This is a genomic window from Cupriavidus sp. NPDC089707, from assembly GCF_044748965.1.
Taxonomy (GTDB): domain Bacteria; phylum Pseudomonadota; class Gammaproteobacteria; order Burkholderiales; family Burkholderiaceae; genus Cupriavidus.
The window spans coordinates 1-81,247 of sequence record NZ_JBIVHB010000027.1; the positions used below are offsets into that span (position 1 = coordinate 1).

Genomic DNA, 81,247 nt, shown 5'->3' on the forward strand with positions numbered 1-81,247 from the left:
AATCTATACCATAGACCATCCTGGCTGTTGCGCCAGAAGCGGGATTTCAAGGCTTCAAAGCGCAACAGTCGTAAACCTACCGTTCCTTCGCATAATCTATCTTATGTTAAATAATATTACGGAGCAACTGCTGACCGAACACGTTCTTCGTTAGCTTGATTCCCCTGGCCTTGCCCCGCCCGTCAACGCCTCGCCTTCGGCGTCATCGACACAGCAAATGCTTCGGTGTAGACCGCCTGCACCTGGTCGCCGCGCCGGATGGCCTTGAGTTGCTGGGGATCGCTGACATGCACGTCGACCGTATTCCCCTTTGGCCCCTTGAGCGTCACCATGCCAGTCTTGCGGTTAACGTTCACGACATCCGCAGTTACAGTCACCTCCCGGCCTATCGTGCCGCCGGGCTTGGCTCCCGGGGGCGCGCGTTCGATCGTCTCCCGCTCGATGGCCGAGCGCATGCCGGTCTGCCGGTTCATGGTCACCGACAGCGCTTGCTTGTACTCGACGGTCACGACGTCGCCAATGCGGACCTGGTCGAAGTTCCGCACGTCATCGCCGACCTGCAAGTCGGTAACCTTGCCTTGCTTGTTCCTTAACGAGACGGTGCGCGTGGCACTGTCGATGGCAACCACGGTCGCGGTCGTCTTGACGGTTTCCGTTGCCATGACCGCCCCGACGCCGGACGCGACATGCACGCTGGATTCTGGCTGGGCTAGCGCTGCGCCGCTGGCCGCGACCAGCGCGCAGGCTACGAGTAGCTTGTCGAAATGCATGCTCGGCTCCATTGCGCGGAGAAACTTTCAGATACGTGAGGTTTAGTTCATCCACGCCAAAGTACAAGCCGCGCTGCACAGTCTCGGGCATTCAGCTACGCGCATGCACAACTGTTGCGCCCGGATTCGCGGAGTTTCGATGACTGACTGGTCACGCCATCGGTCAGGCAGTTTTCCAGACGTGAACTTGTGGGCGCGAAACCACAAACCTTACCAGCCTGCTTTGTTCACCTAGACTATTGGACAGCGGCAAACATAGCGCGCGGTAAGGGAGGAGACATGGAAGCAACCTTCTTTCTCGTCATCCTGGTGGCGGCGGCAGTGGCTTGTTTCGTGTGGCAATTGCGAAACCGCTTTCTGCTGTACTGCAAATCCTATCTCCTGCTCAACGGACTAGTGATAGCGCCAGTCAATGGTCGAGAAGTGTCTCTGGTCGGCCACTGTGACGGCCGGGATATCAGTGGTGTGGTCCCGGCGGAAACCATTCTCTACAAGATCGAGTCGCCACTGAAAAAGAAGCTTGTGCCCGCCGAACTCGCACAAGGCGATGCGCCGATCGTGCACGCATGGGATCTCCCAAAGTATTCGGTACAGGTGTTCCGCGGCGGCGAGACGATATGGTCCGGGGCGGTTTCGCGACGCGAAGCACTACGGATACGCGAGGCAATCGAAGCATTCCGCAAGCGCGCCAGGGCGCCTCGGAGCGGAGACAAGGCAGTTCATGACCTGAGGCTTCTTTGGGTGGATTGAAGATCCCGGAGAATCTCGGTGAACAGGGTACTCGCAATCGCTTCTCCCGCTATCGGCCAAAAGGACTAACCGTATTTATCCCTTCTCCTCGTTGCCAAAGCTTGGTTTGCGCTGAAGAATGAGCCATGGACGAAGGGAGGCTGACGATGGAAATGCGTTGGGAGAAGCTCTACTCTGGCGGCTTGGCCGAATTTCACAAGTCCGAATCTGTGGCCTGCCGCGCGGCGCGGCGCGCAAGCGCGTTGGACGCAGTGTGGCTGGGAGCACTGTTGACGGTATTGATAATCGCTAGCGCCCTCCTCTTTAGATGAAACAGACACCCGATGCCTGGCCCATGCAGCTTCCAGGCGGGGTGTCCTGCAAGGAAAGCCAAGTCATGCGCCTCGCGGCTGCTTGCATCATGCCCGGCCTCGTAGGTATAGTCACCCGCGATGACTCCATCGCGGAGACTTGCCAATGAACGCCTTCATTGCACGCAGCCGGGCCAGCGCAGTGGCGTACATCAACGCCTGCGCGAAAGGTACTGTCGAGCTGGACTATGAGACAGCGTGGGAGGATGCGATCGAGCTCGGGCGACTTGGTCAGAAGCGTGGTGTCGATGTTCAGTATCGGACAGTCGAGCATATTTGTGTTGAGTCTGCCGACGCCTTGGCACGTGGACTGCGTGAAAAGAAGCTGACCTTCCGGCAACGTTACCTCTATTGCAGGTTCGACATGATTGCGCTGCCCGAGGCGATGCTGTGCGAACTCGAGTCTCTTGCCATCGAACATGGCGATTACATCTTGCCCGGCCATCTGCTCGGGGAAACTACTCTCGTTTGGCGCTAGCGATTTTCACGAGACACTGCGACCTGCGGTCTGGCGTCGCGACCGGATAGGCAAATCCACCTAAGGATCAATCCCTACAGGCAGCATGCCCCCTCGAAAGTAGGATAAGAGGAAGAACTACGCGAGGGTTTTCGCTATGCGTCCTCACTATGCTACCGAGGCGGACTGGCCAGACATTAAAGCGCTCCTGCACGCATCATCATTATCCGTGGCGGGAGTTCAGGACCGAATCGGCCAATTCATGGTAATCCGGGATAACGCCGGCCTGCTTGGTTGTGCTGGCCTTGAGCGCTATGACAACACGGGCGTTCTCAGAGGCCTCGCTGTTGCACCGCGCGCCCGGTCATCCGGCCTGGGCGAACTTCTCATTTCCGCCATCGTCGCAGATGTCCGTCGCGAGGGCGTCGAGTCGATCGTGCTGCAAACCAGGAATGCATCCGGCTACTTCGCGCGAATGGGCTTTACGCCCGTGAGCTACGCGGAACTCGCTCCGGCGGTCCTAGCCTCCCCGGCAATGCGCCGCGATCAGGTCGAAGTCGGAACACTGATGCAGATCGCGCTGTGACAATCGCCACCTCTGCCATGACCGCGCCCTCCCTCGCTGAGGTATGCTTTCGCCTTCAAAACGGTCTTCGCAGGGGAAGAAATGCGGCGCGTCGTATTTAATCAGAAAGGCGGAGTTGGCAAGTCAACAATCGTATGCAATCTCGCAGCGATCAGCGCCAGCGAAGGCTTGCGCACTTTGGTTGTTGATCTCGATGCCCAAGGCAATTCGACCCAGTATCTGATGGGCGCGCGCGCCGGCGACGCAAACCCGAGCGCGGCAAACTTCTTTGAAGCGTCGCTGACCTACAGCTTCAAGCCGGTGGACCTGGCGTCCTTTATCCATCCGACGCCCTTTGAGAACCTTGACGTGATGCCAGCGCACGCCGATCTTGACGCCCTGCATGGCAAGCTTGAATCCCGCTACAAGATCTACAAGCTGCGCGATGCCCTGATCGAGCTAGAGGCAACCTACGACGCCATTTACATCGATACTCCTCCAGCCCTGAATTTCTATACCCGTTCGGCGCTGATTGCTGTAGAGCGCTGCCTGATCCCGTTCGACTGCGACGACTTTTCGCGGCGAGCCCTTTACACGCTGCTCGATAACGTGAAGGAAATCCAGCAAGACCACAACGACGCGCTCGAGGTCGAGGGCATCGTCATCAACCAGTTCCAGCCGCGTGCCAGCTTGCCGACAAAGCTGGTCGAAGAACTGGTCACCGAGGGGCTGCCGGTACTTGAGTCGCGGCTGTCGTCTTCGGTAAAGATCAGGGAATCGCACCAGCACGCCATGCCGATGATCCACCTTGACCCGCGGCACAAGCTGTCGCAGGAATACCTGGCGTTGCACCGGGAATTGGCAGGCTGAAGGCCGTCATTCCAGCGCTGTATCCGGACGTTTGACGTGGTGGGCTGAGCGCCGAAGCGGCGCGGCGACACAGGCGCGATCCCACCATCGCAGCTACAAGGCGAGTGTAAATGGCAGCAACAGCACATTCACCAATAGCAAGCCAAAGAAGAGGATTGCGATGGCTGCGCGGCCACCGCGAGCCCTTCCCTGCCCTGCACCAGCCGTTCGCCGCGCCCACAGAAAACCCGCACCCATGCCGAGCACTGCCAGCCCGGAAAACACGCTCTCCGCGGTCAGCGCCGCTGGGTAGGTCCGGGCGGGGGTGGTATTGAAGTTTTCGATAAACGGAAGTGATTCCATTCCAGGGTCTGGCGGTGTTGGCGCAGCGGCGGCAACCGGCTGTGTCAGCACCTCGGGTTCTTGAACCGCTTGCGGCGCTGACAATGCTGTCGCCGGTGATGTGTCCGGAGCAGGCTGCGCAGGCGTCTCGTCCGGGGCGGTGGTCAGTGCAGGCGGCGGCACTGGCGCGGCTTGCGGCTCCAGGATGGTCGGGATTGCCGGAGTTACCGGAGTTACCGGAGTTACCGGGGTTACCGGAGTTATCGGGACTCTGGCCGCGGGCTGCGCTGAGGCAGTTCGCCCAGAAGTGCTTTTCATCGAGTCCCGTTCCCTCCAGAACCTGGCGAACAGGCTTTCCAGGCAGCGTGCGGAGTCACACGCATCGCGCCGCGCACGCCACGCCGTGATGTCGCCATCGTCGATCCTGCCCTTGCGCAACATCCGTTGCTGCTCGGCGTAGACGCGCTCGTAACGCTCGGACAACCTGGACGAACCGCATATCAGCGCATGGCGCTGGCGAGGCCTGGGCTCGTCAGTCGCCAGCGAGCAGCGCACGCCGGAACCATCCGGATTGTTGCAGCGAACCGTGGATTCGCCCGCAGGCGATTTGCATGCGATGTCGGAGGCCCATGCACCGCCGACGGCGAAAAGGCACGCAACAACCACCCCGGCAACCAGCGAGACCAGCCCCCCCAGGATCCCTTTCATCATGATGCCCCATCGTGAATCGGCCCAAGGCTTTCAAACTAGTCGCTAGTTGGCGCGTCATACAAGTGTCGGATTTTGCAGGCCTGCGTCAGCGCACATGGCGCACCGCCGGCCGGCAGGTAAGCGCCCTGTCGTTCTCTCGCGGCAATCCTTTGCGCGGAGAAACGTTTCAGATACCTGGGCCTTTACGGTGGGACGAAGGCAGCCGGACTGCCGGTGGCTCCAGTGGCTGCCTTCAAGGCTTGCGCAATTACCAGCGAATCCGCATGCCAAGGTTGCCGGTCCAGGCGCGGCGGTAGTCGCCCGACACGTCGGTCAGGTAATCCACCTCGGCATACACGCTGACACGCTCCTGCACCCGTGCTGCCACGCCCAGTCCGAACTGCAGCGAGGTAGAGCCAAAGCGTGTCGGGACGGAGGTGGTGCCGTTGTAGACCGTTTCGTCGGTGCCGGAGAACTCCCGCCACAGGTTGGCGCGCAGGTAGGGTTCCACCAGCATGCTGCCGGACTCGAAGGTGCCCTTCAGCCGCAGCCCGAGGCGCCCCAGGTACGCATCAGATTCCTTGAAGGAGACTTGCGCGACGCCGTCGTTGAAGCTGTCCATCGACATGAACTGCGCGATGAACTGCGCCTGTGGCTCCAGCGTCAGCCGGTTGCCCAGGGGGATCGGGTAGCCGCCTTCCAGCGACAGCGTGGTGGCCGTGCCCTTGGTGTTGCGGTCCGGACCGTCGCTCGACCGCATGTCCGCCGACAGCCAGGTGACCGTCGCGACGGCGTCGGTGTACCAGTTGGTGGGACCGACGTGGGTCCAGTAGGCGCCGAGGCTGTAGCCGTCGATATCCAGCGAGCCGCTGAGCCGGCCGGACTGCGCCAGGGTGAAGCCGCGCACGTCGCCCTTGGCACGCGCATAGCCGGCCAGCACCCCGATGCGGTCCTGGTGCCGGCTGTCGCGCAACCACGTGTAGACATCCTGCCCCAGCTGGAAGCCGGCGATATGGCCGTCGAACTGCGGCGCGGCGCCGCCGCTGTAGCGGTTGTCGACACTCTCGCCAAAAATTCGGCCCCAGGTGCCGGTCCAGGCGCCCTTGCCTGTCAGCAAGGACTGTTCCCCCTGCCGCTGGTGGAAAGTGTCGAGCGTGGTGATTGCCAGTTGCCGCGATGTTGCCACGACAGCGCCCTGCACTGCCACCTCCGGGCGATAGATGACGATTTCCTCCGGCGCAGCTTGTTGTGGCGCCAAAACGATCGCGGGCGGCAGCAACACCGGCGAGCCGGCGGCCTGCTGCGGCACTTGCGGCGCGGGCACCTCGGCCGTTGCCGTCACGACCGGGATGGTCGAGCGCAGGTACCAGTCGTCCTGCGAACCTGCGCTAACGCCGCCCTTGTACAGGAAGTACTGGTACGGCCCCGCCTTGACCGTTTGCGGCATGCTGAAGGCGCCGGCATCGCTGCTGGCGCCGTTGACGGCCTGTACCACCATGATGCCATCGGCCTGGGTAGCGGCGCCTGCCCCACCCAGATTGTTGACCGACAGCAGCGACTGCCCGCCAATGCGGCCCTGCGAAACGATCAGACGGTCGGCGGCGGCACCATCTCCCGCCAGCACTGCGTCCACCTTCAGCGTGCCGCCGTTGCCGGTGTAGTTGCCGGCAATGGTGAGCCGGTTGGCCGCATTGCCGCCGGTCAGGTCGATGGTGCCGGCGTTGGTGACGCTGGCCAGTTGGCCCGCATCCACCGCGCGGATGGTGGCGGCGGTGCCCGCCAGCGCCTTCAGCGAACTGGTGGCGTCCAGCGAGAGCGCCCCCGTGCGCGTACCGCTGTCGCCAAGCACCAGGTCGCCGTCCATCGACAAGCTGGAGCCGCGCTGCAGCGCCACCGATTCCCAGTTGGAAAAGCGGGCCACGCCGCCGGCCTGGGCATTGTCGAGCGTCAGCGTATCCGTCCCCAGGCCGCCGTCGAAGGCGGCGGTCGGCGCAAGCTGTTCCGCGCCCAGGTTGCGCAGCGTGGCGGTGTCACTGTCCGGGCCCATATCGATGCGGCCCAGCACGGTACCGCCGCCGTCCCAGGCGAGCGTGTCATTGCCGAAGCTCAGCAGCGCCGAGCCTTCCAGCCGCCCGCCGGTGATCGTGAGGCTGTCGGTGCCGCCGCTGACGCTGATATTGCCGCCGATCACGCCGCCCGACAGCCGGATGGTGTCATTGCCGAAGCCCGCCACCAGGTTGCCGCGGATGGTGCCGCCGGACATGTCAAAGATATTGTTGTCCAGCTTCATATCGACGCGTCCGATCGTGCCGCCGGTCATGGTTGCGACGTCGCCGTCCTCGAACGCACCCACGATGGTGCCGCCGGACATGAAGAAGGTGTCGCGTGTGTCGCCCTGCGCCAGCGATCCGATCTGGCCGCCGGTCATGCGGAAGTCGTCGGGATTGGCGCCCTGCGCCACAGCGCCGGTGATCGTGCCGTCGGTAATGACGGCGCGGTTGTTGCCATCGCCTTGGCTGACGGCGCCCTGGATCGTGCCGCCCTCCATGGTGAAGGTGTCGGCGCCGCTGCCGAACTGCACCGCTGTGCCAGCACTGCCGGAGATATTGCCGCTGTTGACCAGGCTGCTGTCGCCGCCGGTCAGCGAAACGCCAGGCCCGGCCGTGCCCGTGATCTGGCCGCGGTTGACCACCGCATTGCCGCTGCCCGTACCGGTGACGCCGGTGCCGCCGGTGATTGTGCCGGTATTAGTCAGCGTATTGCCGTTGCCGGCCAGCGACACGCCGGCAAAGCCTGCCGCCGCGGTGACCTGCCCGGCATTGGACAGCGTGCTGGTATTGCGCAGGCGGATCGCGTTGGCCCCTGCCACGTTGAGTGCGGCATCCTGGGTGACCGTGACATTGACGTTGGTGCTGCCTGCAGCGGCATCGATCCGTTGCGGATCGGGATTGGGCGCGGTGCCGGTGCAGGTTACGGTTTCGCCGGAGACGGGGTTGTACGGATCGCCGCCGCTGGCGGACGTACAGGCGGCATGCACCTCGCCAGAGGCGGCGGAAGCGGCAATCAGTGATACATAGATCAGGCGTCTGGCCACAAATATTCTCCCGGGGCGTTGTTATGTTGCTTATCTGGGGACAGAAGTGCGCTTCTTCTGCAAGACGCAAATATGCATTAGCAGGAACGTGGGAGTGTTTATATTTTTTTATGATTGATTTAGATGAATCTAATGTCTACTAGAGGTATTTAGACTAAATATTCCATATATGGCCCAAATGGGTGATGTTAACTTCGACACTACGCGCCCAATCCGAGGGTATTTCCCAGATCGGAAATGCCCACGACTCCAAGGATTACGTGGGATCGGCGCCGTCTCGTATCGACAATTCTTATCAAATGAAAAGCTTTGTCGCTTTTAGGAGTTGTCCGATGGGAATCCGTTTGCTATGGGGGTAGCCTCCTAGCCTACCCGAATCTGTCGTTGGCTGTCGCGACGAGTCGCGCGCGCGTCGCAAATACCCCAGCGAAACAAACTCTGCCAATCATGAGTCCCCCGGAACTCACTCCCATCGAAAAAGTACGGATTGCCCGCACGAATGTCACCCACGAGCCCAAACTCCCAGGCTGCGTGGACTGCGAGGAAAAAGCGCCTATCCGTGCCGTGATTCTCAGCCCAAATCTAGGCACACCCCTGGTCCTGCCGCCTGGCCAGACGCAGTGCAGCATCTTCATTGCAGCCGAAGCGATGGCGGCGCAATATTTCGGGGTGGGTGGTCCTGCGATGCCTGTCGAGTACTATGGCCGCAAGATCATTGAGGCGAAGTACGGCCCGGTATTCGTGGACCGCCACCTGCGCGTGTACCCGATCCAAGGCAAAGAGACCGCTGCCGAGCCCAAGGACACGATGCTGTTTCAGGATGGCAAGGCTGCATCAAGGGCCATGGCAGTGGTCAAGGTATGGCAGGTCGGCAGATTTCTTGGCGGGCTGATGGTCAATCACAGCGGCGATCCGGTGGTCATCATCCGCCCCGAGACGGTCAGGTTGTACAAGGACATGGCACATGTCTACGAGATCCAGATTGATCTTGCGACATTGCCGGACAAGCCGGATCCCAAGGCCATGCATACCTTTGCCTGGATGGTCCCCGTGCCGGCCAGGTATGCCCAGCGTCCGGAAGTCAAAGGTGTGGAAGCCTGGGAGTACCAGGACCAGGTCATCCTCGATTTCCTCGAGGCCCAGGCAAAATCCGAAGCGGAGAGTGGCCAGAACCACTATCCACGCTTTTATGAATACGATGTATCCAAGGCCACGGCGTTCGGTCTGCCTCCGCTGAAAGCCGATACCACGCATCGCCTGATGGCCTGGCACCCGGTCATCCAGAAGCAGAGCAACACCCTGAAGCTTGGGCACCTGTCGGATGTACACGTCAATGTCCGCCACCTTGCCCTGCAGAAATCCCTGGCGTGCCTGATCGAGACGGCCAGTGGTGCGCCCGAGCCGGGCGCACCACCGACTCCACGCGCATCCGCTGTCTGCAATAGCTTCCTGGCGCTGCGCGACCTGATCGGAAAGTTCGGCAAGAAGGGCTGCGCCGATGCGTTGGTAATCACCGGCGATCTGATCGACTTCAACCGCAACATCGTGTCCGGCGAGACCGGCGACAAGCCCCGCTGGGTGGCAGAGCACATGCCCAGCCGCGCCGATAAGCAGGGGCTTGGCATCCTTTCCAGGGCAACGCAATCCATCTCCGACGAGCAGAAGATCCTGCTGCAGGCCGGAAAGAGTCGCAAGCGCAGGTCTGGTGGCAGCCTGACCGTCTTCTCGCACTTCACCATTGTGAACTACGACGGCAAGGTCGCGCTCTCGGCGCCAGACCGCCAGATCGAACCCCAGCAGAGCCCCAATACCCTGAAGATGATGCGTTACGAGGGCAACGCCGGGGGCTGGAACCTGAATAACCTGGCCACTTGCGGGCGCAATGTGGACTGGTACTTCCGGGAATGCGTGGCCGGCCACGATCAGACTAATAACGACAAGGTGGACTACCACCTGAGCGGACACTCGCATCGTGCCGGTGTGTACACGGTGGGACTGCGCGATGGCGGAAAACTGGTTCAGGTGCGCAGTGCATTTGACCCAGGACTGTCGGCCACACAGGACACCAACAAGCACGGCGGCCCCACCAAGCTGATCGTGAGTTCGTCGGGCGGCCCGCTAGGCACGCAGAACCTCAATGGCGAACTGGGGCAGTGGCTCCTGACGGCGCCGTCTGGCACGCTGCTGAATGAAGCCGATTCGACGCCCATCCAGCAAGTCAGGGCCGAGGCCGGCCACGGCAAGCCGCGCCTGGCGGTGGCGCTTGACTATTTGTTCATCGACAAGGTGGAGACACCGCTGGTGTGGCTGCCGCCCGCCAACGGGCCCCTACCGCCCACCTCCTGGACAATGCTGGTCGGTCCACTGACCGATGCACTGCAGTGTATCGACAAGGTGAGATTCTGGGTCTTTATGGCTGCCACGAAAAAGTCCCTTGGTAGCTGGAGCCAGATTGATGCCCTGATCAAGCCCGCGACGGACTGGCGGGGACGACCTCGGCCCGGCGGCTATGTCATGGCCGCGGCCCTGCCGCCGTTGCTGGCACGTTTCAATCCGGCAAGCTGCCGCATGTTCTGTGAGGTCTTCCTGAAGGAGCCGACCTGGCCCAAGGCATGCGGTTATACACAATTGTCCCCGTCGTCGGCGACTCGTAATCCTCGCAATGTCTTCGCAGCGACATGAACTTCCTTGAGGCCAAGCCAAATCGTCTTCACGCCGCGTTCGCCATCGCTCTTGCGGCCGAGGAAGCCGCCAAGGCGTGCAATCAGGCGAAGCACCTCGTTCAGCGTTGGCTTGGCCGGCTGCTTGACACTGGTCAACAGGTAGGCGCCGCGTATTTCATCCGGATCGAAGAACAAGTCAGCGTCCAGATGGGGGCAAGTGCGTCCGAGTCGCATCAGATGCGCTATACGCCAGGCGACGATCATGAACATCGCCAAGGCGCGCTCAAGGCGTTCAATTGCCGACAACTGGAGCGCTTCGACGCGGCAGGCATTCTTCAAGATGTTGAACAGCAGCTCGATTTCCCAACGCGCCCGGTACCAGTCGATGAGTTCGATGGCCTCGTCCAGACTGTCCGCGACACGATTGGTCAGCAGGCGCCACTCAATTGGCTTGACGCCGGCCGGCACATCAAACTCACGCGCGATGATGCTTGTCGCCGCAACTGTCTTGCCTTTGCCTGCCGGCAACTCGACCCGCTGCATCCAGAGTTGCTGACGCACGGTGCGCGCCTTGACGCCGTGCCTCGATCCCATCGTGAAAGCAATCTCGCCAACGGGCTTGCCACTACCAGTACGCTGCCACAGCTTCTCGCCGTCCGGCAGGCAGCGATTGTGCGCAGCACGTATCAGCCAGTCTGCAGGCGTGTCGAGTTCTTGCGCACGCAGCAGCAACGCCATCAGGTCGGCTTCGCGGTCGGCGACATAGACCAGGCGCGTGCCGGGCAACTCCGCGACCATTTCGGCGATGCGCTCGTAACCTTCGATCCAACGCAGGCTTTCCTTGGGCCCGCCGCGCTTGCCGAATTTGTCCCGCTTCTCGCGCGCCCACATCCATGCGTCCAGCACGCCAAGCGGCTCGCGTTGCGGCGTGACGGCGTAGGTCGGGTGCAAATACATGCCACGCTGCGCTTCATAGCTCAGCGGCCCCAAACCGATAGCGCCTTGCCCGTTGAAATCCAGTTCCGTCGTGTCCTGAAGACACAGCACGACCGACTCAGCCTGCATTCTGCGCTGGGTCTGCTGCCAATGCGGCGCCAGGATATCGCGCCAGTCAACGCTGTCGTTGCCAAAGAAGCGGTAGGCTCCCATGGTTTCGCCCCAGCCTCGGCATGCCTTCGGCACGCTCGCCATCGGATCGGCCGCAAATCGCTCCATCAGTGTCCTCGCTCGCTTATCGAGGCGCGCATCACCGAGATCCAGTTGGGCGAATTCAGTCGCTGCCCAGTGTGTCGATTCAGTCGTCAACGCGTCACCCAAAATGCGAGAGTAGACGCGAGACTCCGGAAGTTTACAAGTGCCGCTTCAAGTCATTGAAAGTAAACACGTTTCCCGGGCGCCTCGGTCGCTTTGGGCTGGCAGAGATGTGTATAACCGCATGCTGCTAGCCCAGTCCGGCTCGACCAACGCCACGCGGCCGTCGGGAAGCGCATCATCATGAATCTTACAAATTAATAATATTGCAACTCTCAAATTACGTTCATCTACTTGCGCCCCCGATTTGCACGTCTACATTGGAGTTCTGGTTGTACGGAGGCTAGGCAGGAACGTGCCCAACGCCTGCGCCAGTTGTCCATTGGCTGCAAGGCGAGTCTTGTCACTGCGTGGCCAGAACCAGGGCAGTCAAGCCTTCGAGCGGAGTTCACGATGGATGCAACTCTGGCTGTGTCTCAAGTGTCTCCCCGAGAAAAAACCGGCAGCAGCCGGCTCGGCATGCTCCTGTTTGTGCTGTTGTTGGCGCTGCCGATGAGGGCTCACGCTCAGTTTTTCTGCAGCTGGTTCCCGTTCCTTTGTCCGAAAGCTTGCAGTCAGCCATTGGCCGAAGTGACCGAGTTTGGTTCCAATCCCGGCAATCTGAAGATGTGCACGTATTTGCCACCAAATCTCGGTGCGTCTCGCCCGCTGGTAGTCGCTCTCCACGGGTGCTCGCAACAGGCGTCAGATTACGATGACGAGACGGGCTGGATCAAGTTCGCTGACAAGCACCGTTTCGCGCTGCTGCTGCCACAACAACAGCAAGCCAACAATTCGAGACAATGCTTCAACTGGTTCGAGGCCGGCGATAACGAGCGCGGCAAAGGCGAAGCGCTATCGATACGGAACATGATTGGCAAAATCGTGGCCAGTGCCGTCATCGACCCGGAGAAGGTCTATGTCACTGGTCTCTCTGCAGGCGGCGGCATGACCGCAGTCATGTTGGCGACCTATCCGGAAGTGTTCGCCGGAGGCGCGATCATCGCCGGTATTCCATACAAATGCGCGAATAATGTGTCTGAGGCGCTGGATCAATGCGGGGTCAGTCTAACGGGCCAAGTTGCGCCAATGAAGGACTTGACGCCCGCCGCCTGGGGCAATCTGGTGCGCAGTGCATCGAACCACAACGGACGGCTTCCAAGCATTTCGATCTGGCAGGGCACGAGCGACACCACCGTCAACCCGGTAGACCAGAGAGAGCTAGTGGATCAGTGGACCAACGTATTGGGCATCGATCAGACACCGGATGGCCAAGATACGATCCATGGCCATGAGCACAAGCTATACAAGAACAGCACTGGCAAGGTCCTCGTTGAATCGGTGCTGGTCAACGGCATGGGGCACGGCACGCCGATCGCTCCAGGCAATGCGGAAAACCAGTGCGGCAAGGTTGCGTCCTTCATACGAGACGCCGGGATATGCTCCAGCTTCTATATCACGAAGTTCTGGGGAATTGACTCGCCATGAGGACCGAACTGGGGCTCCGCCAAGCGCGCAGGAGTGACACTACGGCATTGATAGGATGGAGGAAGCATCATGGCTGAAGAAAATCCCCGCGAAGAACTGGGTCGTTATCTCTGGCGGGCAGGCGAGAGAATTGCAGTCGCTCAGTTGCCCGACCGTTTCACTGTGCGGATGAAGCGTGGCATTGCCCAGGAGAAGGTCGCGAGGGATTACCATACCACTCATCGTCGCCGTCTGCGTCGGCAGAATCTCGATGAGTTTTCCGTGGACGCAGAGGAGCGCGATGCGGTCATGGAGCGGGTGCGCCGCGGCAGCGATGTGGAGTTCGCCTCCCATGTCTACGCTCCCACCGATGACCCTCAGGCCAAGCTGTATCTCACCGACCAGATCACGGTGCAGTTCAAGTCTGAAGTTTCCGACGACGAAATCCAGACAATCACCACCGGCCTTGGGCTGACGCTGGTGAAGGAACTCCGCGGCGTGCCCCGCGCCTATGTCTTCCGGGTCGGACCTCAGGCCACCGAAAACCCGATCAAGATCGCCAACCGGCTAGCGGAGAACGACAAGGTGCTGGTCAGCGAGCCGAATGTCGCGATTGCGTCCCGAAGCCACTATGCGCCAGCTGATACGCTATTTCCCGACCAATGGCATCTCTTCAACACCGGAGGCCCATTGCTGTCGACCGCCGCGCATATCGACGCGGTGCATGCGTGGGATCTGACCCGCGGCGAGCGCCCCGTCATCGTGGCCGTGGCCGATGACTCCTGTGACCTCAATCACGCGGATTTCCAAGGGCCGGGCAAGATCGTCGCGCCGCGGGATTTCGCCGGGCAGGACTTCGAACCCCTGCCGGAGCTGGAGGATGACAACCATGGCACGGCCTGCTGCGGTGTCGCGGTGGCCGAAGAAACCGGTACGGGTGTGGTAGGCGTTGCACCGGGGTGCGCGCTCATGCCGATCCGCACCAGCGGGTTCATCGACGACACCTCCATCGAAGACCTGTGCGATTGGGTCATCGACCATGGTGCCAGCGTCATGTCGTGTAGTTGGGGGGTGGCCGCCCGATATTTCAACCTGAGCATGCGCATGCACAACGCTCTACACCGGGCCGCCACCGTCGGGCGCGGCGGAAAAGGCTGTGTGGTGGTCTTCGCCGCAGGGAACGAGAACCGTCCGGTCAGGGGCACGGTGACCGAGACCGGCTGGCCGAACAACCAACCGAGCGGTCCAACGCAATGGCTGGCCGGCTTCGCCGCCCACGAGGATGTCGTTGCCGTGGCCGCATCCAGTAGCCTGGCAACCAAATCGGCTTACAGCAACTGGGGTCGGGAAATCGCCGTAAGCGCGCCGAGCAACAACAGAGCCCCGCGGACCTATCCTCAGGTCACCGTTCCGGTCACCGGAAGAGGAATCGTCACGAGCGACCGAGTCGGACCGAGCGGGTACTCCAGCACCGATTACACGCACGATTTCGGTGGTACCTCGAGCGCCTGCCCAACGGTGGCCGGCGTGGCTGCCTTGATCCTCTCTGCCAATCCCCTCCTGACTGCGCAGGAAGTGCGGGACATATTGCAGGCCACAGCCGACAAGATCCCTGACCACAACCCGGATCCGCAACTTGGCAACCGCTTCGGCGCCTACAACGGCGATGGGCATTCCCAGTGGTTCGGCTTCGGCCGGGTGAATGCGTTCCAGGCAGTGACCGAGGCGTTGCGTCGGCTGGAGGGTGCAACGGGGAAAACTGTGCGCGAGTCCTCCGCGCCGGCCATCTCCATCCCAGACAACGACATCGACGGCACGCGCGATACCATCCAAATTGGCGATACCGGCAGCCTTGCATCCATCAAAGTCAGTGTGGACATTGGCCACACCTTCATCGGCGACCTGCGCCTCATTTTGATTTCTCCCTCGGGTCGGCAGGTGGTGCTACATGACCGCAATGGCGGCTCTGCCGACAACATCCGGCGTAATTACGACGCTGCCTCGACCCCGGCCCTCTCGGCTCTCTCCGGAGAGCCCATTGACGGCGACTGGGTATTGTGGGTGCAGGATTTGGCCACCTCCGATCGTGGCACCCTGCACCGCTGGGAACTCGAAATCACCACTCGAGCCGGCACTGTGGTCGAAGCCCAGGAGGCACCGGGCGCAGCGATTCCCGACAACAATCCAGCCGGCATCGAACGCACGCTCAGCACGACCGAAAGCGGCCAGATTCAGGATTTGCAAGTGTCGGTGGATATCACCCACACCTACATCGGCGATCTCAAAGTCACGCTGGTCTCCCCCTCCGGCACACAGGTGGTGCTGCACAACCGCAGCGGCGGCTCCCAGGACAATCTCGTCCGCGGCTTCCGGGTTGCCGACACACCGACCTTGCAAGCCCTGCGTGGCCAACCACTGGAAGGCGCTTGGAAACTGCGGGTGGCCGACCTGGAAGCCGTGGACGTCGGCAAGCTCAACCGCTGGGGCTTGAAGATCAGTCGTTAGCGAGGCTGCGCCATGACCGCGGGCGATGCGAACCCACGAAGCGCGGCGCTTGCCCTGCTCTCGACTTAGAAGGCTCTAGATGTGAGACAGACAAGCCGATGCTTACTGTAAGCAGGCCGCAGGTGATGATGAGGCATTCCTTTCGAGATTCGGTCCAATTCGCCAGCACTTCGCCCTGAGACGGCACCTGCTGCGCTCCATCGCAAACATCTCGCCGCTTGATTCACGGCCTGCCGCGAATTCACTGAAGTCGCCCAAGCTCCGTCAAATGGCTCTCTGACCAGTGGTCGCGCAGGCCCCTGCATCGTCTCGGCACCGCCAAGTTGACAGCGCCGCCTGGAAGCATGGCGGACTCGTTCGGCGTTGGGCCGACAAGCTATTTCCTTCTTGGATCCTCCGCGGGATTCAGGTAGCTGATGCCCCAGGGACCGGTGCCATGAATCTGAATGACGGTTTCTTTGCTGGTGGTATAGGCGAACATGGGCATTCCCGCGGGCATCATCGTGACGCCGCCAGCCGGATAAGCCCTGGCCTTGGCCCGATCGAAGGTCTCGCCGATGCCCAAGTGGAGCGTCCCGGACAACACGGTGACTCGCTCAAACACGGGATGAGTGTGGGCTGGGATCTTGAAGTTGGGAGGAAGCTTGATCCGCATGGTGAACGGCGCGGCTTGCTTCAGATCACCTTCCAATACCGCCAGCTTGGCGCCAGGTCCGATAGATGGGGCTTCGGTCCACTTGACTTCGGACGGGACGATCGAAATGTGGCCTTCCATAGCGGGCTCCACTGCCAGAGCAGGGGCCATAATGAGCGCACCCAGCGCGCATGCCGTCGAGGCTTCAATTATTCTTAAGTTGCGCATTCTTTACTCCTCTGCGTCAGCATTTGCCCGGTCAACCCAGCCACCGGTGCTGGCAGTCACCCGATAATGCCGGCCTGAGATCGACGCTGACCGGTCCGCGTAAGTAGTGAGATGCGTCGCCTGCCTGGAGGCAAAGGACGGGTGCAACCAACCCCACGGCCGCGATTTCAGCCTAGCGTGCCGGATAGCGGGAAGCAAGCATCGCGGATCCTGATTCGATGAAGATTCGGCCGCCCGCGGCTCCTGCCCGCGCGCGAAATTCAGCTAGCGTGCTTGTTACAAACGACTAAGTGGCGGAATGTCCCAAATGGCCGAAACCGCTTCGATGGCGACTGACGGGCGAATGGCCGCTGCCGGGCCAGCCGGTCATATTCCTGCTTGTAGAGTTCCGCCGACATGCCGTGATGCGTTTCCCAGTCGGAGCCAGGCCTCTTCTCCCAGATAGCGGCGTAGCGATCCTGCCCCTCACGTACGTACCCGCTGACATCGACGAGCCGATAGCCATCTGTGGTGAACCGCTCTAACTGGCGCTGAAACTGACCTGGCGTCAAATCATGTCGTGCAACCCACGCGACGCCCGCGTCCTTTTCCCAGATGGCTGCCAAGCGAACCTGGTCACCGACAGCGTAGCCACTGACATGGACAGGGCGATATCCTTGAGCGACCAGGCGGTCAAACTCTTGCTGGTATCGATTCGCAGTCAAGCCATGCCGCGCTTCCCGGGGAGGACCCGATCGCTTTTGCCAGATCGCGGCCAAGCCAGATTGTCGTAATCCTTCTTAAGGACGGGATGCGCGGATCTATCGAGGCTGCGGGCATGCTTCGGCAATGGCCCACTAGGCAAGCCGGATACATGCATGCAGGCCGTTTCGACATCACCAACAAGAAGCTTGCGAAAGGCGTCGGGTCCCCGGGCGTATACGCCAGCGTGCTTAGCGTCGTTGCGGGCGACCTGCACCGTTTTGTATACGCTCCTAGTCTATGTCGATGCTTACCGCATCATGGAACTTCACCTTACCCACTCGGAAGCCACGTTCACGTATTTCGCCGCTACGCACGCCTACCTGGAGCGCCATGGCAAGCCGGTGGCGTTTTACAGCGACAAGGCCAATGTTTCCCGGGTCAACAAGCCGAACGCAACCGGTGGCGACGGCCATACCCAGTTTGCCCGGGCCTTGTACGAGCTGAATATCGAAGGGATCTGCGCCAACAGCAGCCAAGCCAAGGGGCGCGTGGAACGCGGCCACTTATTCCCAGCGCTCGTCCCTGACCTGTACCATGTCGGCCTCCACCCGAACCGGAAAAGTCGCCACCGGCTCGTAGGCGGGCGGGGACAGCGCCTCGCCCGTAAGCAGGGAAAAGTGCGAGCCGTGGCGGGGGCAGACGACTTCCTGGCCTTCCACGTCACCGCCGCAAAGCGGCTCGGCCTCGTGCGAGCAGAGGTCCTCGATGGCGTAATAGTTGCCACCCACATTGAATACCGCGACCTGTACGCCATCGACATCGACGCTGCGGCAAGTGCCGGGCGCGAATTCGTCGGCCCGGGCGACATCGATCCACTCGCTCATCTCAGAGCAGCCCCAGTTCCAGGCGCGCCGCCTCGCTCATTCGTTCTCTCGACCAGGGCGGGTCCCACACCAGTTCAACCTCGACTTCGTGCACCCCGCTGGCTTCCATGACCGCGTCCTCCACCACACTGGGGAAGGTCTGCGCCACCGGGCAGCCCGGTGCGGTCAGCGTCATGCGGATGTCCACCTTGCCGCTGGATTCGTCTACCGATAACTGATAGATCAGGCCAAGGTCGTAGATATTGACCGGGATTTCGGGGTCGTATACGGTGCGTAAGGCCGCTATCACCCGCCCCTCCAGGCTGTCCGGCTCAGGCTCGAACTTGTCTTCGTGTTCCTCGGCCTTGCGCAGCCAATCGATAATGCTCATCGCTTTACTCCGTTGAGACCGGCTTGGCGCTGTTCTCCAAAGCGGCTTGCATGGTATGCCAGGCAAGGGTTGCGCACTTCACGCGCGCCGGGAACTCGCGCACCCCGGCCAGGACCTCCAGCTTGCCCAACTGCACGCCGGCCCGTCCCGGCTCTGCGGTCACCAGCGCGTGGAAGGCAGAGAACAAGGCCCGCGCTTGTGCCTCGGTCATGCCCTTGAGCGCTTCTGTCATCAGCGAGGCGGAGGCGGTGGAGATGGCGCAGCCCGAACCATCGAAGCTGGCGTCCTCGATCACCCCATCGCTGATTCTCAGGTACAGCGTCAGCCGATCGCCGCACAGCGGGTTGAACCCCTCGGCGCTGCGGTTAGCCGCCGCCAGCCGCCCGAAATTGCGCGGCGAGCGACTGTGGTCGACGACCACTTCCTGGTAGAGGTTGCGCAGGTCAGACATCAGGCGAATACCTCCTGTGCCGCGCGCACGGCAGCAAACAGTGCATCGACTTCTTCACGAGTGTTGTACAGCGCGAAGGAAGCGCGCACGGTGGCAGGCACGCCGAAACGCTCCATCACCGGCATGGCGCAATGATGGCCGGCGCGGACCGCCACGCCGTGCTGATCGAGGATGGTGCCGACATCGTGGGGATGGATGCCGTCCAGGGTGAACGAGAGGATGCTCGCCTTGTCGGCAGCCGTGCCGATCATGCGCAGGCCGGCGACCTGCGCTGCCTTCGCGCTGGCGTAGGCGAGCAGCGCGTGCTCGTGGGCGGCGATGGCCTCCAGGCCGAGCGCGCTCACGTAGCCGATGGCGGCGCCAAGGGCAATGACGCCGGCGATATTGGGGGTGCCGGCCTCGAACTTGTAGGGAAGCGCGTTGTACGTGGTCTTGCGGAACGTGACCTCGCGAATCATGTCCCCGCCGCCCTGGTAAGGCGGCATGGCATCGAGCAGCGCAGCCTTGCCATAGAGCACGCCGACGCCGGTGGGGCCGTAGAGCTTGTGCCCGGAGAAGGCGTAGAAATCACAATCAAGCGCCTGTACGTCCACCTTGAGGTGCGGCACCGCCTGGGCGCCGTCGATCAGCACCGGGATGTCCTGGGCATGCGCCAGCTCGACGATGTGCCGCACCGGGTTGACCGTGCCGAGCGCGTTGGAGAGGTGCGCCAGCGCGACCAGCCTGGTGCGCGGGCCGACCAATCGCGCGAACTGTTCCAGCATCAGCTCGCCGGCATCGTTGATCGGCGCCACCTGCAGCAAGGCGCCGGTGCGCTGGCACGCCAGTTGCCACGGCACGATATTGGAGTGGTGCTCCATCGCGCTGATCAGGATCTCATCGCCCGGGCGCAGGCGCTGGCCGAAGCTGGCCGCCACCAGGTTGATCGCCTCGGTGGTGCCGCGCACGAACACGATTTCCTCGCGCCCGGCCGCGTTGATCAGGCCTCGCACTGCGTCGCGCGCCGCCTCGTAGGCATCGGTGGCGCGCTGGCTCAGGGTGTGCACGCCGCGGTGCACATTGGCGTTGAGCGCGCCGTAGTAACGTGCTTCGCAATCGATCACGCCTTGCGGCTTCTGGGTGGTGGCGGCGTTGTCCAGATAGACCAGCGGCTTGCCGTTGACGGTCTGGCGCAGGATAGGGAAATCCTGCCGCAGCCGCTCCACCTCCAGGCTGGCGGCCGGCACCGCGCGCTCCACGGCCATCAGTTCATGCACTGCCGTGTTCATGGCAGCTCCTTCACAGGCTCGGGCAGCCGGCCGCGCAGGAGCGTGTCCAGCCGCGTGCGCAATGAGGCGGGGCCGAGCCGCTTGACGACCTCCTCGGCGAAGGCAAAGGTCAGCAGGGCATGCGCCGCGCCCTCGTCCATCCCGCGCGAGCGCAGGTAGTAGATCTGCTCGGCATCGAGCTGGCCTACGGTGGCGCCGTGGCTGCATTTGACGTCGTCGGCATAGATCTCCAGTTGCGGCTTGGTATCGACCTCGGCGTGGTCGGACAGCAGCAGGTTGCGGTTGGACTGGTGGGCATCGCTGTGCTGGGCATCGGCATGCACCACCACCTTGCCGTTGAAGACGGCGCGCGAGGCGCCCGCCAGCACGCCTTTATACAACTCGCGACTCTTGCTGTGCGGGCTCGCGTGGTCGATGCGGGTGTGGTGGTCGATATGCTGTCGCCCGGCAGTCATATACAGCCCGTCCAGCGAACACTCGGTATGTTCGGCGTTGAGCCCGACTTCGATGTCGACCCGCGCCAGGGCGCTGCCCAGGGCAATGGAACTGGAGACGAAGCGGCTACCCTGCGCCTGGTCCAGGTTCACGCCGGCGATATGGAAGGCCTTGAGGCTCTCCTGCTGCAGCTTGTGATGTTCGACCTGCGCATCACGCTCGGCAACGATGTCAGTGATGGTATTGGTGCAATAGCCCAGGCCATCCAGGCCCGCGTGGTGCTCCACGATGCAGACTCGGCTGCCGGCTTGCGCCACCACGAGGTTGCGCGCATGGGTTGCCAGCTCGCCGGCGGTGGCGAGGAACAGCAAGTGGATCGGTTGTTCCGGGACGGTGCCCGCCGCCACGCGGATATAGGCACCGTCGGTCATGAACGCCATGTTCAAGGCGGCGAAACCGGACGGGTAGTCGCTTGCACGGAGGAGCAGCAGCGCTTCCAGGCAGTCCGGTGCGCGCTCCAGCGTGGCGGCGAGGCTGGCGAGCACCATCCCCGCAGGCAGGGCACCGATGCGCGACCACTGGGGCTGGTGCGCGCCATTGACGAACACCAGCAGGTGCGCGCCGGCCAGGGCGAGCGCCTCTATCTGCGCTGCCAGCGCGGCGTCCAGGCCGTCGCCGGCCTGCGGCAGTGCCACGGCAAAGCGGCTTTTCTCGAGTGCGGCCACGCTGGTGTATTTCCAGTCCTCCTGGCGCAGCGTGGGGAACCCGGCCTGGGCGAAATGATCCACCGCCTGGCGGCGGGCGTGCGCAAGCCAGCCCAGGCGGCGGCCCGGCAGTGCGGCCTCGACGCGGTTGAACTCGGCGAGATAGTGTTCCAGTCCACTTGCGCTCATGCTGAAGACTCCGTCCCGGTAGCGGCCTGCGCCTCCATCCCGGCATAGCCGTGCCGCTCCAGTTCGCGCGCCAGCTCGGGCCCGCCGGACCTGGCGATGCGGCCTTGCGCAAGCACGTGCACCTGATCCGGCACGATGTAATCGAGCAGGCGCTGGTAGTGCGTGACAAGCACAATGGCCCGTTGCGGACTGCGCATGGCTTCTATGCCCCTGGCAACAATCTTGAGCGCATCGATGTCGAGGCCCGAGTCGGTCTCGTCGAGAATGGCGAGCCGGGGTTCCAGCACCGCCATCTGCAGGATCTCGTTGCGTTTCTTCTCGCCGCCCGAGAAGCCCTCGTTCACCGAGCGGTAAAGCAGGTCCTGGTCCATTTCCATGAGCCGGAGCTTGTCCTTGACCAGGGCGAGGAAATCCATCGCGTCCAGCTCTGGCTCGCCGCGGTGCTTGCGGATCGCGTTGAGCCCTGCTTTGAGCAGGTAGATATTCGAGACGCCGGGGATTTCCACTGGATACTGAAAGGCGAGGAAGATGCCCGCGCGGGCGCGCTCTTCCGGCGGCAAGCCAAGCAGGTTGGCGCCGTCGTAGAGGACTTCGCCCGCCGTCACGGTAAAACGATCGCGCCCGGCCAGTACGTGGGCCAAGGTGCTCTTTCCCGAACCGTTGGGACCCATGATGGCGTGCACCTCGCCGGCCTTTACACTGAGGTCGATGCCGTGCAGGATGGGCTTGTCGTCTACGCTGACGTGAAGCTTGCGAATCTCAAGCATGGCTGGCTTCTTTCTCCAACGCAGCGCCGATGCGTGGGCGCTACCCTTATCCGATACTGCCTTCCAGGCTTACGCCCAGCAGCTTCTGGGCTTCCACCGCGAATTCCATTGGCAGCTCCTTGAACACTTCCTTGCAAAAGCCGTTCACGATCATCGATACCGCATCCTCTGCGCTGATGCCGCGGCTCTGGCAATAGAACAACTGGTCCTCGCCGATGCGCGAGGTGGAGGCCTCGTGCTCGACCTGGGCGGTGGCGTTCTTGACCTCGATATACGGGAAGGTGTGGGCGGCGCATTTGTCGCCCAGCAGCAGCGAATCGCACTGCGAGTAGTTGCGCGCGCCGATCGCGCTCTTGGCCACTTTCACCAGCCCGCGGTAGGCATTCTGGCCGTGGCCGGCCGAAATGCCCTTGGAGAGGATGGTGCTCCTGGTGTTCCTGCCGAGGTGAGTCATCTTGGTACCGGTGTCGGCCTGCTGGTAGTGGTTGGTCAGCGCAACCGAATAGAACTCGCCGACCGAGTCGTCGCCCTGCAGGATCACGCTTGGATACTTCCAGGTGATGGCCGAGCCGGTCTCCACCTGGGTCCACGAAATCTTCGAGCGCGCGCCGCGGCAGTCGCCGCGCTTGGTGACAAAGTTATAGATGCCGCCCTTCCCGTCCTTGTCGCCCGGATACCAGTTCTGCACGGTCGAGTATTTGATCTGTGCGCCTTCCAGTGCGATCAGCTCCACCACCGCGGCATGCAGCTGGTTCTCGTCGCGCATCGGCGCGGTGCAGCCTTCCAGATAGCTGACGTAAGCGCCTTCGTCGGCGATGATCAGGGTGCGCTCGAACTGGCCGGTGTTGCGGGCATTGATGCGGAAGTAGGTGGACAGCTCCATCGGGCAGCGTACCCCGGGCGGGATATAGCAGAACGAGCCGTCACTGAATACGGCCGAGTTGAGCGTGGCGAAGTAGTTGTCGGTATAGGGCACGACCGTGCCGAGGTACTGCCGCACCAGCTCGGGATGCTCCCGCACCGCCTCGGAGAACGAACAGAAGAGGATGCCGAGTTCGCCCAGCTTCTGCTTGAAGGTGGTGGCCACCGAGACGCTGTCGAATACCGCGTCCACGGCAACGCCTGCCAGCAACTCGCGCTCGTGCAGCGGCACGCCCAGCTTTTCATAGGTGCGCAGCAACTCGGGATCGACCTCGTCCAGCGTCTTCGGCCCGGCCTTCTGGGAGCGTGGCGCTGCATAGTAGGCGATCGCCTGGTAGTCGATAGGCGGGTGCTTGACCGTCGCCCAGTGCGGCTCGGACATCGTCATCCAGTGGCGGTAGGCCTTGAGGCGCCACTCGCGCATGAATTCCGGCTCGTCCTTGATGGCCGAAATCATGCGGATCACGTCCTCGTTCAGCCCGCACGGCACCGTGTCCGTCTCCACGGGCGTGTAGAAGCCATGCTTATAGCCCTGGCTGATCAGTTCGTCGAGTTTGCGTGCCGGGGTTGCCATGTTCTGCCTTCGCTTGCCACTGTCATCTAGATCACGAAATGTCAGCTCGCGGGTCAGCTTGCGGTCCGTGTGCATGTCGGGCGTGCAAGGCGCCAATATCCACCGGGTGCAACACCGGTTGTGCCATATCTGCCAGTGTCACATCGTTTAGCGCCCTAAAAATCACTCTATTGATCGATTGCCAGTTGGCGCGAATAGCGCACACACGTTCCTGTGCACAAAGGCCGGCAGCGACGCTGCACTCGGTCATGCCGGCCGGGCCTTCCATGGCGTCAATCACCTGTGCGATCGAGATTTGTTCCGGCGGTCGTGCCAGCAGATAGCCGCCATTGGCGCCGCGCAACGACTGCAGCAAGTGGCGCCTTGCCAGCGTCTTCAGGATCTTGCTTGCCGTCGGTACCGCCACTCCGATCGCGGCGGCGACCTCCGCGGCACTGTAAATTCGGTCCGAATTTCGCGCCAGGTGCGTCATGATCACCGTGCCGTAGTCGGTCAGCTTGCTTAGTCTGAGCATCGTCGCCACCAGTATTTGCAAATTAGAACCAATCTGGTCCTCATTTGTTCCAGCATCCCTGTTTCGCGTCAGGCCAAGATACGGAGGAATCCGCTATCACCAGGCCGCCGTCAGAGGTGTATAGATGATTAGCTGCACGTTTGAGGGACATGCGAACGCCGAGACTTTTCAGGGGACTCCGGAACGAGTTCATCGCGTCCCCCTGGCAACGTGCGCGGGCGCGCGATGTGGGCAAGTCTTTAACGCCGCGAGAGCAGGCCTGCCTCATTCCAGCGGCGAGGAGACTCAGGCATGGTCAACCAACCTATTACCGTCATCACTGGCGCGAGCCGCGGCTTGGGCCGCGCAGCCGCGCGCCGGCTGGCCACCGTGGAAGGCCATCTGGTCGTCGCCACGGCGCGCAAGCCGACGGACCTCGACGTGCTGGTGACAGAGCTCCGGCTTGCGGGTCATGCGATCGCTTGCCACCCCCTTGACGTCACGGAGGACAGCTCGGCAGCTGCGCTGGCCAGCTGGCTGACCGAACGCTTCGGTCGCGTGGACGTGCTGATCAACAACGCTGGTGTTTCGCTCGACCACTATGACACCAGCCTGCTCGAACTGCCGCTCGAGACCCTGCGCCACACCCTGGAAACCAATCTTTTCGGCGTGCTGCGGACCACCCAGGCGTTGGCGCCGCTGCTGCGCGCCAGCCGCGCCGCCGGCCGGGTGGTCAACCTGGCTTCGGGCATGGGACAGCTGGCGGAAATGGGCAGCGGCGTGCCGGCCTACCGAATCTCGAAAACGGCGCTAAATGCTGTCACGCGCATCCTGGCCGCCGAGATGGCCGATAGCGGCGTCAAGGTCAACTCGGTGTGTCCCGGCTGGTGTCGCACCGACCTGGGCGGCCCCGATGCGCCGCTCTCGCCCGAACAGGGCATCGACACCGTGATCTGGCTGGCAACGCTGCCCGACGATGGTCCGACCGGTGGCTTTTTCCGCAATCGCCAGCCGATTCCATGGTAGCCAGGCGCGTTCAAGAGAGGGGTTCGCACGGGCGCGCATGCCCGCTCAGCGCCCGGTGAAAGCCGAAACATGTTGAAAGCAGGCGAGGCGCCATGCCGGCGGGTCGGCATGGCGCGGCGTGGCAGAGGGTTGGCGGAGGCGCTGGCCCGGCTCAGCGGCTGGCCAGGCGATTCTGCACTTCGCGCGCGCCCAGCCTGGACATATCCTCGTTGATCTCCTCGAAGACCACCTTCTGCACTTCTTTGCCCAGATGCTCGCGCAGCATGCCCAGGAACTTTGGCGAGGCGGCGAGCCGCAGTTTGTCATAGCGCTGTTCGGTGCGCGCCTGCTCGAGATACCGTGTCAGCATGCGGGCGAACTCGTCACGCTCCTTATCGGCCTGATCGACCCGCGTCGCCATCGAATGCATGGGCTCGCCCTTGCCGGCAAAGCGCCCTTGCGCATCGTCGCGCAGCTCGCCGTCCTTGGCCCGGCCAAGCGGATTGACAAAGTCCTGAATTTCTTCCATGTCCCTTTCCATCCCATGCGCCTGGAAGATCCGTGCATGGGTGCTATCTGCGGCTAGCGTCCAGATTGTCGTCATCGCTCGCTCCTTTCGTGGCGGCAGTAGCGATGTAACAAGGATAGGCCTGGGCCGTGCGATCGTCCCGGCAGCTTTGTAACGCCGCGTCGGGGCGAGCGGCGTCCTGGGCCGTTGCGCCTGCCGTGGCGCAGGTGATGCGTCTGAGAAAGGGATCGAAACATCCGCTTCTGAGCAAGGCGTTACCTTGAGGCCGCGCCAAATCGGAGGCAACGACGATGTTTGCCATTGGGAGGCTATTGAATCACCTACAATGCACTCATGTCCTGCAGCCCTCGGCACTCCGTCCTTCATCTAAGGTGAAGTCCTTACCGAACGCGGCCGGACCCGCTTTGACGTAGGCTTCGCTCTGGCGATTCGCAGTGTGCTGGGGGCTGACCCAGCGATAGGGGTGCCACGGACCTGTGTTTATTGCCGGAGACTGAAATGCTGGAAAGAAAACGGTCTTACAAGGGATTCCACGTTGCGCTGTTCGTGCCGGAGGCGATTGAGCAGGGCAAACCAAACGGACGCGTCCAGATCTCCGCGCGCAATGAGGACATGGGCATCCGTTTTACGCCGGACTGGCCCCACCCGCCCGCAACGCCGCAGGAGGCAGAGGACTGGCTTTTTGCCTACGCTGCCGGGATCATCGATTGCGAGCTGGCTGGCGGCTTCGGCATTGATCTCAGGAACGAGTGAGTCAGCTCCGCGACCAGAGGTCTGCGCTTGCTGGTCGGCGCGCGTCCTGTGCCTGGCGGGGAGAGAGGTGTTCGTGGCGACTCTGGCATGCCGTGCAGCGCATGGCGGTTGGGTACGCCTGCAAGCGGGAGAAAGGGATGGCCTCCTGGCAGTCGATACAGACGCCATACTGGCCGCTCCGCATCCGCGATCGGGCTGCGTCAATCTCGGTCAGTTGCATGCGATAGTGTTTCAGCATCGCGTCGCCCTGGCGCTGCGCGGCCTTCTCGTCCGCCACTTCACCTTCATCGAGGTGTTCACGCTGCGTTGGCGCCACCACAGGCGAATCCGCGGTTCCGGCGACGGCACGGATACGCAACTCCTCGGCGTCCATGGTGGCCGCCAACTTCGCCAGTTCCTCTTTTGTCAGCCCTTCCATGATTGGCCTCTTGGATAAACATCCTGCGAATTGCACTCAGGCAGACCGTCCAGCGAAGCGCGCCTGGCCAATTGCATTGGGCTGGCACGACGGCTGTTGCTGTATTGCCGCTCAGATCGCTCAGATCGAGGCTCCGGCAAGGCACTGCAGCCGTTGCCGGCATGGCAAGCATCACGTGTCGCATGCGGGACTATCACATGTCACCGCCGTGCCGGCGCTGCAGCCACGAGTGCTTAGCGGTGGCTGGCAGCCAGTGCGACGATAGCGCCCGTGGTTGCCGCGATGGCGGCCACGGTACCCATGCTTTGCCACGGATGCTCGTGAACGTAGCGATCGGTCGTGGTCGCCCACTCGGAGACTTTGGCGCGGCTTTCTTCGCGCAGCGTAACGAGGCGGTCCTGCAGCGCGCGCTGCCGGGCCTTGAGTGCGTGGCGCTCAAGGCTGGCTCCTACGCCGGTCTCGGCTTTGACATCATGGAGCAGTGCCTGCACGTCGGCCATCAGCGTATCGACGTCGCGGGCCAATGCGTCCTTGCGCATGGATAAATCGGATCGGATGTCGTTCATCTTGCCCTCCTGTTAGCGAAATCATCGCGGTGCGTCGCGCAGCACGATTGGCACTGTGTCCAATATAGGATTGGCTTGACAGCCCGGCATGACAAACAGCAAGGCACAACGAGGCAGCCCGGAACGATGCAAGAAGACAGTGGAACCAATGCGACAGAAGTATCGTCGCGCCTACACCACCAAAGCCTCTTGTCGCTGAGGAGGGTTATCGCTTGCCGCTCTTCCTGGCGTGCCGCGCGCTGTACTTCCGCTCGGGGATCAGATCCTGGTCCACGACGTCATCGATGCTTGGCGGCATTGGCGGGTGCTCTTCCCGTACTGCGCTATGATCCGTCCGGTCTGCCGGACTGTCCGAGGGGATGCTCTCTGCAGCGCGGGTGATTTCGTCCTGGCCTTCCTCCGGCACATCGTCATCATCCGGCTGGTGGCCATGGGGAAAATCAACCGGCTCCACCACCCGTTCGACGATCTGCTCGACGGCCTGTTCGATGTTTTCCCATACCTCTTCCGGTTCGATCGGATCCAGGATGCTGGGCATGGCGCGATTGGCGCGCGACCGATGCGGTGCTCCGCTTCGCCGCGTCCCGCCCAAATCCACTTTGGGTGGCTTGTGCATGATCGACTCCTGAGCGACGACGATGGTGATGCGCCATGCATGGCATGCGCATACTTGCATAGTATGCATACACGAGGCGCAAAGTTAAGCAGGTGTCGGATGCGGTACTGCCGGCCCCGTCCCGGCGGGACGGTACGCGGCGCTGCGCATGCAGGGAGCGATGCCGCGGTACTGGAGTCACGCCTTATGCGTCCCTCGCCTTACCCGCTCCAAATATTTTCCAGAAGCGACCTCGATTCGCACCATGTCCCCTTCCTTGATGAACTGAGGAAGAAGAACTTCCATGCCGTTCTCCAGCGTGGCGGTCTTGAAGGTAGTGGTTTCATGCTCGTGCAGGCCTGGTGGCGTGGACATGATGGTCAACTCGACCGCAGCGGGGAATGCGATAGTGACTGGCTCCCCCTCATAAAGCTGCACCAGGATTCGCATATTGGGCTGAAGGCCCGATGCCTGCGCGAGCTCGCATCGGGCTTTTTTTATTTTTTCGTGTCAGCGACGCTGTGCACATGAGCTGCTTCATGCGGCTTCCCCAACGAGGTTTGCCACCCACCGCTCCAGCTCTGCGTAGTCCTTGCCATCGATCACGAACTCTTGTCCTTTTGCCGCCGTCTTCAGCGTCACCCTATCGCCATCAAGCTCCCAACAAGCGCCGCCTGGGTGATATGTCAGCGGCGCCCTCCCCTTAGGTTCGAACCAGGATGGCAAGGACCAGACGCTACGCGTTCGTCCTGCCAGGGTAAGCTGCATCTGCGGGCGCAGGAACGGAAATCGACCTGCGCCGATACCCCCCACAAAGAGGGAGCGCTTGCGTGCAACATAGAGGGTATTCCGGGGATCCGTGTATTTTTCCGGGGTGGCCACGTGAGGATGCGTCGCGATCCAGGGATGCCGCTTGAGCGAACCAGCCCGGTCAGTCACGACCGGCAACACTTCATCGATCTCCAGCCAACCGAACATGACATGGAGATCTGGCGCGCGCGGCACAAAACGCCAGCGCCCAGAGAGCTTCTGCACCTGCCGATACCATCCAAAGAACAAAAAGACGTCGCCAGGCCCCACACCATTGTTGGACAAGTGACCTTGGGCGGAACCAGACTGTCCGAAGGCTGGTCGCCAGCCCGGGATGCTCGCCGTATGGCTGCCGCCCAAGTCCGGATCAAAATGGACAGTCGACTCGGCACAGTACTTCCCGCCGGACAGGTCCCTAAGCATGGCGTCCAGGTCGAGATCGTCGAACCCCACGTTGTCGATCAGGGTTCGGTCGTGATCGCTTGGAATCGGGAGCGGAATCAACCTGCCGTCCGGCAAGATCGGGCTGGCCATGCCGCCATACCCCTGGTCGAACCCCTTTCGCGAGAAGACAGCTTTCATTCGGATACTGCAGACCTATGGTTGTTGTGGGACCTTAGTCTGCTTACCCATGGCCGTCGCGTCTGGTTGAAACGTCTACTTGGTGCCGATCACCATCGAATCCGGGCCGATGAGCGGCTCGACGCGCACCTGGCTGAAGCCCGCTTCGCGCATCCAGCCGGTGCACTGCGCCCCGGTATAGTCGAAGCCGCCCTGAGTCTCGATCAGCATGTTCAGGCTCATCATGAGGCCGAAGGCGTTTTTCCTCCGATCATCGTCGATGATGGCGTCATAGACGATCAGGCAGCCACCCGGCTGCAGCGCCGCATAGCACTTCGCCAGCAACTCGCGCTTCTGCGTGAGGTCCCAGTCATGAAGAATGTGTCCCATGACCAGGACGTCGGCCGTCGGGCAGGGATCACTGAAGAAGTTGCCAGGATAGAACCGGAGGCGGTCCTGCAGCCCGTGCGACCTGACATATTCCTCGAACACGGGCCCGACTACCGGCAGGTCAAAGCCACCGCCCTGCAGATGCGGATGGGCGAGCGCGACTTGTACCGGCAACGCGCCCTGCGCAGCGCCGATGTCAATGAAGGTGCGATAGTCCTGCCACGGGAATTTCTGCGCCATTGCGCGCGCCGCGCCCACGCTGATGCCAGTCATCGCCTGCAGGAAGCCACGCAGCCCCTGCTCGTTGTTATAGATCGAATCGAAGAGGTTGCCCCCTCGCTTCGACTCGTTCTGCGGCAGCCCGGTGCGCAACGCCTCGGTCAGCGCGCCCCAGAACGGGTACAGCCGGGCATTGGCCATTTCCAGCAGCCCGCCGACATAGCTCGGCTGGCTCCGGTCGAGGAACAATGCGGTGTCGAGAGCGTTGCGATATTTCCCGTCGTCGCGCTCCAGCACTTGCAGAGCAACCAGCGCGTCGAGGAAGTCGAGCGCGCTGCGCGGGTGCAGGCCGAGCGCTTTGGTCAGTGTGGGGGCATCAAGCGGACCGGCCGCCAGCCGCGTGAATACGCCCAGTTCGACTGCCGAAAGCAGCGTCTTCGCCGGCCAGAATCCCATCCCCAGCTGGAGCAGGCGCTCCGGCGTGAGATCAGGCCGGGTCGGATCCTCGCCGCTGCCGCCCTTGGCCGGCGTCGCCGCATCTGGCGTGTCTGGCATCATCCCTGCTCCCCCATGCGGAAAAGGAAGCGCCGGTCGCCGCAACGGCGGACCGGCGTTTCCAAACAGGGTAGTTGTCACGGCGATAGAAGTCCAGATGACAAGGCCTGGTCCCAGTGGCCAATAACGGCAAGGCGCGCACGGTGTTATTTCCGCCCGCGTCAGTGGTGCATGCCGCCCCTATGCGATGCCCGCCCCAAGTGAGCAGATTGCACACGCCGAAGCCCCGGCTGAAGGAGTATCGCGCCAACAATCAGGCTTTTCACGATGCCCTATTCGACCCGGTAAAACTCCTTACTCTGCCCCGCATTGACCGCCCGCCGCAGCCAGTCCGGCATCGCCGGTGCCGTCCCAGTACTGACCCGCGGCGTTGCGGTAGCAGACCACCGGCGGCGGCGCTGGTGGGGGCGGCGGATCAAAGCACCCTGCCGCTTCGAGCTCCTCCATGGTCAGGTCGTAGTCGGCCATCTGGTCCTGGATCCAGCGGATCGCCGCCGCCCGCTCAGTTCTTACTGTCATCGTTTTGGTTGTCGTTGCCGTCGTTGCCGTCGCTGCCATCTTCCGGGTTCGAGGTGGTAGGCGCCCCGTGCTCGTCGGCCGGCTTTTCATTTGGTGCTTCGCTATTGGTCGGTGCCGGGCCGCCGGATTTGCGCCGCCGTTCCCGCTCGCGCGGCAGGCGCAATGCTGCCAGCAGCTGGCGCGCCAACGCCGCCTCGGCTTCGGCGCGCTCGGCCCGGCGCTGCGCCGCGGCGAGTTCCGCCTGCACCGTAGCCTGGTCGGTGGCTGCTTTCCGCTCGGCGGCGTCGGCGGCCGCGAGCCGCGTGGTGAGTTGCTCGGTGAGCGCTGCGGCCTGGGCCTCGAGCCGGGTGCGGGCCTCGGCCTGCGCCACCGCGGCGTCGCGGGCCTCTCCGCGCGTCGCCGCCAATTCCGTACGCAGTTCCTCCGTAGCACGCTCGCTCTTCTGGCGCGCGGTGCGCTCCTGATCCAGTTCGCGCAAGGCGCGCCGCTCGCTGGCCTCGGACCGCTCCTGGGCAATGGTCACCTGCTCGCGGGCGCGTTCCAGCTCGGTCGAGAATTGGGTTCGCAACTCGTCCAGTTGCCGGCGCGCGGCCTCGAGTTCCGCCCGCCCTGCCTCCAGCCTCGCCTGGGTCGCGGCGTGGTCCTGGCGCTCGGCGGCCAGCGTCGCCTGATTCTCCTCGATGGTTTGGCGCGCGGCGTCTAGTTGGGCGACCAGCGTCGCGGCCTCCTCGCGTGCGAGCGCAGTCTCGGCGTGCGCGGCATCGCGCTCGACCTCGGCCGCGCTGGCGGCCGCGCGCGCCTCGGCGCGCAGCGTGGCCAGCTCGCCGGTGGCGGCCTCGTTGGCCGCCTGCCAGATGGTCTGCACCGCCCCGGCCGCGATCTCTTTCAATGCCTCGGGCAAGTCCGGGTGGTCGATGGTGACGCGGGTGCGCCCGCGCAGCTCCTGCCAGAACCCCTGCAGCACCTCGGCGGGCGTGCCCATGCTGCCCTTGCGCACCAGCTGATAGAGCTTGTTGGCGGTGGGCGTGATGCCGTAGCGGAAGAACAGCAGGCCGCAGACCTCGCGGTAGAGCGCGCGGGTCTCGGGGAAACGGCCGCGCAGTTCGGAGATATCGTCGGCCATGGCGGCCTGCAGCGCGGCGTCGGTCAACTCCAGGTCGGCGGTGGCCATCGGGTAAAAAGTGTATTGTGATAATAAATATTACTACGTAATACGTCATATTTCAAACTGAAGGCAGCAAACTTTAGACATAAGTTTGCTTTATGTCAAGGGACTTGCTGCACTGACGCAAAGACATGTATCCTTGCCGACCGTTCTAGACTAAGCTAGACTAAGTTCATGCTGAGGAGAAGACCATGCAGACGGTGAACATTCATGAGGCCAAAACGCACCTTTCGCGGCTCATCGAAGAGGTGGCGGCAGGCGACGAGGTCGTGATTGCGAAGGCGGGCAAGCCGGTGGCCCGGATCGTGCCGTTCGCCAAGCCAAAGCCCCCACGGCGCCTCGGCGGGCTGCAGGGCAAGATCCGCACGGCGGATGACTTCGACGCGCCGCTCCCCGATGACTTGCTGGCCGCATTCGAGGGACAGTAATGCGCATCCTGCTCGATACCCATGTTTTCCTCTGGGCGGTCACGAATGACCCGAAGTTGAGCCAGACCGCGCAGCAACGGATCCTGGATGCCGAGGAGGTCTTCATCAGTGCGGCCAGCATCTGGGAGATCTCCATCAAGGCGGGCCTCGACAAGATCGAAGTCGATGTCGACGAACTCATCGCTGAAATTACCGCCGCAGGCTTTCGCGAGCTTCCTGTGACGAACACGCATGCAGCCGCAGTGCGTCATCTGCCAAACCACCATCGAGATCCGTTTGATCGGCTGCTGGTCGCTCAGGCGATCACCGAACCATTGCGATTGCTATCGGCAGACGAACACGTCTGGAAGTATTCCGACCTCGTCATTCGGGTTTAGGGTCCACAGAAACTTCGGCAGTGACGGCATAGCAGCCGAGGGCGGCCCGATTTGACCGCCCCCCCAAGCTCCGCCGATTCTGAAAATACGGCGCCTACTCATGGAATTGCTCCCGCTCCCACCTTTGGACGGCCCGGCCGCCCCGCTCCCCACCGCGCTTCCCATCCCGCTGGAGCGCCTGCGCCTGCCTTCGACACTGTCCGGCGTCGCCGGCAGCAATCGCGCCTCCGCCAACGCCACCCGCATCGCCGCGGCCGACGACCTCGCCGCCGTCACCGCCTGGCTCGCGCGCTATGCTGACAGCGCGGCGACGCTGACCGCCTACCGGCGCGAGGTCGAGCGGTTGATCCTGTGGGCGGTGCTGCAACTGGGCAAGTCGCTGTCGTCGCTCACGCACGAGGACCTGCTCACGTACGAGCGTTTTCTGGCCGACCCGCAACCGGCCGCGCGCTGGGTGCTGGCCGGCAGCAAAAAACTCGCGCGCAGCCATCCCGACTGGCGCCCGTTTGCCGGACCACTGGCGCCCCGCAGCGTGCGCCAGGCGCTGGTGATCCTGAACGCGCTGTTCGCGTGGCTGACCGAGGCGCACCCGCAAGCGCGAATTCCTGGACGAGATGAATCGTGTGGTGCCCTGGGCCGATCTGGTGATGCTCATCGCTCCGTACGCCCCGGAAGGCAAGCGCGGCCGTCCCCCGTTCGCGGTCGAGGCAATGCTGCGCATCCACTTCGTTCAGCAATGGTTCGGCCTGTCGGACCCGGCGATGGAAGAATCGCTGCACGACATGCCGCTGTATCGAGAGTTCGCCGGGCTGGACAACTGGACGGCGAGGCTGCCTGACGAGAGCACCATCCTGCGGTTTCGTCACCTGCTTGAGAAGCACAAGCTGGCCGCTCAGATCCTCGCGCTGGTCAACGACATCCTTCGCGACAAGGGATTGATTCTGCGCGCGGGCACGGTGGTGGACGCGACACTGATCAGCGCACCGAGCTCGACCAAGAATGCGTCGGGCGAACGCGACCCGGAGATGCACCAGAGCAAGAAGGGAAACCAGTGGTGTGTGTCACGAACGCAGGCTTAGTCTGCGGTGCTGTACTGAAGATGGGAGAAGGCCTCCCGGAGTCGGCTTGCAGGAGCGGGCTCCAAACCACCCGGTGCTGCTGCGTTCAAAAGGCGTGGTGGTGAGCGACCGGGCGATGTCATCCGCAGAGGATGGCGGGTACGTGCTGAGAAGATGAGCGAAAGCAAACCGTCCGATGACGCATCGTTATTCCCAAAACGCTGTCAAAACTGAGGCAGGCCACTGGCTTCAGGACAAACCGGGACGGCACCTGTTTACGGGCCCGGTGGCAGCCGGTGTATAGGCGGCATGATCTCAGCGCAGGCTTTAGTACGGAACGTGAGAACCTTGCTCCAGATGTGAAGGGAAATGACAAATGGCAGAAACCATAAGGAAGAATACCGATGCTGGAGTGAGGGGCGGAGTCGCCCGTAGTAGTGCTGAAGTTCCTGTAATGGGGATGGAGCGAAGGGGCGGCGTTATCCGGCCGACGAACGCGGTCAACCTACGGGGATGAGCGGCGTGGAATCGGCAAAGCCATATAGCATTGCGAAGCGCACAGTATGGGAGGCATACCAGCAGGTCAAGGCCAACCGTGGATCTGCGGGGATCGACGATGAAACCATCGCCGAGTTCGAGCAGAACCTGTCGAAGAATCTCTACAAGCTGTGGAACCGGATGTCATCGGGGTCGTATTTCCCGCCACCGGTCAAGCAGGTGGAGATTCCCAAGGCATCGGGCGGCACAAGAAAGTTGGGGGTGCCCACGGTCTCAGACCGTGTTGCGCAGACCGTGGTCAAACTGGTCATAGAGCCGAGTCTCGACGCGATCTTCCATCCGGACTCTTACGGGTACCGGCCGGGGCGGTCGGCGAAGCAAGCGGTGGCGATTACTCGCGAACGCTGCTGGCGATATGACTGGGTGGTTGAATTTGACATTAAGGCAGCCTTTGATCAGATCGATCATGGACTGCTGATGAAAGCGGTGCGCACCCACATCAGGGAAGATTGGATACTGCTATACATCGAACGGTGGTTGGTTGCACCGTTCGAGACAGCGGACGGGGTACGTGTGCCCCGCACGCAGGGGACACCCCAGGGCGGTGTCGTCAGTCCGATCCTGATGAACCTGTTCATGCATTACACATTCGACCGATGGATGCATCGCACCAGCCCTAACTGTCCGTTTGCCCGCTACGCGGATGACGCGGTGGTTCACTGCCATAGCCGCAAGCAGGCGGAATACGTGATGCGGTCCATTGCAACACGGCTGGCAGCTTGTGGGTTGACGATGCATCCGGAGAAATCGAAAGTCGTGTACTGCAGGGACAGCAACCGCAGCGAACGCCATCCGCAAGCGAGCTTTACGTTCCTCGGTTTTACGTTCAGGCCGAGGAAGGCGCGCAGCCCACAAGGGGGGCTCTTTACCAGCTTCCTGCCAGGGGCCAGCGACGATGCCCAGAAGCGGATGCGGCAAGCAGTGCGGGGTTGGCGGCTTACTCGCCAGACTCATGTAACGCTTGCCGATGTGGCGAGACTGTACAACCCAGTGATACAGGGGTGGTGGAATTACTATGGCACATTCTACAAGACTGCCATGCTTCGCATCTTTCGGCACATCGACTGTGCTCTGGAGCGTTGGGCCCGACGGAAGTACAAAGGCCTGCACAGGCGCAGGCGACGCAGTGCCGAATGGCTGGACAAGATGCGCTGTACCAACCCGATGCTATTCGCTCACTGGCGTGTGGTTACGCGGTAGGCTGGATAACGGGAGCCGTATGACGCGCGAGTGTCACGTACGGTTCTGCGAGAGGCTCGGGGGGCGGTTCCCCGGGTCTACTTACCACTTCGGCATGAAAGCGCACATTGGCGTGGACGCCGAAAGCGGGCTGGTGCACACGGTGCGAGGCACGGCGGGCAACGTCAACGACGTGGTTGAGGCCAACAGCCTGCTGCATGGCGAGGAAACCGACGCGTTTGGCGATGCGGGCTATCAGGGCGTGGGACAAGCGTCCGGACGCGCGGGCGGGCGTGAACTGGCACGTGGCGATGAAGCCAGGCAAACGTCGCGTCCTGGACCAAAGCAAACCGCTTGGCGCGCTCGTCGATCAGGTCGAGCGAATCAAGGCGGGCATCCGGGCCAAGGTGCGAGCATCCGTTCCGGGTCATCAAGCGGCAGTTTGGCTACACCAAGGTCCGCTATCGAGGGCTGAGGAAGAACACCGCGCAGCTCGCTCATGACCTTGTTCGCGCTGTCCAACTTGTGGATGGCGCGCGGAAAACTGCTGGCTGCTGGGGCATGAGCGCGTTTCTGGCTTACGCCGATGCCTCGCGCGCAGCCCGCGAATGCTGCTCCGCACGTGCCAGACAGCTTCGCTCCGGGTTGATAGGTTGGCGTCGTGGCGCATGCAGCTTCCTGTTAAACGGCCAAGCACACTCGATTCGCGATTGTGCAGAGCATCCTTAGGGGATGACGTTACAACCCTCACCGTCCGCAACAGCACGTTTGGGCTGCTGGACATGGCTCAGCTAAGAGCCACCGGCGCCGTACGGTTTGAAAATGTCACCGCCAACGGGATCTCCGCCAACGGGATCGATGCGGGAAGCTTCACGATGTCCGACGTGCATATTACTGGAAACGGACTCGTTGGCTTACAGAATACCGTCATGGATGCCGGGCGCTGCGAGCAAGTTCCATCCTGCTGGAACGGGTCAAGTGCAAGCTGGACAATACGTCCATCGCGCTCAGCGGTGCCGGGCTGTGATGGCCCCGCCGTGCATCAATCTATCTGCATAACGAGAGGGCGCCATGCGGGCGCTGACGGCCGGAGGAACCAACCGCTGAGGAGGGAGTTCGCCGGACACGCCATGGTGGCGCGCCCGGCTTGCAGACACTTACTCGACCGCGATGCCCTTGTCGCGGATGACCTTGCCCCACTTGGCATAGTCCTGGCGGATGCGCTGGCCCATTTGCGCCGGCGCCTGGTAGCTGGCGATGGCGCCCGCCTTCAGCAGCTTGTCCTGCACGTCCTTGTCGGCCAGGATCTTGCCGACTTCGCCGGAGATGCGGTCGACCACGTCCTTGGGCATGCCCGGGGGCGCCAGCAGGCCGCCCCACGACACCGCGTCATAGCCCTTGAAGCCCTGCTCCGCAATGGTCTTGACGTCGGGCAGCATGGCGACGCGCTGCGGCGAGCCGACGGCGATGGCGCGCAGCTTGCCAGCCTGGATATGCGGCAGCGCCGCGACCAGGTCGGCATACATGATGGGCACTTGCCCGCCGATGGTGTCGCTGATCGCCGGCACGCCGCCCTTGTAGGGCACGTGCTGCATCTCGAAGCCGCCCATCTGCTTGAGCAGCTCCATGCTCAGGTGGCCGAAGCTGCCGGCGCCGGAGCTGGTGTAGTTGAGCTTGCCCGGTTGCGCCTTGGCCTCTGCGATCAGCTTGGGCAGGTCAGTCACCTTGGGCAGCAGCGTCGGGTTGACCACCACCACGATGGGCAGGTCATAGACCGTGGCCACCGGCGTGAAATCCTTGGTGGTGTCGTACCCCGCCTTCTTGTACAGGAACGGCGCCAGCAGCGTTGGCGTGGCCAGCATCATCAGGGTGTAGCCGTCGGGCGCGCTCTTGGCGACCTGGGCGGCAGCGATGGAGCCCGAGGCACCGGCGCGGTTTTCCACCACCACCGGCTGCTTGAGGGCTTCGCCCAGCTTCTGGCCGACGATGCGCGATGCGGTATCCGTGGGCCCGCCCGGCGGGAATGGCACGACCAGCTTGATGGGCTTGGCTGGCCACGATTGGGCGAACGCGCCGCTGACCAGCAGCGGTGCAGCGGCCAGCGCCAGGATCGCGCGGCGGCGGGAGTGAACCATACGGGTAATGTCTCGAATACGCACTTTCTTGTTCCAGTTGAATCAGCGCAAGGCAATCCAGCCCCCTTGCCGGGCGCGCTGCGCGTGCGCCATGGCCTGCCATGGGCACGACGCGCGGCGCGAATGCTCAGGCGGACGCGGGCGCGTCCGGCAGCGTCAGCACGCCGCTGGCCTGCAGGGCCTGCAGCTGCTCATCGCTCATCTGCAGCAGGTTTTGCAGCACGGCACGCGTGCCTTCGCCCAGCGTGGGCGGCGCGCTGCGGATCGGCAGCCGTTGGCCATCGAGCCGGTAAGGCGGCGCGAACACATGGGTGGTGCCGGCGACCGGATGCGGCATCTCGCGCAGCAGGCCGCCCTGGCGGGTGCGTTCGCTGGTCAATGCCTCGTGCAGCCCGGCAACCTTGCCGCACGGAATGCCGCAGGCGCTCATGCGTTCGAGCAGCAGGTCGCGCGCGAAGCCGCGGATCAGGCCTGTGATCAGCGGGGTCAGCGTCTCGCGGTTCCTGGCGCGCTCGACATTGGTGGCGTAGCGCGGATCCTCGACGATGTCGGGACGCTCGATCACCCGGCGGCAGAATTTGTCGAACTGGCTGTTGTTGCCCACCGCGATGATCAGCGGGCCATCGGCGGCCTCGAACATGCCGTAGGGCACGATCGACGGATGGGCATTGCCGTAGCGGGCCGGATCGCGGCCCAGCAGCATGGCGTCCAGGCCGTAGTAGCCGGTCACCATCAGGCCGCAGTCGTACAGCGCCATCTCGATCAGCTGGCCCTTGCCCTTGCGTTCGCGGCGGAATAGTGCCGCCAGCACGGCCTGCGCGGCGTACATGCCGGTCATCAGGTCCACCACGGCCACGCCAAACTTCAGCGGCGGCGTGTCGGCTTCGCCATTGAGCGCCATCAGTCCGGCCTCGCCCTGGATCACCAGGTCATAGCCAGGGCGCTTGGCCTCGGGGCCGCTGCTGTTGTAGCCGGAAACCGCGCAGTAGATCAGCTCGGGCTTGATGGCCTTGAGCTGCTCGTAGCCCAGGCCCAGCTTCTCGGCGCCGCCGGTCTTGAAATTGTGGATGACCACATCGAACTGCGGCAGCAGGTCGTAGACGATCTGCACGCCTTCCTTGCTCTGCAGGTCCAGCGTGATCGACCGCTTGTTGCGGTTCATGCTGTTGAAATACGTGGTCTCGGTCTTGCCGATGCGCATGCCCCAGTCGCGCGTATCGTCGCCGCGTCCGGGGTGCTCCACCTTGACGACTTCGGCGCCGAAGTCGGCCAGGACCTGGCCGCACAGCGGGCCGGCAAACACACGCGACAGGTCGAGTACGCGCACCCCCTCAAGCGGGAAGTCGATGCCTTGGGATGATTCGGGCGTCTGCAAGTCTTGTCTCCTTGGGCTGTTTCGAGGTACGAGCCGTCTTTGGGAAATCGTAGCCCATGCCGGGCTGGCGGCACGCATGGCAGGCGTGGCTGTGCTATGGCGCGGTCAGCCCATCATTCTTGCTTGGATAAATAGCCTATACAATCCCAATCAATATTGACAAAATGTTCAATAAAATTTGACAAAGTTCGGCGCAAGGGCCCAAATGCGTGGCGCCCGGGCATCCGACTGTAGCCGAATGCCCGGGCGCCACGCTGACTTCACATTTTGCCGGGGATACCTGCCTGCTTCAGTGGCTGGCTGCCTCCACCGCGCCGATGCCGGTCTCGGAACGCAGCTCCTGCGCCTCGAAACCCGCCTTGTCCACGCGTGCCCGCGCCGACTTGTCCGTGACCGAGAAGAACCAGATCCCCAGGAAGCCGGCCGTCATCGAGAACAGCGCCGGCGACGTGTACGGGAACGGCGCGCTGTCGAAGTGGAACACGTCCACCCACACCGCCTGGGACAGGATGGTCAGCACCACCGCCGACAACAGTCCGATAAAGCCGCCGACCGTGGCGCCGCGCGTGGTGCAGCCCTTCCACAGCACCGACATGAACAACACCGGGAAGTTGGCCGACGCCGCCACGGCAAAGGCCAGCGACACCATGAAGGCGATGTTCTGCTTCTCGAACACGATGCCAAGCACCACCGCGACCACGCCAAGGATGATCGTGGTGATGCGCGAAACGCGCAGCTCCACCGAACTCGTCGCCTGTCCCTTCTTGAAGACCGTGGCATAGAGATCGTGCGACACGGCCGAGGCACCGGCAAGCGTCAGGCCCGCGACCACCGCGAGGATGGTGGCAAAGGCCACGGCGGAGATGAAGCCGAGGAACACATTGCCGCCCACCGCGCTGGACAGGTGCACCGCCGCCATGTTGATGCCGCCCAGCAGCTTGCCGCTGCCGTCCTGGAAGCTGGCGTTGGTACCCACCAGCACGATCGCGCCGAAGCCGATGATAAAGGTCAGGATGTAGAAGTACCCGATCCACGTGGTGGCCCAGAACACCGACTTGCGCGCCTCCTTGGCGTTGGGCACCGTAAAGAAGCGCATCAGCACGTGCGGCAGGCCGGCGGTGCCGAACATCAGCGCAATGCCGAACGAGATCGCGGAAATCGGGTCCTTGATGAAGTTGCCCGGGCTCATGATCGAGTCCTGCTTGGCATGGACCTCCACCGCCTTGGCGAACAGCGCCTCCGGGCTGAAGTGATACTGCGCCAGCACCATGAACGCCATGAACGAGGCGCCGCCAAGCAGCAGGCACGCCTTGATGATCTGCACCCAGGTGGTCGCGGTCATGCCGCCGAACAGCACGTACACCATCATCAGCGCGCCGACGATGACCACGGCGATCCAGTACTCCAGCCCGAACAGCAGCTTGATCAGCTGGCCCGCGCCGACCATCTGCGCGATCAGGTAGAACGCCACCACCACCAGCGTGCCCGATGCCGCGAACGCGCGCACAGGCCCCTGCTTGAAGCGGTACGCGGCGACATCCGCAAAGGTGAAGCGGCCCAGGTTGCGCAGCCGCTCCGCCATCAGGAACGTGATCACCGGCCAGCCCACCAGGAAGCCGATCGAATAGATCAGGCCGTCATAGCCGTTGGCATACACCGCGGCGGAAATGCCCAGGAACGACGCCGCCGACATGAAGTCGCCGGCGATCGCCAGGCCGTTCTGGAAGCCGGTGATGCCACCGCCGCCCGTGTAGAAAGCCGCGGCCGACTTGGTCTTGGATGCGGCCCACTTGGTGATGTACAGCGTGCCGAGGACGAACACCATGAACATGCCGATGGCGGTCCAGTTGGTCGGCTGGCGCACGGCCTGCCCCATGTCGCCGCCGGCGGCGAACACGCCCGCCGACAGCAGCAGTGCCGCGGCGCCGAAGATTGCGTGGCGGGCGTTCATGCGACCTCCCGCTTGATACGTTCGGTCAGCTCGTCGTAGCTGCGGTTGGCATGCTGCACATACAGCCCGGTGATGACCACCGTGAAGACGATCACGAACAGCCCGATCGGCATGCCCCACGTCATCACGCCCTCGCCCAGCTTCCTGGCGAGCAGCTCCTTGTCGAAGGCGATCAGCAGCACGTAGCCGTAGTAGATCACCATCATCGCCGCGGTCAGCAGCCAGCCGAGGCGCGAACGACTGCGCACCAGCTGCAGATAATTGGGATTGGTCTTCAGTCGCCTGACCAGGTCTTCATGCATTCCTGTCTCCTGCCATCTATGCGTGGTCTTGCCCGCTGGGTTTTGCCCGATGCACCCGCGGCGGGACGCCGCGAGTCCGTGCTGCATAAGTTAATGGCCGCCCCTTACCTGCTTCTTACACGGGACAGGAATCGGCACCGGGTAAACGCTGAGTCGAGGCGTGGGACAGGATGCTCCCTGGCGACGTCGGTTGTTGGTTGGCATGGGCGACGCATGCGCCGCAAGTCTGATCGGGCCCAACACTATCGCGGCCGGACGAATGACAAAGCGCGTGTGGCGGGACGTCGGCAGCATTTTCTCCGCAACTGCATCCGGTGGCACGGCTTCTGCGTAAAAGCAAGCGGACGCTGCAGCGTTCTGCCCTCTAGTTACCGCTCGTCTTACCGCCTTCGGAGTACCACCATGAATCGACAGTTCGCTCACACGCTCCTTGCCACCGCTGCGATCGCGCTGGCCTGCACCGCCAGCATTGCCCATGCCACCGCCCCTCGCGACAGCGGGCAGGCAGGCGACAAGTACGGCTATTCCTTCCGGGGCGACATGCGTGATGTGTATAGCAACAGCGCACGCGCCGGCCGCTTTGACGTATTTGCCGAGGGTGCCAGCAAGGAGGCACCGTCCGGCGATACGCAGTCCCTCTCCGGAATGGACCGCAGCGGCGTATCGGCCGGTCCCGCGCGAAAGTTTGACGTCTATACCGATGGCGCACTGGCGTAAGGCGTGAACGCCCGGGACGCGACCCCCTGCGCGCGGCGGCGTTTCGAAACCCGATAGCGCCCGCCGGCGCGCTCACTCCAGATCGGCAAAGCGCTTGCCGCGCGCCGCCAGGTCTGCCAGCAACGGCGCCGGATGGAACTCCTCGCCGAGCATTTCCTCGTACTGCCGCAGCGTCCGCACCACCTTGTCCAGCCCGATGGTGTCGGCATAGAACATCGGGCCGCCCCGGTACACCGGCCAGCCATAACCGTTGTTCCAGATCACATCAATGTCGGACGCCCGCAGCGCCTTGCCCTCCTGCAGGATCTTCGCGCCCTCGTTGATCATCGGGAAAACACAGCGCTCCAGGATTTCCTGGTCGGATACCGCGCGTCGGGTGCGTCCCTGGCGCGCGGCAAAATCGCGGATCACCTGCTCTACCACTGGCGATGGCCGCGCGTTGCGCTGCGCGTCGTAGTCGTAATAGCCCGCGCCGGTCTTTTGGCCGCGTCGCTCCATCTCGCAAAGGATCTCGCGCAGCGTCGAGCCGGTCGAACGCTCGCGCACCCAGCCCAGGTCCAGTCCCGCCAGGTCGCTCATCGCGAACGGGCCCATCGGGAAGCCGAAGTCATACAGAACGCGGTCGATGTCCCAGGGCAGCGCGCCCTCCAGCGCCAGCTTTTGCGCTTCGCGCTGCCGCTGCGCCAGCATCCGGTTGCCGACGAAGCCGGGGCAGACGCCGACCAGCGCCGCGACCTTGCCGATCTTGCGGGCCAGCTCCATTGAAGTCCGCACCACGGACTTTGCGGTCTTCTCGCCGCGCACCACTTCCAGCAGCTTCATCACATTGGCCGGGGAGAAGAAATGCAGCCCGATCACGGCCTCGGGGCGCGAGGTGGCCGCGGCGATCTCGTTGACATCCAGCGCAGAGGTATTGGTGGCCAGGATGGCGCCCGGTTTGACGATCCGGTCGAGCCGCCCGAACAGCGCCTTCTTGACTTCCATGTTCTCGAACACCGCTTCGATCACCAGGTCGGCATCGGCCAGTTGTTCCAGTTCCAGCGTGGGCGTCAGCAGCGCCATGCGCGCCTCGACATCGGCGGCGCTCAGGCGCCCCTTTTTCATGGTGTTGTCGTAGTTCGCGCGGATGGTGCTCAGGCCGCGGTCAAGTGCTTGCTGCGTAGTCTCGACGATGGTGACGGGCATGCCCGCGTTGAGGAAATTCATCGCGATGCCGCCGCCCATGGTGCCTGCACCCACGATGCCGACTTTGCTCACCGGGATCGCCGGCACATCGGCGCCAATGTCGGGCACGTTCCAGACCTGGCGCGAGGCGAAGAAGACGTAGCGCTGCGCGGCGGACTGGCCCCCTGCCATCAATTCCTGGAACAGTTCGCGCTCGCGCCGCAGGCCTTCGTCAAAGGGCAGTCCGACCGCCGCCTCGATACAGCGGATATTGGCCTCGGGCGCGTCGAAACCGCGGAAGCGGCGCGCATTGGCCTTGCGGAAGGCCGCAAACAGTTCGCCATTGCCGCCGCCATTTCCACGAACAGGCGCGATCTTGTCGTCAAGGTCGCGCACCTTGCGCAGCGGCCGCTTCTCTTCAACGATCCGGCGCGCGAACGCGATCGCATCGGCGCGAAGCGTGGCATTGTCGGCAAGCGCGTCGAGCAGGCCCATTTCGGCAGCTTCGGGCGCCGGCACGTGGGTGCCGTAGGCAACCATTTCCAGCGCCTTTTCCACGCCGACCAGCCGGGGCAGCCGCTGCGTGCCGCCTGCGCCGGGCAGCAGCCCGAGGTGGACTTCGGGCAGGCCGCATTTCGCACTGCGCGCGGCAATGCGGTAATGGCACACCAGGGCCACCTCCAGCCCGCCGCCGAGCGCGGTGCCATGGATGGCGGCGACCACGGGCTTGGGGCTGTTTTCAATGGCCGCCTGCACGTCTGGCAGCGCGGGCGGCACGAACGGCTTGCCGAACTCGGTGATGTCGGCGCCGGCGATGAAAGTCTTGCCGGCACAGGCCAGCACGATGCCCTGCACCGCCGGGTCGGCGATACAGCGCTCGATTCCCAGCAGGATGCCCGCGCGCACGGCGGCGGAAAGCGCATTCACTGGGGGCGAATCGACGGTCAGCACGGCGATATTGCCGTCCACGGCCAGGCTGGTGACTGCGTTGATGGCGGTCATGCAAGCTCCTTGTGCTTTCGGGGAGAAAGGATAAAAAGGGAATCGGCCGGCGAGGCAAGTCTCAGTCTTGCAGGCCGGCTACATCGTCGACGTGCGTGACAGCGCGGTTCGACCCGGTCCGGCGCGACCGCGGATCGGCAATGCGAAGTGCCAGCACGAAGGCGGCCAGCTTGACTGCGATGGCAACGACGAAGACCAGCGGGAAGTGCACCGACTGCGCCAGCAGCCCGCCGATCACTGGCCCGACGGCCATCATGCTGAAAGTGGCCGTGTCCGATACCGCGAGCAGCATCGGCCGGTCCTTGCGTGTGCCGAACTCCATCACCAGGTTGTCCGCCGAGATAAAGAAGCCGCCGAAGCCTGCACCCAGGCCGCAGAACGCCAGCAGGAAGCCCGGCAGCGTGGCGCACGCCAGCAGCCATGCCGTGGCGCCGATCCACGTGGCGATGCTGGCCAGGAACACCACCCGGTAGCCATGCCTGTCCGCGACGCGGCCCCAGGCGAGGTTGCTGCCCGTCTGCGCCAGCAGGTAGGCCAGGCTCAGGTACCCGAGCGTGGCGCCATCCAGCCCCAGCAGCCGGCCGGCGTAGATCGCATAGAACGGCAGCGCCATCATGCCCAGCGCCACCAATGCCCGCGCGACAAAAAAGCGCACGAAATCCCGGTCCGCTGCCAGCAGCGCCGGCAATTCACGCACGCGCCGACTGAAGCCGGCGCGCACGCGCACGTCGTGCAGGGCCGGCTCGCGCATGCCCGCCAGTGCCGAGATCCCCAGGCTGGTCAGCACAAAGGCAGCCAGGAAGGTGGCGGCATAGCCGTTGCCGAACACGTCATTGCCGACCAGGTAGCGCCCGCCCATCCACGCCACCGCTGCCGCGGTGAGGCCGCCGAAGAAATTGCGCAGCGCCGTCAGCCGCCCGCGCCGCGCCAGCGGGATGATCTTGGAGGTCAGGTAGTTGAAGCTGACATTCTGCACGCCGTTGAGCAGCCCGAACAGCAGCAGGAACGCTGCCGCGGCCAACAGCGCGCCGCGCCCGCTCAGCAGCAGCGCCGACAGCGCCAGCCCCAGGATCTGCCCGCGCACCAGCCAGCCCACCAGGTAGATCAGCGGCATGACGCGCTGGCGATGCTCGATCAGCGTCGCGCCCCAGATCGACGAGGCGGCCATGCCGGCATATTGCGCCGCAAGCACGAGCTCGACAGTGAGTTTCGAGCCGGACAACAGGTACAGGTAAGCGGGCACGAAGGTGGGCGCGGTCACCAGCCGGAAACCGGTCATGCCGAGCATGCCGTGAATCAGGAATGCCTTTGCATTGCGCGGCAGGTGATGGTCGACATGGTCGCGGAAATGCTGTTCGGCCCGTTGTTGCTCCATCTCCGCGGCTTCGCCCGGCAGCGCGCCGCTCATGCCGGCCTGCATTGTCACGTTGTCTCCCGCTATGGCTCCGGCTTAGTGCTGCGCTGGATCCTTTTTTCGTATTCTTGGTATGGTTGCGATGAATGCTAGCACAAGCGTTCGTTTTTCGAGAGTGACGACATGGCGTGCTTTCGAAGTTTGGGAATCCAGGCGGCAAGCCAGCGCCGACAGCCATCAGGCGATAGCGGCCGGGAAACTGGCAATGCGGCACGACCCCTACGATTTTGACCATATATGCCATGAAAATTCAGCATATTTGCCCCGATTTGCTGCACTGCATTAGTCCGCTCCAGCCTTGACGGTGGTTGCGCTCGCCCCATCTCCGCCTCCTCGTCCGGCTCCGGCTGACGACGCTCCATCGCGCCGGTTTAGGTTTTGGAGTATTGACGCTGCCAGATCCGGCTTGTATAAAAGTTCCTGCCGCTGCGGTAGCTGTCGATGTTTTTCGAAAATAGAGACTGCTTCTGCAGTGCCCCTGATCCTGCCGGCCGCCGGGCGACAGCGCAGGACACGGGCCCACAGGCGCACAACAAGGAGACGAACTTGGACGCACTGGAAACGTTCCGGCAGCAGGCGCACGCTTGGCTGGAGGCCAATTGCCCCCCTGAGATGCGCCTGCCGATGCAGGACGAGGAAGACATCTGCTGGGGCGGACGCAAGTTCCGCTACCAGTCAGAAGCGCAGCGGCTGTGGCTGCAGCGGATGGCCGAACAGGGCTGGACCGTACCGGAATGGCCGCGCGAGTATGGCGGCGCCGGATTGAGCGCAGCCGAGGCACGGGTGCTGCGCGCCGAGATGCAGCGGCTGAACTGCCGCGCGCCGCTGCAGAGCTTCGGCATTTCCATGCTTGGTCCCGCGCTGCTGAAATATGGCACCGAGGCGCAGAAGCGCGAACACCTGCCCAGGATTGCGCGCGGCGAAATCCGCTGGTGCCAGGGCTACTCCGAACCCAACGCCGGCTCCGACCTGGCCGCGCTGCAGACCCGCGCCGAAGAGCGCGGCGATCATTTCGTGGTCAACGGCCAGAAGATCTGGACGTCGTATGCCGACAAGGCCGACTGGATCTTCTGCCTGGTGCGCACCGATTTCGCGGCACAGAAGCACACCGGCATCAGCTTCCTGCTGTTCGACATGGCGTCGCCGGGCGTCTCGACCCGGCCGATCGTGCTGATCTCCGGCAAGTCGCCCTTCTGCGAGACCTTCTTCGACGACGTGAAGGTGCCGCGCCATCAACTGGTCGGCGAGCTCAACGGTGGCTGGGCCATCGCCAAGTACCTGCTGACACATGAGCGCGAGATGATCAGCGCGATCGGCAGCCGCGGCTTTCGCCAGCCGCTGGGGCGCCATGCCGCCAAGGTCATCGGCGTGGACGAGCGTCATCGGCTCGACGACCCGATGCTGCGCGCGCAGATCGCCCGCTTCGAGGTCGACGAGGCCGCCTTCGCCGCGGCCGGCGAGCGCGCCCGCGACCTGGCCCGGCAAGGCGAAGGCATGGCCGCGTTCTCGTCCGTACTGAAGTACTACGGCGCGGAACTGAACAAGCGGCGCTACGAGCTGCTGATGTCGGTCGGCGGCACCGATGCCCTCGAATGGGAAGGCCCGCGCAGCCAGGAAGGTGCGCTGGCGCGGGCATGGCTGCGCACCAAGGCAAATTCGATCGAGGGCGGCACCAGCGAGGTCCAGCTCAATATCGTCGCCAAGCGCCTGCTCGGCCTGCACGGCGCCTGAGCCGCTCACGCAACCCTCCACGACCCCACCTCTGCCAAACGCCGCCATGCCCATCGTATTGACCGACACGCAGGAGATGCTGCGCGACAGCGCCATGACGTTCCTGCACGAGAACGCCCCGATCTCCGCGCTGCGCACGCTGCGCGACACCCGCGACCCGGTCGGCTTCTCGCGCGAGCTGTGGCAGCGCTGCGCCGCGCTCGGCTTCGCCGGGGTGATGATCGACGAAGCCTACGGCGGCAGCGGTCTCGGCGCGGTCGAGGCCGGCGTGATCGCGGAAGCGATCGGCACCACGCTGGCGCCGTTGCCCTTTCTGTCCACCGCCGTGCTCGGCGCCGCACTGGTCGGCCTGTATGGCAGCGACAGCCAGCGCAGTGCGCTGCTGCCGGAGATTGCCGCGGGCCGGCACCTGATGGCGCTGGCGCTGGATGAAACCGCCCGGCACCGGCCCGAGCGCATTGCCACGCAGGCGCGGCGCTGCGCAGACGGCTACGTGCTCGATGGCAGCAAGGTCTTCGTGGTTGATGGCCATGTGGCCGATACGCTGGTGGTCGCCGCGCACACGGGCGCCGCCGGCGCGAGCGGCGGCGTCTCGCTGTTCCTGGTACCGCGCGACCACGCCGGCGTACAGATTGAGCGCTGCGTGCTGGCCGATGCCACCAATGCCGCGCGCATCGTCTTCGACGCCGCGACGGTGCCGGCCGACGCGCTGCTGGGCAGCGAGGGGGACGGGTCGCAAATGCTGGAGCGCGTGCTGGACATCGCCCGCGCCGTGCTGTCGTCCGAGCTGCTCGGCATCGCCGATGCCAGCTTCACGCGCACACTGGCCTACCTGAAGGAGCGCAGGCAGTTCGGCAAGGCCATCGGCGAATTCCAGGCACTGCAGCATCGCGCCGCGCATCTCTTTGCCGAGATCGAACTGGCGCGCGCCGCGGTGCTGCGTTGCCAGCAGCGGCTCGACGAAGCCAACGCCGACGGGCCCGAGCCGCTGGTCTGCGTGGCCAAGGCCAAGGCCGGCGATACGGCCACCCTGGCGGTGCAGGAAGGCGTGCAGATGCACGGCGGCATCGGCATGACTGACGAATTCGATATCGGCTTCTTCATGAAGCGCGCCCGCACCGCGCAGGAATGGCTGGGCGACGCGAACTGGCAGCTCGACCGCTGGGCCACGCTGCGCGGCTACTGAGCGACTGAGCGATTGAGAAAGGCGGCCCCATCCGCAGGGGCCTGCAGGACATCACGCAACACCGAGGCGGCAACGGACGCCCTGGTTGCGGAGCCACGCGCCCGCACCGGCCCGACCGCCAGCAAGGAGGCAGCATGTCGGCAAGTCCCTGGGCACCCGCGTTCCCCGCATTCCCCGCATTCTCGACAGCGACCGCAACGGCTGGCGGCAGGCCACGTTGCCGGCAGCCGCACGGAGGCCGGCAATGAGCGCCTATCTCCTGCGCCGCCTGCTGGCGCTGCTGCCGACGCTGGTGTTCGCCAGCATCATCGTGTTCGCCATCGTGCGGCTGGTGCCGGGCGACGTGGTCGACCTGATGCTGAGCCAGAACGACATCAGCGCCGATACGCGCACCCGCGAAGACCTGGTCCGCGCGCTCGGCCTTGACCGCCCGATGTGGGAGCAGTACCTGCACTGGGTCGGCAATATCGTGCTGCATGGCGACCTGGGGCAGTCGCTGTGGCAAGGCGAGCCGGTCCTGAGGATGGTGATGGCGCGCATCCCCGCGACCTTCTCGCTGGGCGTGCTGGCCCTGGCCGTGGCGCTGACGGTGGCCCTGCCGATCGGCGTGCTGTCGGCGATCCGCCAGGACACCGCAGCAGACTATGTGGCGCGCTCCTTTTCAATCCTGATGCTGGCGGTGCCCTCATTCTGGCTGGGCACGATGGTGATGGTGTTTCCGTCGGTGTGGTGGGGCTGGTCGCCGGAAGTGCGCTACGTCCCCTTCCTGGAAGACCCCGTGCAGCATGTCAGGCAGATGCTGGTGCCGGCCATCGTGCTCGGCATGGCGCTGTCGGCGATCACCATGCGCATGACGCGGACCATGATGCTGGAGGTGCTGCGCCAGGACTATATCCGCACTGCCTGGGCCAAGGGGCTGAACGAGCCGCTGGTGATCCTGCGGCATGCGCTGCGCAATGCGCTGATCCCGGTGGTGACGCTGATCGGGCTGCAGGCGCCGCTGCTGATCGGCGGCGCCGTGGTGATCGAACAGATCTTCGTCGTGCCGGGCATGGGCTTGCTGCTGCTCGATGCCGTGCACCAGCGCGACTATCCGCTGATCACCGGCATCTTCCTCGTGGTCGGCGTCGCGGTGATGCTGATCAACCTGCTCGTCGACCTGAGCTACGGCCTGTTCGACCCCAAAGTGAGGCACCGCTGATGGCACCCCCTACCGTCGATCCGCAAGCCGCTTCCGCCACGCTGCCTGGCGCCCTGCCCCGCTCTGCCCGGCAACGCCAGCCCCGCTTTGCCCTGCTGCGGCGGCTGTTCCGCGACAAGCCGCTGGGTGCCGCCGGCGCGGTGATCTGCGCGGTGTTCCTGTTCTGCGGCGTGTTCGCCGACTTGCTGGCGCCATATGGCATGAACGAGATCAACATGATGGCGCGGCTGCAGCCGCCCTCGTGGGCGCATCCGTTCGGCACCGACAACCTCGGCCGCGACATGTTCTCGCGCTGCCTGTACGGCGCCCGGCTGTCGGTGGTGATCGGACTGTCGGCGGCGACCCTGGCCACGGCGATCTCGCTGGTGCTCGGCATCCTGACCGGCTACCTGGGCGGCAAGTTCGACCTGGTGGTGCAGCGCATGGTCGACGCCTGGATGAGCTTTCCCGACCTGGTGATCCTGATCGTGGTGGTCTCCGTGCTGGGCCCGGGCAGCTGGCAGATCGTCTGCACGCTCGGCCTGCTGCTTGGCATCGGCGGTTCGCGAATTGTGCGCAGCGCGGTGGTGTCGGTGCGCGAGAACATGTATGTGCATGCGGCGCAGTCGATGGGCGCGTCGACCGGCCGCATCCTGTGGCGCCATATCCTGCCCAACGTGCTGCCGCCGGTGATCGTGCTGTTCACCACGCGCGTGGGGACTGCGATCCTGGCCGAGTCGGGGCTGTCCTTCCTCGGACTTGGCGTGCCGCCGCCGGCACCGACCTGGGGCGGAATGCTGTCGGGCGACGGCCGCACCTTTATGTTCCAGGGCCCCTGGCTGGCGCTGGCGCCTGGCGCCTGCCTGACGATCGTGGTCTATGCGATCAACGTGTACGGCGATGCGCTGCGCGACCTGCTCGACCCGCGCATGCGGGGCAGCCGCTGAGAACAGCAGATTGACGAGCGGCCGGCATGACGAGCCGGCACATCTTGACCCCCAAGGAGCAGACGATGGTGCGCAGCGTGAAGACGGACGGCAGGACGACGAGGCGGGCTTCCCTGACGGTGGCGATGGCGGCGACGGCAATGGCCGCGGCCCTCGCCTGCGGCACGGCAGCCGCCCAGGCGGAAGCGCCGAAGTATGGCGGCACCATCGAAGTCGGCTCGGTCTACCCTACCATCTCCGCCTTGTCGTGGGACCTGGGCGACTGGAACTGGAAGCAGAACTACGACACCGGCCAGGTCTATGAGCAGCTCTTCGCCGCCGATCTGTCCAAGGCCCGCCGCAACGGCGGCAAGTACGCCTTCCAGGCCGACGCCTGGCTGCCCGAGGATGCCATCCGCGGCGAGCTTGCCGAAAGCTGGAAATGGACCGACCCGCTCACGCTCGAAGTCAAGCTGCGCAAGAACGTGCGCTTCCCGGCCAAGCCGGGCGTGATGGAAGAGCGAGAGCTGACCGCGGAGGACGTGGTGTTCAGCTACAGCCGCCAGAGCGCCAGCGCCAAGAAAATCCCCACCTATTTCGACCACCTGAGCAAGGTCGAGGCGGTGGACAAGCACACCGTCGTGTTCCGCTTCAAGGAATTCAATGCGGAATGGGACTACCGCTTCGGCTGGGGCTACTACTCCGGCATCATGCCCAAGGAGGTTGCCACCGCGGGCGCCGCGAACTGGAAGAACGTCACCGGCTCCGGCCCGTTCACGCTGAGCCAGTTCGTGCAAGGCAATTCCAGCACGTATGCGAAGAACGCGCAGTACTGGGACACCGAGAAGATCGGCGGCAAGGACTATAAGCTGCCCTTTGCCGACAAGGTTGTGCTGCGCACCGTCAAGGACGAGGCCACCCGCAACACCATGCTGCGCACCGGCAAGCTCGACGTGCTGGAAATGGTGCGCTGGACCGCCGTCGATGAGCTGAAGAAGAGCGCGCCGCAGCTCAAGTGGTCCCGCTGGCTCTCCTACACCGGGCAGTACCTGGCCCTGCGCGTTGACGCCAAGCCGTTCAACGATATCCGCGTGCGCCGCGCGCTGAACATGGCGGTCAACAAGCAGGAGATCGTCAAGCAGTACTACGGCGGCAATGCGGAACTGTTCGCCTATCCCCAGCACCCGGACTACACCGGCTACTTCGAGCCGCTGAGCGCGATGCCGGAATCGGTCAAGGAGCTGTTCACCTACAACCCGGAGAAGGCGAAGAAGCTGCTGGCCGAGGCAGGCTACCCGAAGGGCTTCAAGTTCAAGGTGCAGGTCTGCGCCTGCAGCCAGGACCATATGGAAATGCTGCCGCTGATCGGCGCCTACCTGGAGCAGGTCGGCGTGCGCATCGAGATCCAGCCGATGGAGTACGGCGCCTTCCTGTCGGCGATGACGACCAAGACCAATGCGCCGGGCTACATGATGAACAACGGCCATACCAACCCGACCACGACGATCCGCAAGAGCTTCGTCGCGGGACAGGTGTGGAACGCCTCGCAGTGGAACGATCCCAAGTTCGATGCCCGCGTCAACCAGGCCTTCCAGATGCGCGACCTGGGCAAGCGCCAGGAAGCGCTGCGTGCCATGACCCGCGACATCCTGGCCGAAGCGCCGTATATCTGGTTGCCGACGCCCTACCTGTTCACCGCGTGGTGGCCGTGGGTCAAGAACTATGACGGCGAGTTGCGTGCGGGCGCCGTGCGCAACGGGCCCATCTATGCCAGGGCATGGATCGACCAGGAGATGAAGAAGAAGTTCGGCTTCTGATTTCCCCACCGCCAACCCGCACTGTCGACAGGAATGCAAGCATGACAGACCCAATCCTGCAGGTAAAAAACCTGACCACGCGCTTCCGCACCGACCGCGGCGTGGTCACCGCGGTGGACCGGGTCTCGTTCGACGTGGCCGCCGGCGAGACGCTGGCGATCGTCGGCGAGTCGGGTTCGGGCAAGAGCGTGACCGCGCTGTCGATCCTCGGCCTGATCCCGCAGCCGCCCGGCGTGATCGAGTCCGGCGAGATCCGCTTCGAAGGACAGGACCTGCTCAAGCTCAAGCCGGCGGCCATGCGCGCCATCCGCGGCAACCGCATCGCGATGGTGTTCCAGGAGCCGATGTCGTCGATGAACCCGGCGCTGACGGTGGGCAAGCAGATCGCCGAGCCGATCCGCGTGCACCAGGGCCGCGCCTGGCGCGACGCCTACGAAGAGGCCGCGGATCTGCTGGCGCAGGTGCAGATCCCGGAGCCGCGCAGCCGCGTCCATGCCTATCCGCACCAGTTTTCGGGCGGCATGCGGCAGCGCGCGATGATCGCGATGGCGCTGGCCTGCAAGCCGAAGCTGATCATCGCCGACGAACCGACCACCGCGCTCGATGTCACCGTGCAGGCCCAGATCCTGGACCTGCTGAAGGGGCTGGCGCAGAAGGCCGGGACGGCCCTGATCCTGATCACGCATGACCTTGGCGTGGTGGCGCGCTATGCAGACCGCGTCGCGGTGATGTACGGCGGGCGGCTGGTGGAGGCGGCGACCGCGGACGAACTGTACCGCCATCCCGCGCACCCCTACACGCGCGGCCTGATGGCGTGCGTGCCGCGCCTGGACGGCGACACCAGCCAGCCGCTGGTCCCGATCGACGGCCAGCCGCCCGACCTGACCGCGCTGGGGCCGGGCTGTGCTTTCCTGCCGCGCTGCCGGCTGGCGCAGGACCGGTGCCGGCAGGCGCCGCCCGAACTGCGCGCGGTTTCCGACCAACACCTCAAGGCTTGCTTCCTCCATGACGCCCATTGATACGCCCCTGGCGCGCAGCGTCGCGCCGCCTGAGCGCACGGATCGCACGGATCGCACGGATCGCACGCATGCCAGCGCAAGCGCCGAGGCGCCGGCCAATTGCGAACCGCGCCAACCGCTCCAATCCGACAACGTGATCCTGAAGGTCGAAGACCTGAAGGTCCATTTCCCCGTGACGCGCGGCGTGCTGCTCAAGCGCCAGGTCGGCTCGGTCAAGGCGGTCGATGGCGTCTCGTTCACGCTGCGCCGCGGCGAGACGCTGGGGCTGGTGGGCGAAAGCGGCTGCGGCAAGTCCACCACCGGCCTGGCCATCATGAAGATGCTGCCCGCCAGCGCGGGCCGCATCGCCTTCGACGGTGAGGACCTCGCCGGCTTCAGCGGCGCGCGCGAAAAACGCTTCCGCCGCAGCGTGCAGATGGTCTACCAGGATCCGTTCGCGTCGCTGAACCCGCGCATGAAGGTGCGCGACATCATCGCCGAGCCGTTGCTGGTCCACGGCCTGGCCGGCGATCGTGCCGCGCTGCAGGCGCGCGTGGCCGAACTGCTCGACATGGTCGGCCTGCTGCCCTACATGGCCGACCGCTACCCGCACGAATTCTCGGGCGGCCAGCGGCAGCGCATCGGCATCGCGCGCGCGCTGGCGTTGAAACCAAGCCTGATGGTCTGCGACGAGCCGGTGTCGGCGCTGGACGTGTCGATCCAGGCGCAGGTGGTCAATGTGTTCATGGCGCTGCAACGCAGCCTGGGCCTGTCCTACCTGTTCATCGCCCATGACCTGGCGGTGGTGCGCCATATCAGCGACCGCATCGCGGTCATGTACCTGGGCCGCATCGTCGAGATCGCCAGCCGGCACCAGCTCTACGCCGAGCCGCGCCACCCGTACACGCGTGCGCTGCTGTCCGCAGTGCCGGTGGCCGACGTGCGCGCCGAACGCCAGCGCCAGCGCATCGTGCTGCAGGGCGAAGTCCCCAGCCCGATGCATCCGCCCTCGGGCTGCCGCTTCCATACGCGCTGCCCTTCGGCAATGCCCCAGTGCCGCAGCGCCGACCCGGTGCTGCGCGACCACGGCGACGGGCAGATGGTGGCCTGCCACCTTTACGGCTGACAGGAAGCCCTCGACAAACCCGGCTCAGCGCAGGAGGCCCATCATCATGGGCCGCACGAACAGCTCGGCGGCGTTATCCGAGGTGGCGTCGCGGACCCAGCGGCGCAGCTCGACCGCGGCGTTGATCATGCCGTGCACCTGCAGCGCGGCGATCGACTGGTCCAGCGGCCGGATCGAGCCGTCCTGCATGCCCTGCACCAGAAAACGGACAAAGCGCGTGGACAGCCGCGCCATGTCCTGCATCTTGCCGACGCGCATCTCTTCCGGCAGCGCGCCGTAGATGGTCAGCCGCAGCAGCGGCCCCTGGCTGGAGAACTGGTAATGCACCAGCGCGCGCGACACCGCGCACAGCTTGTCCCAGCCGGTGCCGGCCATGTCGTCGACCAGCGTCTGCGTGTCCCGGATCACCGCCGACATGCGGTCAAAGCATGCGGAGATCAGGTCGTCCTTGTTCTCGTTGTGGTGGTAGAACGCGCCCTTGGTCAGGTTCAGGCGGGCCGAGATCCGGTCCGCCGAGGCGCCACGGTAGCCCTGCTCGTTCAGCAGCTCGGTCGCGGCGCGCAGGAACGCCTGCTGGGTCGTTTCCGGCTGGCCCAGCGTCGGCAGCAGCGCTCCGACATCGAGCCGCGGCTGCCACGCGGTGCCAGGCGCGGCGATGCCGTTGAGCACGATGTCCGCCAGCGTCTGCGCGACCTTGGGATAGTCCGCCGGTTCGTAGCGCTCGATCCAGCTCATCGCGCCGCTGGTCAGCGAAAGCAGCAAGTGGGCCCGCGCGCTCAGCGCGCTGCGTTGTGCCGGGTCGGCGGGCGTGGCATCGCGCAATAGTCCACGGATTTGCCGGAACATGTCGTTGTAGGCGGAGAAGGCCACGTCGGCATGGCTGGCCGGCAGCGCGCGGATCTCGCGGAAACTCATCAGCTCCGGCCGCTCGCCTGCCGCGGTGCGAGCCAGCCGCGCGACGAACAGCGTGATGAAGGCGGCAACACGCTCGCCGGCGCTGCCGTGCTGTGAAGCCGCGCCAGCCAGGCCGCGCATTTCTGCGATGGTGCGCATCAGGCAGGCCAGCACAAGGTCTTCTTTCTTGCGGAAGTAATACGTGATGCTGTTGGTGTTCAACCCCACCAGCTGGCCGACGTCGGACAGCGTCGTGCCGCGCACGCCCTTGCGGTTGAACAGTGCCGCGGCGGCATCGAGAATGCCTTCGCGCTTTTCGACATAACGGCGGGTCTGCCTGGCTTCCGACTGGTCCGTGAGCATGAGCGGTCCGGTTGCGTGGTGTGCGAACCGGTTTTTCGAAGATACGGTGCCAGGGATTATAGGCGCGGGTATAGCGTATTGCCCGCGAGAGATGTCGGGATGTTCCCGCTTTGCCGCACGTACCGTATTGTTGAAGCGCCCGGGACGGCTACGAAGCTGTCCTCGGCCTCGCCCTGGATGTCCGCTGCACCGGCGCCGGCATGGCCGCGGCAGGCTCGATGCCGTCCGCATTGACCAGCACGCCCGCCGACACGATGTAGGCCGCCGCGCTCTCGATATCGCCGCGCAGCGCCGCGCAGGCCGCGTCGCTGTCATGCCGGCGCAGGGCCTCGACCAGCATGTCGTGATGCTTGACCGCGACGCGCTCTTCCACGCGGCGCGATCCGGAGCGCAGGTCGTGGTTGAGGATCGGCCCGATGCGCAGCCACTGCGACTCGATCATCTGCAGCAGGATCGGCATCCGCGCCGCCGCATAGACGGCAAAGTGGAACGCCTGGTTGGCGGCGATGACCGCCGCGCCGTCGGGCCTGGCCTTCGACATCTCCGCCGCAAACCGGCTGCGCAGCGACTCGACCTGCGATAGTTCGGCGTCGGTGATGCGCTCCGCGGCGGTGGCAGTCGCCAACCCCTCCAGCTGCACCCGGATCTTGGTGATTTCCTCGAACTGGCTGACGTTCATCCGCGGCACGCGCAGCGCCCGGTTGGGCGTCAGTTCCAGCGCCTGCTCGGCGACCAGGCGGTGCACCGCCTCGCGCACCGGCATCACGCTCACGCCGAGCGCTGCCGCGATATTGCGCAGCGAGATCTGCTCCCCCGGCATCATCTGGCCGGTGATCAGCAGTTCCCGCAGCTGCGTGTAGACGTCACGGCTCAGCGTCTGGCGGGTCAGCGGCGTTACGAGTTCGTTCAAGGGCATACGGCGAAGCATACCACATAGGGTAATCCGCTATATGCGATCTGTGATCACAGTCTTAATCTTGCTTCCGAAGGCAGGTGTTCGCCTGTCGCATGAACTTGTCAGCACGTAAGCAAGGAGAGCGGAAGCATGTGGAAAGATGAATCGCTGGCGGGCAAACGCGTCCTGGTGACCGCCGGCGCGGACGGAATCGGCCTGGCAATCACGCGGGCATTCGTTGAAGCCGGCGCCCGCGTCGCGGTATGTGACGTCTCGGGCGCGAGCCTGGAGCGGCTTGCGTCGGAACTGCCCGGCGTGCTGGCGGTCAAGGCCGATGTGTCCCGCGAAGACGATGTCGAGGCGCTGTTCCGCGCGATCGACGCGGGGCTGGGCGGCCTTGATGTGCTGGTCAACAACGCCGGGGTCGCCGGCCCCACCGGCGGCGTCGAAACGTTGTCGCTGGCCGACTGGGAACGCTGCCTCGCCGTCAACATCACCGGCCAGTTTCTGTGCACCCGCGCCGCGGTGCCGCGTCTGCGCCAGGGGCACGCGCCGGCGATCGTCAACCTGTCGTCGGCGGCCGGCCATCTCGGCATGCCCGGCCGCTCCGCGTACTCCGCATCGAAATGGGCCGTGGTGGGCTTCACCAAGTCGCTGGCGCTGGAGCTGGGCGCGGATGGCATCCGGGTCAACACGGTGCTGCCAGGTGCGGTCGACGGTCCGCGTATCCGCGCGGTCATTGCCGCCAAGGCGGAGTCGCTAGGCAAGCCGCTCGACGAAGTCACGCGCAACTACACGTCGCAGGCAGCGCTGGGCCGCATGGTGACGATGCGCGATATCGCCAACATGGTGCGCTTCGCGTGCAGCGACCAGGCGGCCAACGTACACGGCCAGGAACTGGTCGTCGACGGACTGACCCAGGCCCTCAGCTAACACGCCCTGCCCTGCCCTCCCCGGGCCGGCGGATGTCCGCGGCCCGCATTCCCGACAACGCCAGACAAAGGAACCACCATGGCCAAGCGAGCCAAAGCCATCATCACCTGCGCGCCGACCGGCGCCATCCACACCCCGAGCATGTCGCCGCATCTGCCGGTGACCGCCGACGAAATCGCACAGGCCGCCATCGACGCCGCGCGTGCCGGCGCCGCCATCCTGCACCTGCATGCGCGCGATCCCAAGGACGGGCGCCCGTCGCAAGACCCCGAGCTGTTCCGCCCCTTCCTCGCCAGAATCAGCGCCGAGACCAATGCGGTGATCAACATCACCACCGGCGGCAGCCCGCACATGACGGTGGAGGAACGGATGCTGCCGGCCACGACCTTCAAGCCGGAGCTGGCCTCGCTCAACATGGGCTCGATGAACTTCGGCCTGTTCCCCATGCTGGAGCGCTTCAAGGACCTGCGCCATGACTGGGAGCGCGAGCACCTGGAGAACAGCCGCAACCTGATCTTCAAGAACACCTACCAGGATATCGAGAACATCCTGCGCATCGGCGATGCCAACGGCACGCGCTTCGAGTTCGAGTGCTATGACATCAGCCACCTGTACAATCTGCGGCACTTCTTCGACCGCGGCCTGGTCAAGGGCCCCGTCTTCATCCAGTCCGTGTTCGGGATCCTGGGCGGCATCGGGCCCGATCCCGAAGACCTGATGCACATGCACCGCACCGCGCAGCGCCTGTTCGGCGACCAGTTCCGCTGGTCGATCCTCGGCGCCGGCCGCGGCCAGATCCCGCTGGCGACGATCGGCGCGGCGATGGGGGCCAACGTGCGCGTCGGCCTGGAAGACTCCCTGTGGATCGGCCCGGGCCAGCTGGCGGCATCGAGCGCCGAGCAGGTCACGCGCATCCGCACCGTGCTTGAAGCGCTGAACATCGACGTGGCCACGCCGGACGAAGCCCGCGACATCCTCGACCTCAAGGGCGCTGCAGGCACCGCGTTCTGAACGCCGGCGGGGCCGCAACGGGCCGGCCCCCGCCATCATCGAATTCCGTCATTCACTGACGGGCACCGAAACCAATCAACCAGGCAGAACGGCAGCTGCGCGGCCCGCGAGGCGCAGCGCCGTATCCGCCCACCGGAGACCACGTTCATGCAGACCGTACCCGCCCCCGGCGCGCCATCGCTGGCCGCGCCGACAGACCGCCCGCTGACCGGGCTGCTGTTCCGCAAGCTCATGCCCTTGCTGGTGCTGTCGTATGTGATCAGCTTCCTCGATCGCACCAATATTGCGCTGGCCAAGACCCATATCGCCGTCGACCTGAACATCTCGGCGGCCGCCTATGGCCTCGGCGCGGGCCTGTTCTTCCTGAGCTATGCACTGCTCGAAGTTCCGAGCAATCTGATCATGCATCGGGTCGGGGCGCGCTTCTGGATCACCCGCATCATGATCACGTGGGGCCTGCTGTCCGCGGCGATGGCCTTTGTCCAGGGCGAGACGTCGTTCTACATCATGCGGGTGCTTCTCGGGGCGGCTGAAGCAGGCCTGTTCCCGGGCGTGATGCTGTACCTGACCTACTGGTTCGGCCGCGAGGACCGTGCGCGGGCGGTCGGCTATTTTCTGCTGGGCGTCTGCATCGCCAATATCGTGAGCGGCCCGCTTGGCGGTGCCCTGTTGGGCATGGACGGCATCTGGGGCTTCAAGGGCTGGCAATGGATGTTCGTGCTGGAAGGCCTGCCTGCCGTGTTCCTGGCCGCGGTGGTGTGGAAGAAGCTGCCCGACGGCCCGGAAAGCGCGCCGTGGCTGACGCCGGCGCAGGCGCAGCAGGTCCGGCGCCAGTTGGCCGCCGAGGCCGCAGACGGCAGTGCCGGCACGGGCGGCCACTCGTTCCTGGGCGCCGTCCGCGATCCGCAGGTCTGGCTGGCGATCTTCATCTACTTCTGCCACCAGATCGCGATCTATACGGTGATCTTCTTCCTGCCTGGCATCATCGGCACGTACGGCAAGCTCACGCCGCTGGAAATCGGGCTGCTCAACTCGCTGCCGTGGATTGCCGCAGCCGTCGGCGCCGCCTTGCTCCCGCGCCACGCCAACACCCCGCAGCGCGGACGCCGCCTGCTGTGCCTGGGCCTGGTCGTGATGGCGGCAGGCCTGCTGGTCGCGGCGTTATCGGGCCCGGTGTTGGCGCTGGTCGGCTTCTCGATGACAGCGCTGATGTTCTTCGTGGTGCAGTCGATCGTGTTCCTGTTCCCGTCGTCGCGGCTGACGGGCGTGGCGCTGGCGGGCGGGCTGGCACTGATCAATACCTGCGGCCTGGTCGGCGGCTTTATCGGGCCGTCGACGATGGGCCTGATCGAGCAGGCGACCGGCAGCACGCGCAACGGGCTGGTGATCATGGCCGTGCTGCTGCTGGTGGCGTGCGCAGTGGCGCCGCGGCTGCGCCAGGGGCAGGAGCACTGAGCCTGCAGCGCGCGGGCCCTTCAGGGCTCGTGCGCTGCAGCCGGTGCCGCCGGCTGGAACACCGGCAGCCGGAACAGGAACTCGCTGCCGCCACTGCGGCGGCGCCTGGCCACCAGCGTACCGCCGTGCGCCTCGACGATCGAGCGGCAGATCGCAAGCCCCATCCCCATGCCGTCGTCCTTGGTGGTGAAGAAGGCATCGAAGACCCGCGGCAGCACGTCTTCGGCAATGCCGCTCCCGTGATCCTGCACGCTGACGACCACCTCCTCCTGCTCGCGGTATGAAGCCACCAGCAGCTCGCGCTGCTCGACCGGCGTGCCGGCCATGGCGTCGAGCGCATTGGTGACGAGGTTGAGCACCACTTGCTGGAGCTGCACGCGGTCCGCTTCGACCTGCGTGGCGCCGGCGGCCAGACGGGTCACGGCCCTGACGTTGTGCGTGTCCAGTTCGGGCCGCACCATCACCAGCACCTCGCGCAGGACCTCGTCAGGCGACAGCGGCGCGAGCACTGCAGGCGCCTGCCGCGCCAGCGCGCGCAACGCACGCACGATGTCGGCGGCGCGCAGCGCATGCTGGCGGATAAAGGCAAAGCCCTCCAGCGCCTCGCCAAGTTCGGGCTGCGGCCGCTTCAGCCAGCGAACGCTGGCATCGACGGTCGCGACAATGGCCGTCAGCGGCTGGTTGACTTCATGGCCGATCGAGGCTGCCAGCGTTCCCATCACGGTCAGGTGCGAGGTGCGGGCCAGTTCGGCGCGCGCATCGCGCAGGCTGATCTCGGCGGCCACGCGGCGGTTGTTCTCGCCGATCAGCTGCTCGTACAGCCGCGCCGTTTCCAGCGAGATCGCGACCTGCGGCGCCAGCATTTCCAGTTCTGCGACGTGGTTCGCGCCGAACACGCCCGGGGCGTTGTTGTTCTCCAGGTAAACCGCGCCGATCAGGCTGTGTCCACGCACCAGCGGCAGGCACAGTACCGAGCGCACCCTGCTGTCGATGGCCGCCTTGGTGCGGATTGACGGCGCGTCGACCATGGCGTCGGCGAGCACCAGCGTCTGGCGCGTGCGCAGCACGCTGTTGAGCACCGCCAGCGGCAGCGCGTGCTCGGTAGGCGGCGCCGAGCCAAGTGCCACCGTCACCTTGCCGTCGAGCACGCGGCCCGAGGCCTCGATCATCGGCTCTCCGTCCCGCATCAGCACCAGCAGCCCGTAGCGGGCACCTGCGTGCAGGATCATGGTGCTCAGCAGGCTTTCGACCAGGCGATCCATCACGATCTCACTGGACAGTGCGCGCGCCGCCTGCCTGCCGAGTTCCCAGCCGGCGACCGGTGCAGCGGACGGCGTGTCGCCGGCCGCAGGCGTGTCGAGTTGCGGATACTGCACGGCCAGCAGCGTCGCCTTGTGTTCGGCGCCCCAGCGCTGGTAGCACGCGCGCGCCAGCGCGAGGTGCTGCCGGGCCGCGGTATGCAGGCCGTGCCGGGCACACAGCATGCCGGCCAGTTCATGCGCCAGCGCCTGCTCATGCACGAAGCCCGCCGCGGCTGCCGCCTCGGCCGACTGCTCATGGCAGGCCAGCGCGCGCAGCGGATCGCCTTCCGCCTGTGCCAGCGCGGCATCGACCAGCAACAGCTTGTTGCGGAACGTCAGGGGGTTGAGCGCTGCCCAACGCGCGAAGCAGGCGCGGTGCGCCGCGATGTCGGCGGCCGCCTGCGGAGCCTGCGCGTGCGCCAGCGCAAGGCTGAGGAACAGGCGGCAGTCGGCCACGTTGATATGCGCCGGCGCGGACCAGATCAGCGTCTCGGCCTGGCGCAGGCTGTGCACCGCCTGCGCCCATTGCCCCAGGAACACCGCGGCCATGCCGTCGTACAGGTAGATCCAGAAGCGGGTCGGCAGTGAGTTGCTGCGTGCCAGGCGCTGCGCGGCGGTCCCGCAGTGCGCGGCTTCCTCTTGCCACCCGCTGCTTTCGCCGCCCTCGCCGCCCTCGCCCTCGCTGTCGCCCACGCGCAGCCGCTGCACGAAATGCAGCTGCGAATGCAGGATCAGCTCGATGTCCCGGTACTGGACCTGGCGCGTCAGCGTCAGGCCGCGCGCGAGCTCTTCCGCTACCAGGCACAGCTGCTCGCCCATGACCAGCAGGTCGGACGCGATATGGTTGCAGGCATAGCAGGCCATGCCGATGTCGCCGGAGGCGCGCCCCAGCGTCACGGCTTGTTGCGCGTGGCCCAGCGCATACGAGAGCGGACGCGTCCAGGCGCTGACCTGGTCCACGGCGACCAGCGTGGCGATGCGTCCGGCTTCATAGCCATGGTGGTCGATCAGGGCCATCGCCGCCTGCCCGTACGCGAGCCCGTCCTCGTACGCCTCGTACAGGCTGGCGACAAATACGCCAAACCATGACAGGCCATAAGGAGACTCCGGCGTGGCGCCATGATCGAGTGTCAGCTCGACCATCTTGGCCACATGCAGGAAGCTGATGCCATCGCGCACGAACAGCGAAGAAATCAGCGTTGACAGCAGCCCCATCACGGCATGGATGCGTGGATCTCCAGTGGCTGGCAATGACGCCAGGCTGGCAATCTGGCGCGCGCCCAGCGCGGCACGCACGGCGCCATAGGCGTCGCGCATGCGCTGCGCCGACGGGGCGCGCTCCAGGTGGACATCGAGCAGCGCCAGCCCGGACAATGCGGCGTTGATCGCGCCTTCGTAGTCCGAGCGCACGGTCTGCAGGCTGGCGCGGAGACGGTACACGGCGGCCTGGTCGAGCGCGCTTTGCGCGCGCGCCAGCAGTGCGTCGATCCCGTCCGAGGCGGCGTCGAGCCGGGCCTGCGCCAGCAGGCATTCGCAACGCAGCAGGTTGGCGGCGTAAGCCAGGCCATAGTGCGCTTCCCACCAATCCGGCTGCATCAGCGCCTGGGCCGTGTCCATGTAGTGCAGCGCCTGGCCGATCGCGCCGGAGCGCCACGCGCGCCGCCCCGCCACCAGCAGCACTTCGACGAAGGCCACCCGCTGCGGCATCGGCAACGCCTGGCTGGCCCGGACGGCCACGCGCTCGATCTGGTTGCAGATCTCGAACGCATGGTCCGCCAGCTCGCTGCGCCAGTGGTCGATCATGATCTGCGCGATACGCGCGTGCTCGGCGGGACGTGCGTGCGGCTCGATCATCGAATACGCGGATTCGAGCACGCGGTCATGCTGGAACGCGTAGCCGCACGGCGCCTGAACCAGCAAGCCAGCCTCGACCAACGGTTGCAGCTGGCTGGCCAACTGTGCGGCGCTGACGCCGGCCACGCGGGCCAGCAGGCCGGCATCGCCGCGCAGCCCCACGCAGGCCAGTTGCTGCAGCAGTTCGGTCCCGGCGCGCGGCAGCCTGGCAAAGCGGCGGATCATCAGGTCGACGACGGTGCCGGTGTAATGCTGGTCGCCGACCTCGGCGGCATGCCAGTCCCAACCGGTGCCGCCGGCCTGCCTGGTCAGTACGCCGTCGTCGACGAGCGTGCGCAGCAACTGGTAGGAAAAGAACGGGTTGCCCGCGGTCCTGTGGTGCACGGCGTGCGCCAGCGCCGCGATACGCGCGGGCGGCTCATCGAGCGCGGCCCCGACCAGCTCCGCCAGATCATCGGGGGCCAGCGGCCTGACGGGGATGCGCGTGACCGCCAGCGCGCCGCCCCGGTTGGCATGCAGCAGCCACGAGAAGCGCCGCTCGACGTCCTGGCCGTGGTCCCGGTACGCGGCGATCAGCAGGATGCCGCCCGGACGCTGCACCGTGAAGGCTTCGAGCAAGGCGATGGTGAACGTGTCGGCCCACTGCAGGTCGTCGAAGAACAGCACCAGCGGCAGGCCCGGCGCGGCAAAGGCAGAAAAAGTGGCCAGCAGCGCGCTGTGCGCGCGGGCCTGCGCCTGCTGCGCCGGCACGTTGGCCAGCGGCGCCGTGCGGCCCAGCAACTGCGCGGCCTCGGGCACCAGTTCGGCCACCACCCTGCCCTGGCCCGCCAGCATGCCCAGCCAGCGCTCGCGCAGCGCCGCCAGCGTGGCGGGCGGCGCATCCAGCAACCCAAGCGTGAGCGCGAGGATGGCCTGCGCCACTGGCGCATAGGGAATATCGAGCTGGAGCTGGTCGCTCTTGCCGGCGGCAAAGCGGGCGGCGGTCTGCGCCGCGGCCTGGCGCGAGAAGGCGTTGGCCAGCGCGGACTTGCCGGTGCCGGCGGCGCCGGCGAGCAACACCAGCTCGGACTTGCCGCTAAGGCACACACGCCCCAGCGCGTCGGTCAGCAGCGCCATCTCGCGGGCGCGCCCCACCAGGCGCGCCGGGACTTGCAGCGCCGGGGGCGCCGGCTTGTCCGTCACTGACCGACCTGGCAGAGGCCGAGCTGCTGTGCCATCAGCACCAGCTCGGCAAAGGTGCGCGCCTTCATCTTGCGCATGGCCTGCCCGCGATGGATCTTGACCGTCACCTCGCTGATGCCGATTTCAGCCGCGATCTGCTTGTTCAGCAGGCCGGACACCGCCAGGCCCATGACTTCGGCCTCGCGCGGCGAAAGGGTCTCGTAGCTGGCGCGCAATGCGTCGGCCTTGCGCGCGCCTTCGCGGCGCAGGCGGTCCTTGGCCAGCGCGGCGCTGACCGCGTCGAGCAGGTCCTGCTCGCGGTACGGCTTGGGAATGAAGTCCACGGCGCCCGCCTTCATCGCGGCCACGCTCATCGCGATGTCGCCGTAGCCCGTCATGAAAATGATGGGCAGCGGCACGCCCATGCGGGCCAGCCGGCCCTGCAGATCCAGGCCGCTGGGGCCGCGCAGCCTGACGTCGAGCACCAGGCAGCACGGCGTATCCGGCAGTGGAAAGGCGAGCAGCTCGGCGGCGGACTCGAACAGTACCGCGCTCAGGCCAACCGAGCGGAACAGGTTGCCGAGCGCATGGTGCACGCCGGCATCGTCGTCGACGACCAGTACGGTCGCGTCATCGCAGGCACTGTCGTCGGCAGGCTCCAGGCTTTGGGATGTCACGGTCTGATCTCCAGTGCACGCGTGCGGGGCAGCACGAGCAGCGGATTATAACCAGCAGGCCGCGATCGGCAACGACCGCCATTTCGGCACAGGGGAGATGTACAGGTCACTCATACCATTGTGTTAGTCCGGCGCGCGCCGCTGCCGTAACGCTCGCCCACTTCCGCAGCAATCGCGCCGGGCCGACTAATACCAACATGCAATGGCGAGTCCTGTGGTTGCCGCCTAGTCTTCATATCCGGGCCGCGCTGCCGTGCCTTGCCGTTCCATATGCCGGCGGCCGCCGTCCGCCTGCGCTCAACCCCCCTTGTCCCGAGGATCCGACACCATGTCCAACCCGAAGCTCGAAGTCCTGACCCCGCAAAACAGCCAGCTGATCATCATCGACCACCAGCCGCAGATGGCCTTCGGGGTGCAGTCGATGGACCGGCAGGCCATGAAGAACAACGTCATCGGTCTGGCCAAGGCCGCAAAGATCTTCAATATCCCGACCACCATCACCACGGTCGAAAGCGAATCGTTTTCCGGCTACACCTATCCCGAGCTGCTCGACGTGTTCCCCGACCAGAAAACGCTGGAGCGCACCTCGATGAACTCGTGGGACGACCAGAAGGTCCGCGACGCGCTCAAGGCCAATGGCCGCAACAAGGTGATCGTCGCCGGCCTGTGGACCGAGGTCTGCAATACCACCTTCGCGCTGTGCGCGATGCTGGAAGGCAACTACGAAATCTACATGGTGGCCGATGCCTCCGGCGGCACCAGCAAGGAAGCGCACGACTACGCCATGCAGCGCATGGTCCAGGCCGGCGCGGTGCCGGTGACCTGGCAGCAGGTCTTGCTGGAATGGCAGCGCGACTGGGCCCACCGCGACACGTATGACGCCGTGATGAAACTGGTCAAGGAACATTCCGGCGCCTATGGCATGGGGGTCGACTACGCTTACACGATGGTGCACAAGGCGCCGCAGCGCACCGCCACGACGCACGAGTCGGTGGCGCCGGTGCCGGCGCGCTGATCCCGGCATCCGGCAAATCCCATGGCTTGCGCGCGGCGACCACGGCGGCGCGCAAGCCTGCCTGCCAGGCACCGGCAAGGTGCCTTCTTCGATTTCCTGCTTTCCGGAGGGCCTGATCGATGAAAACCATCACCACCCAAGACGGCACCCGCATCTTCTACAAGGACTGGGGCGCGGGCCAGCCGGTCGTGTTCTCGCATGGCTGGCCGCTGCACGCCGATGCATGGGACGCGCAGATGCTGTTTCTCGCGCGCCAGGGCTTCCGCGTGATCGCCCATGACCGCCGCGGCCACGGCCGCTCGGACCAGCCCGCGCAGGGCAACGACATGGACACCTACGCTGACGACCTCGCCGCGCTGATCGAAGCGCTGGACCTGCGCGACGCGGTGCTGGTCGGGCACTCCACCGGCGGCGGCGAGGTGGCGCACTACATCGGCCGTCACGGCACCAAACGCGTGGCCAAGGCGGTGCTGATCGGTGCGGTGCCGCCGCTGATGCTGAAGACCGACGCCAACCCGGGTGGGCTGCCGCTGGACGTGTTCGACGGCATCCGCAAGGGCGTGGCCGACAACCGCTCGCAGTTCTACCAGGACCTGGCGGTGCCGTTCTTCGGCTTCAACCGTCCTGGCGCCAAGGTCTCGCAGGGCACCGTCGATGCCTTCTGGGCGCAAGGCATGGCCGGCGGCATCGTCGGACAGTACGCCTGCATCCGCGAATTCTCGGAGGTCGACTACACCGAAGACCTGAAGAGGATCGACGTGCCCACGCTGATCCTGCACGGCGACGACGACCAGATCGTGCCGATCGACGCCTCGGCCCGGCGCGCAGCCGAGCTGGTCAAGGGCGCGACGCTCAAGGTCTACCCCGGCGCCTCGCACGGCATGTGCGTGGTCAACGCCGACCAGGTCAATGCCGACCTGCTTGCTTTCCTGAGGGGCTGAGCAGGATGTCACGAGGTCGCGTTACCCGCCGGCAATTCATTGGCACCGCGGCCGCGCTCGGCGCGGCCGTTTCCCCGGAGATCTTCGGCATGCAACCCAGCACCGCACCCAGCCTCATTCTCGTCAACGGCAAGTTCACCACGCTCGACAAGGCCAACCCGCAGGCGGACGCCGTGGCCATCCGCGACGGGCGCTTCGTCGCCGTCGGCACGCGGCAGGACGTGATGAAGCTGGCCGGTGCGCAGACGCAGGTCGTGGACCTGAACGGCCGTCGGGGCATCCCCGGGCTGATCGACAGCCACATGCACATCATCCGCGGCGGCCTGAACTACAACATGGAACTGCGCTGGGACGGCGTGCGCTCGCTGGCCGATGCCATGCGCATGCTCAAGGATCAGGTCGCGCGCACGCCGGCACCGCAATGGGTGCGCGTGGTCGGCGGCTTCACCGAACACCAGTTCGCCGAGAAGCGGCTGCCGACCATCGACGAACTGAACGCGGTGGCGCCCGATACCCCGGTATTCATCCTGCACCTGTACGACCGCGCCATCCTCAATGGCGCGGCGCTGCGCGCGGTCGGGTATACCAAAGACACGCCCAACCCGCCGGGCGGCGAGATCGCGCGCGATGCGCGCGGCAGCCCCACCGGGCTGCTGCTGGCCAAGCCGAACGCCACCATCCTGTACGCGACGCTGGCCAAGGGCCCCAAGCTGCCGCCCGAATACCAGAAGAACTCGACGCGCCATTTCATGCGCGAGGTCAACCGGCTGGGCGTGACCGGCGTGATCGATGCGGGCGGCGGGTACCAGAACTATCCCGAGGACTACAGCATCGTCGAGGAGCTGCACAAGGGAGGACAGCTGACGGTGCGGCTCGCGTACAACCTGTTTACGCAGAAGCCCAAGGAAGAACTGAACGACTTCAGGACCTGGACCGCCAAGGTCAGGCCGGGCCAGGGCGACGACATCTACCGCCACAACGGCGCCGGCGAGATGCTGGTCTACACCGCGGCCGACTTCGAGGACTTCCGCGTCGAGCGCCCCGACATGGCGCCGTCAATGGAGGCCGACCTGGAGCCAGTGATCCGGCTGCTCGCGGAGAAGCGCTGGCCGTGGCGGCTGCATGCCACCTACGACCAGACCATCTCCCGTGCGCTCGATGTCTATGAAAAGGTCGCCAGGGACATCCCGTTCAGCGGCCTGAACTGGTTCTTCGACCATGCCGAGACCATTTCCGACCGCAATATCGACCGCATCGCCGCGCTCGGCGGCGGCATCGCCGTGCAGCACCGCATGGCCTACCAGGGCGAATACTTCGTCGAGCGCTATGGCGCACGCGCCGCCGAGGCGACGCCGCCGGTCAAGAAGATGCTGGAAAAAGGCGTCAAGGTCGGCGCCGGCACTGATGCCACGCGCGTGGCCTCGTACAACCCGTGGGTGTCGCTGTATTGGCTCACCACCGGCAAGACCGTGGGCGGCATGGCGATGTACCCGCAAGCCAACCTGCTCGATCGAGAGACCGCCCTGCGGCTGTGGACCGAGGCCAACACGTGGTTCTCCTCTGAGGTCGGCAAGAAGGGCCAGATCAAGGCGGGCCAGCTCGCGGACCTGGCAGTGCTGTCGGCGGATTATTTCAGCGTGCCCGGCGACGAGATCCAGGACATCACCTCGGTGCTGACCATCCTGGGCGGCAAGGTGGTCTATGGCGACTCCGACTTCAGCAAGCTGTCGCCGGCGCTGCCTCCCCCGATGCCGGACTGGTCGCCGGTGCGCCACGTGGGCGGCTACCAGCCGCGGCCGGAAGCACGCAAGCTGGCGCTGAACACAGCGTGCGGGTGCGCGAGTTCGTGCGGCGTCCATGGCCATGCGCACGCCAGGGCCTGGACCGCTGGCGTGCCGACCTCGGACGAGAGCACGTTCTGGGGCGCGCTGGGCTGCTCATGCTGGGCTTTCTGACCGCAGCCAGCGGAGACCGGCCATGCCTGAACCGATGACTTCCGTTCCCCTGGCGCCCATCGGCGCCGCCGGCCTGCCGCGCTGGATGCGTTGGGTTGCCTTGCTCCTGCTGTGCGCGGCCTACCTGCAGGGCGGCCTGTTCAAACTGGCCGACTTTCCCGGCGCGGTGGCCGAGATGCGGCACTTCGGGCTGAATCCGCCGGTGCCGATGGCAGTCGCCATCATCGTGCTGGAGCTGGGCGCCTGCGCCATGATCCTGCTTGGCTGGCGGCGCTGGCTGGGCGCGCTGGCGCTGGCGGCATTCACGGTCGGCGCGACCTTCATCGCCAACCGCTTCTGGGACGTCCCGCCAGAAGCCCGCTTCATGATGACCAACGCGTTCTTCGAGCACCTGGGCCTGGCCGGCGGCTTCCTGCTGGTGGCCTGGCAGGACCTGCGCGAGCGCGCAACACGGCACGGCTGAGCAAGATGGCGGAGCAAGCAACGGACTCCCCTCCCCGCCCCGCCGACGGCGGCACCTTTGCGCCGCTGGCGCAGGCAACGTTTGCCGTGCTGTGGGCGGCCACCATCCTCGGCAATGTCGGCAGCTTCATGCGCGACGTGGCCAGTGCCTGGCTGGCCACCGACCTGTCGTCGTCGCCGGCCGCGGTCGCCACGATCCAGGCCGCGGCGACATTGCCGGTGTTCCTGCTGGCGATCCCCGCCGGCGTGCTGTCCGACATCCTCGACCGGCGCCGCTTCCTGATCGCGATCCAGGTCGGCCTGGCGCTGGTCAGCGGCACGCTGATGATGCTGGCCTGGCGCAACGCGCTGACGATCGAGATCCTGATCGGCATGGCTTTCCTGGGCGGCATCGGCGCGGCGCTGATGGGGCCGACGTGGCAATCGATCGTGCCCGAGCTGGTGCCGCAGCACGAACTCAGGCGGGCGGTCGCGCTCAACTCGCTGGGCGTCAACATCGCCCGCGCGATCGGACCGGCCGCGGGCGGCCTGCTGCTGGCGGCGTTCGGCGCGGCCGTCACGTATGGCATGGACTTGCTCAGCTATGTCTTCGTGGTCGCCGCGCTGCTGTGGTGGAAACGCCCGGCGCGCGCCGCCGACCCGCTGCGCGAGCATTTCCTGGGCGCGTTCCGCGCCGGGCTGCGCTTTACCCGCGCCCATAGCAAGCTGCATGTGGTGCTGGCCCGGGCGGCGGTGTACTTTGCCTTCGGCAGCAGCATCTGGGCGCTGTTGCCGCTGGTGGCCAGGCAACTGCTGAAAGGCGGCGCCAGCCTCTATGGCGTGATGCTGGGCGCGGTCGGGCTGGGCGCGATCGTCGGTGCACTGGTCATGCCGCGGCTGCAGCGGCGGCTGGACGCCGACGGGCTGATGCTGCTGTCTGCCTGCACTACCGCGGTGGTGATGGCCGGGCTGTGCGTGGCGCCGCCAGTCTGGATCGCACTGTTGCTGCTGCTGTTCCTGGGCGCGGCATGGATCATTGCGCTGACAACGCTGGGCGGCGTGGCGCAGGCGATTCTCCCCAACTGGGTGCGCGGCCGCGCGCTGGCGGTCTACCAGATGGTGTTCAACGGCGCGATGGCGGCGGGCAGCCTGTTGTGGGGCTTTGTCGCGCAGGCGCTGAGCACGCCCGGCGGGCTGCTGGTGGCGGCGATTGGCATGCTGACGGCAGCGCTGCTGCTGCACCGGCTGCGCCTGCCCCGCGGTGAAGAGGACCTGGGGCCGGCACGGCACTGGCCCGAACCCGAAGGCGCCGCCGATATCGCGCATGACCGCGGCCCGGTCATGATCCTGATCGAGTACTGCGTGCGCGCGCCAGACCGCGACGCGTTCCTGCGCGCGGTCCACCAGCTTTCCGAGGAACGGCTGCGTGACGGCGCCTTCAACTGGGGCGTGATGGAGGACCCGGCCGACCCCGAGTTGCTGACAGAGTGGTTCCTGGTCGAATCGTGGGCCGAGCATTTGCGCCAGCACGAGCGCGTGCCTCATGCGGATGCCGATCTGCAGCGCGAGGTCACCCGCTTCCATGTCGGCGACAAGCCGCCGCGCGTGCGGCACCTGCTCGGCGTCGGGTTGCCGCCGGCCCCCGCGGCTCGCCACTGATCCTGCATATGTTATTGGAGGCTTTCCGATGAAGCTCTACCTTGTCTCCCTCGGCGCCGGCATCCTTGTCGGCATCATCTACGCGCTGATGCAGGTCCGCTCGCCGGCGCCGCCGGTGGTGGCCCTGATCGGCCTGCTCGGCATGCTGATCGGCGAACAGGTGGTGCCGCCGATCAAGCGCCTGCTCGCCGGCGAGCCGGTCACCATTGCATGGTTCCACTCGGAATGCGTGCCCAAGATCACCGGCGCCCCGGGTCCCACGCTGAACGCCGCCAGCAAGACGCCCGCGGACGACGCTACGCACTGACCGGCTCCGGTCACGCGCCCGGCTCAGAGATCCCATGTGAAGGCCACGCCGGTCATTGCCATCGTCGACGACGACGCTGCCGTGAGGCATGCCATCGGCGGGCTGGTGCGCGCCTCAGGCATGGCGGTGGAGCTGTACGCGGGTGGGCCGGCACTGCTGCAGTCGTCGTCGGTCGACGGCATCGACTGCGTGATCACGGATCTGCAGATGCCCGGCATGAACGGCTTCGCGCTGTGTGAAGCGCTGCGTGCGCGCGGCTTGCGCATGCCAGTCATTTTCATGACGGCGTTCGACCTGCGGGACTTCGCGCAACGCGCGCGTGACGCGGGCGCGGCTTGCTTTCTCGGCAAGCCGTTCAGCGATACCGATGTGCTCCGGTGCATCGAGCGTGCGCTGGCGATGCACCGGGGGCCATCACGCCCCGGCCAGGGTCAGGCCAGCGCCGGATAGTCGATGTATCCGTGCGCGCCGCTTCCGCCGTAAAGCGAAGCGTCCTCGAACGGCTTGTTCAGCGGCTGGTTCTCGCGGAAGCGGCGCGGCAGGTCGGGATTGGTGATCATCTTGCGGCCGAACGACACCATGTCGGCGCGGCCGCCGCGGATGGCTTCCTCGGCCATTTCCTTCGAGTAGCCGTTATTGACCATCCAGACGCCGCTGTACAGGCGGTGCAGCGCTTCATAGTCGAACGGCACGTTGTCGCGCGGGCCGCCGGTGTGGCCTTCCACGACATGGATATACACCGGGTGCAGTTTTTCCAGTTCGCGCACGACATGCTCGAACAGCGGCTTCGGGTTGCTTTCCAGCGCGTCGTTGACCGGCGACACCGGCGCCAGGCGCACGCCGACATGGTCGGCGCCGATCTCCTCGATCACCGCGGCCATGACTTCGAGCAGGAAGCGCGCGCGGTTCTCGATGCTGCCGCCGTAGGCGTCGGTGCGCTTGTTGGTGCCGTCGCGCAGGAAGGCGTCGAGCAGGTAGCCGTGGGCGCCGTGCACTTCAACACCGTCGAAGCCAGCGCGGATGGCGTTGGCCGCTGCGGTGCGGAAGTCATCGACGACGCCGGCAATCTCGTCCACCTCCAGCGCACGCGGCAGCGAGCATTCGACGTAGCCCTGGCCGTTGATATAGGTCTTGGCGTTGGCCGCGATGGGCGATGGTGCCACCGGCGCCTGGTTGTCCGGCTGGAAATGCGTGTGCGACATGCGTCCGGTGTGCCAGATCTGCAGGAAGATCCTGCCGCCCTTCGCGTGCACCGCGTCGGTCACCTGCTTCCATGCGGCGATCTGCTCCGGCGTATAGACGCCCGGCGTATTGGTGTAGCCCTGAGCCGTGGTCGAGACCTGCGTGGCCTCGGCGATGATCAGGCCCACGCTGGCGCGCTGGCTGTAGTACTCGACCACCATGTCCGTCGGCACCAGGTCGTCGTCGGCGCGGCTGCGCGTGAGCGGCGCCATGGCCATGCGGTTGGCGAGTTCAAGCTTGCCCAGCCTGACCGGCTGGAACAGCGCATCGGCGAGAAAGGCTTCGTTCTGTGCACCCATGAATGGCTTACTCCGAGGTTGGTGATTGGCCGTCCGCTGCGGCGGCCGGCTGGAACAGGTGGTTGAACATCAGGTCGACGCTGCGACGCAGCGGCTCGACCGAGCGTTCGAGTTTCATGCGCAGCAAGGCGCCTTCCCAGGTATCCCAGGCCAGGCCGGACAGTTCGGCGGCCGCGATATCGGTGCGGATGGCGCGGTCCGCCTGGGCTTCGGCGATCATCCCGGCCAGGCGCTCGCGCCAGGCCAGTTGTGCCGCCTGCAGCGCAGCACGGCAGGTCTCGCTGGACGAGGCGATTTCCGCGGCGAAATTGCCGACCAGGCAGCCGGCCCGCTCCGTCCTGGCTTCGTGGTGAGCAATCATCTGGTCGAAGACGTAGCGGATCGCCGCCATCGGCCGCGGCGGCGCCGCTTCCATCATGGCTTCCCAGGACCGCTGCAGGTACGCCGCGTACTGCGCGATGATCGCTGCGGCGAACGTTTCCTTGCTGTCGAAATGGTTGTAGAACGACCCCTTCGGCACGCCGGCATGGTCGGTGATCTGCTGGATGCCGGTGGCGTTATAGCCGTGGCGCGAAAAGAGTTCGCGCCCTGCCTTCGTCAGGCGGTTCGGAATGTCGGTCTTGTCTGCGGTGCGGGCCATGGCTTGAATAATATGACCAGTCGTCTTAACAAGTCAAACGGCAGATAAGTGGTTAATTAGCCACTAACGAGGCGGTTTGTCTGGTGAAGATGCCGTTCCCTCTACCTTGGTTCGGCAGGCCGCGCTTCATAGAATGAATGAAGTCGCTCTTGGACAAGCGGTCCGGATTACGCCGCAGTCACCGCCATGCAAGCTGTCGCCTATCCTTACCAGCCGGTGCCGGAACGGGGCACCATGCGCTGCTTCCTGCTGGCCCTGCTGATGCACCTGTTGCTGGGCGCCCTGCTCTACTACGGCGTGCGCTGGCGCAACGCGGTGCCAGAAGGTGTGTCAGCCGAATTGTGGGAGTCCGTGCCAGAAGTGGTCACGCCACCGCCGGCGGTCACGCCGACGCCGACGCCAAAGCCCGTCGAGGAGGAGGACGCCGATATCTCCCTGCAGGAAAAACAGCGCAAGGCCGAACGTGCCGCCCGCGACGAAGCGCAGCAGGCACGGCAGCGTGAAAACCAGGCCCGCACCGACGCGGCCCGCAAGGAGGCGCAACGCAAGGCACAGGAGGAACTTCGCCAGGCTGACAACACGCGGCGCCAGGGCGAACTGGCCCGCCTGCAGGCACAGGCGGGCCGTGCCAACGTCGGGGCCGGTTCCGGCACCTCCGCGCGGCCTTCGTCGGGCTATGCGGAACGGGTCCGGCAGCGGGTCAAGCCGAACATCATCTTCAACGATGACCTCCCCGGCAATCCGGCGGCGGTGGTGGCGGTGCATATGGCGCCGGACGGTTCGGTGCTGTCGACGCGGCTGGCGAGGTCAAGCGGCAACCCCGGGTGGGACAACGCGGTGCTGCGCGCGGTCGCGCGCTCGGATCCGCTGCCGCGCGACGAGAACGGTGTCGCGCCCTCGAACATCAACATCACGTTCTGGCCGAAGGACCAGGGCGGCTAGTCGCGGCGCCGTGCGAGACGAAAGGGAAATACAGAGGGGAAACAAAAGGGATGGTGCCCATGGGCAGGATCGAACTGCCGACCTCTCCCTTACCAAGGGAGTGCTCTACCACTGAGCCACATGGGCGTACACGCTCCGGCGAAAACCGGAAGGATTTGGAGCGGGAGACGAGTCTCGAACTCGCGACCTCAACCTTGGCAAGGTTGCGCTCTACCAACTGAGCTACTCCCGCGCACTTTGGCTCCCCGACCTGGGCTCGAACCAGGGACCTGCGGATTAACAGTCCGTCGCTCTACCGACTGAGCTATCGGGGAATTCATCGCGTTTTCAGCGAAGCGCGGATTCTACAACAACGTTGGCGGGTTTTGAAAGGGGTCAACGACAAAAATCCGCAGAACGTGGTGCGGTCATTGCAGCCTGGTAGCGGCGCGGCGCTGAAGGCAACCCACATCTTCCAACAGGCCGTTGCAGTACCACCGTTGCCTGCCTATCCCAAATCTGTGCACATTGTGCACATCGAACGGCCGATCGCTTGTCCCCGCCCACCCGATACGCTTGAATCGGGTCACCCTTCCGGCAGAGGAAGGATGGAGACAACGATGCCTATTCCCAACACGGCGCGGCCACCGGAATGCGCCGATCGCACCGCACTGGCGCAGCTGCTTGAGCCCGCCTCGATCGCCATCATCGGCGCCTCGCGCGATACCAGCCGTATCGGCGGCGTGGCGCTGGATCACCTGCAGCGCCTCGGCTACCAGGGGCAGGTGTACCCGGTCAATCCGCGCTATGCGGAGATCGCCGGGCTGGCCTGCTATCCCGATGTGGAATCCCTGCCGGCCGTGCCGGACGTGGCGGTGCTGGCGCTCGGCGCCGACGACGTGCTGTCGCAGTTGCAGCGCTGCCATGCCCGCGGCATCCGGGCCGCCATCCTCTATGCGTCGGGCTTTGCCGAGGCCGGCGAGGCCGGCGTCGCGCGGCAGGCCGCGCTGACCGCCTTCGCGCGCGAAAGCGGCATGGCGATCGCCGGGCCCAACTGCATGGGGCTGGCCAACCTGACCACGCGTGCCATCACCGCCTTTGCCACCACCTTCCGCGCCTACCCGCCGCAGGACGGCCCCGGCGCGGTCAGCCTGCTGACGCAGAGCGGCAATGTCTGCGCCATTGTCTATGCCACCGGCAGGCAGATGGACGTGGGCTTCCACCAGTTCATCAATACCGGCAACGAAGCCTGCCTGGACTACGCCGACTACCTCGACTACCTCGCCGACGATGCCCAGACCAGCGCCGTGGTCGGCTACGTCGAGGGCCTGCGCAGCGGGCCGCGCTTTATCGACGCCGCGGCACGGCTGCGCGCGGCGGACAAGCCGCTGATCGTGCTGAAGGCCGGCGAGAGCGAGGCCGGTTCGGCGGCCACGCAATCGCACACAGCCGTGCTCGCCGGCAACCAGGCCATCTACCGCGCCGCCTTTGCCCAGGTCGGCGCAATGCAAGCCAGCGATCCGACCCACCTGACCGACCTGGCCTACCTGTCGGGCTTCCGCCAGCGCAGCGCGGGCCGCAGCGTGGTGGTGGCGTCGGTGTCGGGCGCGATGGGTGCGCTGTCCGCCGACCTGCTCAGCGCCGCCGGCCTGGACGTGCCGTGCCTGCCCGAGCCGGTGCAGCAGCGCCTGCAGGCCGCCGTACCGGAACTAGGCTCAGCGGCGAACCCGGTCGACCTGACCGGCCAGCTGTTCAACCGCAGCGGCCTTGCGTATGCCGTGCTCGACAACCTGGCGGCGGTCGACGGCGTGGACGTGATTTTCCTGTATGCCACCGCCTATCTGCTCGACCGCGTGGCGGACGAACTGATCGACGTGGCGGGCAAGACCAACCGGCTGATCGTCGTCGCGACCACCGGCGAGCCGGCCAGCCGCACCAGGCTGGCTGCGGCCGGCGTGGCGCTGTTCCCGGATGTGGCGCGGGCGGCCAAGGCCTTGGGCACGTACGTAGGATGGCTCGGCACCCAGGGGCGGACCGCGCACTGGATGGCACTGCGCGCGCAGGCGGCCGACCGTCCGCAGGCCGAAGCACTGCCCGCTACCGCGCTGGACGAGTATCAGGCCAAGCACTGGCTCGCCGGTTTCAGGGTGCCGATCGGCGTGGAAGCCGTGGCGTCCACACCCGCCGATGCCGCACGCGCCGCCGCGAGCCTCGGCTTCCCGGTGGCAGTAAAGGTGCTCAGTCCCGACATTGCTCACAAGACCGAGGTCGGCGGCGTGCAGCTGGGATTGCGCGATGCACAGCAGGTGCACGACGCGGCCGCGCAAGTCGTTGCCGCCGCGACGCGCGCCAAGCCGGATGCACGTCAGCGCGGCGTGCTGGTGCAGCAGATGGCCAGCGGCGTCTGCGAGCTGATCGTTGGCGTGACGCGCGACCCGGTATTCGGCCCGGCCATGACGGTCGGCCTGGGCGGGATATTTACCGAGGTCTTCCACGACGTGGCGCACCGCTTGCTGCCGGTGGACCGCGCCATGGCCCGCGAGATGCTCGCCAGCCTGCGCGGCTACCAGCTGATGACCGGCTTCCGCGGCAAGCCCCCCGCCGATATCGACGCGGCCGCGGATGCCATTACAGCGCTGTCCGACGCCGCGATGGCGCTGGGCGACTCGCTCGCTGAAATGGAAGTGAATCCCTTGCTGGTGCGCGAAGCGGGCCGCGGCGCGGTCGCCCTGGACGCGCTGGTGCTGACGCAGCAGCCGAACCACGACGGAGGCCGGCAATGAGAGACGACACCATCGACACCCGCCGCCGCGACACGCTGGCGCTGCTGGGCCTGGGCGGGCTGGCGCCGCTGGGCGCGCTGGGTATGCTGACCTCCGGCGCCGCGCGGGCGGCCGACTTCCCCGCGCGGCCGGTTACGCTGATCGTGCCGTTCGCGGCCGGCGGCGCCACCGATACGCTGGTGCGCACGCTGGCCGACAGCGCCGGCAAGACGCTGGGCCAGCCCGTCGTCGTGGAGAACAAGCCCGGCGCCGCCGGCGTGCTGGGCGCCAATGTGGTCGCGCGCGCCAAGCCCGATGGCTACACCCTCACCGTGATCCCGGAACCGGTGTTCCGGCTGCCCCACCTGCAAAAGACGCAATACGACCCCCTGCGCGATTTCACCTACGTGATCCACCTGACCGGCTACGCGCTTGGCGTGGCGGCACGCGCCGACGCGCCGTGGAAATCGTGGCAGGAGATGGTGGACGATGCGCGCCGCCGTCCGGGCAAGATCAGCTACGGCAGCACTGGCACCAACGGCACCATGCACGTGACCATGGAAGAGATCGGGCAGAAGCTAGGCGTCCAGTTCAACCATGTGCCCTACAAGGGCGAGTCCGAGATCATCGCCGCACTGATGGGCGGGCATATCGACCTGGGCGTCACGGCCGGCGGCATCGGCCCGTATGTCGACAGTGGCAAGGCGCGCTGGCTGGTGCTCTGGACGGCCGAGCATTCGCGCCGCTGGCCGCGCGTGCCGACCCTGCGCGATGCCGGCGTCGACATCGTATCCACCTCGCCGTTCGGCATCGCCGGCCCCCGCGACATGGACTCGCAGGCCGTGCAGGTGCTGCACGACGCCTTCCGCAAGGCGCTCAACGAACCGGCGATGCAGAAGCTGCTGGAGCGGCTCGACCAGGAGACCGCTTACCTGAACAGCGCCGACTACGCCGCCTTCGCGCGCCAGCGCTATGAAAGCCAGGGCAAGCTGGTCAAGCGCCTCGGCCTGACTGCCAACCCTTGATGCCCGATCCCGGAGCCCGCATGCAATATCGATCCGTCTTCCACGCCGGCCTGTTCGCCGGCCGTACCGTGCTGGTCACCGGCGCCGGCAGCGGCATCGGCCGCTGCACCGCGCATGAACTGGCCAGCCTGGGCGCGCGCGTGGCGCTCGCCGGGCGCAAGCTGGAAAAGCTGGAGCAGGTCCGCGAGGAAATCCTCGCCGCCGAGCCCGAAGCCGCAAACCGGCTGACGCTGCACAGCTGCGATATCCGCGACGAGGCGCAGGTGCGCGAGACCGTGGCCGCGGTACTGGCGGCACACGGCGGCATCGACGGTCTCTTCAACAACGCCGGCGGGCAGTTTCCCGCGCCGCTGCGCGACATCAGCCTGAAGGGCTGGGAAGCCGTGGTGCGCAACAACCTGACCGGCGGCTTCCTGGTGGCGCGCGAATGCTTCACGCAATGGATGGAGGCCAACGGCGGCGCCATCGTCAACATCATTGCCGACATGTGGAACGGCATGCCGGGCATGGGCCATTCTGGCGCGGCGCGCGCCGGCATGCTGTCGTTCACGGAGACCGCCGCATGCGAATGGGCCGCCGCGGGCGTGCGCGTCAACGCCGTGGCGCCGGGATGGATCGCGTCCAGCGGCTTTGACACCTATCCGTCCGATTTCCAGGCCAAGATCCGCCAGCTGGCGCGCAAGGTGCCGCTGCAGCGCCTGGGCACCGAGGCCGAGGTCTCCGCGGCGGTGGTGTTCCTGCTGTCTCCGGCGGCGGCTTTCATCACCGGCTCGACGCTGCGCGTCGACGGCGGCGTGCCCAACGCCAAGCACACCTGGCCGCAGCCGCAGCACCAGCGCTCGCAACCGTTCAACGGCTTCCCGCTCTACACGCTGCCGCAATGCCTGACGCCGTCCAACGAGTAAGCGAACACCATGATCCTGCAACCGGCCAACCCGCGCTACTACAGCGCGGACCATGAAGCGTTCCGCGCCAGCGTGCGGCGCTTCTTTGAAAAGGAAGTCGCGCCCAATGCCGAGGCCTGGGACGAGGCCGGCAGCTTCCCGCGCGAGCTGTACCGCAAGGCCGCGGAAGCCGGCCTGCTGGCGCCCGGCTTCCCCGAGGAGTACGGCGGCGCGCCGTGCGACGCCTTCTACCGCATGATCCTGTTCGAGGAGCGCGCCTGGGGCGGCTCGGGCGGGATCGCCTCGGGGCTGTTCTCGCACACCATCGGCGCGCCGCCGATCGCCGCGGTTGGCAGCGAGGCGCTGAAGGCGCGCGTGTTGCCGCGGATCCTGTCAGGCGAGAAGATCTCCGCGCTGGCGATCACAGAGCCCGCCGCCGGCTCCGACGTGGCCCGGCTGTCGACCAGCGCGCGCCGCGAAGGCGACCATTACGTTGTCAACGGCACCAAGCTCTATATCACCTCCGGCATGCGCGCCGACTACTTCACCGTTGCCGTGCGCACCGGCGGCCAAGGCTCCGGCGGCGTCTCGCTGCTGCTGATCGAAGGCGATAGGCCGGGGCTGAGCCGAACGCCGCTGAAGAAAATGGGCTGGTGGGCGTCCGACACCGCGCAGCTGTTCTTCGAGGACTGCCGCGTGCCGGTGGAAAATCTGGTCGGCGAGGAAGGCAAGGGCTTTGCCGCCATCACCCGCAACTTCAACCACGAGCGCCTGGCGCTGGCGGCGGCGGCCTGCGGCTATGCCCAGGTTTGCTTCCACGACGCGCTGGCGTGGGCACGCGAGCGCCATACCTTCGGCAAGCGGCTGGCTGACCACCAGGTGGTGCGCCACCAGCTGGTCGACATGGCTACGCGCATCGAATCCACGCGCGCCCTGCTCGATGACCTGGCCGCTCGGCTGGACGATGGCGCCGCGCCGGTGGCGCAGATCGCGATGGCGAAGAACATGGCCACGCGGACCTTCCAGTTCTGCGCGGACCGCGCGGTGCAATTGCTCGGGGGGATGGGCTATACGCGCGGCAGCCGCGTGGAGCGGCTGTACCGCGAGGTCAAGGTGATGATGATCGGCGGCGGGGCGGAGGAAATCATGAAGGACCTGGCGGCAAAGCAACTGGGGCTCTGAGCGCCAAAGTCAAAGGCTGCCAATGTTGGCGCCCCTCTCCCATTTATGGGAGAGGGGCGGGGGAGAGGGCAGGAGTTGCCACGAAGTGAGACGCCACGGTGCTTGCCATGCGCCTGCCCTCTCCCCCATCCCCTCTCCCGCAAGCGGGAGAGGGGAGCAAACAACCTGGAATTCTCCCTTTGTCAGCAATCTGCCGCGGGCGTTTAGGCTCCTGACAAAGTCAAAGGCTGCCAATGTTGTCTCCCCTCTCCCATTTATGGGAGAGGGGCGGGGGAGAGGGCAGGAGTTGCCACGAAGTGAGACGCCACGGTGCTTGCCATGCGCCGG

69 protein-coding genes, 3 tRNA genes and 6 pseudogenes are annotated in these 81,247 nt (G+C 65.2%); 40 read left to right on the forward strand and 38 right to left on the reverse strand.

The features are described from left to right. Window positions 1-182: 182 nt before the first annotated feature. Window positions 183-770, reverse strand: coding sequence for a hypothetical protein (locus ACIP1U_RS28155; RefSeq protein WP_400322181.1), 588 nt, complete (start codon window positions 768-770; stop codon window positions 183-185). Between the two features lie 279 nt (window positions 771-1,049). Between ACIP1U_RS28155 and ACIP1U_RS28160 the strand changes: the two genes are divergently transcribed. From ACIP1U_RS28160 to ACIP1U_RS28175, 4 genes are all read left to right on the forward strand, one after another. Beyond that, window positions 1,050-1,520, forward strand: a complete 471-nt coding sequence (locus tag ACIP1U_RS28160) for a hypothetical protein (RefSeq protein ID WP_400322183.1) — start codon at window positions 1,050-1,052, stop codon at window positions 1,518-1,520. A 456-nt stretch (window positions 1,521-1,976) separates the two neighbouring features. Beyond that, the gene (locus ACIP1U_RS28165; RefSeq protein WP_400322185.1) at window positions 1,977-2,348 is read left to right on the forward strand and encodes a PHA-granule associated protein 4; all 372 of its coding nucleotides are present in this window, start codon (window positions 1,977-1,979) and stop codon (window positions 2,346-2,348) included. Window positions 2,349-2,484: 136 nt separating this feature from the next. Beyond that, complete coding sequence (locus ACIP1U_RS28170) at window positions 2,485-2,913, forward strand: GNAT family N-acetyltransferase (RefSeq protein WP_400322186.1); 429 nt, start codon at window positions 2,485-2,487, stop codon at window positions 2,911-2,913. An 81-nt stretch (window positions 2,914-2,994) separates the two neighbouring features. Next, the gene (locus ACIP1U_RS28175) at window positions 2,995-3,762 is read left to right on the forward strand and encodes a ParA family protein (RefSeq protein WP_400322188.1); all 768 of its coding nucleotides are present in this window, start codon (window positions 2,995-2,997) and stop codon (window positions 3,760-3,762) included. Between the two features lie 93 nt (window positions 3,763-3,855). Here the strand turns inward: ACIP1U_RS28175 and ACIP1U_RS28180 are convergent, their stop codons facing one another. After that, window positions 3,856-4,794, reverse strand: a complete 939-nt coding sequence (locus tag ACIP1U_RS28180) for a GntR family transcriptional regulator (protein WP_400322190.1) — start codon at window positions 4,792-4,794, stop codon at window positions 3,856-3,858. 247 nt (window positions 4,795-5,041) lie between these two features. Further along, a complete protein-coding gene (locus ACIP1U_RS28185; protein ID WP_400322192.1) occupies window positions 5,042-7,867 on the reverse strand; it encodes an autotransporter outer membrane beta-barrel domain-containing protein in 2,826 nt (941 codons plus the stop codon). A gap of 447 nt (window positions 7,868-8,314) precedes the next feature. Here ACIP1U_RS28185 and ACIP1U_RS28190 point away from each other — a divergent pair, with 447 nt between their 5' ends. Beyond that, the gene (locus ACIP1U_RS28190) at window positions 8,315-10,549 is read left to right on the forward strand and encodes a hypothetical protein (protein WP_400322194.1); all 2,235 of its coding nucleotides are present in this window, start codon (window positions 8,315-8,317) and stop codon (window positions 10,547-10,549) included. Here the strand turns inward: ACIP1U_RS28190 and ACIP1U_RS28195 are convergent. Then, window positions 10,486-11,835, reverse strand: coding sequence for an IS4 family transposase (locus tag ACIP1U_RS28195; RefSeq protein WP_400322196.1), 1,350 nt, complete (start codon window positions 11,833-11,835; stop codon window positions 10,486-10,488). The genes ACIP1U_RS28190 and ACIP1U_RS28195 overlap by 64 nt on opposite strands. Before the next feature lie 399 nt (window positions 11,836-12,234). Here ACIP1U_RS28195 and ACIP1U_RS28200 point away from each other — a divergent pair, with 399 nt between their 5' ends. The 3 genes and pseudogenes from ACIP1U_RS28200 to ACIP1U_RS28210 form a co-directional block, all read left to right on the forward strand. Further along, window positions 12,235-13,308, forward strand: a complete 1,074-nt coding sequence (locus ACIP1U_RS28200; RefSeq protein ID WP_400322198.1) for an alpha/beta hydrolase family esterase — start codon at window positions 12,235-12,237, stop codon at window positions 13,306-13,308. A gap of 69 nt (window positions 13,309-13,377) precedes the next feature. Continuing rightward, window positions 13,378-15,792 carry a proprotein convertase P-domain-containing protein gene (locus tag ACIP1U_RS28205; RefSeq protein WP_400322199.1) on the forward strand — a complete coding sequence of 805 codons (2,415 nt, stop codon included), beginning with the start codon at window positions 13,378-13,380 and terminating at the stop codon, window positions 15,790-15,792. A gap of 130 nt (window positions 15,793-15,922) precedes the next feature. Continuing rightward, window positions 15,923-16,014 (forward strand): annotated as a pseudogene (locus ACIP1U_RS28210) (IS6 family transposase); the annotation flags it as partial. Window positions 16,015-16,168: 154 nt separating this feature from the next. Here ACIP1U_RS28210 and ACIP1U_RS28215 read toward each other — a convergent pair. Both ACIP1U_RS28215 and ACIP1U_RS28220 read right to left on the reverse strand, forming a co-directional pair. Next, entirely contained in the window at window positions 16,169-16,567 is a 399-nt protein-coding gene (locus ACIP1U_RS28215) for a cupin domain-containing protein (RefSeq protein WP_400322201.1), read from the reverse strand. Between the two features lie 347 nt (window positions 16,568-16,914). Next, window positions 16,915-17,412, reverse strand: a complete 498-nt coding sequence (locus tag ACIP1U_RS28220) for a hypothetical protein (RefSeq protein ID WP_400322203.1) — start codon at window positions 17,410-17,412, stop codon at window positions 16,915-16,917. Window positions 17,413-17,622: 210 nt separating this feature from the next. Between ACIP1U_RS28220 and ACIP1U_RS28225 the strand changes: the two are divergent. Then, a pseudogene (locus ACIP1U_RS28225) lies at window positions 17,623-17,904 on the forward strand (ISNCY family transposase); the annotation flags it as partial. Here the strand turns inward: ACIP1U_RS28225 and ACIP1U_RS28230 are convergent. Genes ACIP1U_RS28230 through ACIP1U_RS28265 form a run of 8 tightly spaced genes read right to left on the reverse strand, consistent with a single transcriptional unit; the run spans window position 17,902 to window position 24,415 of the window. Beyond that, on the reverse strand, window positions 17,902-18,222 hold the full coding sequence (locus ACIP1U_RS28230) for a Rieske (2Fe-2S) protein (protein ID WP_400322205.1): 321 nt from the start codon (window positions 18,220-18,222) through the stop codon (window positions 17,902-17,904). The pseudogene ACIP1U_RS28225 and the gene ACIP1U_RS28230 sit on opposite strands and share 3 nt — an antisense overlap. A 1-nt stretch (window position 18,223) precedes the next feature. Further along, complete coding sequence (locus ACIP1U_RS28235) at window positions 18,224-18,592, reverse strand: SUF system Fe-S cluster assembly protein (RefSeq protein WP_400322207.1); 369 nt, start codon at window positions 18,590-18,592, stop codon at window positions 18,224-18,226. Between the two features lie 4 nt (window positions 18,593-18,596). After that, a complete protein-coding gene (sufU, locus tag ACIP1U_RS28240) occupies window positions 18,597-19,043 on the reverse strand; it encodes a Fe-S cluster assembly sulfur transfer protein SufU (RefSeq protein ID WP_400322208.1) in 447 nt (148 codons plus the stop codon). Beyond that, window positions 19,043-20,311, reverse strand: a complete 1,269-nt coding sequence (locus tag ACIP1U_RS28245) for a SufS family cysteine desulfurase (protein ID WP_400322210.1) — start codon at window positions 20,309-20,311, stop codon at window positions 19,043-19,045. Before ACIP1U_RS28245 ends, sufU begins: the two co-directional genes overlap by 1 nt. Continuing rightward, on the reverse strand, window positions 20,308-21,639 hold the full coding sequence (gene sufD / locus ACIP1U_RS28250) for a Fe-S cluster assembly protein SufD (protein ID WP_400322212.1): 1,332 nt from the start codon (window positions 21,637-21,639) through the stop codon (window positions 20,308-20,310). The genes ACIP1U_RS28245 and sufD overlap by 4 nt, the downstream gene beginning before the upstream one ends. Further along, entirely contained in the window at window positions 21,636-22,406 is a 771-nt protein-coding gene (gene sufC / locus ACIP1U_RS28255; protein WP_342917502.1) for a Fe-S cluster assembly ATPase SufC, read from the reverse strand. Before sufC ends, sufD begins: the two co-directional genes overlap by 4 nt. 46 nt (window positions 22,407-22,452) lie before the next feature. Beyond that, window positions 22,453-23,901 carry a Fe-S cluster assembly protein SufB gene (gene sufB / locus ACIP1U_RS28260; protein WP_400322214.1) on the reverse strand — a complete coding sequence of 483 codons (1,449 nt, stop codon included), beginning with the start codon at window positions 23,899-23,901 and terminating at the stop codon, window positions 22,453-22,455. A gap of 31 nt (window positions 23,902-23,932) precedes the next feature. Further along, window positions 23,933-24,415 carry an SUF system Fe-S cluster assembly regulator gene (locus tag ACIP1U_RS28265; RefSeq protein ID WP_400322301.1) on the reverse strand — a complete coding sequence of 161 codons (483 nt, stop codon included), beginning with the start codon at window positions 24,413-24,415 and terminating at the stop codon, window positions 23,933-23,935. Window positions 24,416-24,706: 291 nt separating this feature from the next. On the opposite strand from ACIP1U_RS28265, the gene ACIP1U_RS28270 reads away from it, so the two are divergent. Further along, window positions 24,707-25,420 carry an SDR family oxidoreductase gene (locus ACIP1U_RS28270; RefSeq protein WP_400322216.1) on the forward strand — a complete coding sequence of 238 codons (714 nt, stop codon included), beginning with the start codon at window positions 24,707-24,709 and terminating at the stop codon, window positions 25,418-25,420. A 151-nt stretch (window positions 25,421-25,571) separates the two neighbouring features. Here the strand turns inward: ACIP1U_RS28270 and ACIP1U_RS28275 are convergent, their stop codons facing one another. Next, a complete protein-coding gene (locus tag ACIP1U_RS28275; RefSeq protein ID WP_400322217.1) occupies window positions 25,572-26,003 on the reverse strand; it encodes a host attachment protein in 432 nt (143 codons plus the stop codon). A gap of 423 nt (window positions 26,004-26,426) precedes the next feature. Between ACIP1U_RS28275 and ACIP1U_RS28280 the strand changes: the two genes are divergently transcribed. Then, entirely contained in the window at window positions 26,427-26,681 is a 255-nt protein-coding gene (locus ACIP1U_RS28280; protein WP_400322219.1) for a hypothetical protein, read from the forward strand. 1 nt (window position 26,682) lies between these two features. Here the strand turns inward: ACIP1U_RS28280 and ACIP1U_RS28285 are convergent, their stop codons facing one another. The 8 genes and pseudogenes from ACIP1U_RS28285 to ACIP1U_RS28320 all read right to left on the reverse strand — a co-directional run bounded on the left by ACIP1U_RS28285 (window position 26,683) and on the right by ACIP1U_RS28320 (window position 32,485). Then, entirely contained in the window at window positions 26,683-27,099 is a 417-nt protein-coding gene (locus ACIP1U_RS28285) for a TraR/DksA family transcriptional regulator (RefSeq protein WP_400322221.1), read from the reverse strand. Window positions 27,100-27,332: 233 nt separating this feature from the next. Next, a complete protein-coding gene (locus tag ACIP1U_RS28290; protein ID WP_342917508.1) occupies window positions 27,333-27,665 on the reverse strand; it encodes a glycine zipper domain-containing protein in 333 nt (110 codons plus the stop codon). A gap of 205 nt (window positions 27,666-27,870) precedes the next feature. Further along, window positions 27,871-28,281, reverse strand: a complete 411-nt coding sequence (locus ACIP1U_RS28295) for a hypothetical protein (protein WP_400322223.1) — start codon at window positions 28,279-28,281, stop codon at window positions 27,871-27,873. Between the two features lie 177 nt (window positions 28,282-28,458). Beyond that, window positions 28,459-28,710, reverse strand: a complete 252-nt coding sequence (locus ACIP1U_RS28300; RefSeq protein ID WP_400322225.1) for a hypothetical protein — start codon at window positions 28,708-28,710, stop codon at window positions 28,459-28,461. Between the two features lie 87 nt (window positions 28,711-28,797). Further along, window positions 28,798-29,652 (reverse strand): hypothetical protein, encoded by an 855-nt coding sequence (locus ACIP1U_RS28305; protein ID WP_400322227.1) that lies wholly within the window; start codon window positions 29,650-29,652, stop codon window positions 28,798-28,800. 75 nt (window positions 29,653-29,727) lie between these two features. Further along, on the reverse strand, window positions 29,728-30,795 hold the full coding sequence (locus ACIP1U_RS28310) for a methyltransferase (RefSeq protein ID WP_400322303.1): 1,068 nt from the start codon (window positions 30,793-30,795) through the stop codon (window positions 29,728-29,730). A 272-nt stretch (window positions 30,796-31,067) separates the two neighbouring features. Next, window positions 31,068-31,314, reverse strand: a pseudogene (locus ACIP1U_RS28315) (H-NS histone family protein). Continuing rightward, window positions 31,298-32,485: a DNA-binding protein gene (locus ACIP1U_RS28320; RefSeq protein ID WP_400322229.1), complete on the reverse strand. Its 1,188-nt coding sequence runs from the start codon at window positions 32,483-32,485 to the stop codon at window positions 31,298-31,300. Before ACIP1U_RS28320 ends, ACIP1U_RS28315 begins: the two are co-directional and overlap by 17 nt. A gap of 185 nt (window positions 32,486-32,670) precedes the next feature. On the opposite strand from ACIP1U_RS28320, the gene ACIP1U_RS28325 reads away from it, so the two are divergent. The 6 genes and pseudogenes from ACIP1U_RS28325 to ACIP1U_RS28350 form a co-directional block, all read left to right on the forward strand. Continuing rightward, window positions 32,671-32,907 (forward strand): type II toxin-antitoxin system Phd/YefM family antitoxin, encoded by a 237-nt coding sequence (locus ACIP1U_RS28325; protein ID WP_400322231.1) that lies wholly within the window; start codon window positions 32,671-32,673, stop codon window positions 32,905-32,907. Further along, on the forward strand, window positions 32,907-33,284 hold the full coding sequence (locus ACIP1U_RS28330) for a type II toxin-antitoxin system VapC family toxin (protein WP_400322232.1): 378 nt from the start codon (window positions 32,907-32,909) through the stop codon (window positions 33,282-33,284). The genes ACIP1U_RS28325 and ACIP1U_RS28330 overlap by 1 nt, the downstream gene beginning before the upstream one ends. 100 nt (window positions 33,285-33,384) lie before the next feature. Continuing rightward, window positions 33,385-33,870 (forward strand): annotated as a pseudogene (locus ACIP1U_RS28335) (integrase); the annotation flags it as partial. A gap of 19 nt (window positions 33,871-33,889) precedes the next feature. Continuing rightward, window positions 33,890-34,339: pseudogene (locus tag ACIP1U_RS28340) on the forward strand (IS5 family transposase); the annotation flags it as partial. Between the two features lie 525 nt (window positions 34,340-34,864). Beyond that, on the forward strand, window positions 34,865-36,100 hold the full coding sequence (ltrA, locus tag ACIP1U_RS28345) for a group II intron reverse transcriptase/maturase (RefSeq protein ID WP_400322234.1): 1,236 nt from the start codon (window positions 34,865-34,867) through the stop codon (window positions 36,098-36,100). A 73-nt stretch (window positions 36,101-36,173) separates the two neighbouring features. Further along, a pseudogene (locus ACIP1U_RS28350) lies at window positions 36,174-36,644 on the forward strand (IS5 family transposase); the annotation flags it as partial. A gap of 592 nt (window positions 36,645-37,236) precedes the next feature. Here ACIP1U_RS28350 and ACIP1U_RS28355 read toward each other — a convergent pair. The 4 genes from ACIP1U_RS28355 to ACIP1U_RS28370 form a co-directional block, all read right to left on the reverse strand. Beyond that, window positions 37,237-38,214 (reverse strand): Bug family tripartite tricarboxylate transporter substrate binding protein, encoded by a 978-nt coding sequence (locus ACIP1U_RS28355; protein ID WP_400322236.1) that lies wholly within the window; start codon window positions 38,212-38,214, stop codon window positions 37,237-37,239. Between the two features lie 127 nt (window positions 38,215-38,341). Next, the gene (locus ACIP1U_RS28360; protein ID WP_400322238.1) at window positions 38,342-39,589 is read right to left on the reverse strand and encodes a CaiB/BaiF CoA transferase family protein; all 1,248 of its coding nucleotides are present in this window, start codon (window positions 39,587-39,589) and stop codon (window positions 38,342-38,344) included. Window positions 39,590-39,878: 289 nt separating this feature from the next. Next, the gene (locus ACIP1U_RS28365) at window positions 39,879-41,540 is read right to left on the reverse strand and encodes a cation acetate symporter (RefSeq protein ID WP_400322240.1); all 1,662 of its coding nucleotides are present in this window, start codon (window positions 41,538-41,540) and stop codon (window positions 39,879-39,881) included. Further along, window positions 41,537-41,842 (reverse strand): DUF485 domain-containing protein, encoded by a 306-nt coding sequence (locus ACIP1U_RS28370; RefSeq protein WP_400322242.1) that lies wholly within the window; start codon window positions 41,840-41,842, stop codon window positions 41,537-41,539. The genes ACIP1U_RS28365 and ACIP1U_RS28370 overlap by 4 nt, the downstream gene beginning before the upstream one ends. Before the next feature lie 402 nt (window positions 41,843-42,244). On the opposite strand from ACIP1U_RS28370, the gene ACIP1U_RS28375 reads away from it, so the two are divergent. Continuing rightward, on the forward strand, window positions 42,245-42,559 hold the full coding sequence (locus ACIP1U_RS28375; RefSeq protein WP_400322244.1) for a hypothetical protein: 315 nt from the start codon (window positions 42,245-42,247) through the stop codon (window positions 42,557-42,559). A 72-nt stretch (window positions 42,560-42,631) separates the two neighbouring features. Here ACIP1U_RS28375 and ACIP1U_RS28380 read toward each other — a convergent pair whose 3' ends face one another. Together ACIP1U_RS28380 and ACIP1U_RS28385 are read right to left on the reverse strand one after the other, a co-directional pair. Continuing rightward, window positions 42,632-44,725: a 3-hydroxyacyl-CoA dehydrogenase NAD-binding domain-containing protein gene (locus ACIP1U_RS28380; RefSeq protein ID WP_400322246.1), complete on the reverse strand. Its 2,094-nt coding sequence runs from the start codon at window positions 44,723-44,725 to the stop codon at window positions 42,632-42,634. A gap of 61 nt (window positions 44,726-44,786) precedes the next feature. Next, window positions 44,787-46,145 (reverse strand): MFS transporter, encoded by a 1,359-nt coding sequence (locus ACIP1U_RS28385; RefSeq protein WP_400322305.1) that lies wholly within the window; start codon window positions 46,143-46,145, stop codon window positions 44,787-44,789. A gap of 540 nt (window positions 46,146-46,685) precedes the next feature. Between ACIP1U_RS28385 and ACIP1U_RS28390 the strand changes: the two genes are divergently transcribed. The 7 genes from ACIP1U_RS28390 (at window position 46,686) to ACIP1U_RS28420 (ending at window position 55,103) form a co-directional block, all read left to right on the forward strand. Then, window positions 46,686-47,870, forward strand: coding sequence for an acyl-CoA dehydrogenase family protein (locus tag ACIP1U_RS28390; RefSeq protein WP_400322248.1), 1,185 nt, complete (start codon window positions 46,686-46,688; stop codon window positions 47,868-47,870). A gap of 46 nt (window positions 47,871-47,916) precedes the next feature. Continuing rightward, entirely contained in the window at window positions 47,917-49,056 is a 1,140-nt protein-coding gene (locus ACIP1U_RS28395; RefSeq protein WP_400322250.1) for an acyl-CoA dehydrogenase family protein, read from the forward strand. Window positions 49,057-49,300: 244 nt separating this feature from the next. Next, complete coding sequence (locus ACIP1U_RS28400; protein ID WP_400322252.1) at window positions 49,301-50,257, forward strand: ABC transporter permease; 957 nt, start codon at window positions 49,301-49,303, stop codon at window positions 50,255-50,257. After that, window positions 50,257-51,183: an ABC transporter permease gene (locus tag ACIP1U_RS28405; RefSeq protein WP_400322254.1), complete on the forward strand. Its 927-nt coding sequence runs from the start codon at window positions 50,257-50,259 to the stop codon at window positions 51,181-51,183. The genes ACIP1U_RS28400 and ACIP1U_RS28405 overlap by 1 nt, the downstream gene beginning before the upstream one ends. Before the next feature lie 65 nt (window positions 51,184-51,248). Then, window positions 51,249-52,979 carry an ABC transporter substrate-binding protein gene (locus ACIP1U_RS28410; RefSeq protein WP_400322307.1) on the forward strand — a complete coding sequence of 577 codons (1,731 nt, stop codon included), beginning with the start codon at window positions 51,249-51,251 and terminating at the stop codon, window positions 52,977-52,979. 41 nt (window positions 52,980-53,020) lie between these two features. Beyond that, a complete protein-coding gene (locus tag ACIP1U_RS28415) occupies window positions 53,021-53,998 on the forward strand; it encodes an ABC transporter ATP-binding protein (protein ID WP_400322256.1) in 978 nt (325 codons plus the stop codon). After that, window positions 53,985-55,103 (forward strand): ABC transporter ATP-binding protein, encoded by a 1,119-nt coding sequence (locus ACIP1U_RS28420; RefSeq protein WP_400322258.1) that lies wholly within the window; start codon window positions 53,985-53,987, stop codon window positions 55,101-55,103. Before ACIP1U_RS28415 ends, ACIP1U_RS28420 begins: the two co-directional genes overlap by 14 nt. Window positions 55,104-55,127: 24 nt before the next feature. Here the strand turns inward: ACIP1U_RS28420 and ACIP1U_RS28425 are convergent, their stop codons facing one another. Together ACIP1U_RS28425 and ACIP1U_RS28430 are read right to left on the reverse strand one after the other, a co-directional pair. Next, window positions 55,128-56,360, reverse strand: coding sequence for a TetR/AcrR family transcriptional regulator (locus ACIP1U_RS28425; protein WP_400322260.1), 1,233 nt, complete (start codon window positions 56,358-56,360; stop codon window positions 55,128-55,130). Between the two features lie 148 nt (window positions 56,361-56,508). Further along, a complete protein-coding gene (locus ACIP1U_RS28430; RefSeq protein ID WP_400322262.1) occupies window positions 56,509-57,288 on the reverse strand; it encodes a GntR family transcriptional regulator in 780 nt (259 codons plus the stop codon). A 117-nt stretch (window positions 57,289-57,405) separates the two neighbouring features. Here ACIP1U_RS28430 and ACIP1U_RS28435 point away from each other — a divergent pair, with 117 nt between their 5' ends. The 3 genes from ACIP1U_RS28435 to ACIP1U_RS28445 all read left to right on the forward strand — a co-directional run bounded on the left by ACIP1U_RS28435 (window position 57,406) and on the right by ACIP1U_RS28445 (window position 60,654). After that, on the forward strand, window positions 57,406-58,188 hold the full coding sequence (locus tag ACIP1U_RS28435; RefSeq protein WP_400322264.1) for an SDR family oxidoreductase: 783 nt from the start codon (window positions 57,406-57,408) through the stop codon (window positions 58,186-58,188). Between the two features lie 78 nt (window positions 58,189-58,266). Continuing rightward, window positions 58,267-59,199 (forward strand): 3-keto-5-aminohexanoate cleavage protein, encoded by a 933-nt coding sequence (locus ACIP1U_RS28440; protein ID WP_400322266.1) that lies wholly within the window; start codon window positions 58,267-58,269, stop codon window positions 59,197-59,199. 147 nt (window positions 59,200-59,346) lie between these two features. After that, a complete protein-coding gene (locus ACIP1U_RS28445) occupies window positions 59,347-60,654 on the forward strand; it encodes an MFS transporter (protein WP_400322268.1) in 1,308 nt (435 codons plus the stop codon). 20 nt (window positions 60,655-60,674) lie between these two features. Here ACIP1U_RS28445 and ACIP1U_RS28450 read toward each other — a convergent pair whose 3' ends face one another. Further along, window positions 60,675-64,991 (reverse strand): AAA family ATPase, encoded by a 4,317-nt coding sequence (locus tag ACIP1U_RS28450; protein ID WP_400322270.1) that lies wholly within the window; start codon window positions 64,989-64,991, stop codon window positions 60,675-60,677. Then, window positions 64,988-65,647: a response regulator transcription factor gene (locus ACIP1U_RS28455; protein WP_400322272.1), complete on the reverse strand. Its 660-nt coding sequence runs from the start codon at window positions 65,645-65,647 to the stop codon at window positions 64,988-64,990. The genes ACIP1U_RS28450 and ACIP1U_RS28455 overlap by 4 nt, the downstream gene beginning before the upstream one ends. A gap of 328 nt (window positions 65,648-65,975) precedes the next feature. Here ACIP1U_RS28455 and ACIP1U_RS28460 point away from each other — a divergent pair, with 328 nt between their 5' ends. From ACIP1U_RS28460 to ACIP1U_RS28490, 7 genes are all read left to right on the forward strand, one after another. Beyond that, on the forward strand, window positions 65,976-66,662 hold the full coding sequence (locus tag ACIP1U_RS28460; RefSeq protein ID WP_400322274.1) for a hydrolase: 687 nt from the start codon (window positions 65,976-65,978) through the stop codon (window positions 66,660-66,662). A gap of 119 nt (window positions 66,663-66,781) precedes the next feature. Beyond that, complete coding sequence (locus tag ACIP1U_RS28465; RefSeq protein ID WP_400322276.1) at window positions 66,782-67,603, forward strand: alpha/beta fold hydrolase; 822 nt, start codon at window positions 66,782-66,784, stop codon at window positions 67,601-67,603. Window positions 67,604-67,692: 89 nt separating this feature from the next. Beyond that, a complete protein-coding gene (locus ACIP1U_RS28470) occupies window positions 67,693-69,558 on the forward strand; it encodes an amidohydrolase (protein WP_400322278.1) in 1,866 nt (621 codons plus the stop codon). A 22-nt stretch (window positions 69,559-69,580) separates the two neighbouring features. Continuing rightward, window positions 69,581-70,021 carry a DoxX family protein gene (locus ACIP1U_RS28475; protein WP_400322280.1) on the forward strand — a complete coding sequence of 147 codons (441 nt, stop codon included), beginning with the start codon at window positions 69,581-69,583 and terminating at the stop codon, window positions 70,019-70,021. Between the two features lie 5 nt (window positions 70,022-70,026). Beyond that, on the forward strand, window positions 70,027-71,658 hold the full coding sequence (locus ACIP1U_RS28480) for an MFS transporter (RefSeq protein WP_400322282.1): 1,632 nt from the start codon (window positions 70,027-70,029) through the stop codon (window positions 71,656-71,658). A gap of 28 nt (window positions 71,659-71,686) precedes the next feature. Next, window positions 71,687-71,965 carry a XapX domain-containing protein gene (locus ACIP1U_RS28485; RefSeq protein ID WP_400322284.1) on the forward strand — a complete coding sequence of 93 codons (279 nt, stop codon included), beginning with the start codon at window positions 71,687-71,689 and terminating at the stop codon, window positions 71,963-71,965. 36 nt (window positions 71,966-72,001) lie between these two features. Beyond that, window positions 72,002-72,415 carry a response regulator transcription factor gene (locus ACIP1U_RS28490; protein ID WP_400322285.1) on the forward strand — a complete coding sequence of 138 codons (414 nt, stop codon included), beginning with the start codon at window positions 72,002-72,004 and terminating at the stop codon, window positions 72,413-72,415. Here the strand turns inward: ACIP1U_RS28490 and ACIP1U_RS28495 are convergent. Continuing rightward, window positions 72,397-73,506 carry an alkene reductase gene (locus ACIP1U_RS28495; RefSeq protein ID WP_400322287.1) on the reverse strand — a complete coding sequence of 370 codons (1,110 nt, stop codon included), beginning with the start codon at window positions 73,504-73,506 and terminating at the stop codon, window positions 72,397-72,399. The genes ACIP1U_RS28490 and ACIP1U_RS28495 overlap by 19 nt on opposite strands. A 7-nt stretch (window positions 73,507-73,513) precedes the next feature. Then, complete coding sequence (locus tag ACIP1U_RS28500; RefSeq protein ID WP_400322289.1) at window positions 73,514-74,146, reverse strand: TetR family transcriptional regulator C-terminal domain-containing protein; 633 nt, start codon at window positions 74,144-74,146, stop codon at window positions 73,514-73,516. Between the two features lie 186 nt (window positions 74,147-74,332). Between ACIP1U_RS28500 and tolA the strand changes: the two genes are divergently transcribed. Next, window positions 74,333-75,088, forward strand: coding sequence for a cell envelope integrity protein TolA (tolA, locus tag ACIP1U_RS28505; RefSeq protein ID WP_400322291.1), 756 nt, complete (start codon window positions 74,333-74,335; stop codon window positions 75,086-75,088). Window positions 75,089-75,139: 51 nt separating this feature from the next. On the opposite strand, the gene ACIP1U_RS28510 is transcribed toward tolA, so the two are convergent. The 3 genes from ACIP1U_RS28510 to ACIP1U_RS28520 form a co-directional block, all read right to left on the reverse strand. After that, window positions 75,140-75,214, reverse strand: a tRNA-Thr gene (locus ACIP1U_RS28510). A gap of 30 nt (window positions 75,215-75,244) precedes the next feature. Next, window positions 75,245-75,320 (reverse strand) — tRNA-Gly (locus ACIP1U_RS28515). Window positions 75,321-75,326: 6 nt separating this feature from the next. Beyond that, window positions 75,327-75,402: transfer RNA gene (locus ACIP1U_RS28520), tRNA-Asn, on the reverse strand. A 285-nt stretch (window positions 75,403-75,687) separates the two neighbouring features. Between ACIP1U_RS28520 and ACIP1U_RS28525 the strand changes: the two genes are divergently transcribed. Genes ACIP1U_RS28525 through ACIP1U_RS28540 form a run of 4 tightly spaced genes read left to right on the forward strand, consistent with a single transcriptional unit; the run spans window position 75,688 to window position 80,920 of the window. After that, window positions 75,688-77,850 (forward strand): acetate--CoA ligase family protein, encoded by a 2,163-nt coding sequence (locus ACIP1U_RS28525; RefSeq protein WP_400322293.1) that lies wholly within the window; start codon window positions 75,688-75,690, stop codon window positions 77,848-77,850. Then, window positions 77,847-78,854 (forward strand): tripartite tricarboxylate transporter substrate binding protein, encoded by a 1,008-nt coding sequence (locus ACIP1U_RS28530; RefSeq protein WP_400322295.1) that lies wholly within the window; start codon window positions 77,847-77,849, stop codon window positions 78,852-78,854. The genes ACIP1U_RS28525 and ACIP1U_RS28530 overlap by 4 nt, the downstream gene beginning before the upstream one ends. 20 nt (window positions 78,855-78,874) lie before the next feature. Further along, window positions 78,875-79,759 carry an SDR family oxidoreductase gene (locus ACIP1U_RS28535; RefSeq protein WP_400322297.1) on the forward strand — a complete coding sequence of 295 codons (885 nt, stop codon included), beginning with the start codon at window positions 78,875-78,877 and terminating at the stop codon, window positions 79,757-79,759. Between the two features lie 9 nt (window positions 79,760-79,768). Continuing rightward, window positions 79,769-80,920: an acyl-CoA dehydrogenase family protein gene (locus tag ACIP1U_RS28540; RefSeq protein WP_400322299.1), complete on the forward strand. Its 1,152-nt coding sequence runs from the start codon at window positions 79,769-79,771 to the stop codon at window positions 80,918-80,920. Window positions 80,921-81,247 lie beyond the last annotated feature (327 nt).

What these genes read in the sequence shown, in the direction of transcription:
- ACIP1U_RS28155 (WP_400322181.1), bottom strand. Translation starts at nt 770, where the DNA reads ATGCATTTCGACAAGCTACTCGTAGCCTGCGCGCTGGTCGCGGCCAGC.
- ACIP1U_RS28160 (WP_400322183.1), top strand. Translation starts at nt 1,050, where the DNA reads ATGGAAGCAACCTTCTTTCTCGTCATCCTGGTGGCGGCGGCAGTGGCT.
- ACIP1U_RS28165 (WP_400322185.1), top strand. Translation starts at nt 1,977, where the DNA reads ATGAACGCCTTCATTGCACGCAGCCGGGCCAGCGCAGTGGCGTACATC.
- ACIP1U_RS28170 (WP_400322186.1), top strand. Translation starts at nt 2,485, where the DNA reads ATGCGTCCTCACTATGCTACCGAGGCGGACTGGCCAGACATTAAAGCG.
- ACIP1U_RS28175 (WP_400322188.1), top strand. Translation starts at nt 2,995, where the DNA reads ATGCGGCGCGTCGTATTTAATCAGAAAGGCGGAGTTGGCAAGTCAACA.
- ACIP1U_RS28180 (WP_400322190.1), bottom strand. Translation starts at nt 4,794, where the DNA reads ATGATGAAAGGGATCCTGGGGGGGCTGGTCTCGCTGGTTGCCGGGGTG.
- ACIP1U_RS28190 (WP_400322194.1), top strand. Translation starts at nt 8,315, where the DNA reads ATGAGTCCCCCGGAACTCACTCCCATCGAAAAAGTACGGATTGCCCGC.
- ACIP1U_RS28200 (WP_400322198.1), top strand. Translation starts at nt 12,235, where the DNA reads ATGGATGCAACTCTGGCTGTGTCTCAAGTGTCTCCCCGAGAAAAAACC.
- ACIP1U_RS28205 (WP_400322199.1), top strand. Translation starts at nt 13,378, where the DNA reads ATGGCTGAAGAAAATCCCCGCGAAGAACTGGGTCGTTATCTCTGGCGG.
- ACIP1U_RS28215 (WP_400322201.1), bottom strand. Translation starts at nt 16,567, where the DNA reads ATGGAAGGCCACATTTCGATCGTCCCGTCCGAAGTCAAGTGGACCGAA.
- ACIP1U_RS28230 (WP_400322205.1), bottom strand. Translation starts at nt 18,222, where the DNA reads ATGAGCGAGTGGATCGATGTCGCCCGGGCCGACGAATTCGCGCCCGGC.
- ACIP1U_RS28235 (WP_400322207.1), bottom strand. Translation starts at nt 18,592, where the DNA reads ATGAGCATTATCGATTGGCTGCGCAAGGCCGAGGAACACGAAGACAAG.
- sufU (WP_400322208.1), bottom strand. Translation starts at nt 19,043, where the DNA reads ATGTCTGACCTGCGCAACCTCTACCAGGAAGTGGTCGTCGACCACAGT.
- ACIP1U_RS28245 (WP_400322210.1), bottom strand. Translation starts at nt 20,311, where the DNA reads ATGAACACGGCAGTGCATGAACTGATGGCCGTGGAGCGCGCGGTGCCG.
- sufD (WP_400322212.1), bottom strand. Translation starts at nt 21,639, where the DNA reads ATGAGCGCAAGTGGACTGGAACACTATCTCGCCGAGTTCAACCGCGTC.
- sufC (WP_342917502.1), bottom strand. Translation starts at nt 22,406, where the DNA reads ATGCTTGAGATTCGCAAGCTTCACGTCAGCGTAGACGACAAGCCCATC.
- sufB (WP_400322214.1), bottom strand. Translation starts at nt 23,901, where the DNA reads ATGGCAACCCCGGCACGCAAACTCGACGAACTGATCAGCCAGGGCTAT.
- ACIP1U_RS28265 (WP_400322301.1), bottom strand. Translation starts at nt 24,415, where the DNA reads ATGCTCAGACTAAGCAAGCTGACCGACTACGGCACGGTGATCATGACG.
- ACIP1U_RS28270 (WP_400322216.1), top strand. Translation starts at nt 24,707, where the DNA reads ATGGTCAACCAACCTATTACCGTCATCACTGGCGCGAGCCGCGGCTTG.
- ACIP1U_RS28275 (WP_400322217.1), bottom strand. Translation starts at nt 26,003, where the DNA reads ATGACGACAATCTGGACGCTAGCCGCAGATAGCACCCATGCACGGATC.
- ACIP1U_RS28280 (WP_400322219.1), top strand. Translation starts at nt 26,427, where the DNA reads ATGCTGGAAAGAAAACGGTCTTACAAGGGATTCCACGTTGCGCTGTTC.
- ACIP1U_RS28285 (WP_400322221.1), bottom strand. Translation starts at nt 27,099, where the DNA reads ATGGAAGGGCTGACAAAAGAGGAACTGGCGAAGTTGGCGGCCACCATG.
- ACIP1U_RS28290 (WP_342917508.1), bottom strand. Translation starts at nt 27,665, where the DNA reads ATGAACGACATCCGATCCGATTTATCCATGCGCAAGGACGCATTGGCC.
- ACIP1U_RS28295 (WP_400322223.1), bottom strand. Translation starts at nt 28,281, where the DNA reads ATGCACAAGCCACCCAAAGTGGATTTGGGCGGGACGCGGCGAAGCGGA.
- ACIP1U_RS28300 (WP_400322225.1), bottom strand. Translation starts at nt 28,710, where the DNA reads ATGCGAATCCTGGTGCAGCTTTATGAGGGGGAGCCAGTCACTATCGCA.
- ACIP1U_RS28305 (WP_400322227.1), bottom strand. Translation starts at nt 29,652, where the DNA reads ATGAAAGCTGTCTTCTCGCGAAAGGGGTTCGACCAGGGGTATGGCGGC.
- ACIP1U_RS28310 (WP_400322303.1), bottom strand. Translation starts at nt 30,795, where the DNA reads ATGCCAGACACGCCAGATGCGGCGACGCCGGCCAAGGGCGGCAGCGGC.
- ACIP1U_RS28320 (WP_400322229.1), bottom strand. Translation starts at nt 32,485, where the DNA reads ATGGCCACCGCCGACCTGGAGTTGACCGACGCCGCGCTGCAGGCCGCC.
- ACIP1U_RS28325 (WP_400322231.1), top strand. Translation starts at nt 32,671, where the DNA reads ATGCAGACGGTGAACATTCATGAGGCCAAAACGCACCTTTCGCGGCTC.
- ACIP1U_RS28330 (WP_400322232.1), top strand. Translation starts at nt 32,907, where the DNA reads ATGCGCATCCTGCTCGATACCCATGTTTTCCTCTGGGCGGTCACGAAT.
- ACIP1U_RS28355 (WP_400322236.1), bottom strand. Translation starts at nt 38,214, where the DNA reads ATGGTTCACTCCCGCCGCCGCGCGATCCTGGCGCTGGCCGCTGCACCG.
- ACIP1U_RS28365 (WP_400322240.1), bottom strand. Translation starts at nt 41,540, where the DNA reads ATGAACGCCCGCCACGCAATCTTCGGCGCCGCGGCACTGCTGCTGTCG.
- ACIP1U_RS28370 (WP_400322242.1), bottom strand. Translation starts at nt 41,842, where the DNA reads ATGCATGAAGACCTGGTCAGGCGACTGAAGACCAATCCCAATTATCTG.
- ACIP1U_RS28375 (WP_400322244.1), top strand. Translation starts at nt 42,245, where the DNA reads ATGAATCGACAGTTCGCTCACACGCTCCTTGCCACCGCTGCGATCGCG.
- ACIP1U_RS28380 (WP_400322246.1), bottom strand. Translation starts at nt 44,725, where the DNA reads ATGACCGCCATCAACGCAGTCACCAGCCTGGCCGTGGACGGCAATATC.
- ACIP1U_RS28385 (WP_400322305.1), bottom strand. Translation starts at nt 46,145, where the DNA reads ATGCAGGCCGGCATGAGCGGCGCGCTGCCGGGCGAAGCCGCGGAGATG.
- ACIP1U_RS28395 (WP_400322250.1), top strand. Translation starts at nt 47,917, where the DNA reads ATGCCCATCGTATTGACCGACACGCAGGAGATGCTGCGCGACAGCGCC.
- ACIP1U_RS28400 (WP_400322252.1), top strand. Translation starts at nt 49,301, where the DNA reads ATGAGCGCCTATCTCCTGCGCCGCCTGCTGGCGCTGCTGCCGACGCTG.
- ACIP1U_RS28405 (WP_400322254.1), top strand. Translation starts at nt 50,257, where the DNA reads ATGGCACCCCCTACCGTCGATCCGCAAGCCGCTTCCGCCACGCTGCCT.
- ACIP1U_RS28410 (WP_400322307.1), top strand. Translation starts at nt 51,249, where the DNA reads ATGGTGCGCAGCGTGAAGACGGACGGCAGGACGACGAGGCGGGCTTCC.
- ACIP1U_RS28415 (WP_400322256.1), top strand. Translation starts at nt 53,021, where the DNA reads ATGACAGACCCAATCCTGCAGGTAAAAAACCTGACCACGCGCTTCCGC.
- ACIP1U_RS28420 (WP_400322258.1), top strand. Translation starts at nt 53,985, where the DNA reads ATGACGCCCATTGATACGCCCCTGGCGCGCAGCGTCGCGCCGCCTGAG.
- ACIP1U_RS28425 (WP_400322260.1), bottom strand. Translation starts at nt 56,360, where the DNA reads ATGCTCACGGACCAGTCGGAAGCCAGGCAGACCCGCCGTTATGTCGAA.
- ACIP1U_RS28430 (WP_400322262.1), bottom strand. Translation starts at nt 57,288, where the DNA reads ATGCTTCGCCGTATGCCCTTGAACGAACTCGTAACGCCGCTGACCCGC.
- ACIP1U_RS28435 (WP_400322264.1), top strand. Translation starts at nt 57,406, where the DNA reads ATGTGGAAAGATGAATCGCTGGCGGGCAAACGCGTCCTGGTGACCGCC.
- ACIP1U_RS28440 (WP_400322266.1), top strand. Translation starts at nt 58,267, where the DNA reads ATGGCCAAGCGAGCCAAAGCCATCATCACCTGCGCGCCGACCGGCGCC.
- ACIP1U_RS28445 (WP_400322268.1), top strand. Translation starts at nt 59,347, where the DNA reads ATGCAGACCGTACCCGCCCCCGGCGCGCCATCGCTGGCCGCGCCGACA.
- ACIP1U_RS28460 (WP_400322274.1), top strand. Translation starts at nt 65,976, where the DNA reads ATGTCCAACCCGAAGCTCGAAGTCCTGACCCCGCAAAACAGCCAGCTG.
- ACIP1U_RS28465 (WP_400322276.1), top strand. Translation starts at nt 66,782, where the DNA reads ATGAAAACCATCACCACCCAAGACGGCACCCGCATCTTCTACAAGGAC.
- ACIP1U_RS28470 (WP_400322278.1), top strand. Translation starts at nt 67,693, where the DNA reads ATGCAACCCAGCACCGCACCCAGCCTCATTCTCGTCAACGGCAAGTTC.
- ACIP1U_RS28475 (WP_400322280.1), top strand. Translation starts at nt 69,581, where the DNA reads ATGCCTGAACCGATGACTTCCGTTCCCCTGGCGCCCATCGGCGCCGCC.
- ACIP1U_RS28480 (WP_400322282.1), top strand. Translation starts at nt 70,027, where the DNA reads ATGGCGGAGCAAGCAACGGACTCCCCTCCCCGCCCCGCCGACGGCGGC.
- ACIP1U_RS28485 (WP_400322284.1), top strand. Translation starts at nt 71,687, where the DNA reads ATGAAGCTCTACCTTGTCTCCCTCGGCGCCGGCATCCTTGTCGGCATC.
- ACIP1U_RS28495 (WP_400322287.1), bottom strand. Translation starts at nt 73,506, where the DNA reads ATGGGTGCACAGAACGAAGCCTTTCTCGCCGATGCGCTGTTCCAGCCG.
- ACIP1U_RS28500 (WP_400322289.1), bottom strand. Translation starts at nt 74,146, where the DNA reads ATGGCCCGCACCGCAGACAAGACCGACATTCCGAACCGCCTGACGAAG.
- tolA (WP_400322291.1), top strand. Translation starts at nt 74,333, where the DNA reads ATGCAAGCTGTCGCCTATCCTTACCAGCCGGTGCCGGAACGGGGCACC.
- ACIP1U_RS28525 (WP_400322293.1), top strand. Translation starts at nt 75,688, where the DNA reads ATGCCTATTCCCAACACGGCGCGGCCACCGGAATGCGCCGATCGCACC.
- ACIP1U_RS28530 (WP_400322295.1), top strand. Translation starts at nt 77,847, where the DNA reads ATGAGAGACGACACCATCGACACCCGCCGCCGCGACACGCTGGCGCTG.
- ACIP1U_RS28535 (WP_400322297.1), top strand. Translation starts at nt 78,875, where the DNA reads ATGCAATATCGATCCGTCTTCCACGCCGGCCTGTTCGCCGGCCGTACC.
- ACIP1U_RS28540 (WP_400322299.1), top strand. Translation starts at nt 79,769, where the DNA reads ATGATCCTGCAACCGGCCAACCCGCGCTACTACAGCGCGGACCATGAA.